The sequence below is a fragment of the Streptomyces capitiformicae genome (genome assembly GCF_002214185.1).
In the GTDB taxonomy this organism is placed as follows: Bacteria; Actinomycetota; Actinomycetes; order Streptomycetales; family Streptomycetaceae; genus Streptomyces; species Streptomyces capitiformicae.
In genome coordinates this window covers 3,631,505-3,746,847 of record NZ_CP022161.1, presented here as the reverse complement: position 1 = coordinate 3,746,847, position 115,343 = coordinate 3,631,505, and the positions used below count along the sequence as shown (strand labels likewise).

The following is a 115,343-nucleotide window of genomic DNA, read 5'->3' as shown; positions in this document are numbered from 1 at the left end:
CCCAAGGCCAAGCAGCAGAAGTTCGTCACCTACCTGCAGGACCGGAAGGTCCAGAAGGCGTTCGACGTCAGGAACGGCGGCTATGTGACCCGGGGCGGCACCAGCCAGACCATCCACAACAAGGACGTCCGCTTCGTCGCCAACGTCAAGGCCGTGAACAAGACCGACAAGGCCGGGCGGCACATCACCCTGACCTTCACCGCGACCGAGCGCATCTACGACCTGCCGGTCATCACCAAGAAGACCGTTCTGTCCTACACGGTCAAGGGCGGCGTCAAGTCGCCGAAGCTCAAGAGCTCCGTCACCAACCTCAACGGCGCCTTCGCCATCACACCGGCGAAGAAGGACAGCCTCAAGACCAACGGCGGCAACATCTGGGCCACCACCACCTGGAAGGCCACCCCGCTCTACAAGTCCGCCGGCGCCGGTTCGCTCGTCAAGGAGCAGCGGACGGTTGTCGTGAACGTGAAGTACACGGCCAACCTCGTCAACAAGTAATCCACAACCCTTGATCCACCGGCCTGTTGGGGCGCCACGGGGGGGCGTTCCAACAGGCCGGCGCGTTACTGCTCCTGGCTGCTACAGCTTCTCGGGCGTCCGGATCCCCAGCAGCGCCATACCCCGGTGCAGGGTGCGGGCCGTCAGATCGACCAGGAACAGGCGGTTCTCCATCTGGGCGGGGGTGTCCGCCTTCAGGACCGGGCACTGGTCGTAGAACGTCGTGAGGAGGGTCGCCAGCTTGAAGAGGTACGCGGCCAGCTTGTGCGGCTCGTACGCCTCCGCGACCTCGGCGAGGGTCTCGCCGAACTGGTCCAGGTGCAGGCCCAGCGCGCGCTCCGCCGGGGCCAGTTCGAGCTCCGGATGCGCGACCGGGGCCGCGGCCTCGCCCGCCTTGCGGAGGATCGACTGGATACGGGCGTACGCGTACTGGAGGTAGACGGACGTGTCGCCGTTCAGCGAGACCATCTGGTCCAGGTCGAACTTGTAGTCCCGGACGGCGGACGTCGACAGGTCGGCGTACTTGACGGCACCGATGCCCACGTAACGGCCGTTCTCGACGATCTCCTCCTCCGTCAGGCCCACCTTCTCGGCCTTCTCCCGGACCACCGTCGTGGCACGGTCGATCGCCTCGTCCAGCAGGTCCACCAGGCGGACCGTCTCGCCCTCACGGGTCTTGAACGGCTTGCCGTCCTTGCCGAGCACCGTGCCGAAGGCGAGCTGCTGCGCCTTGACGTCGTCGTTCAGCCAGCCGGCGCGGCGGGCCGTCTCGAAGACCATCTTGAAGTGCAGGGACTGCCGGGCGTCGACCACGTACAGGAGCGTGTTCGACTTCAGGTTGAAGACACGGTCGCGGATCGCGGAGAGGTCCGTCGCCGCGTAGCCGTAGCCGCCGTCGGACTTCTGCACGATCAGCGGGACCGGGTTGCCGTCCGGGCCCTTGATGTCGTCGAAGAACACGCACAGGGCGCCCTCGGAGCGGACCGCGACGCCCGACTCCTCCAGCAGGCGGCAGGTCTCGGCCAGCATGTCGTTGTAACCCGACTCGCCGACGATGTCCGGGTCCCGGATCTCCATGTCCAGCTTCTCGAAGACGGAGAAGAAGTAGATCTTCGACTCGTCCACGAACTTCTGCCACGCGGCGAGGGTCGCCGGGTCGCCCGCCTGGAGGTCCACCACCCTGCGGCGCGCCCTCGTCTTGAACTCCTCGTCCGCGTCGAACAGCCTCCGGGCCGCCTTGTAGAGGCGGTCGAGGTTCGACATCGCCTCCTCGCCGGACGCCTGGAGGTCGTCGCTCTTCTGGTGGTCCAGCTCGTGCGGGTGCTCGTCCAGGTACTGGATCAGCATGCCGAACTGGGTGCCCCAGTCGCCGATGTGGTGCCTGCGGACCACGTTCTCGCCGGTGAACTCCAGGATCTGGACGACCGCGTCGCCGATCACCGCGGAGCGGAGGTGGCCGACGTGCATCTCCTTCGCCACGTTCGGCTGGGCGTAGTCGATGACCGTCGTGCCGGGGTGCTCCGCGAGGGCCACGCCGAGGCGGTCGGGGTCCGCGTAGCGCTCCGCGAGGTTCCGGGTGATCGCCTTGTCGGTGAGTGTGATGTTGAGGAAGCCGGGGCCCGAGACCTCGATCTCCCTCAGCAGGTCGCCCGACTCGACCTTCGCCAGGACCTGGGCGGCCAGCTCCCTGGGGTTGGCCTTCGCCTTCTTCGCCAGCGCGAGGATTCCGTTGGCCTGGTAATCCGCCCTGTCGCTGCGTCGCAGCAGCGGGTCGACGACGGCCTCCGGCAGAGTGGCCGAGAGGGCGACGGCGAGGCGCTGATTGACGGAGGCGGTGAGGGATGTGACCGGGGCCATGGGGTGGGAGCCGTTCTCCTTGGGGTACGGGCGGATGCGGCCAGTATCCCACGGGGGGTAAAGGGCTTTTTGGGGTCGCCTCATGGGGAGGGGGGTTCGGTTCGAGGGTGGCTGCGGGCCCGGTGGGGGCTGTTCGCGCAGTTCCCCGCGCCCCTTCAGGGGCCCGGTGGGAACTGCGCGAGCAACCACAACCCACCCGCACTCGCCGACGAACCGCACCCCCGAGTTAATGGGCGCCCGGTTCGACCCACGGAGTGAAAGGCTGGGACAATGAGGCCGTCGGCCGGGGACCGTACCGGCCGATCTTGGAAACACTCAGAAAAACACTCAGAAGAACACTCAGAAAAAGAGGACGTGCCGATCGTGGCTCAGAGCACCGAGACCACCGACTGGGTCTCCCGTTTCGCGGATGAGGTCATCGAGGAGTCGGAGCGTCGGGCCCCGGGCAAACCGGTTGTCGTCGCGTCCGGGCTCTCCCCGTCCGGGCCCATCCACCTGGGCAATCTCCGCGAGGTCATGACGCCCCACCTCGTCGCCGACGAGATCCGGCGGCGCGGCCACGAGGTCCGGCACCTCATCTCCTGGGACGACTACGACCGGTACCGCAAGGTCCCGAACGGCGTCGACGGCATCGACGCCTCCTGGGCCGAGCACATCGGCAAGCCGCTCACCTCCGTGCCCGCCCCTCAGGGCTCCGCCCACCCCAACTGGTCCGAGCACTTCAAGGCTGCCATGACCGACGCGCTCGCCGAGCTGGGCGTGGAGTTCGACGGGATCAGCCAGACCGCGCAGTACACCTCCGGCGTGTACCGCGAGCAGATCCTGCACGCCATGAAGCACCGCGGCGACATCGACGCGATCCTCGACCAGTACCGGACCAAGAAGGCCCCGGCTCCAGCGAAGAAGCAGCAGAAGCCCGTTGACGAGGCCGAGCTGGAGGCCGCCGAGGGGTCCGGTGCCGCCGCCGAGGACGACGGCAGCAGCGGCTCCGCCGGCTACTTCCCGTACAAGCCCTACTGCGGGCGGTGCGAGAAGGACCTCACCACCGTCACCGCCTACGACGACGACACCACCGAGCTGACCTACACCTGCACCGCCTGCGGCTTCGCCGAGACCGTCGCGCTGAACGAGTTCAACCGCGGCAAGCTGGTCTGGAAGGTCGACTGGCCGATGCGATGGGCGTACGAGGGCGTCGTGTTCGAGCCGAGCGGGGTGGATCACTCGTCCCCCGGTTCGTCGTTCCAGGTCGGCGGGCAGATCGTCGGGATCTTCGGGGGCAAGCAGCCCATCGGGCCCATGTACGCCTTCGTCGGTATCACCGGCATGGCCAAGATGTCGTCGTCGAAGGGCGGGGTCCCGACCCCCGGCGACGCACTGAAGATCATGGAGCCCCAGCTGCTGCGCTGGCTCTACGCCCGTCGCCGCCCCAACCAGTCGTTCAAGATCGCCTTCGACCAGGAGATCCAGCGGCTCTACGACGAGTGGGACAAGCTCGACGGGAAGGTCGCCGACGGCTCCGCGCTGCCGGCCGACATCGCCGCGCATTCGCGGGCCGTACGGACCGCCGCCGGTGAGCTGCCGAAGACGCCCCGGCCGCTGCCGTACCGGACCCTCGCGTCCGTCGCCGACATCACCGCCGGCGCCGAGGACCAGACCCTGCGCATCCTCAGCGAACTCGACCCCACCGACCCGCTGCCCTCGCTCGACGACGTACGGCCGCGGCTCGACAAGGCCGAGGCCTGGATCAACACGCACGTGCCCGCCGACCAGCGGACCATCGTGCGCACCGAACCCGACCTCGACCTGCTGAAGTCCCTCGACGAGCAGGCACAGGGCTCGCTGCGGCTGCTGTTGGAGGGGCTCTCGTCGAACTGGTCCCTCGACGGGCTCACCCACCTCGTCTACGGCGTGCCCAAGGTCCAGGCCGGGTTCTCCGCCGACGCCACGCCCAAGGAGCTGCCGCCGGAGATCAAGACCGCCCAGCGGTCGTTCTTCGCGCTGCTCTACCACCTGCTCGTCGGGCGTGACACCGGGCCGCGACTGCCCACGCTGCTGCTCGCGGTGGGCCAGGAGCGGGTGCGGGCTCTGCTCGGGGAGTAACGCCGCGTAGTGCGGAGTACGAGGAGGGGGCGCCCGGTGATCACCGGGCGCCCCCTCCTCGTGCACGGGCGGGTTACGCGATGTGGTCCTCTTCCAGTTCCGCCGTGTGGCGGTTGGTGAAGCGGTTCACCATGCGCTTCGACTCCTCCGCGGGGAGGGTGACGCCGAACTCGGCCTGCACGTTGTCGATGAGCTCGCGCGGGGTGGGGTAGCTGCCGTTTATCGACTGCTTGAAGACCTGGTAGTACGACTCCTCGTCCGGCGCAGGGGGTTCCGGGGTGCCGCCGCCCTCGCCCAGCTCACGGGTGCGGCCCGGACCCGCGGGGATGGGGAAGCTGCCGGTCTCCTCCGGAGAGGGTTCGCCGTCCTGGGGCTCGGGCTCCTCGAACTGTTGCTGCTGGTACCGGGGGTCCCGAGGGTCCGGCGCGAACTGCTCGTACTGCTGGGACTGCTCGTACTGCTGGGACTGCTCGTACTGCTCCGGGAACTGCTCCTCGTACCACTGCTCGTACTGCTCTTCCGGCTCGTACGAGGGGTCGTAGCCGCCCTGGTAGGGGACCTCCTGGGGGTGGCGGGCGTGCAGCCAGGGGCTTTCGTCGGCCGGGGGTTCCTTGCGGGCCTGCTCCTCGTACTGGACGGGGTCAGGATGCTGCGGAGTGGGGGTGCTCTCCAGTTGGGGGCGCTGCTCGCTGGGAGGTGCCGCTGCGCCCACCCGTGCCGCCCCAGCGGCACGACTGCCCGCAGCTATCTCGACGGGCGCCGGAGGCAGTAGCGCCGGCTCTATCCCCGCCGCCGCCAAGCCCTCCGCGGCCGTGTCCGCCAAGGGGACGCCGTAGCGGGCCAGGCGGAGGGGCATCAGGGACTCGACCGGGGCCTTTCGCCTCCAGGCTCGGCCGTAGCGGGAGCGGAGGCGGGCCTGGTAGACGAGACGTTCCTGCTCGAGCTTGATGACCTGGTCGTAGGAGCGGAGCTCCCACAGCTTCATACGGCGCCAGAGGAGGAACGTGGGGAGAGGGGAGAGCAACCAGCGGGTGAGGCGGACGCCCTCCATGTGCTTGTCGGCGGTGATGTCCGCGATGCGGCCGATCGCATGGCGGGCGGCCTCGACCGACACCACGAACAGGACCGGGATCACCGCGTGCATACCCACACCCAGCGGGTCCGGCCACGCCGCCGCGCCGTTGAACGCGATCGTCGCCAGCGTCAGCAGCCACGCCGTCTGACGCAGCAGCGGGAAGGGGATGCGGATCCACGTCAGGAGCAGGTCCAGCGCGAGGAGGACGCAGATACCGGCGTCGATACCGATCGGGAAGACGTACGAGAAGTTCCCGAAGCCCTTCTGAAGGGCCAGCTCCCGCACGGCCGCGTACGAACCCGCGAAGCCGATCCCGGCGATGATGACGGCGCCGAACACGACCACGCCGATGAGAACGCGGTGCATTCGAGTCAGCTGCATTGGCGCGGCCACCCGTACTCCCCTCCTCTTGCGTGTTGTTGCGCGCAACAGGGTGGCACATGTGTGCGGCGGACTGGTTGTCGGTAGGGGGCGAGCCCGGCTCCGACAGGGGGCCGGGCTCCGGAAAAAGCCCTGGTGGGACTACGACTTATCAGTCAATCATTACGAGTTGGGCACTACCGCGAGGTCTTGCGGCTGCCACCGGACGAAGAGCCTCCGGTCGTCGAGCTGCCCGAGCCCGAGGAGTCGGAGTCGGAACTCACATCCGAACCGGAACCGCCCGAGGACGACGAACCCGTGGTCGCACCCTTCGACGGAGTCTTCGTGGCACCGGACGACGGAGACTTCGAGGCGCTGTCGCCCTCGTTCGCCTCCTCCACCGCCTCCACGACCTCCTTGGCGGCGGACTTCGCGGACTTCAGCAACGCGGCCGCGTCCGGGGTCTTCTCACCCGCCAGGCCCGCCCCGTTGTAGTCGAGCGTGATGACGACGTTCTCCGTACGCACCACGATCGTCTGCTGCTTGAAGGTGCCCTCGCCCTTCTTCTCCAGGTTGTAGCGCACCGCCGTCGCCTCGTCGCCCGTGCCCGTCACCGGCTCCGACTTGGCGCCCTTCGCGCCGTCCACGGCCTGCGCCGCCGTCACCTTCGACTCGAACGCCGAGTGCGCCCTGTCCTCACCGGGGCCGTTCGTCGCGTCCGACTCCAGCAGATGCAGCGACACGCTCAACCAGCGGTACTGGGAGCCGTCCACACCGTTGTTGTCGAGGCTGGTCCAACGGCAGTCGCCGGTCACGTTCGCCTCGGCGGTGTTGATCGCCTTCCCGGACTTCGCACCCTCCGGGACCAGCGACTTCAACGTCTTCTCCGAGAACACCTCACACGCGTTCGGCAGCACCGCGTACGCCGCCTCGACGACCTCCGGCGTGGACGTGTCGTTCAGAGCCGACTCGACCACCTCGGACGGTACGTCGTCGCCGGAGGCCTTGTCGGAGTCCGAGCCCGAGGAGCAGCCGACCGCCAACAGCATCATCGGGGCGACGGCGGCACCCACGAGGACCCGCGCGCGGGGGGCACGCACGGAACGCTCGATTCGCTCGATTCGCGACTGATGCTCATCTGACTCTGCGGCTCGCTGCATGGTTCCTTCACTCATGACGTCCAAACGGGTCCGAGGGGCCACGGTACGCGGTGAGGAAGAAGTACGGTCCTGATTCAGGGGGTTCGGCCGGACGCCCGGACCACCCCCGCCGGCCGCTCAGTCGTCGAACGACTCCGCCAGCCACTCGGCCAGTTTCCGTGCCCTGTCCTGCATTTCCTCACTGTCCGGCACATCTGTCGTGGTCGCCGGCTGCTCCTCGTACTCCACCGTCACGATCACATTCGACGTGCGGAACACCACAGTCACCGTCCGCTGCCGACTCGTCCCGAGCGCGTCGTCCAGGAACGCCTCGTCACCGAGACCATCGAGCGTACGAGGCTGGAGGGAGGCCGGAGTCGTGGAGGCGGTCGGGTTCGCAGTGGCGGGCGAGCCGGAGGAACCGGAAGAACCGGAAGAACCGGAGGAATTCGGGGAGGTGGACGCGGACCCCGAGGCCGCGCTGTCCGACGGCGAGGCGGTGGAGTCATCGTCCGAGTCATCGTCCGAGTCATCGGCCGACTCGCTGGGCGACGGCGCCGGCTCCGGGAGATCCGCCGCCTCCACCCTGCCGCCGTACACCTCCTGCGCCTTGCTGTCGTCGCTGACCGTGCGGTCGTACGACACCACACGCTCGAAATCGACGAACAGATAGTCCGTCGCCGTCGCTGACTCCACCTTCCAGCGACAGCCCGCCTTCCGGTCCGTGTCGTACGTCTGCGTCGCCTCGCCCTCGTACGCCTGCTGCCGCTGCTCCTCGTCCGTGAGTTGCTTGATGCCGGGGAGGAAGGAGGCGAGGGTGCCGTGGTCGACGGAACCGCAGGGCTCGGGGAGCGTGTCGTAGCGGCCGGGCTCGGCGGTGGGCGCCGTCGCGGCGGCGTCGCCCGGGAGCGGGTCGTCCGCCGAACCGCTGTCCTCCGACCCGGTGCACGCGGTGAGCACTGCCGCGAGGAGCATGGCGACGCCCGGTACGTACGCCTTCCGATGCACGGTGAGGCTCCTCTCGACGGTCCCCTGGGGACACCTGCGCTGCGCTGTCCTGTGCTTATTCACTTGCCGCCCGGGGGCGACCCCCGGGCACCATGTGTATCGCACGCACTGCCGTGAACGCCGGTCCGGCATCCCTTTCGTCGACCTTGGCGCCGGTTTTGCCTTCTCATGCTTTTGCTTTCTTTCGGGGGATTTGAGGACGAGATGTCGTACGTCGAGATACCGGGCGCGAAGGTACCCATCCGCATGTGGACCGACCCGGCGTCGGTCGAGGACGGGGCGCTCCAGCAACTGCGGAACGTCGCGACCCTGCCGTGGATCAAGGGCCTGGCGGTGATGCCGGACGTCCACTACGGCAAGGGCGCGACGGTTGGGTCCGTCATCGCGATGCAGGGTGCCGTGTGTCCGGCGGCGGTGGGGGTGGACATCGGCTGCGGGATGTCGGCGGTGAAGACGTCCCTGACGGCGAATGATCTGCCGGGAGATCTGTCGAGGCTGCGGTCGAAGATCGAGCAGGCGATTCCGGTGGGGCGGGGGATGCATGGCGATCCGGTGGATCCCGGGCAGCTGCACGGGTTCGGGACCGCGGGGTGGGACGACTTCTGGGGGAGGTTTGACGGGGTTGCCGATGCGGTGAAATTCCGGGAGGAGCGGGCGCTTAAGCAGATGGGGACGCTAGGCGCCGGCAACCATCTAGTTGAATGTTGTATAGATTCGGAGGGTGCGGTCTGGCTCATGTTGCACTCCGGGTCTCGGAACATCGGCAAGGAACTCGCCGAGTACCACATCGGTGTAGCGCAGAGACTTCCGCACAATCAGGGCTTGGTCGACCGCGATCTTGCTGTCTTTGTCTCGGACACGCCTCAGATGGCGGCTTACCGAAACGACCTGTACTGGGCACAGGAGTACGCCAAGTACAACCGTGCGATCATGATGGCGCTCCTGAAGGGCGTGATTCGCAAGGAGTTCAAAAAGGCGAAGCCGACCTTCGAGCAGGAGATCTCCTGCCACCACAATTACGTCGCAGAGGAGCGGTACGAGGGCATGGATCTGCTAGTCACCCGGAAGGGTGCGATCCGTGCGGGCTCCGGCGACTACGGAATCATTCCGGGCTCGATGGGCACTAGCTCGTACATCGTGAAGGGGCTCGGGAATGAGAAGGCCTTCAACTCGGCTTCGCACGGGGCGGGTCGGCGCATGAGCCGCAACGCGGCAAAGCGCCGGTTCACCGTGCGGGACCTGGAGGCGCAGACCCGGGGCGTCGAGTGTCGTAAGGACGCAGGGGTCCTGGACGAGATTCCGGCCGCCTACAAGGACATCGATCAGGTGATGGCTCAGCAGAGTGATCTGGTCGAGGTCGTGGCGAAGCTGAAGCAGTTCATCTGCGTGAAGGGATGACGCAGGAGGCCCCCGGTGGGACCGGGAGCCTCCTCATGCGGTCACTGATCGCTTGGCATGGGGATCTGACGGGGGCGCTCATTTGCCTCGCGGGCATGGTGGTGATCATGTATGCGCCGCGAGGCAGTTGACAGGGTTGGTCAGGACGGCTCTTCCGGCAGTAGCCCCAGCTGGCCCAGGAACTCCATCTCGTCGAAGTAGAGCCGGTATTCGACGATCCGGCCGTCCTTGACGGTGGCGAAGTCCACGCCGCGGATCTTGATGTCCTTGCCGGTGGCGGGGATGGTCTCGCCGGAGGGCAGTTGGATGGGGCCGGTGTTCTTGCCGCTGAAGAACCCCTCGTCGATGGCCGTGTCGCCGACCTCGTAGGCGTGTACCGTCTCGAACGTCCCTTCGGGGATGGCGTCCGTCATCTGGCGCCAGTACGCGACGATGTTGTCGCGACCGTGGAGCTCGCCGCCGTCGGGGGTGATGGCGACCGCGTCCTCGGCGTACAGCGCGCCCAGGGCCTTGAGGTCCGGGTGTGTGGTGACCGCGTCCGTGAGCCGGTCCATGACCTCACGTGCCTGTCCCATGAGCCACCTCCTCAACCAGGGGATCACTCATCTCAGTGTCTCACCGCCCACCTATCCTGGCCGGGCGAGACATTGTCCGACGCTTGACCCGTCCGTATGTTCAGGAGCTGCTCATGGCCGCCGCCGTACCGTCCGCCGCCTCCCGCATCGCCGTCGTCACCGGTGCGAGCAGTGGGATCGGTGCCGCCACGGCCCGGCAGCTGGCCGCGGCGGGGTACCGGGTCGTGCTGACGGCGCGCCGCAAGGACCGGATCGAGGCGCTGGCGGAGGAGATCAACAAGGCCGGTGGGCAGGCCGCCGCGTACGCCCTGGATGTGACCGATCGTGCGGCTGTGGACGAGTTCGCGACTGCCTTCAGGACGATCGGGGTGCTGGTCAACAACGCGGGTGGCGCGCTCGGCGCCGACCCCGTCGCCACCGGTGACCCCGCCGACTGGCGGCAGATGTACGAGACCAACGTCATCGGCACCCTCAACGTCACCCAGGCCCTGCTGCCGGCGCTGACCGCGAGCGGTGACGGCACGGTGGTGGTGGTGTCGTCGACGGCCGGGCACCGGACGTACGAGGGCGGCGCGGGCTATGTCGCCGCCAAGCACGGGGCGCATGTCCTCGCCGAGACGCTGCGGCTGGAGATCGTCGGTACGCCGGTCCGGGTCATCGAGATCGCGCCCGGCATGGTGAAGACGGACGAGTTCGCCCTGACCCGCTTCGGCGGTGACGCGGCGAAGGCGGCGAGCGTCTACGAGGGCGTCGCGGAGCCCCTGACCGCCGACGACGTCGCCGACACGATCACCTGGGCGGTCACCCGGCCCAGCCACGTCAACGTCGACCTCCTGGTCCTGCGCCCCCGCGCCCAGGCCTCCAACACCAAGGTCCATCGGGAGCTGTGATGCCGGCAGAGGACGAGAGCCCCACCCCGACCCCGACTCCGGAACAGCGCCGGCTGGTGGAGGAGACGAAGAACGAGCGGTACATGTGGTGGTACCTCGGCTACTTCCTCTTCGGTATCCACATCGTGGCGTTCGTGATGATCTACGCGGTCACGCACGCGAAGTAGAAGCAGGCGTCAGGGCCTGTGCGTACGTCGTCGGTGGGACGCCTACCGTCGCCGTGAAGTCTCTTACGAGGTGGGCCTGGTCGGCGTAGCCGAGGTCGGCGGCGAGGGCCGCCCAGTCGACCTCGGGGTCGGTTTCGGCGCGTTCGAGGGCCTCGTGGATGCGGTAGCGGAGGATGATCCACTTGGGGCCGACTCCGACGTACGCGGCGAAGAGGCGTTGCAGGAGTCGTACGGAGATGCCCTCGGCGCGGGCGAAGTCGGTGACGCGGCGGATGGTGCGGTCGGTGTGGATGCGGTCCACGAGAGTCATGGCGAGGTCGGCCTGGGGGTCCGGCCTGGGGCGGTGGTGCAGGAGGAAGGCGTCGAGGGCGGCGATACGGGCCTCCTCGTCGTCGGGGGTGAGGACGGTGGCCGGGTCCGTGGCGGCGTAGACCTCGGGCTGTCGTATGCGGCGGCCGGTCCAGTCGGTCACCGGGCGGTCGGGGGCGAAGGGGCGGAAGCCGCCGGGCCGGAACTTGATGCCGCAGACCCGGCCACGGCCCTCCAGTTTCTGGGCGAAGAGGTCCAGCTGGACGCCGGCGACCTCGGCGAAGGGCCTCTCGCCGGTGAAGTGCTGGAAGACGATGTTGACCGCCGGGTGCGGGACCACGTGGGAGACGTACGGCTCGGGGAGGTCCCAGTCGATCAGCCAGTACTGCTCGACGTAGGGCCGCAGGGGTTCCGCGGGGGCGTGGCGGCGGAAGTCCACGTGTGCGAGGAGGTCGGCGGCGTCGACGATGCCTTGTGTGTCCTGACGGACGCCTCGGGTGTCACGGCGTGGGGTGGCCATGCGGCGAGAGTAGAGGGCGCCACTGACAGCCGCGGGGAGGTATCGTTGAATCGTAAACAAGTTTCGGAGGGTGGCAGCGATGATGCAGTTCGGGATCTTCAGCGTCGGTGATGTGACGCCTGACCCCACCACGGGCCGGACGCCGACCGAGCGCGAGCGCATCAAGGCGATGGTCGAGATCGCCCTGAAGGCGGAGGAGGTCGGGCTCGACGTCTTCGCCACCGGGGAGCACCACAACCCGCCGTTCGTGCCGTCGTCGCCGACCACCATGCTGGGCTGGATCGCCGCGCGCACCGAGCGGCTCATCCTCTCCACCGCGACCACCCTCATCACCACCAACGACCCGGTGAAGATCGCCGAGGACTTCGCGATGCTCCAGCATCTGGCGGATGGCCGGGTGGATCTGATGTTGGGGCGCGGCAACACCGCACCGGTCTATCCGTGGTTCGGGCAGGACATCCGGCAGGGCATCAACCTCGCCATCGAGAACTACGCCCTGCTGCACCGGTTGTGGCGCGAGGACGTCGTCGACTGGGCTGGGAAGTTCCGTACGCCGCTCCAGGGGTTCACGTCGACTCCGCGGCCGATGGACGGGGTGCCGCCCTTCGTCTGGCACGGGTCCATTCGCTCGCCGGAGATCGCCGAGCAGGCCGCGTTCTACGGGGACGGGTTCTTCCACAACAACATCTTCTGGCCGGCCGATCACACCAAGCGGATGGTCGAGCTGTACCGGCAGCGGTACGCGCACCACGGGCACGGGGCGCCCGAGCAGGCGATCGTGGGGCTGGGCGGGCATGTGTTCATGCGTCGCAACTCCCAGGACGCGGTTCGGGAGTTCCGGCCTTACTTCGATGTCGCGCCGGTGTACGGGAACGGGCCTTCGCTGGAGGACTTCGCCGAGCAGACGCCGTTGACCGTGGGGTCGCCGCAGCAGGTGATCGAGAAGACGTTGGCGTTTCGGGAGTATGCCGGGGACTACCAGCGGCAGTTGTTCCTTGTCGATCACGCGGGGTTGCCATTGAAGACGGTGCTTGAGCAGATCGACATGTTGGGGGAGGAGGTTGTTCCTGTGCTGCGGGAGGAGTTTGCGAAGGGCCGTCCGGCGGCTGTGCGGGATGCGCCCAGCCATGGTTCTTTGGTGGCCTCTGGTTCGGTGGGCCTCGGCTGAGATTCGCCGTTGGGGGCGTGGTTGCTGGCAGGGTGCGGGTTGGTTGTGGTTGCTCGCGCCCACGCGGCGGAGCCGCAGATCGACACAGCCCCGCGCCCCTGAAAACGCTGCAGCCAGCCCCCTAAAAACGCCCCAGCCAGCCCTTTGCCCTCGCGTACTGGCGGTCCCAAGTTCGGGTCAGACGGGTGGTGTTGAGGTCCGTGAAGAGGGTCTCGTACCTTGCCACGATCGGGGCCGGGTCGTAGCGGTGGGCGCTCTTCAGGGCCGCCTGGCTCATGGCGTGGCGTAGGTCCGGGTCGGTGATGAGGTCCAGGAGGGCGTCGGCCAGGGCGTGGGGGTCGTTCACGGGGACCAGGCGGCCGTCGGTGCCGTCGGTGATGATCTCGGCGGGGCCCAGGGGGCAGTCGGTGCTGATGACGGGGACGCCGCAGCGCATGGCCTCGACGAGGGTCATACCGAAGGACTCGGCGTCGGAGGCGCTGACAACGATGGAGGCGCGGGCGAACTCGGTCTCGATGGGGGTGTGCGGGCCCATCAGATGGGCGCGGCCGGTGAGGCCCAGGTCGTGGATGAGGGACTCCAGGCGGTCCTTCTGTTTGCCGCCGCCGTAGATGCGCAGTTGCCAGTCGGGTTCCTTCGCGGCGACCGTCGTGAACGCCTCCAGGAGGAGGTCGAAGCGTTTGCCCCGGATGAGGCGGCCGGCGGCGGCGATGACGGGGGCCGTGCCGTCCGACGGGGCGACGGCGGGCTCCGGGACGATGTTGGGGACCGACATCACCCGTACGCCCGGCAGGTTCATCCGCGCGCGGTACACCTCGGCGTCGGCCGCCGTGGTCGTGACGACCGCGTCCAGGGTGCGGTAGTGGTGGGCGAGGACCTTGTGGAGCTGCTTGCTGTGGGCGTCGTGGCGCAGGTGCTCCTGGGCGATGCGCAGGGCGCGGCGGGGGGCGAAGCGGGAGACGTAGACGTTGATGCCGGGGCGGGTGCCGATGACCACGTCCGCGCCGCAGGCGGCCAGGTAGGCGCGGACCCGGAGGTCGGTGAGGCGGCTGTACTGGTGGTGGCGCTTGTCGGCGGCGGGGAAGTCCGTGGCGGGCTGCATCTGGGCCGGATCACGCAGGTCGGGGCTGTGCGGGCGGATGTCCACGAGCGGGACGAGGGCGACCCTGGAGTCGACGGTGAAGCGGGGGGCGTCCAGGTGGCGGGCCATCGAGGCGATCTCCACGTCGTGGTGGTCCGCGAGCGCCGACGCCAGGTTCAGTGTCGTACGGACGGTGCCGCCGATGGCGTACGCGTTGTGCAGCAGGAACACGATCTTCATGCGGCGGCTCATGCGCTACCTTCCCAGCGGTTCAGGTGTGCGTGTGGGTGTGCGTGTGGGTGTGCGTGTAGGTGTATCGGCGTATTGCACTTCTTCGGACACTTTGTACTCCATTCGCTCCCTCCGCTCGTCCGGTTCGGGTCCCCTGGTGGACGGCCATGACACGGACACCGTGGTCCGGCGCCGTAAGTCGGTCGCTTGTTCGGGGTGAGAGGCCGGTAAGAAGGGGGGCCCGGGGCCCCCGGCATGGTGGTGGGCGTCCATGACGTTGGCAGACTGGTGGGGTGCCCCAGAACGTGCTGCTCGCCGAGGACGACCGCGCCATCCGCCATGCGCTGGAACGCGCGCTGACCCTGGAGGGTTACGAGGTCACGGCGGTCGCCGACGGCGTCGAGGCGCTCGCCCAGGCGCACCGCGGGCAGCCGGACGTGCTGGTGCTCGATGTGATGATGCCCGGCATCGACGGCCTCCAGGTCTGCCGGGTGCTGCGCGCGGAGGGCGACCGGACGCCGATCCTGATGCTCACCGCGCTCGTGGAGACCGCCGACCGGATCGCCGGGCTCGACGCCGGGGCGGACGACTACGTCGTCAAGCCGTTCGACGTGGAGGAGGTCTTCGCACGGCTGCGCGCGCTGCTGCGCCGGACGGGGAACACCGGGGACGCCCCCGTCGCCGCGACGTCCGTACCGCCGGGACCGACCGCGAACGGGACCGCGCAGGACGCCGCCGGGCTGGTCACGGCCGCCGGGGTGCGGATGGACGTACAGGCGCGGCGGGCCTGGCGGGGGGCGCGTGAGCTGGAGCTGACCCGGACCGAGTTCGACCTGCTCGAACTGCTCGTCCGCAACGCCGGGATCGTCCTCGACCACGCCACCATCTACGACCGTATCTGGGGCTACGACTTCGGCCCCGGCTCGAAGAACCTCGCCGTCTACGTCGGCTATCTGCGGCGCAAGCTCGACGAGCCCGGGGCCCCCGCGCTGATCCACACCGTGCGCGGTGTGGGGTACGCGCTCCGGGAAGACTGAGACTGAGACTGAGATTGAGACCGAGGGCGATGCCGAGTGCGGGGAGCACGGGGAGGGCTGGGAGTACGAGGTCTGCTGGCGCCGCTCCGTCGGCTGCGACCGTCGTCCTCGCTGCGGGCGACCTTCACGGTGTCGTTCGTGGCCGTGGCGTGCGTCGTCACCGTGCTCGTCGGGATCCTCAGCTACAGCGCGGCCGCGCGGCTGGTGCGGGTGGATCAGCAGACCGTGTTCGCCGAGGTCGTCCGTGATCTGCGGGAGCTGGTGGAGCTGGATCCGCTGACGCCGGAGGACTTCACGCCGAGCGGGAGCGGCGGTCCGCGCGACGACCTGATCCGGTCCGGCCGTACGGATGTCCAGGTGCTCGGCCCGGCGGGGCAGATCCTCGACGAGGGCGCCCCCGGCCTGCCCGTACGCCCCGCCGACCGCCGTACGGCCGGTGCGGCCCGCGCCGGGGTGATGGTCGAGCACGGTGAGGTCGAGGTCGGCGACGACCGCTACCGGGTCGCGACCGTCGCGCTCGGCGGCGGCCGGGGAGCCGTCCAGGTCGCCCAGGAGTTCAGCGACACGGAGGATCTGCTGAGGGACTTGCAGCAGCGGACCCTGCTGTTCGTATCCGGTGTCGTCCTCTCGGCCGGGTTGTTCGGGTGGTGGCTGGCCCGGCGGCAGACCCGGCGGCTCGTGCAGTTGGCGAGCGCCGCGGAGGATGTGGCCCGGACCGGGCACCTGGGCATCCAGGTGCCGGTCGCCGGACGGGACGAGGTGGGGCGCCTCGGCCGCTCCTTCGACCGGATGCTCGTACGGCTCGCGCAGTCCGAGGAGGACCAGCGGCGGCTGGTGCAGGACGCGGGGCACGAGCTGAGGACGCCGCTCACGTCCTTGCGTACGAACATCTCGCTGCTGCGGCGCATCGACGAGTTGCCGGCCGGCGTCCGGGAGGAACTGGTCGACGACCTCGCCCAGGAGGCCCGCGAACTGACCGACCTCGTCAACGAGTTGGTCGATCTCGCGGCCGGACAGTCCGGCACCGAGCCCGTGCAGCGCGTCCAACTGGCCGATGTGGCGGAGGACGTCGCGGCCACCGCGCGCCGGCGCACCGGGCGGGAGGTCGTCGTACGGGCGGAGGGCGGCACCACCGTCGAGGGCCGCGCCGGGGCGTTGCAGCGGGCCGTGTCCAACCTGGTCGAGAACGCGGCCAAGTTCGACCGCGGGGGATCGGGAGCGATCGAGGTCGTGGTCGCGCGGGGTGGAGTGGGGGGCCCGTTCCCGGGTGACCATGCCGACCAGGCTGAATCGGGCGAACTACGACAACTGGGCGGACTGGCCGGACGGGACGACGCCGGCGACGCGGAGGTCGTCCGGGTCGAGGTCCTCGACCGGGGCCCTGGAGTCGCCGGCTGCGACCTTGAACGCATCTTCGACCGCTTCTACCGCGCCCCCGACGCGCGCAGCCTGCCGGGCTCCGGGCTCGGCCTGTCCATCGTGCGCGCGGTCGCGGCGGCGCACGGCGGGGCGCCGTTCGCGTTCCGCCGGGAGGGCGGGGGGCTGGTGATCGGGTTCACCGTGCGTGGGGTGTAGCGGGTAGAGGGGTGGAGGTTTCAGCGGCTCGGGCCGCTCGCTGCCCGTGCTCCCGCGCTCCAGCGGCCCAGTATCGGTTCGCCCAGGGTGCGGGCCGTCCAGCACAGGGTCTGGCCGTGGCGGGTGAACAGGTCGTCGCGGTCGTCGAAGTGGCCGAGGTCGGCGAGTACTTGGGCGGAGAGGTCGCAGGGAGGGCCGTCGGCGGCGCAGGTGGGGGCGGCGCAGGTGGGGGCGGTGTCGGTGCCGGTGTCGCCGTCCCAGCGGATGCCGGTGCGGGCGACCGCGTCGAAGAGGGTCTCGCCGCCCTTGTTGGCGTAGGGGCGGTCGGTGGTGGGGGCGGTGAAGAGTTCGCCGATGGGGATCCACGCGCCGTTGATCCGGAACTCCGGCCAGGCCAGCGGGACCTCCTCCGGCACGAACGGCTTGAGGCGCGGGAAGCGCGGATACCAGAACGCCCCGTCGACGAGCAGCCCGCGTACGCGCGTCCGTAGGCGGACGGCCCGGGCGACCGCCTCCAGCGCCGCCATCCGCTGACTGCACGAGCCACGCCCGAGCCGCAGGGTGCGAGAGACGCGCCGGCGGTCCTCGACCGAGTACACCGGGCGTACGTCACGCGCGATGATCCGGTGCGCGGCCCGCAGCGCGTCGAGCGGGGTCGCCTCGCTCTCGACCCGCTGGGCGAGGGTCCTGATCCGGGGGTCGTCGTGGTCCAGGATGGCCGTCGCGCGCGTGGACCCGCGTACCTCCTCGGCGGGCCGTGCCCGCACGCCGAGCCGTTTGGCGCGCGCGTCGTACGTCATGAGCAACCGACTGGTCATGTCCGTCCCGTTCCTGTCCCCGTAAGGGCCCCGCCCGTCCCCGACCGTCCTCGGTGAGCCCCGCGACCCATCATCACATGGGCGTTTCGGGTGGGGGGTGGCGTGGGGTGGCGCGCGGTGATGGGCGGCCGCGGGGGGCTATGGGTGGCTGTGGGGCGCTTTCGTAGTACTTCCACCGACCCCATTGCGGCAGTGCAAATATGCCGACTACGGTCATTCCTGCGCTCACGGAGAGTGCTCAACTGACTACTCATACGCGACTCGTCCATAACTTCGTCCGCAACTCACCCCCTGCGTACCGCCAGTTGAAAGCGCACCCCGGGCCCGTCGACACCCGAGGAGGAGCCACCGACGCGGTAGGGACCCAGGCAATCCCTTCTCGTCGCAATGGAGTTGATCATCCATGCCCGAAACCGTCCGGAACATTCCAGCCCCCGCCCCCTGGCTCTCCCCCACGGCGACGACGTACACCCTCTTCTGCCCGCCCCTCGACACCTCCCCGCAGATCGCCCGCGACTTCGTCGCCACCGTGCTGCGTGCGCTCGGCCTCGACGCCCTCGTGGACGCGGCCGCCCTGTGCACATCGGAACTGGTCACGAACGCGTGTGTGCACGCCAAAGGGGGAGGATCGGTTCTCTGGCTGGCGGTGGAGTCGTGGCGGGTCAGAGTGATCGTCTACGACGGTGACGAGAACCCGCCGGTCATGCGGGAGTTGACCCCCGACGGGTGGGAGGAGGGCGGCCGTGGCCTGTACCTCGTGGACGCCCTCACCGGGGGCCACTGGGGAACGGCCTCCGCCCTCCCGCACAACGGCGGCCTGGTCCATCCCGACGGCAAGGCGGTGTGGTTCGACCTGGCGGCACCCGAGTAGGGGTCGGGTCAGCTTGTCGTCCGTCCCGGCGTCGTCCGTGCCGGCGTCGTCCGTGCCGGCGTCGTCCGTGCCGGCGGGCCGTCCTCGCCGTACAGCTTCGCCGAGGCGTCCACGTGGGCCAGTCGGCGGAGGGCGCTGAACACCGCCTCGCCCAGTACGGTCCCGATGACCACGCTCTCCACGATCTCCTCGACCTCCGCGCGCCGGTCCACGTAGGCGAGGTCGACGCGGGCCACCTGTTCGGCGGCCTCGGCGTAGTCGTCGAGCACCTCGACGAAAGCCCCGTGGCCCAACCGGGCCATCGCGGCGAGGGCCTTCGTCAGGTCCGCCGCCGCGGGGCTGCACTCGTCCGTGCGCCAGCCGCGCCGGGCGATGAGGTCGGTGACGGCGGTTCTGGCGGCCGCCGACTCGGTGTCGTCGCGTTCGGCGTCCGCGTCGGAGAGATGGTCCGCGGCGGTGCCGAGCACTTGGTGCAGGGGGCGCGTCGGGTCGTCGACGGCCGTCAGTACGTCCGCGATCTCGGCCACCTTCATGCCGCCCACGTCGAGCAAGGCGCGGATGAGTTGCAGGCGCCGCTCGTGCGTCTCGCCGTAGGCCGCCTGGTTGGGGCTGGTCAGCTCGCCCGCGGGCAGCAGCCCTTCACGGACGTAGTACTTGATCGTCGGCACCGGCACCCCGGTTCTCCGGCTCAACTCTCCGATGCGCAATGCCCGTTCACTCCCTGATTTCGCCGTGCTCTTGCCGTGCCTGTGCCGTGCCCACCGCCCGGCCCTTGCCGAGTGCGCTTCCCATCATAGATAGTGGGACTATCAGATAGCGGCGAGTGCCGCTATCCATAAGGGGGATGTGTATGCGGATCATGTCTTCAACATCGGCTCCGTGGCGGTCGTGGCGGTCGTGGCGGTCGTGGCAGTGGTGGCAGTCGTGGCATCGGCCGCTCGTGCTGTTCTCGGCGGTGATGGTGGTGACCGCGCTCGTGTCCCTGGTGGGGCTCGTCGTCGACGACCGGGTCCTGGCGGGCGCGCCGATCTGGGCCAAGCCGTTCAAGTTCTCGGTGTCGTTCGTGGCGTACTGCCCCTCGCTGGCCTGGATGCTCTCGCTCCTCCCGCGCGGCCGGCGCGTGGGCTGGTGGGCGGGGACCGTCGTCGCGGTGGCGAGCCTCGGCGAGATGGTGATCATCATCGGCCAGGCGATACGGGGGAAGCGCAGCCACTTCAACTACGCGACGCCCTTCGACACGGCGCTGTTCAACACGATGGCCGTCACGGTCGTCATCCTGTGGCTCGGCACGCTCGTCGTCGCCGTACTGCTGCTCCGCGCCCGCATCGCCGACCGCGCGTCCGCCTGGGCCATGCGCTCCGGCATCGTCCTGGCGCTGTCCGGGGCCGCCGTCGGATTCCTGATGACGCAGCCCAAGCCCGGGCAGCGGCGCGGCACCTCCGACGTGGTCGGCGGGCACAGCGTGGGCGTGCCGGACGGGGGTCCCTCGATGCCGCTGACCGGCTGGTCGACGACCGGCGGCGATCTGCGGATCCCGCACTTCGTCGGCATGCACGCGCTGCAACTCCTGCCGCTGGTGGTCATGGTGCTGGCCGCCCTCGCACCGCGGTTCGCCCGCCTCGCCGACGATCGGGTGCGGCTGCGTCTCGTACTGCTCGCGTCGGGCGTGTACGCCGCGGCCTTCGCGCTGGTCCTCTGGCAGGCGCTGCGGGGACAGCCGCTGATCCATCCGGACGGTGTGACCCTGGGGGCGGCCGGCGCGATCGTCGGGATCGCCGTTCTCGGTACGTACGGGGTGCTGCGGGTGCCGACTCCCGTGCGGGGCAAGGCGACTGACGGCCGGGTCGACGCATCGGGCGCCGGTTTCGCCGGTGCCTCGAAGGAGGTCAGACTGTGACCGGGTTCCTCTTCGAGCTCTCCTTCTGGCTGGCGGCGCCCGTCTGGCTGCTCATGATCTTCGCCCCGGGATGGGGCCCGACCGACCGCATCGCGGGGTCACCGCTGACCGTGCTGCCCGTGCTGGTCACGTACCTCGCGCTGGCGATCCCGGTGTTCCCCGACCTGTGGACCGCGGTCAGCAGCCCGGACATCGACACGTTCCGCGAACTGACGGCACTCGCGGACGGGGCCGGGGCCATCTGGGCGCAGGTCATCGCCTGGGACCTCCTCATCGGGCAGTGGATGTACCGGGAGGCGAGGCGGCTGGGGATCTCAGCCCTGCTGATGGGCCCCCTGCTGGTCTTCACGGTCCTGCTGTCGCCGCTCGGGCTGTTGGTATTCCTCGGGCTGCGGGCGGTGGTGACGGGCCGTCGGGCTGCTGCCGCCAGTAGCCGCAGTGCCGCCAGTAGCGGCAGAGCTGCCCAGTAGTCGCAGTGCCGCCTCGGACGGCGAACCCGGCTCCGCCGTGTACGCGATGAGGCGCTGCCCGGAGGGGCCCGGGATGTCGAGGGTCTCGAAGGTCAGGTGCATCCGGCCGACGAGGGGGTGGTGCAGGTGCTTGGTGCCGGAGGTGCAGGTGCGGACCGGATGGCGGGACCAGAGGGAGGCGAACTCGGGGGAGTTCATGGAGAGTTGGCCGACCAGTTCGGCGAGGGCACGGTCGTCGGGACGGCGCCCGGCGACGAGGCGCAGCGAGGCCACCGCGAGGCCCGCCTCCCCGGTCCAGTCGGGGAACAGCGCGCGGTAGGCCTCGTCCAAGAAGAGCATCCGGGTCAGGTTGGGGCGCGTGGCGGGGGTGTCCGGGGCCTCCGGTGCCAGATGGGCGGCGAGGAGGGCGTGGCCGAGGCGGTTCCAGGCCAGGACGTCGTTGCGGCGGTCCAGGGCGAGGGACGGTACGTCGGTCATGGCGGCCAGCAGCCGGCGGGTGGCGGGACTCGCGTGCGCCACGCGGGGTGACGGCGGCGCAGGCGTGGGGCGGGCCAGGGTCTTCAGGTGGGCGACCTCGTCCGCGGTGAGGCGCAGTGTGCGGGCGATCGACTCCAGGACGCTGTCCGAGGGGCTCAGGGCACGGCCCTGTTCCAGGCGGGTGTAGTGGGTGATGCTCACTCCCGCGAGCATCGCCAACTCCTCGCGCCGCAGGCCGGTCACCCGGCGGCGGGCCGGGTGCGGGGCGATCCCGACGTCCTCGGGGCGCAGCGCGGCTCGGCGGGACCTGAGGAAGTCCCCGAGCTCGGACGGGGCGTTCACCATGCCGTCCATGATGCACAGGGCCATGGACGGGCGGGTGCCGTGAGGGTGGTGCTGTGATGACCACCCTCGCGCCGGGTGTGCGGGACAGGGTTCTGGCTGGGGTTCTCGGGGCGGGCGAGCCTCTTTCTCCGTAGCGGAACGCGAGTGCGAGCACGCGAGTGCGAGTAAGCGAGTGCGAGTAAGCGAGTGCGAGTAAGCGAGTGCGAGCACGCGAGGGAAAGGGACCCGACGACATGTCCATTGCGGATACGGATACGGATACGGACACCGACACAGACACCGGTGCGCTCACTCCCCGCCTGAAACTGACCCTGGTGCTGCTCCTCGCGGCTCAGTTCATGCTGGCCGTGGACTTCTCCATCCTGAATGTGGCGCTACCGGTGATCGGCGACGGGTTGGGGTTCTCGTCGGCGGGTCTGCAGTGGATCGCCACGTCGTTCGCGCTGTGCGCGGCGGGGTGCACGCTGCTCTTCGGCCGGGTGGCCGACCTCTTCGGACGGCGGCGGCTGTTCCTCGGCGGACTGGTGGTGCTGGGGGCGGCCTCGTTGGTCGGGGGGCTCGCGCAGGACCCGGAGGTGCTGATCGTGGCCCGGGTCTTCCAGGGGCTCGCCACGGCCGCCGTCACGCCCGCCGGGCTGTCGCTGCTGACGACCTCCTTTCCCGAGGGGCCGCTGCGGGAGAAGGCGCTCGGTCTCAACGGGGCGCTGATGTCGGCCGGTTTCACCGCGGGGGCGATCCTCGGCGGCCTGCTCACCGAACTGCTCTCCTGGCGCTGGGCGTTCTTCGTCAACGTGCCCGTGGTCCTGGCCGTCCTCCTCATCGCCCCGACCGTCATCAGGGAGTCCCGGCCCGACGAACGCCCGAGGCTGGACGTGCCGGGTGCCGTCAGCGTCACGCTCGGTCTGCTGGCCGTCGTCCTCGGCCTGACCCGGGCGGGCGAACACGGCTGGGGCTCGGCGTCCGCGCTGCTGTGGCTCGCGGCGGGTGCCGTTCTGCTCCTCGTCTTCTACGGCGTCGAACGCCGGGTCTCCGAGCCTCTGGTGCCGGTCGGTGTGCTCGGGAAGCGGTCGGTCGCGTGGGGGAACGTGGCCGGGCTGATCGCCTTCCTGACGGAGACCTCCCTGGTCTTCCTCCTCACTCTCTACCTCCAGGAAGTCCTCGGCTTCTCGCCGCTGGCCGCTGGGCTGTCGTTCGGTGTGCTGGGGGTCGGTACGGTCGTCGGCGGCACGCTCGCGCCCCGGGTCATCGGCAGGGTGGGCAGCAGGCGGACGCTGATCGTCGGTGGTGTCGTTCAGACCGTCTTCACGGTCGCCCTGCTGGGGATGGGCGACGACCGCTCCTCGATGTGGCTGCTGCTGGCCGGCACCTTCGCGGGCGGCGTCGGCAACATGCTGGTCATCGTCGGTTTCATGGTCACCGCCACGTCCGGGCTCGACGACCACGAGCAGGGCCTGGCCACCGGGCTCGCCACCATGACCCAGCAGATCGGTATCACCATGGGCACGCCGATCATGAGCGCGGTCGCCACCGCCGCGGCCACCGGCGGCGGCGCCGCGGTCATGCTCGGCGGTCTCAAGGCCGCGATCGCCCTGAACGCCGCGCTCGTGCTCCTCGGCACCCTCACCAGTGCCCTGTTCCTGCGCGGTGCCGCGCCCCGGCAAGCTGGAGAACCTGTTGGTTCCACGGCGGAAAGGTGAGCGCATGCGGAGCAGGGCCGGTTTCATCGCGACCATGTACGGCCTCGGCGGCGAATGCGGAGTGGGGCCCGGCTCCCCGGCGTGGGACATGACGCCCGTCGCTCGGGGGGCGCTGGGGCAGATCTGGAAGTTGTCGTCGGGGAACGGCTTCTCGTGGGCGGTGAAGGAGCTTCTGTTCGGCTGTGACGAGGGGCAGGTGCAACGGGAGGCCGCGTTGCGGAACGCCGCGGAGGGGCTGGGGATTTCCGCGCCCCGGTTCCTGCCGGACCGCACCGGGGCGTACGTCTCGCGGCTGCCCTCCTCGATGGGCGGGTCGTACGTGAAGCTGTACGACTGGGTCGACGGGGTCGAGGCGGATCCGGCCGACCCGGAGATCCTGGCGTGGTGCGGCCGGACCCTGGCCCTGCTGCACCGGGCCGGGGAGGGAGCGAGCGGGGAGCCGAACGCCTGGTACGAGGAATGCCCGCGCCCTGCCGACTGGGCGGAGTTGTACGAGGCGGTGCGGCGGGCCGGTGTGCCGTGGGCGGACGAGCTGGGGCGGTTCATCACCACCTCGGCGGGGGAGCTGGCGGACCATGTCACCCCTTCCGGCGCCGGTGACGTGGTGGTGTCCCATCTCGACATGCGGCCGCAGAACGTCCTGGTCGGCCCGGCCGGGCCCGCCCTTCTCGACTGGGACAACGCCGGCCTCATATCGGCGGAACGCGAACTCGCCCGCGCCGTCCATGTATGGGCGGGTGGGAACGACTTCGACGCCGACTCCGCCCGGCGGCTGGTACGGGCCTATGTGGACGCCGGCGGGCCCGCGGTCGTCAAGGGGCTCGACTCCTTCTCGATGCTCTTCGCGACGGACCTGAATTACGTCCGCGTACAGGCCGGATGCGCGATCGACCCGAATGTGACCCCGGCCCAGCGCGAGTTCGCGAGCGACCAGGTCCTCACCGCCTTGCGGAGCCTGCCGGACCCGGCCGCCGCCGCACGACTGACGGAGGCGCTCGCCTCCGAGTGGTGACGGGCTCGGCGAGTTCCCCGCGCCGCTGAAAGCCACGGCCCTGCGGGCTGAGAAGCAGGGGGCGCAGCCCCTGCTTCTCAGGGGCGCGGGGAACTGTGCCACAAGCCCCCACTCACCCGCGGACGACAACGCATCCGAACCTGCCGCTCAGCCCTGCCCCGCCTGCTGTGCGCGGGCGCGGGTCCCGCGGCGGCGGGCCGCTCTGGCGCTCAGGAGGGCGCCGATGACCATGACGAGGCCTACGGCGGCCGCGGCGCCGCCGATGGCCACCAGTTCCGTGTCCAGAGGCGGGTGTTGGGTCTTCGGGGTGCCGTCGGGGGTGGCCAGGTGTTCCTTGCCCTTGTGGGCGATGGGCTCGGTGCGGTCGGCGGGGGGCTTCGCGGAGGATTCGACGGCGGCGGCCGCGTCGATCATGCCGTAGCCGTCCAGCGGGCTGGGACCGGAGGAGGCGTGGCGGGCCGTCCTCGTCAGGATGGAGCGGACCTGCGCGGAGGTCAGGTCGCCGTTCGCCGACTTCATCAGCGCCACGACACCCGCGCTGAGCGCCGTCGCGGGTGAGGTGCCGTTGATCGCCTCGTAGCCGCCGGTGTTCTTGGCGCTCATGATGGCCACGCCCGGCGCGGCCACCGAGTTGTAGGTCCGCACGGTGGAGAACTCGGCCCGGGTGCCGCTCTGCTGGAGCGCGGCGACGGCGATCACGCCCGGGTAACCCGCCGGGTACTGGGCGTCGTTGAACTCGTCACCGCTGTTGCCCGCCGAGGCGAGGACCGGAACGCCGGCCTGCGCGGCGCGGCCCAGGGCGTCGGCCTCGTCCTCGTCGTAGCTGTCGCCGAGGAGTTCGCCGCCGATCGACATGGAGATGACGTCGGCGCCGTGCTCGATCGCGTAGTCGATGCCCCGGGCGATCCTGCTGGTCCCCCTGTAGAAGCCGTCCTCGTCCTTGTCGCTGGTGATCCGGATCGAGAGGATCTCGGCCTTCGGGGCGACCTTGAGGACGTCCGAGGCCATCGCGGTGCCGTGGTCGCCCCACTTCGGGTCGCCCGGCTGGAGGCCGTCCTCGACGTAGTCGGGGCCCGTGGTGACCTTGCCGGCGAGGGCTGGGTGGCCGGCCTCGACACCGGAGTCCAGGACGGCGACGGTGACGCCCTCGCCCTGCGCCGCCCGATGGGCCTGGGCCAGGTTCAGCGCCGAGTACTCCCAGCTCTGCGGGACGGTCTCGGCCGCGCGGGGCGCGGCGGTCGCCGTACCCGACGCGGAGGCCGACGCGGTCAGGCCGATCAGGGACGCCGCCACGGCCACGGCGGTACGCCGCACGATCACGAGGTCTCCCTCAGCAGGTTCATCAGGTGCACTTCCATGTCGTCGCAGAGGGCCTTCGCGGCGCCCCGCCACGGGGCGCGGTCATCTCCCGCGGACCAGCTGTGGCTGCCCCACTCGCCGGGCAGTTCGCCCGCCTTCCGGCCGTCGACGGCGCCGGTGGACGCCACGAGGACGTACGGCATGCCGCCGAGTTCCATCCCCGCCCCGCCGTTGCTGCGCGCCCCACTCCACTTGGCCGCTACGGTGCCGGGCACGGCGTACGGCTTCGCGCCGACCTCGGGGTCGAGCTTGTCGGCGTCCTTCTCGAAGAACTCGGTCATCTGCGCGGACCCGCCCTCCGGCAGCACGATCACCGACACCGTCCCCACGGTGTTCCCCGTCGGGTCCACGTACGTGGCGCGCAGCACCGCCTCGCAGTCCAGGTCCCGCACGGCGGCCGCGGTGACCTTGTTGAGCCCGTCCTCGCACCCGGTGTCCTCGGATATGCCGAGCCGGTGCCAGGTGGCCCGCTTCGGGTCGTTCTCCGTGGCGCTGTTCACGGGCGCCAGCACCTCGGGGAAGAACGCGTCCGCCGGTTCGTTGCGCCACATCGTCGGCCCGTACTCCCCGCCGTTCGATATGACCTGGCTGTGATTCGAGTACGCGTGGCTGACCAGGAAGCCGCCGCCGAGCATGCCGAGGACGCCGAAGACACCGAGGACGGCAGCCAGGCAACCCAGGCCCGTGCCCGAGCTCTTGGGCGGCGGCAGCGGAACGCCGCCCGGTCGGGGCGGGGGTACCGGGTACTGGTGGGGATGCGGTGCCGCACCGGGGTATTGGGGCTGAGGTGCCGTACCGGGGTATTGGGGCTGAGGTGCCGTACCGGGGTACGGGGGCTGCGGTGCCACGCCCGGGTACTGCGATTGCGGCGCCATGCCCGGGTACTGCGGTTGCCCGGGGTACTGCCCCTGCCCGGAGGGCCAGGCGCCGCCCTGGGGCGGCGGGGGATAGGACATTGCCCCTGATCTCCCTCGTTCGTCGTCGATGTCTCATTTGCGGGCGCGACGCACGGAGAGAGGGAAGACGGCAGCGCAGAGCTGTACACGGTGATGCCGAATCGCCACATGCCCCCGCACATGCGAACGCCGATCATATAGAGCCACCGTGGCGAGTCGTCGCCGGGACCGTCAGTCGATACGAGGGGGGCGGGCGAACCCCCTTGCCCGAAGGGCGCGTTGGCCGGGTCTCGTACGGACGAGACCCGGCCGAATGCCTGTCAGGGACCCTACGGCTCGATGTTGAAGGTCTGAGTGAGCTTCGTTCCGGGCGGACGCTTGATGGTGAGGGACGTGCTGTACGAATCCTCTTCGCACTCGACGGTGGCGGTGGCCTTGACACCGTTCTTGGGGATGTTCTTGAAGGTGACCTTGTACTTTCCCTCGTCCTCTACGCGAGGTTTGCTGTCGACACCGACTTCGTCCTTCTTCGTCTCGATCGTCACCTGGAGCGGGGCCGTGTCGTCCTCGCAGTCCTCGACCGTGCCCTGGACCACGACCCTGGACTTCGTCGGGTCGGCTGCTGCTTGACTCGCTCCCGCAAGGGTGGCCACCCCGGTCAGAGGGAGCACGGCCGCGAGGGCGAGAATTACACGCTTGCGCATGGGCTTCTCCTGAGTGTGGGACGTCGCTTGATCGGCTGCGAAATGACGGATGAATAGCGCTTTCATGCAGCCATCACCGCCCCGCATGCCCGGAACAACGACCACTTTTCCGGCTGATGCGGCGGCAAGCTTTCCCTACAAAGGTCTGGCATCGGCCTGTTTCGGTCAAGGGGAATCATTGCCCACAACCGGAGGGGTAGGACTACCCACAGTGGACTGCGAAAGGACCACAGCGGACTGCGAAAGGACCACAGCGGACTGCGAAAGGAAAGGAATGCGGCAGGCCCCTATTCCGGCTGTTCCGCGTCCGTAAGCCCGGATTCGACGGCGAGCCGGGTGAGATCGGAACGGCGTCGGGAGCCCGTCTTCTCGCCGATCCGGTCGAGATGCGACTGGACGGTGTGCTTGCTGATTCTCAGCCGAGCGGCGATCTCGTGGTCCGTCGCGCCGTCGGCGACGAGGCGGAGGATCTCCTGCTCCCGGTCCGTGAAGCGCGGTGACGGTCCGAGCAGCTGTCCGGCGGGCGCGCACACATAGCTGCGGCCCGATCCCACGGCCCGGATCGCCGTCAGTACTTCCTCCCCCTCGGCCTGTCGGCTCAGGTAGCCGCTGGCACCCTCCCGGATCACCTGAACCGCGTCGACCCGTGGAGAGGACGACACGACGATGACGGCATGCCCCTGCCGCCGCAGCTTCGCCACGGCCGCGGCGAGCCGCGGGGCGGACTGCTGCAGATCCATCAGCACCACTTCCGCACCGCGCAGGCTGCCGTCCGCGGCCTCGATGGACGCTGCGGCGGCGACCAGGTGGAGGTCGGGGGCGGTACCGATCAGCTGGGAGACGCCGTGCCGGAAGAGGGGGCAGTCCCCGATGACCGCGATGCGCAGCACCGGCGACGGCCGCACGACCACCTCGGCCCGACCACTCATGGACATCTCCCGCCTCACCTCCTGGCCCTCAGCCTCGGCGGCACGGGAGACTCCAGCGCGTCGGACTAGCCCATCCGGGAGCGCCGGGTGGTCAGCCGCTGCCGAAGTCCTTGGTCCTGACGAGCGTCGGTCCGTCTTCGAGGGGCCGTCCCGCGTACCGCGCGGGATCCAGTAACAGGCGTCCTCGCGTCGCCGCCGCATGCGCTCGACGGTGAGTCACCGAGGCCGATCGCCTACCGGTCGAGCGTGACGGTACGGTCCGCGCTGAGCCCGCCCTCGCTGCCGAGCAGCCCCACCACCTGGCCGACGCGCCGATCGCCGCCGCGCGACTGGATCGCGGCGTCGTCGTGGCCGTCGCGTGGGCCTCGCCGACCGCGACGGCGAGGCCCACCTTCACCTTCCCGTGGCCCCGGAGCGCGCCTCGCCCCGGCCGGGGCCCTTGCCGTCGCCGTGGACGATGGCGGCCCGTTCGTCGCCCGGCCCCTTGCCGAAGATGTCCTGCCTGCTGTCGCCGTCGAAGCCCCTGGTGGCGACGGGGGCGCGCCGTTCGTGATGCCGGACACGGACTTGGCGACCGGCCGTCGCCGTCGAAGTCGCTGAGGGGACGGGCGAGCCGTTTTCAGTCGATGCGGGAGAAGCGGCGGCCGGCCAGAGTCAGCAGAAGCAGGGACGGTACGACGACGAGGGCGAGCTCCAGGAGGACCGGCGGGGCCCAGCCCCACCACTCCGGGCCGGCGTGGAACCAGGACGGGGTGGCGGCGCCGCCCGGTTCCGGGTCCGGCATGGTGCGGCGCAGGGCGTCGACGCCGTAGCTCAGCGGGTTGGCCCGTACCACCATGCCCAGCCATGACGGCAGCCCGCCTACGGGGAACAGCGCGCCGGACAGCAGCACGGCCGGTGCCATCGCCAGCCCGGACACGATCTGGAAGGTCTCCGGGCGCCGGATGCACACCGCCGCCGAGACACCCAGCGCGGTGAGTGCGAAGGCGAGCAGGGTGATCTCGCCCAGGAGCAGGAGCAGCCGGGGGTGATAGGGCACGCCCATGGGCCCGGCGAGGGCCAGGACGGGAAGCGCGTACAGGGCCCCGGTGGTGGCGCCGCCCAGGCAGATGCCCGCGAGGATCGCGGCGCGCCGTACCGGGGCGACCAGCATCTGCCGCAGGAACCCGGACTGCCGGTCCCACATGATCACCGTGCCCACGGCCACGGCCGGGCCCTGCACCACCATCAGCAGCGTGCCGGGGAACAGGAACGCCTGGTAGAGGCCGAGAGCGCCGCCGGCCGAACCGATCCCGTTCCCGAGCACGAACAGGAACAGCAGCGGCGCCGCGAGCCCCATCACCAGCCGGGCACGGTTGCGCAGGAACCGCACCATCTCCCGCCGCCACAGGATCCGCACGGTCCGCAGATCCTGCGCGAACCGGGCGAACGGGCCGTCACGGAACCCGGCTTCATCGATGACGGCCCCGGTGGCCGTCGCACTCGTATCGATCGTGGACTCGATCGTGGACTCGATCGTGGACTCGGACGTGGACTCGGACGTGGTCGCCGACGACAAAGGAATGCCTCCTCCGGAGGGACGGGACTTTCGCGTCAGCGACGCGTCTAGCGGATCGTGCGGCCCGTGTGGTGCAGGAACACGTCGTCGAGGGTGGGCGGGGCGACGGTCACGGAGTGGATGGGGACGGTGAGTTCGGCGCACAGCCGGGGGACCAGGGCGGCCCCGTCGGGCGCGCGCAGCCGTACGCCGCCGGGCCCGGTCACCGTCGCGACGCCGAACAGCCGGCGTACGGCCTCGGCGACCCGCTCGTCGTCGTCGGTGCGCAGGGTGACGAGGTCGGCGCCGATGACCGCCTTCAGCTCCCCGGGCGAGCCCTCCGCGACCAGTTCGCCGTCGTCGATGATGGCGATGCGGTCGCAGTGCTCGGCCTCCTCCAGATGATGCGTGGTCAGGAACACGGTGATGCCGTGCTCCCGGCACAGCAGCCGCAGATGCTCCCGGACGGCGGCCCGGGTCTGCGGGTCGAGCCCGGTGGTGGGCTCGTCGAGGAAGAGCACCCGGGGACCGTGCACCAGCGCCCGGGCTATCTCCAGTCGGCGGCGGGTGCCACCGGAGAGGGTGCGTACGACGTGGCCGGCCCGGTCGGCGAGGCCCATCAGGTCGAGCAGCGCGGTACTGGCGGCGCGGGCCGCCGGGCCGGGCAGCCCGTACAACTCGGCCTGCATGCGCATGCTCTCCATGGCCGTCAGGTCCTGGTCGAGGGTCTGTTCCTGGAAGACGACGCCGATCCGGCGCCGTACCCGCCCGGCCTCGCGGGCCACATGCGCCCCGGCCACCCACGCGTGGCCCAGCGTCGGCCGCAACAGGGTGCACAGGATGCCGATGGTGGTGGTCTTGCCCGCCCCGTTGGGGCCGAGGAAGCCGAAGACCTGGCCGGCCGGGACGGTGAGGTCGAGTCCGACCAGGGCCTCGCGGGTCCCGTAGAGCTTGCTGAGTTCCTCGGTGCGTACGGCGATGTCGGCGCCCGGCACGATGGCTCCCCCTCTGTTATGAGTCTGCATAAGTCCTTATGAGTCCTTATGGGTGCTTCCGTGGCGCGACGGTGATGAGCGGCGGGATACCCGGGGTGAGCGGCAGGTCCTCCACCGGTTGGCCCTCCGCCTCCACCCACGCGTGGGCGACCATCGGGACCGTACGCATGCCCGTACGCCAGGTCGGCCAGCTGCCGCGGACGCGGCACAGCAGCACGGTGGCGATGGAGCGCGGCAGACAGCCCTGCCCGGCGCAGCGCACACTCACCGCGACCACCTCACCGCGCGCCCGCGCGGCCTCGGCGTACGTCGCGGGGCGGGCGCCGCGCGAACAGGCGGTCAGGATCTGCCGGATGCGCAGTGGGGAGAGCCGGCCGATCAGGTGCGCGGCGCCCACCGCGAGGAGCGGCAGCGGGCGTCGGCGCAGAGGCAGCCGGGGCCGGGTCCGGAAGACGCTGGGGACGCTCACGCGACCACCAGCCCGATGCCGGCCAACTCGGCGGTGAGCGCGTCGACATCGGCGGCCGCCCGCTCCTCGGAGACCTCGTACCGCTCGACCAGGACCCTCGCCACCTCGTCCGGCGAGGAGCCGTCGAGCAGGGCGCGCAGGATCAGGGCGGCGCTCGGATTCAGCTTGAAGTAGCGGCCCTTGCGCTCGTCGAGGAGGACCATGCCGTCCGCGACGTCGGAGGCGGAGACGTGCCGCCGCAACTTGGTGGTCCCGTTCATGCCGCCGCCTCGCTTCCCAGGGCGGTGGTGGACGCGGCCGGTCCGGTGTGGGCGCGCAGCCAGGTCTCGACGGCCAGGGTCGCCTCCAGCGTGACCGGCGACAGCCGGGGCGGGAACATGCTCAGACAGGCCCGGCGCAGGGCGTCGGCGTCGACGAGGCCGAGCGTGCCGAGGAGCGGCTGGTCGAGCAGCTCCGCCAGCTGGGCGCGGTGGGCGCGCAGACCGCTCTGCATCTCGGCGCTGTACTCGCCCTTGGTGCTGCGGGTGAGCAGCTCGGCGGGCATCGCGTCCCGCATCGCCCTCACCAGCAGCGGCTTGTACGCGAAGGGGGTGGTGCGCTCGTGCAGCTGTACGGACAGGGCCGCCTCCAGTACGCGGTCGTCGTAGAAGGGGTAGTGCGTGGCCAGACCCGCCCGGCTGGTGACGCGGGTGAGCTGACGGGCCAGCCGGGTGCCGTTCCGCACGGACCACAGGACCTCGTGCCGGCCGCGGTCGCCGGCGAGGGGCTCGGCTTCGAGGGCGGTCTGCCAGAGCAGTTCCCGTACGGTGCCCGCCGCGTCCCGGCTTGCCCAGGGCGGCAGTTGGGGCCGCAGCATCTGCCAGCCCAGGGCGGGGGAACCGTCCAGGGCCAGTACGGGGGAGAGGTTCTGGGTGGTGTCGGCGAGCCAGCGCCCGTACGAGCGGTTGTCGGCCAGCGCCCGCAACGTCGGCAGCAGGCGCCAGCGCTGGGTGGAGACCGTGGCGCGCAGGTGGGTGACGGCGGTGCGGGGCCGGGTGCGGAGCGTGGTGTGCAGGTACGGCGTGCGCGCGGACAGGATCTGGTCCGCGCCCTCCCCGGACAGATGCAGCCGAGAGCCCCGGTCCGCCAGGCGGCGCGCGGTCTCGGCGAACGCGGCGTGGACGCGGCCCCCGAGGGCCGGTTCGTCGACACCCTCGCCCGCGCGCAGCACCCCGGTGTAGTGCGCCGGCAGGTCGGCCGTCGGCAGCACCAGATGCTCGGCGTCCGGCAGCCGGCCCGCGGCCCGCCGGGCCCAGGAGAGGTCGTCGTTGGCGGGGTCGGAGCCGGTGAGGGTGAGGGCGAGCAGCCGGGCGGGCCCCCGCGCGGCCAGGAAGCACAGCGAGGTGGAGTCCAGCCCGCCGGACAGGTCCGAGCTGATCAGCCCGCCGTCGGCGGTGCGTACGGCGACCGCGTCCGCGAGCGCCCCGGCCAGCCGCTCCGCGCCCTCGGCGAGGGGGAGGTCGGACTCGGGTGCGTGCCACCAGCGCCGCGTACGGGCGTGGCCGTCGGGGTCGGTCAGCAGTGCCGTACCGGCCGGGACCGCCGCCACGCCCCGCCACAGGGGGCGTTCGTCGAGGGGGTGCGGGATCAGCGGGTCCATGAGGCGGAGGGCCACCAGGCGTTCGTCGATGCCCGCGTCGAGGGCGGCGGCCAGGACGTCCGAGCGGTCACAGGCGACCATGACACCGGCCACCCGGGCGGAGAACAGCCGCCGCAGCCCCGAGGCCGTCCCCTGGGACCGCAGCCGGCCCGCCTCGGACGCGAGCAGATGGCAGCTGCCGGTCGGGCCGTTCGCGGCGATCCGGTCGAGCGAGCCGAGCGCGTCGCCTTCCCGGACGAGTGCGGCGAGGCGGGCTCCGGTCAGCGGGGTGAGGCCCACGGCCGCCACCCGGGCGTCGCCGACCGTCGCGACGACGACCTCGCCGTCGGCCCAGTGTCCGACGAGCCACGGCCGCCCCGAGGCGTGCTCCACGATCCGCGCCGCCTCCGCGCCCAGGACCGAGGCGGCCGCCCGCGCCGCCTCGCAGTCCGGGAGAACCGCGAACCAGCCGCTGCCCGCCGCCGTGCTTTCCGGCATCACGCTCATGACCCCCTGGTGTTTTCCCGGCCTTCCCGGCCTCGAAAAGGTGTATTCGGTGAACGAATTCCAGTCGCGGCCGGGATTTCACGCGCTCGTCCCGAAAAGGGCGGGCGCCGACCCGGCCGCGACCCGTCACGTGCGACTCACGCTCGACGCGAGGTGACGATCCGGCTCAGCAGATGTTGTGCTGGGCGGGCATCTCGAAGAAGTCGAACCCACAACCGGTGGTCAGCTCCGAGAACTCGGCGACCTCGGCCACCGCCGGCGGCTCGTACACCGGCTTCTGGTCCGTCTGGGCCTGCTCCATCGCGTGTTTCCTTCCGGGTAGACGGAAATTCCGGATACATGCTGCGATGCCGGACGTACGGCTCACAAGGGGCGGTTTTCGCCGCGACGGAAAGGCGAATATCGAGCAGGAATTCGAGTTTGCGGTGCCGTTTTATCCGTATGGGCGGGTCGGGTCGGTCGGCGTTCGCGCGGGCGATGATGGGGCTGCGGATCCGTCGGCGTCCAGCGAGGTCCGCTCAAACCCTCCCTCCTGGTGATTCGCCGTCGCTTTCCCGGGCCCTTTCCCCGGTAATCCGACAATGGCCGAAACCGTCAAGCAGGCGGTCCGCATACGAAAACGGCCCGCCGCGGACTGTGCCGGGCGAGCCGTTTCCTGTGGTGAGGGCGAGGGGGGTTGAGCCGGGTGGGCCGGGTGTCAGTCGTCGATGTTGCCGAGGAAGGCCCGGAAGGTGGCCTTGTTGCCGTGAATGTCCTGCTTCTTGACAACGGCCTTGCCGAAGGACTTCACCTGCGGGGTGGCGACCCACCTGGTCTGGGCGAGCTTGCCCTTGATGCTGACGCGCGGGTTGTTCTTGATGGCGATGGCCGCGTTGACGTTGGTGACCTTGGCGGAGCCGACGGTCTTCCGCGGGCCGTCGCCGGCGGTCGCGTAGCTGAAGGTGAGGGTCTCGCTGGTGACCGGGATCTTGAAGATCTCCTCGGTCACGGTGAAGCGGACGGTGGTGGTGCGGTACTTGTCCTTGGCGACGGTGGAGCTGACCTTCGTGACGAACCGGACTTCCTTGTTGTGCGGGTCGGTGATGCTGACCGGCTTGCCGATGGGACCCCTCGCCTGGCTGAGCAGCGCCCGGTAGATCCTGCGGTCCTGAAGGTCCTTGACGAAGACGGCCTTCTGCCCCTTGTTCAGCTTCAGGAACTTCTTGAGCGCCAGCTTCGCCTCGGGAGACTTCTGCGTCTGGAGGTACTTGGTGTACCCGGCGACGGTCAGCTTCGCGGCCGGCTTGGCCGGGCCCTGCTCCACGGCGTGAGCCGCGGGCGCGAGCACCGCGAGACCGGCGACGGTGGCGACCGCGGCCGACGTGAGACGGCCGGTGGTGGACATGAGCATGTGGAACTCCCCGTTGACGCGTGCGTGTGCGATTGCCTGCGCCAACGACCTTACGAACGCCCGGCCTTGGCCGAAATTGTCTCTCCAGCCACTGCCCGGAAGGACACTGCCCGATCGGCCGACGGCGGTCTGGTGCGGGCGGGCTGAACCTCCAACAGCGTCCTGCTCACCGCACCGGCCGTTCCGTCATCCACCGCGCCGCGAGGAGGCCCGACGCGGTGGTCAGTGCGGCGGCGGCGATGACGGTGGCGTTCAGGCCGAGGGTGTCGGCGAGGACGCCGGCGGTCAGGGCGCCGGCGGCGTAGCCGAGGTCGCGCCAGAAGCGGTACGTGCCGAGTGCGTTCGCGCGCCAGGCGGGGTGGGCGTGGTCGGAGACGGAGGCGATCAGGGCCGGGTAGACCATGGCCGTGCCGATGCCGAGGAACACGGCGGAGAGGACCCCCGCGAGCAGTGGGCGGTCGAGCAGGGCCGGGGCGAGGACGAGACCGGCGGCCTGGACGAGCATGCCGTGGACGACGAGGGGTTTGCGGCCGACGCGGTCCGCGAGGTGCCCGGTGGGGATCTGGCCGAGGCCCCACAGAATCGGGTAGAGGCCCTTGATCAGGCCGACGGCGGCGAGACCGAGGCCGTGGTCGGTGAAGAGGAGCGGGAAGACGCCCCAGGTCAGGCCGTCGTTGAGGTTGTTGACCAGGCCGGCCTGGCAGGCGCCGCGCAGGGAACGGTCGCGCCACGACGTACGGGCGAAGGTGGCGGCCGGGCCAGGGCCCTTCTGATGGATCTCCGTGGGCGAAGGAGCGGCGTCCGGTGCGTGCTCTCGGCGTGCCGGGCGGAAGGCCCCGTAGATGGACTGGATGTACTTGGGCTTGTGCCCGGTGCGGTGGTGGGGGCCCTCCCGCTCATGGGGGCCCCTCCCGCTCGAGCGAAGCCGGGAGTGGGGGAGAAGCCGGGAGCGGGGGAACGTGCCGGGCGTCGCGACGCCACGCAGATCCATCAGAAGGGCCCTGGGGCCCTCGCCGGCGGGCGACGGCTCGGTGTGCCGGGCGAGTTCGAGGGCGACATGGGCGGCGGTGTCGCGGACGACGAGGGAGAGGGCGAGTCCGGCGGTGACGAAGACGACGCCGATGAGCTCGGGGGCGGGACGCAGACCGTACGCGGTGGCGAGGTAGCCGGTGAGGAGGGCGGTGGCGCCGACCGCCGTGTAACCGGCGGCTTCGTTGAGGCCGGTGGCCAGGCCCCGGCGGGCCGGGCCGACCAGGTCGATCTTCATGTTGACCGTCATCGACCAGGTCAGGCCCTGGTTGAGGCCGAGCAGGACGTTCGCGGCGATGATCCAGCCCCACGACGGCGCCCACGCGAGGGCGAAGGGGACGGGGACGCCGACCAGCCACCCGGCGACGAGGAGCCGCTTGCGGCGGAAGCGGGCGGTCAGGGCGCCGGCGGCGAGGTTGGTCAGCGCCTTGGTGACCCCGAAGGCGATGATGAAGGAGAAGACGGCCAGGTCGCTGGTCAGACCGAAGACGTCGGTGCCGATGAGCGGGACGGTGGTGCGTTCCAGGCCGACCAGGCCACCGACGCAGACGTTGACGACGACGAGCAGGGTGAACTGCGCCCGGTTCTCCCGCAGGCCCAGACGAACAGGCCTCACCCGGCGGTGTCCTGCGCCGGCCTTCACCTGCCCGTCGCCTGCACCAGCCCTCACCTGCCCGTCGCCTGCACCAGCCCTCACCTGCCCGTCGCCTGCACCAGCCCTCACCTGCCCGTCCCCTGCACCAGCCCTCACCTGCCGACGCCCGGGACCATCCCCAGGACCATCCCTCACCTGCCGGTGCCCTCGACGAGTCGTCGCCCGGTGGCCGCCGCGTAGTCGTCCGGTCCACCGCGGAGGACGGCGAGGTCGGTGCGGCCCGCGCGTTCGAGAAGGCTGGCGGCGGTCATGGCCCGCTCACCGTGGCCGCACGCCACGACGGGCCCGTCCGGGGCGTCGGCGGCACGGTCGGCGAGCCCACCGAGCTCGATGTGCACCGCGCCCGGAACGTGCCCTGCGGCGAACTCCGCCTCCTGCCGTACGTCGACGTACGGCCGTTGCCCGGCACGCTCGGCGGTGACGAACGCGGTCGTGGCCTGCCGGTTGCCGTCGGCCGGCCAGGCGGCCATGCCACCACGGAGACGCCCGGCGAGGCGCTCGTACCCGATCTTGTACGCCTGCCAGACGATCTCGCTGAGGTCCTGGCCCTCGCCCGTGATGAAGACGAGGGGCGCGGTGTCGGGCAGCAGCCAGCCCAGCCAGGTGGCGAACTGGTCGCGCAACGGGACGGAGAGCGCGCCCGGGATGTGTCCGGCCGCGTACTCGGCGGCCGGTCGGACGTCGACGACGTAACCGCCCTCGGCGAGGAGGGACTTGACCTGCGCGGGGGTCAGGCCGGGCAGCAGCGGTGCGGCGGACAGGACGGCGGGGCCGCGCCGGTTGGCCTCGGCGAGCCGGTCGAAGTAGTCCGGGTAACTGCCGAGGCCGGCCAGCAGGCGCCGTACGAAGGTGTCCTCGTCCGGGGCGGCCAGCAGGGGGTTGGTCCGTTTCTGCGCGCCGACGGTGGAGGTACGCTCCGCGCCCTCCGCAGCCGAGCAGAAGGAACCGGCACCGTGGGTGGGCCACACCGCGGTCGCGTCCGGCAGCGCTGCCAGCCGCCGCAGCGAGCGGTACTGGGCGCGGGCGAGTTCCTCGGCGCGTTCGGCGCCGAGGAGGTCGGTGCGGGCGGCCGAGTTCACGATGAGCGAGCCGCCGGTGAAGACGCCGAGTGCGTGGTCGCCGTCCAGGAGCAGGAAGGACAGGTGCTCGTCCGTATGGCCGGGGGTGGCCAGGGCCCGCAGGGTCAGGCCGCCGAGGTCCGTCTCGTCGCCGTCCGCCAGCGGTACGTGGGGGAAGGCCCGCCGTCCGGCGGCGGAGGCCAGCACCTGCGCACCGTCGTCATGGGCGAGCTGGACCGCGCCGGAGAGGAAGTCCGCGTGCAGATGGGTGTCCGCCGCGTACGCCACGGTCAGCCCGCGCCGCTCGGCGGCCGCGCGCAGGGCACGCAGGTCACGGCACGCGTCCACGGCCAGGGCGCGGCCGTCACCGAGGTCGACGAGGTAGGCGCTGTTGCCCAGCCCGGCGTCGACCAGGGGGATCAGATGGTCGTCGGCGAAACGCATGGGGTCCTCCAAGGCCGGGGTCATCTACACTATTCCATGGATCTATGGAGGATGGCATGACGGGAAACGGCACAGCCGGTACGACAGGTTCAACAGCGGGTACGAAGGCGCGGCTGTACGACGCGTTCGCGACCAGCGGCAAGGCGCTGGCCAGCGGAAAGCGGCTGGAACTGCTCGACCTGCTGGCCCAGGGCGAGCGCACGGTCGACGCCCTGGCCAAGGCGGCCGGGCTGAACCTGACGACGGCGTCGGCGCATCTCCAGACCCTGAAACAGGCCGGTTTCGTCGCCACCCGCCGCGAGGGCGTACGCATCCACTACCGGCTGGCCGGCGACGACGTGGCCCAGCTGTTCGCGCTCCTCCGCAAGGTCGCCGAGGCGCACCAGGCCGCCGTACCGGCCGCCCGCGACGCCTACCTCGGCGACGACGGCGCGACCGAGGTCACCCACGAGGAACTGCGCGCCCGCGTCGCGGCGGGCGACGTGGTCGTACTGGACGTACGCCCGGCGGAGGAGTACCGGGCCGGGCACATCCCGGGCGCGCTCTGCGTCCCCATCGGTGAACTGGCCGACCGCATCGGTGAGTTGCCGGAGGAGACGGAGATCGTCGTGTACTGCCGGGGCGAGTACTGTGTGCTCGCCTACGACGCCGTACGCCTACTGACGGCCCGCGGCCGCCGCGCGATCCGTCTCAACGACGGCATGCTGGAGTGGCGCCTGGCCGACCTGCCCGTCGAGGCGGTCCGGCCGACGTCCTCCGGCTCCTGAGCCGACAGCTACGCAGCCCTGCCCCAAGGGCCGAGCCGTACGTCACCCGGCGGGTTCGATACGGAGGACGGCGGCGGTGTCGCGGATCTCGACGACCTTCAGGCTCATGGCGTCGTTGATGGTCGCGGCGGGTCCCTCGTCGCATCGCAGACTGACACCGCCGCCACCCTCCGACGACACGCCGCCGCCACCGGAACAGCGCGAAACGCTGTAGCCCGACCCCGTCAGCGGCGCGACCATCTCGACCCCGTCGCCGCTGATCGCCGTCACCTCGATCGGCCCGAGGCCGTACGTTTCCGGCACGGTCACGACGTCCCCCACGGCCACCTCGATCTCGCACGTCCCGTCGGCGCACGGCCCGGTCGGCGAGGACGACGGCGTGGCTGTCTGCGTGGGAGTCGGCGTGGGGTCGGACGCCGGTGACCCGGAGCCGGACACACTGGGCCGGTCCTCGGCGAGGGACCCGTCCGAAGAATCCGCGGAACACGACGTGAGAGCGGCGAACACGACAGCGACGACAACGGCGACAACAGCGACGACAGCGGTGGATGACGTTCTGCTGCGCATCATGGGCACCATGGAACCCGGCCCCGCCCGGGACCCCTCCCCGCCGCCGCCCGGTGGGCACAGCGATGAGTTTCGGAAGCGTGCCGGGTCTATGGGTGCGAGGGTCGCCGAACCCACCGCACTCAAGGAGAACGACATGACCGCTACCTACACCTTCGACGTCTTCTCCAGCCTCGACGGCTACGGCGCCGCCGGCGGCGACTGGACCGGCTACTGGGGCAAGCAGGGCCCCGAGTTGCTCGACCACCGCCTCGCCTTGTACGGCCCGGAGCAGCGGATGGTCTTCGGGGCCAACACCTATCGGGCGTTCGAGCGGATGCTGGCCTCGAGCACCGAGGAGTCCGACGTACGTGACCCGTGGGTCACCCGGATGAGGAGCCTGCCGACAACGGTGGTGTCGACAACGCTGGAAGGCCCTCTCGACTGGCCGAACGCGACCGTCGTGAGCGGTGACGCCGTCGACGTCGTCGCCCGGCTCAAGGAGGAGTCCGAGGTGCCGTTGCGCTCGCACGGCAGCCTGTCGATGAACCGGGCGCTGATGGCCGCCGGCCTGGTCGACCGCTTGCAGGTGACGCTCTTCCCCGTCATCACCGGTCGGACCGGCCTGGACCCGATCTTCCAGGGCGCAGCCGACTTCGACCTTGAGCTGATCGAGAACCGAACGCTCGACGGCCACATCCAGGAGCTCACCTACCGGCCCACCCTGCACTGACCGGGTCGGTCTAGTCCCGTCGCAGTGTTGCCCGGCCGCGCTCGATGGAGTCGAACGAGTACTCGAGTGTGCCGTCCGTCGACGGTGTGAGGGTGATGGCCACTTCGTCGGCACAGTTCGATGTGCCGTCTGTGATCCGCTCCTCCACCTGGGTGCCCTGGTCGGTCTGCGAAACGAGCACCCAGATACCGCCGCAATCCAGCGTCGGGTACTCGACCGTGGCCACGGTTTCGCCGATCTTGCCGCCCTTGTAGTCCGTTTTGATGGGATAGGTGTTGCTCTCGCCCTGCGTCACCGTGCCCCGCCAGGTGCCCTCGTAGCGGAACGAGGACGGCACGGACCCGTCAGCGGCGGTCGAGGCCGTCGGTGAATCCGAGCCTTCCGAGCCTTCCGAGCCTTCCGATGAGGAGGATCCGTTCACCAGATTCGTGACCACCACGCCCGCGAGGACCAGAGCCGCCACCACGATGACCGCATTCCGGGCCGACCTGTTCGGCCTGCCCGGCGTGCCCTGCCCGCCCGGCCTGCCCGAAGGGCTGCCGGGCGTGGTGGCCGCGGCATGCCACGGAGGGGAGGGGTGCGGGTGGTGCGGTACGCCGGCCGCCGGATGGACGGGGCCGGGCTGTGGTGTTCCGGGCTGGGGAAAGGCCATGGGATGCGGCGTGCCTGCGGGAGGGGACGCGAGGGGCCTCGGTGGGCCGGGTACCGGGTGACCCGGACGGGGAGTGGCCGTCTGGGTGGCCCAGTACGCCTCCGGCTGCCCGGCGGGCCTGTCCACCGTGGTGGGAGGCGGCGTCTCCACCTGCAGCAGCCGTGCGGCGTGCCGCCCGAGGTGGTCCAGCAGTTCCGGCGGAAGCCAGGGACGGGAGCGGTCGTACCCGGCGTCCTTGGCCGACTCGGCGATATGCGCGGGCGTGGGGCGCCCCGCCGGGTCCTTGGCGAGGCATCTCTCCACCAGGTCGCGGAGCGGGCCGGTGATGCCATCGAGGACGGGCGGCTCACTGACGACGGCCACCATGCCCGCCGCGGCTCCCTGGCCGGCGCCGGCGAACGGGGATCGTCCGGTCGCGGCGAACGTGAGCACGGCCCCCAGGCAGAAGACGTCACTCGCCCCGGTGACGGGCACGCCGTTCACCTGCTCGGGGGAGAGGAATCCGGGGGTGCCCACCACCATGCCCGTACGGGTGAGCCCCTCACCGTCGGCCGCGCGCGCGATCCCGAAGTCGATCACCCGTGGCCCGTCCAGGCCGAGCAGCACGTTGGACGGTTTCAGGTCCCGGTGCACCAGCCCGCAGCCGTGAATGGTCTCCAGCGCTCGCGCCAGTCCGAAGGCGAGCGCCCACACCGACTCCTCCGGCAGGAACCCGTGCCGCTCCACTGCCTCGTGCAGCGTCAGTGCGGGAACATAGGCCGTCGCCACCCAGGGCACGGCAGCTTCCGTGTCCGCCGCCACCACCGCTGCGGTCCATTCGCCCACCACTCTTCGGGCGGCCTCGACCTCTCGCCGGAACCTCTGACGGAACTCCGGGTCCACCGCGAGTTCGCCATGCACCAGCTTGACCGCCACGGTGCGGCCCTGCGCTGAACGCCCCAGGTAGACCCGGCCCATGCCGCCGGACCCCAGACGGCCGAGCAGCCGATACTCCCCCACGATCTGCGGATCGCCGGGCCTGAGCTCGTCCATGCCAACCCCCGTCACTGGAGCCGCCCTCTTGTTTTGGTGCGGGCAACGGCCCGTCCTCACCCGGCAAGTGGGGCACGCCGCTCCGACCAGTACCTGACCGCGATTGTGTCAACTCTCCGACCCCGATGGGATACTTACGATCCGTTGACGGCGTTTTCTTCTGTGACGATTTCGTAGGCACCTGGCCGCCCGACGGCCCCACCCGGCACATGACGAGGGCGGGGCCCGAAAGCCCTGCCTGATCCGTAAGAAGCCGCAGCTCACGGCCACATCAAGCAGTACGGCTGATGGGGACGAGCTGCCGGCATGGGGCTGGCTGAGCCACTCACTCGGAAACAGGCAGGCGCCCCAGCGCCAACCGTGCCACGCGCGGCCAGTCGGCCGCCCCGCCGCTGACACGCGGTGCGTGGGGACGACGGCGCGGCACACGCACCCGGAGCGCCCCGGGCGCGCTGCGGCACACGACGGGCGACGGCAGAACGACGTGCTCTCCGTCGATGCCGACCGGGAGGATGTCGGTGTCGGCTTCGACGACGACTTCCCCGGCGCTCAGCCGGATGAGTCCCCCGGAGCGTCGACCGCGCACCAGGCGTGCCGCCTGGGCGGTGTTGCCGACCCGCACACACACCACGCCGAGAAGGCCCGAGTCCAGCCGCTCCCTGCGCCCCGGATGGGCCGCGTCGACGGCCCGTCCGTAGGGATTGTTGCTGACGAGGAGTGCCTGGAGTCCGTCGACGTACGTTCCGTCGGCCCGCGCCCGCAGTCTGGGTGCGTCCTCGCCGGTGAGAAGGCCGGGGAGGGTGCGCAGGGTCGTGCGGGCCTTGGCGTCCCGGTACGCGGGGTCGGTGACGACGGACGCGTATGTTCCGAACGAGGCGTTGTTGACGAAGACCCGGTCCGCGGCGTACCCGAGGTCGATGCGGAGTTCGACGCCGTGGGTCAGTGCTTCCAGGGCCGCCGCAGGATCGTCGCGGTCGAGGCCGAGATCGAGGGCGAAGTGGTTGCGGGTGCCGGCGGGAACCACCACGAACGGCACGTCGTGGCGGGCCGCGACCTCGGCCACCAGTGCCTGGGTGCCGTCGCCGCCCGCCACCGCCAGCAGATCGGCCCCCTCGGTGACTGCCTGCCGGGCCAGTTCGACGACATCCTGGCCGCCTTCGAGCAGGATCACCCGGCAGCCGGCCGCCCGGGCCTTCTCCACCAGATGGAAACGGTCGACCTTGCCGCCACCGGAGCGCGGATTCATGAGGATCCAGGGGTGGTGCGGCGCCTCGGCGACAGCCTGTTCGGACTGCTCGGAGGTGGTGTGCCCGGGGCTCAGGGCCGTACGTGCCGCCGTGACGGCCAGGACCCACAGAGCCAGGGACAGCAAGGCCGGCCCGAGCATGCCGAACGTGGCATACAGAGCGAGGACAGCGACCGGCCCGATCACCGACAGGGCCGCCCCGAGGGCTCGGAGCGCACCGGTGTGCGCCAGGGTCCACCACACGCCGACGGCGGCCAGCGCGAGTCCGGCGATGCCGGCCAGCGCCCACAGCACACTCCGCAGACCAGCGGCGACGAGTGGCACCAGGACGCTTGCCAGCAGGGCGAGTACGGCGATGCGGGCGCGCCCGGTACTGCCGTCAAGCACCGTCGGGGGTCCTGTCCCTCCCGATCCCCTGGTGTCCCCGCCGTGTGATTCCACTCTGACGGCCCTTCTTTTCCGCCTCACACCCTGTGCTGTGGGCGCTCTCACACCCTGTGCTGTGGGCGCTCCTCGTAGGCCGGGCGCTCCTCGGACAGCTCGAAGAGGTTGTCGCGCCGGACCACGCACAGGGCCCAGATGATGAAGCCCGACATGGTGATCATCACGACCGACCACACCGGGTAGTACGGCAGCGAGAGGAAGTTGGCGATGATGACGAGTCCGGCGATGGCCACACCGGCGACGCGCGCCCAGGTCGCGGTCTGGAGCAGCCCGATGCTGACGATCACGGCGACCGCGCCCAGAGCGAGGTGGACCCAGCCCCAGCCGGTCAGGTCGAACTCGAACACGTAGTCGCGCGTCGTGACGAAGATGTCGTCCTCGGCGATGGCCATGATGCCCCGGAAGATGTCGAGCAGGCCGACGAGGAAAAGCATCACCGCCGCGAAGGCCGTCAGGCCGGTTGCCCATTGCTGCTTCGCCGTGTGTGCCGGCCGAGTGTGTGTCGCGGTCATCGTGCGCCTCGTTTCGTGGTGGGTCCGGATACTCAGTGACCGGAGGTGCGGGAGGCGGATCCCGAGCGCTCCGCCGGACCGTGGCCGGTCAGGACCAGGTCCTTCGCCCTGCGGAACTCCTCGTCCGTGATGTCGCCGCGGGAGCGGATCTCGGACAGCCTGGCGAGCTCGTCGACGCTGCTGGTCCGGCCGCCGACCGCGGTCTGCCTGATGTAGGCGTTGAATTCCTCCTGCTGCGCGCGCGCCTGCGCGACCTCCCGGCGACCCATGTTCTTGCCGCGGGCGACCACGTAGACGAAGACGCCCAGGAAGGGCAGCAGGATGGTGAACGCCAGCCAGCCGGCCTTCGCCCCGCCGCCCAGGTCGTCGTCACGGAAGATGTCGACGACGACGCGGAAGAGCAGGACGAACCACATGATCCATAGGAAGAACAGGAGCATGCTCCAGAAGACGCTCAGCAGGGGATAGTCGTACGCCATGTACGTCTGCGCGCTCATCTCTCTCCTCCGTCCCGGGCGCCCGCCCGGCCGCCGTTGCGTGCTGTCTTCAGCGTGGGCACGGCAAGGGCCGAGCGGCCTCACCCGATGCGGGTGAGCGTGCGGCAGTCCAATAACCCCGGTTGACGCGCTCCGGCGGCCTGGCCAGGGGGCGATCTCAACGCCGGGTGCCTGCGGGACGTGTGCCCGAGGCCGGGTTTCCCGAGCGCGATTCACGGGGCCGTCCCCTCCGACGCCTGGTCCGCCGCCCGGTCGGCCGGTCCGGCGGCCGCCGCGAGGATCGCCAGGATGATCAGGACGGCCACCGCGATGCCGAGAACGAGTACCACCGCTCCGACCGTGGGGTGGTTCCAGAGGACCAGCGCCAGCACTCCCGCCGCGATGACGCCGCCGGTGGTCCATGCCCGGTGGCCCGTCAGCCAGCGACCTGTGGACCCGGTGCGCAGTCCGGCGCGGTGCAGCCCTCGGCCGGCGGCCGTCGTGCTCCGGTCCCCCGCCGTGCGGACGGCGCGGGCGGGGCGTCCGGGACCGTACAGGTACGCGACCAGTGCTGTGATCACCGCCGCCACCAGCAGGGTGCGCGTGCTGTCGCGCAGGAAGCGGACGAACGTGTCGTAGATCGCCGCGGCCGCGTCGGTGGGCAGCGCGTCAGGCGGGACCGAGTCCAGATAGACCCGTCTGACGACGGCCAGCGCGACGAGCAGCACCACCATCATCACGGCGACGCCCGACGCGGTGATCATCAGCATCACCCGGTGGGCCGGATTGGTCCACACGGCGAGCGCGGCGAGTACGACGGTCAGGACGGGCAGCCAGGTGCCGAGGATGTCCAGCAGCCGCATCGCGTCCTGTGCCTTGCCCAGTTCCTCGGTCTGGAACAGCGTGATCGTCCGGTCGGTGTCCGGGATGGCGGCGGCCTTGTCGAATCCCGCGTCGACGAGCCGCTCCCGTACCTGGTCGACGACCTCTCCCACGTCCAGTTGGACGGTGTCGCCCTCGGCGCGCACGGCACCCTCGCGCTCTCCGGTGAGCATGTTCACCACCACGGCGTGCGAGCGCCGGTTGGCGCCCTCCCACACCTGCTGGAAGGCGTCGCTGGTGATCACGCGGGTGATGATGCGGTCGACGACGCCTCTGACCGCGTTGCGCAGCGGACCCTCGAGGGACTCGGCCCCTTCCACGACGCGGGGTGGAGCCCCGGCGTTCTGGAGGGCCTTGACGAGCGAGTCCGTCACCGCCGCGACGTCGACGTTCTCCACCACGCGGTCCGTGAGCCGGTTGATCACGACCTCCTGCACGGCCGGCTCGGACGCCAGCGGCGCGACGGTCTCCACGTACCGGTCGGTATCGGAGACCGTCTCCTGCACCCAGGCCGCGGCGACGGCCAGGGGCGCGAGCAGCAGGGCCAGCAGGAGAAGGACTGAGGAGCCGACCTGGCGCAGCCGCCGGTGGCGCACCGCCGCGTGACGGCGCAGTCGCTCGTACTCCGCTCGTTCCTCGGCGGCCATGACGTGGTGCCGGTCGGCGGATCCGCCGGAGTCCGGCGGATCCGGGAGAGCGGCCGGGTCCATGGGAACTCCTCTCCCTGTGCGCCGTGGCGGCCGCGACGGTCGCCGATCGGGAGACGGTCGTGGTGGCAGCCGCACCCGAGCGGCGCGCGTGGTGTCAGGCAGTCGTGGTGGGGGCGTGCGGCCCGGGGGCGGTCGTCTTGCGGAGCGCGGCCCGCCACGCGAGGGCGACCACCGCCTCGGTCAGGCCGAGCAGGACGAGCCACAGGCCGAGCAGCCGGGTCAGGACGCGGGCCGACTCGGCCGGCAGGGCGAGCACCACGATCCCCGCGACGATGCCGAGTACGGCGGCGACCATGACGACGCCACGGTGCGCCAGGTCCTCGACGGCGATCGCCGTGTAGAGGGTGAGGATGCCGGACACGAGCCAGACGACCCCGATGATCAGCGAGAGCGCGGCGATCGTCTGCAGCGGGTTGCGCAGGCACAGCACCCCGGCCAGAACATGCAGCACGGCCAGGAGCAGCCCCGGCAGCCGCTCGTGCCCCTCTCGCGCGAAGACGGCCACGAACCGGAAGGCCCCGGTCACCAGCAGGTACAGGCCGATGAGGACCGCCAGGACGTGCAGGGTCGCCTCAGGCCAGACCAGCACCAGGACGCCCGGCAGCAGCGTCGCGACGGCCGACCCCAGGAGCCAGGTCCATGAACGGCCGAGCCGCGTGAGCATGTACGCGGAGTCGCCCGGCACACCGGGGGCCGCCCCGCCGGGCTCGGGTTCCTGTCCGGTACGCGATGCCGGACCACGCGACATGGTCATGGCTCCTCCTCGCGTGAGCAGCCGTCGCCTCCGGAAACCGACGAGGCGGGGGTGAGGGGGCGGTGCGCGAGCACCTGACCGCTCCAGGGTCACGCCTGCCGCTCGGGGACCGGATCACCCACCACGGGTGATCCGTCGACGCCGCCGTGGCGGTGAGCTGGAAGTCCCCCGGTGCCCGGCCCACCCGCCGTCCGGGGCCGGACGGAGCGAGAAGACACGAGATGAGCGATCCGAGCACAGCCCGGACGGACCGGGCCCGGTCCGGGCAGGACGCGGACCGGCCGCGTCGGCGGTCCCGCCCCCGCCGGTGGGCGGCGGTCGTCACCATCGCCCGCGCCGTGCTCGTCGCGGTCGGCCTCGTCACCGCCTACTACCTGCTGCCCCTGGACGAGCCCGGCACGGCCGGTTCCTCGGCGCTGCTCGTGTGCGGCCTGCTGGCGGTGCTGCTGGTGTTCGGGTGGGAGGTGCGGGGCATCGCGCGCTCACCCCACCCACGTCTGAAGGCCGTCGAGGCCCTGGCCGCCACGCTGGTGCTGTTCCTGGTCCTCTTCGCCAGCGCCTACTACCTGCTGGACCGCTCCGCCCCGGGCTCCTTCAGCGAACCGCTGACCAGGACGGACGCCTTGTACTTCACTCTGACCACCTTCAGCACGGTCGGCTACGGGGACATCACCGCCCACTCCCAGACCGGGCGCGTGCTGACGATGGTGCAGATGGCGGGAGGGCTGCTGCTCGTCGGCGTCGCCGCGCGGGTGCTGGCGAGCGCGGTCCAGGCGGGGCTGCGCCGGCAGCGCCGCGCGCCGTCGGCGCAGGCGCGTTCCGGCACCGACGCCGCCACACCGGACGAGGAGGCCGCACCATGACCGTGCCGAGAGCTTTCACCGCGTCCCTGTCCCCGGCCGAGCGAGCGGCGTACGGCAGGAGTGCACGCCGGCGGGCGTCGCGTTCGTCGCACGGCTGGTACGAGACCGCGCAGCAGCGACCCGACCCCGTCGAGGTGGTGGAGCGGCAGTCGGCCGAGCGGGTACCGGAGCTGGTGCCGATCCGCTACGGCCGCATGCTGGAGTCGCCGTTCCGTTTCTACCGCGGTGCTGCCGCGATCATGGCAGCCGACCTGGCGCCCCTCCCCAGCACGGGGCTCCAGGTACAGCTCTGCGGGGACGCTCATCCCCTGAACTTCCGGCTGCTCGCCTCGCCGGAGCGTCGTCTGGTCTTCGACATCAACGACTTCGACGAGACCCTGCCCGGACCGTTCGAGTGGGACGTCAAACGGCTGGCGGCCGGTTTCGTGACGGCGGCCCGGGCGAACGGCTTCTCGCTCAAGGAGCAGAACAGCACCGTGCGCGCCTGCGTGCGGGCGTACCGGGAGCGGATACGCGAGTTCGCCGGCATGCGCACCCTGGACATCTGGTACGCCCAGGACGACGCCGACCGGCTGCGGGAGCTGATGGCCTCGTCGAGGAACGAGGAGGCGGCACGCCGTACCGCCCGCGCGACGCAGCGGGCCCGCACACGTACCCATCTGCGGGCCTTCGCCAAGCTCACCAGGGTCACGGCCCAGGGCCGTCGCATCACCCCCGACCCGCCACTGATCACTCCGATCGACCACCTGCTCGACGACCCCTCCGAAGAAGGGCGTGAGAGGCAGCTTCGGAGCCTCGTGGACGGGTACGCGCGGACCCTGCCGTCCGAACGCCGCCACCTGCTGCGCCACTACCGTCTGGTGGACATGGCCCGGAAGGTGGTGGGCGTCGGCAGTGTCGGTACGCGCTGCTGGATCCTGCTCCTGCTCGGCAGGGACGACGACGATCCGCTTCTGCTTCAGGCCAAAGAGGCCCAGGAGTCGGTGCTGTCCGCCTACACGGGCGGCGACCGCTACGACAACCAGGGGCAGCGGGTGGTGACCGGACAGCGCCTGATACAGACGACCAGCGACATCTTCCTGGGCTGGACGCGCGTCGTGGGCCTCGACGGGCAGGAGCGGGACTTCTACGTACGCCAACTGTGGGACTGGAAGGGCATCGCCCAGCCGGAGACCATGGGGCCGGGCCTGCTCGCCCTCTTCGGCCGGCTGTGCGGGGCGTCCCTGGCACGGGCCCACGCCCGCTCGGGCGATCCCATCGCCATCGCCGCCTACCTGGGCGCCGGCGACCGTTTCGACCGCGCGCTCACCGAGTTCGCCCAGTCGTACGCCGACCAGAACGAGCGGGACTTCGCGGCGCTGGAGGCCGCCTGCCGCTCCGGCCGGATCAGGGCGGAGCGGCTCTGAGCGACGCGGTCGCCGGGTACGGCCCCCGGGCCGATCCGGTGTCGCACAGCGCCCGATCCCGTCACTCCGGCAGCTGGCGCATCTCCATGACCCGCAGGCCCAGTGACTGACAGCGTGTCAGCAGCCCATACAGGTGCGCTTCGTCCACGACAGGGCCGAACAGGATGGTCTGGCCGGACATCACCACGTGGCCCAGCTCCGGAAACGCCTTGGCCAGCGTTTCCGACAGGTGTCCCTCGATGCGGATCTCGTAGCGCACGAGCTGTCCTTCCATGGACTGCTTCGGTCCGGCGGACGGCGCCCTTACCTGCGATCGTCCGCCTCCGTGCCCCGCGGGACCTCACCCGGTACAGGTGACCACCACAGGCGCGGCGTGCCGCGGCAGCCGGAGGGCGCCTCGCACGTCCAGCCCCAGGAGCGGGCCGGCGGCAACCGCGGCTGCCGACGGGAGGGCGGCCCTGACGATCGGCCACTCGTCACGGCACACGCACAGCACGACCCGGCGATCCGGAGCCTGTTGCGCCAGGCGGGCCCCGAACAGTTGGGCATGCACGTGTGCGATCCAGAACACCACGCCGGTGCGTGGGCCCGGCGTTCGTCCCAACATCCGTCTCCGCGTTCGGCCCGGCGCTCCGCGCGGGCCGTGGCCGGGCCGGCCCTGGTCCTGATCACCGGTGACTCCCTCCGGACTTAGCACTCAGCGCGTCGATCCGGTCGCTTCGGTCGGAGCTGCGGCGTCCGGCTGCCGCGGACGGCTTTCCCGGGCGGTCGGCAGGTGCGGCGTGACCAGGAAACCGGCGAGAGCGATGCCGCCGGTGGCCAGGATCGCCGCCTTCAGGCCGTCCAGTTGCGCGGAGGCGTAGGAGTCCGCGACGGCGTCGACCTCGGACGGCGGCAGCCCGGCACGCTCGGCCGCAGAGCGCACCTGATCGGTGGAGACGAAGCTGATCCCGGCCTCCAGGGAGACACCGACCTGTTCACGGGTCTGGGCGGACAGCCGTGGATCGTCCGCCACCTGCGTGGTGAAGGCGTTGGCCAGCGCACCGATGAGGATCGACCCGATGAGCGCGGTGCCCAGCGCGGAGCCCAGATTCTGTGCCGTGAACTGGAGCCCTCCGGCCTCACTGCGTTCCTCCTCCCCGACGCCGGACTGGACGACGTTGCCCAGTTGCGAGGCGAGCAGGCCGACGCCCACGCCCAGCAGAGCCATGGCTCCGGCGAACTGTGCGTCGTCGATGACCGGGTCGATGGTGGCCAGCAGCCACACAATGGCCGCCGCCAGGGTCGCCAGGGCCAGCCGGACCACCCGGCGCGGCCCCCACACTCGTCCCAGCGAGGACGCGGACAGGGAGGTCACGAACATGGTCACGGACACCGGGAGCAGGCGCAGCCCCGTCTCGAAGGCGTCCAACCCCTGAACCACCTGCAGGTACAGCGGGATGGTGAAGAACAGCCCCAGCAGGATGAGGTTCTGGCTCAGCAGCGTCATCAGGCCGGACCGCAGCACGGGTCTGCCCAGCAGGGACAGGTGCACGAGGGGGTCGACGCCTTGGTGCTCCCGCCGCCTCTCCCAGTGCCGGAAGAGGGCCAGGACGGCCGCCCCGGCGCCGATGACGAACAGCGTCGGGGCGAAGCCGAGGACGGTGAAGGGCGGGTTGCGGGGCTGCACCCACCCCCATGTGCTGCTCTGCAGCACCCCGAGCACGCCCAGCCCCAGTCCGGCCGCGGAGAGCACCGCACCGACGACGTCCAGCCGGGGGCGTGGACCGGTCGGGGCGGGCGTCGCGATCACCCGGCGGCACAGCAGGACGGCCACGACGACCACGACCTCGCCTGCGAAGACCAGCCGCCAGGTCAGGTACGTCGTCACCCAGCCGCCCAGCAGCGGGCCGACCGCGATCCCGGCGCCGGCGAGCCCGCCGATGACCGCGTAGGCGACGGCCCGGTCCTTCCCGCGGTACGACTCCGCGACGAGGGCCGCCATGGCCGGCAGCACCATGGCGGCACCGAGCCCCTCGATGACGGACCAGCCCAGCGTGAGGACCCACAGCGTGGGTGCCACGGCGGTCAGGGCCGACCCCACGCCGTAGACGACCAGCCCCAGCAGGAACATGCGGCGACGCCCCAGAATGTCCCCGAACCTGCCGCCGGTGATCATGAACGCGGCCATGACCAGCGCGTACAGAGTGATGACGGCCTGGATGGCGGTGACCTCCGTGTCGAAGTCCTCGACCAGCTGACTGATGGACACGTTCATGACGGAGGTGTCCAGGACCATGAGGAACTGGGCCGTGCCGAGGACGATCAGAGCCCGCCAGTGCTTCACGGTGTCCACCTCGCAGAGTCGTCCCGCCCCGGTACGCCGCTGGAGCAGGCGGGGCAGGTGGCCGGCGCACGCCTCGCCGCTCCTTTCATCACATCCCGGGCACGCGCCCCGTGCCTCACCCGCCACGGGGGAGGGGCCGCACCGCGGTGGTGTCCGCCGGAGGTGAGAGAACCGACCGGTCGTCCTGATCAAAGTGATTCGTGGCAGATACGACATGTGCCGCGCCCGGAGAATCTGAGAACCGAGGGCTCCGGCAAGGAGCCCTCCCCTGAACGCTCGCTGCTGGCATCGGCCGTCACCTATCCCGGGCACCTCCCCGAACTCCTCGCCGACTTCGCCGTCCGCCGCATCGGCCCGGCCGTGCCCGAAGCAATCGCCTCGGTTCGGCGGAGCCACCCCGACGCCAGCGAGGCGGAGCTCCGAGCTCGGGTGGTCGCCCGGGGCCGACGGGCCGTCGTATCGGAGGGATCGATCGTGGGCGGCCCGTTCATCGTGCTCATTCCCGTCGCGTTCTGCGCGGCGCTGCTCCGCCAGGACGTACGGTCCTGGAGCTGGCCGCCCTCGACGGCCGCGACCCCACGGCGAGCGCCCGCGCCGGCGAACTCCTCGTCCCCAGGGCGTGTACGAGGACACCCGCCAGGCCCAGGACGCGCTCACCCGCACCGGAGGCGCCACCGGCGCACCCGCCCGCTGGAAGCGATGGACGGCGCTGTGGACCGTCACCCTGCGCATGGCCCGCCTCCTCGGCATTCTCACGCCGGCCGACGAGAGCCAGGACGCGAGTCGGCGCGCACGCCGGGGCGCCGTCCAGGCTTGGGGGTGGCTGCTGCTCGGCGTGGTCCTCCTGGTCGGACTGGTCGCCCCCCTTGTCTGGCTCCCCTACATGGCCGTGAACCACCAGCGCGCCGACGCCCGCCTGGCAGACCGTGTGCTCGCCTACTACTTCGCCGGCACCGCACCCGCCCCGCGCCGCCGGACCTCCCGCCTCGAACCCGACGTAATGGCGGCCGCACTCCGCGCGCTCCTCTCCCTCCCCGTACCGCTCGTCCTGACCGCCGTGACCATCCTGACCGGCCCGCGCATCGCCGAGAGCCGTCGGCCGGTCCTCGGCATCACCCTGGCCACGGCGTCCGCCGCGGTCGGCGCGCTCTGGTACTGGCGCCGCCACTGGCGCTGTTGACCTCGTGACGGTACGCCGCCACTGGCGCTGTTGACCCCGCGACGGCAGGACCAGCTCGAGCCGCTGCGGGGGAGGGCATCACCCGTGTGATGTCCTGCAGGTGGGGGCGCCGGACGCGCGCGTGTTCACAGCAGCCGGAGGTCGCGCGCGCGGTGCACAGCTTCGCCCCGCCGGTTCACCGCCAGCTTCCGGTACACGCTCTTGAGGTGGGTCTTCACCGTGTTCACCGACACGTACAGATCGGCGGCGATCTCCTCCGTCGACATCATCCGGGCCAGCCGCTCCAGGACGTCACGCTCACGTCCGCTGAGCTCCACCCCGACGAGCGGCGTGCGCGGCGGTTCGGGTCCGGGCTGCTCACCCCGTCGCGTGGGGAGCGGGCCGGGCGTGAGCCAGCCCGCTGCCAGCTCGTGCAGTGAGGCCGAGGCCAGGAGGGGCCGGATCCACGCTCCGGCATCGAGGAACGGACGCCGCAGCCGCTCGCGCCGGGCGTCGAGGAGCGCCTGTGCCACGAGCCTGCGTGCTGTTGCGGTGTCTCCCGCGCCCTCCGCGGCCTGAGCCCTCACCAGCGCTGCCCTCACGGTCACCGCCGGGCCCGTCCCGCCCTGGGCGCGGATGCTGTCGAGCAGGTCGACGGCCGTCTCGGGACGCCCTGCGGCGAGGTGGAGCGCCGCGGCCTCCACGGCGCACGTCGGTTGGTCGCCGGACACGCGCTGGAGTACCTCGGTGGCTTCGTCCGGCCGTCCTTCGGCCAGGTGGGCGGCGGAGACGGCGAGCGCTTCATGGCTTGCCGCCCAAGGTGACGCCTCGACGGCGGAGACGGCCGGGTCCGCCGCCTCGACGGCGGCTCGTGCCCGGCCTCTGGCCATCAGCAGACGAGCTGTGGCGAGGGCTCGTCCCGCCGCGGGCACTGGATCACGCGCTCCCGACGGGAGCCGGGCCGTCTCGTTGAGGAGGGCTTGGGCCCGGTCCAGTTCATGGCGGTCGACGGCCACGGCGGCCAGAACCAGCCGTTCGATGCCGGAGCCGGACGGCTGGGGCAGGCCGACCCGCTCCGCCTCGGACAACGCCGCGAGGGCCTTGCGTTCCGCCCGGCCGAGCCAGCCGTTCAGATAGTCGAGCAGGGCCAGGTGCCCCATCGACTCCTCCCGGGGCAGCACGGTGGAGGCTCCGCCGGGAGTATCGGCCACGGCGGTCAGGGCAGCGCGCGCGTCCTGGAAACGCCCTGCCCACAGGCGTGCCGATCCCAGATGGGTCAGCAGCAGAGCGGCGATTTCAGGATGCTTCTCCAGGAGGTGCGCCGGCACCTCCCGCCACAGCTCGTCGGCCGCTTCGGCGGCCTTCTCGGCCCGTGGGGGACATCCGGTCAGCCGGGCGGCCAGTGCCTCCAGCAGCGCACAGCTCAGCCGGGCAGCCGCCGGCTCGGGCGCGTCGTCGGCCAGGTGCTCCTCGGCGTGACGCAGGCGGGTCAGACCGCGGTCCAGGTCGCACCGGGACAGGTCGTGGGCGGCGCGTACGAGGTCCGTCGCCGGGCTCCTGGCCTCGGGCCCCATGTGGGAGAACACCTGGTCCAGGTCACCCGAGCGCAGGCCGGTGAAGAGCTGTCCGATCGCCAGGTCGTCTATGAGGGCACCGGCGGCGAAATCCCAGTCTCCGGCGGCGGCACCGTGGGCGAGTGTCTCCCGCAGGAATCCGGAGGGGCGCAGCCACCGCGCGGCGCGCCGGTGGAGTTCCGGCTCCAAGCCGGGCAGGCGCTCGCGCAGATGGGCCCGGAGTATCTCCCCGAACAGCGGATGGAGCTGGTACCACGAGTGCCCGAGGTGCTCGACGAACGCGTTGTCGCGGTGCAGCCCGGAGAGAATGGGCCCGGCATCGGTCCGGAGGGTCAGCGCGTCGGCCAGGTCGGGACAGAAACGCTCCAGGACGCTGACGCGCAGCAGGAGGTCCTGTGTCTCCTCCGGCTGTCCCCTGAGGACCTCGGCCAGCAGGAAGTCCGCGACCGTACTGCGGTCCGCCTCGAACTCCTTCAGGTAGAGCTCCGGGTCGGCGCTCTCCCGCGCGGCCAGGGCGGACAGGCGCAGTCCGGCGGCCCAGCCCCGGGTGCGGTCCACCAGGGCACGCGCGGCGTGGGCCGGAAGGCTCAGACCGTGCAGCTCAAGGAGTGCGACGGCCTCTTCCGGCGTAAAGGCCAGATCGGCGGCGCGGATCTCCGTCAGCTCGCCGGCCGCCCGGTAACGGTGCAGTGGAACCAGCGGTTCGGTGCGCGTGACGAGGACGAGGTGCAGGCCGCGCCCGGCGTGGTGCCGTACGAACTCCAGCTGCTCCGCGACCTCCGGAGCGGTCACGCGGTCGAACTCGTCGAGTACGAGGACCACGGGCCGGTCGCGATCGTCCAGCTCGGCGGCCAGGGCTGCCAGCAGCTTCTGGTCCACCCCGGTCGCGTCCGCGGGGGCCCCGACCGCGTCGGATGCCGGTGCGCCGCAGGCGCGCAGTGCCTGAAGGACGTAGGCCCAGAAGACCCCGGGACGCCGGTCCCCCACTTCGACGGTGAGCCAGGCGACCGGCGGCCGCAGTCCGGCGGCCCAGTCGGCGGCCAGCAGGGTTTTGCCGGCCCCGGCCGCCCCGTTGACCAGTGTCAACGGTGTCCGCAGAGCCTGGTCGAGATGCTGGACGAGCCGTTGCCGCCGCAGGAACGTCGCGGGTCTCGCGGGGAGGGCGAAGCGGGTGCGCAGAAACGGGTCTCCCAGGGGATCGGCGCACGGAATGGCCGGAACAGTAGGTCCTTGGGCGTTCTCGTAGGTCTCGGCCACGGCGCTCACCACCCCGGTCCGTCAGGGTCACGTCACGGGCAGCGCGCCTTCCCAGCATCCCAGTCCTCCTGCCCCGGCGCGCGACACAGCGGGCCACTGGCCCGTTCACGAGCTTGCTGGCCGGCTCCAGGCCGAGTCGCCTTGCAGGGCGGGCCGGAAAGCACGGAGCACGTCTTGGCCCGGCTGGATGATGCCGTAACTGCTCTCCGGCACCTCGTTCCATGCGCCGGGGAGGGCGCCCAGCGGTTCGGACACGACGAGGCGGGTCTCGTCGGAGATGTCCCGCAGGAACGCGGCGTCCGGGTGGAGCGCACGCAGGGCGTCCACCTGGGTGCTGAAGTACAACGACCGAGAGCGGCCTTCGCTGGAGTAGCGGAAGGCCCATATGCGTTCGCCGTCGGCCACCGCGAGGGTCATTTGCAGCGGGTGGGGGATGTCGTGCGCGTGCCCCGCTTTCTCGACCAGGCCGGCCATGCGCGCCACGGCACCGGCAGGATCCTCCGTCAGGCCGAATGTGAGGGCCAGGAAGAACATGAGCTCGGAGTCGGTGGAACCCTCGATGTCGGGATACAGGGCAGGATCGACGGCCAGTGCGAGGTCCCGCCGGAGCCGGTGGAACCCGCTGATCGCCCCGTTGTGCATCCACATCCAGCGACCGCTCCGGAAGGGGTGACAGTTGGTCTGCTGCACGGCAGTCCCGGTCGAGGCCCTGATGTGCGCGAAGAACAGACCCGAGTAAACGTGGTGGGAAACCTCCAACAGATTGCGGTTGTTCCAGGCGGGACCGACATCCCGCAGCACCGCCGGAGTGTCCGTGTCCTGCGTGTACCAGCCGACACCGAAACCATCGCCGTTGGTCGTCTCCACCCCCATGCGGGAGTGCAGGCTCTGGTCGATCAAGGAGTGTTGCGGCTTGAACAGGACCTGGCTGAGAAGGACAGGTGTACCCGAGTAGGCGATCCAGCGGCACATCTTGGGTCCCCCGTTTCTTGTATCGGGAGGTACCGGGAGCCGTGTTGTCGCTGAGGTCCGAGGACCTGATCAGGCGGCTGGTGACGGTTCATGAAGTCCACTTGCGGTCACTGCGGTTGCCGGCTCGCTCAGGGCTCGCTCAGGGCTCGCTCAGGGCTTGCTCCGGCTCTGGGCTTCCGCCTCGGCCATTGCCTCGGCCTCGGCCTCGGCCAAGGCGATGGTGATGCCGAGTGCCTCGGTGATGTGGGTTGCGGCCGACATGACGCGTGCCGTGCCGACCACTGGGGCGATGGCAACGAGAACGTCCTGCAGTTGCTCGGCGGTCAGGTTGGCCTTGATGGCAGGGCCGACATGCGCGAGGTAGGAGATCGCCGGTGCGTCCATGGCCGCGAGCGCGGCCAGGCGGGTGAGAATGAATGTTCTCTCGTCCAGACCGCAGCGCTCGATCGAGTCGACCGTCATGGCTGCGAGCGTGTCGAGAACGGGGGTGTCTGACCGTGTGGCCATATCCGTTTCCGCCTTCCGGTGCTGTGCGGAGCCGACACGCGCCACCCCGTTGACCACGGGAACCCCTCCCGCGTCGGCCGTTTACTCATCCACGGTAGGAGCCGCGAGAATCGAGCGCATGTTGGGCTGAGCAGGTGATCGCAGCCTTCCTGGCCGACCTCGGCGGGAGCGGCGAACTCACGCGCGCCTACCGGCCGCGGACCAGCGGCAAGGTCGTGATGGGGTCGGTCAGTTCGGCTACGGGATGGTCGTCGAGGTCATCCTGCATCCTGCATGCTGCAAAGGCTGGCTGCCTCCTCGTCCCTGTGAACGGCTGTTGCTCGCCGGCTTTGGCGTACCCCCACACCTCGTGGAGCGGCTGGACCTTGGGGTGCGTCCAGGACCAGGCCGCGATGATGGTGTACTCGGCTGCCGCCGCGCACAGGGCTCGGCGAAGGCATTCGCCGGCATCGCGTTGCCGCAACTCCAGCACGCCGTCGCGGCCCTGGACGGCGGCCTTCTCCAACTCTGTGTGCCCGCCTTGGCGATCGTCGGCTTCGACGAGGGCGTTCATCCCGGCGGCGACCCGGGCGGTGGTGCATGGTGCGTGGTGCGCTGAACCGTTCCTGAAGACTGAGCGGGAGTGAGTCCTGTTGCCAGAACCCATGCTCAGCCGCGTGCCCCGTACGGTGTTGGGCACGCTGGTCGGCCGCTTTCACTCCGCACCCGGCGCCATTGGATCGTGTCCGTGGTCCATGGTCCGTGGTCCGTGGTCCGGGGATGCGGGGGCGGCGTTCCTCACGCTCTCGGGTGTTGTGTCCGGCCTGGGCGGTCCGATGCCCGCACTCATCGCTCTGGTGGGTGCGGGGCGGTGCCGTCCGTCGCCGGATACGGTGCCCGAGGGCGCGCCTTCCGATGGCCACGCTCGCGGCGTCGTGCCGCGTGGTGGCCCGCTTCGTGCTGGTGAGGGGCTTCTGCCAGTGCTGTGCGCCCCACTTGGAGGTGTAGGCGGGATCGACCGCGACGATGGTGATCCCCAGCTCGGCGTCCATGCTGACCAGCCGCGCCCGCAGCCTGGAGACGGGCATGCCGCTGATGAGTTTGCAGAACCGCTTGCGTCTGCCGTGTTTCTCGCGGGTTTTCTCGGTGTCGAAGTTGAGGTCTTCGATCGCGATGTTCAGCCGGTGCCGGGCGGCCCAGTGCAGCAGGCGGATCAGGACGTGGCGGAGTTGGGCGTCGCGGTGGGCGGCGGTGCCGGACAGGTCGTGGTCGAAGCGTCGGGGCTCGCCTACGGGGTTGCCGTGCCGGTCGAGGCGCCAGGCGGCGAGGTGGTCGGCGTTGGCGTCCACCCCGATCATGGCGTGCGCGCGGGCCGCCGCCAGGGGACCGTCTTCACCGGCGGGATCGTCCACGCCGCGGTCACATACCAGCGCCCTGGGATGGTGTCTTCGTGGATGCGGTAGGCGACCGCCCGGTTGGCTGCCACGCGGTCGGCCCACTGCTCGCCCCGGTGTGCGAACGACACGTGGCCGGTGAGTACGTAGCGGCCGTGCGGTGCGTTCGCCAGGGGCCGCCGAGGCTGCGGGCAAGACGCTGGGGCGTCCGGCCGCGCTCGACGAGGATCAGGCGGCCGACGTCGTTGACGCGTATGCCAAGGGCGCCGCGGTGTAGGCGCTCGCCCGGCAGTACGACGTCGCGCCCAAGACCATCCGCAGGGTGCTGGATGCGGCCGGTGCCCACGATGTGCGCGACATCCTGAAGGAACTCGACGGCGTGACCGCCGACGTCGCGGGCCAGGAGCAGGCGCCCGAGCGCGAGCAGCCGCACACCATCGACGTGCCCGGCTTGCTCGCCGAACATCTCAATGCCACCGAGGTCGCCGAGATCCGCGAAGTGCTGCGCGGTGGCAGGAGGATCCGTCGCGGGCAGGGCTACTCAGTGCGCGTCAGCGCCCCCCTCGCGCTCCACCAAGCCGTGCTGAAGCAGTGCGCCGCACTCGCCGACGGTGGCTCCACTCCGGCCGGGCGCAAGGCGTACCGCACGTATGCCGACCGGATCGCTGCAGTGTCAACGGCTCCCTGATGATCTGCGGCGGACAAGACTCTTTCCCGATGGCGGCCGGCTGCCGTCACTGCAGTGTTTCTCCCGGTGCTCGTTCTGCGGATTCGGCGAGCTGGGCGGCCAGATCCTTGAGCGCCTGCCGTAGTTCGTCGGGATGGTGGATGGTGAAGGGCCATTCCAGGGAGGCAAGCAGGTGCGCCATACCGACCAGCCGTTCTGCCCGTGCGTGCATGAGAACGCCGGTGGGCTGGGCGGTGAGAGTCACCGCTGAGCGAGGCAGTCGGCGGGCGATCTCATCGAGGGGGCCATGGATCGTCACCTCGACCCGCCAGCGGTAGGGCCCCTGGGCGAGGGTCGAGGTCAGGTGGGCCACGGGGTCGAAGCCCTCGGGTGCGGTGAAGCTGTCGGCTCGGGGGGTGACGGAGGCGATGCGGTCGATGCGGAAGGTCCGCAGGCTGTCGCGGAGGTGGTCGTGGCCGACGACGTACCAGCGGCCGGTGTGGAAGACCACGCCGTAGGGGTCGATGTCGCGTTCGGTGTGTTCCTGGCGCCAGGACTGGTGGCTGATACCGACGGTCGCGCGGGCGCGGGAGGCCTGGGCCAGTGCCAGCAGGACGCCGGTTCCGGGTGCCTGCCCAATCACGGCGTTGGCGGTGAACGACAGGGTCTCCCGCATGGCGGCGAGCGGCTCGCGCAGGGCGTGCGGAAGCACCCGCTCGATCTTGGCCAAGGCACCGGCACTGGCCGGTGCCGCGGTGCCCATGCCCAGACGTTCTGCCGCGAGCAGGCCAAGAACGACGGCGAGGGCCTCGTCATTGGTGAGGACCAGAGGGGGCATGCGGTAGCCGCGGGCCAGTCGGTAGCCGCCGTAGCGGCCGCGTTCGGCCTGCACGGGGATGCCCAGTTCCCGCAGGTGCGCGGTGTACCGGCGCACCGTGCGCACGTCGGTGTCCAGCCGGTCGGCCAGCTCCATCCCGGTGAGCCGGGCGTTGGACTGGAGGAGTTCCAGCAGGGTCAGCACACGGGTCAGGGGATGCGACATGGATCACTCGGCATTTCAGGGCGGATTCTGTCCTGTATCGACTTTACGCTCCCCGCAGCACCTCACTTCAGGGAGATCACATGGCCACCTTCGTACTCGTTCCCGGCGCCTGGCTCGGGGCATGGGCCTGGGAAGACACCGCCCAAGCTTTGCGGCAGCGCGGCCACACGGCGCTGCCGCTGACACTGACCGGCCTGGCCGAACACGCCGACCAGGGCGGCCCCCAGACGGACCTGGACACGCACATCGCGGACATCACCGGATTCGTCGAAAAGCACGATCTGCGCGACGTCACGCTGGTCGCCCACAGCTACGCGGCTGCACCGGTCACCGGGGCAGCCGGACGTCTCGGCGACCGGCTGGAACGCGTGGTCTACGTGGACAGCGCCCCGTTCGCCGCAGGCATGTGCATGCTCGACCTCATGCCACCGCAAGCAGCGGACCAGCTGCGCCAGCAGGTCGACGCTTCCGGCGACGGGTGGCGGCTACCGATGCCGCCCTTTGAGGTCCTGGGCTTGTCCAGCAGCCTCGACGGGCTCAATGAGGGCCAGCGGAACACTCTGCGCACGCGTGCCACCCCTCAGCCGTTCGGCACCTACACCCAGCGCCTCGCCGACCCGGCCGAGTTCGGTTCCGATGTGGACCGTGTCCTGATCGCCTGCCATGACTTCACGGGACTGCTGGATGCCGGGGTGCCGATGCTGGCCTACCTGAACCAGCCGCCATGGCGACGCTTCGACCTGCCCACCGGACACTGGCCGATGCTGTCCGCACCCGCCGAACTCGCCGACATCCTCGACAAGACCGTCTCCTAACCGCGTCGGCCGAGAGGCACAGCGCGATGCCTGACCACGAGAGCATCCGCAGGCTGCGGGCCTGTGCTCAGGCCCTGGCCGGCGGAGCACGCGAGGCCTCTGCCGAGGCGGTCGTCCAACGGGTCTTCGCCATCCAGGCCCAAGACGCCACGGCCGCCGACCTGGGTATCCGGGTACGCGGCCGGGACATCACCGCCCAGGCCATCCGCACGGCGTACGAGGACGAGCGGAGCATCGTCCGCAACTGGTACATGCGCGGCACCCTGCACACCATCCCCAGCGACGACGCCCGCTGGGTCCTGCGACTGCTCGCCCCTCGGATTCTTGCCGCAACCAGCCGCCGCTACCAGCAGCTGGGCCTGGACGACGATCTGCGCCAGCGCGCCGACCATCTCATCCGGCGCGTTCTTACCGCGCACGGCCCACTCACCAGGGCCGAGCTGACCGAGCGCCTTACCACCCTCGGTATCTCGCCGGACGGGCAGGCGCCATTCCACCTGATCCGCCACGCAGCACTCACCGGCATCCTCTGTCACGGCCCGCAGCGCGCCGGTGAGGCCACGTATGTACTGCTCAACGACTGGCTGCCCGCCACCGGGCGCTTCCGGTGGGAGGGAGACGCTGCTCTCGCCGAGCTGGCCCGCCGCTACCTGGCCGCGCACGCCCCCGCCACCCTGGAAGACTTCGTCGCCTGGTCCGGGCTGCCGGTCACCTGGGCCCGCAGGGCCTGGAAAATACTGGCGGAATCCGGCGCGATCAACGAATACGGCGCGTCGACCATGCTCGCCGGGCGGGTGGAGGAACTCCCGGGTGCACCCGGCACCCCAGACGTTCGCATGCTGCCCGCCTACGACAACTCCCTGATCGGCTACCGCACCCGCGAGGCGTCCGTCCCCGCTCTCCACCATGCCCGCGTCTGGCCGGGAGGCGGCCTCATCCGGCCAACCGTCATCGCCGACGGCCTGGCCATCGCCACCTGGACCCGTGGCTCCGGCGCACGCTCCATCGAGGTGGATGCGTTCGGGCCTGTCCCCCCTCAGATTCAGAGGGAGGTCGATGTGGAGAAGGACGCCGTCGTCCGCTTCCTGCGGCCCACCACATACCGACCGCCTCCGTGCTGACCTGAGTGCTACATCCGCTGATCATGTGACTTACAGTGAGCGCCATCACAGCACGGGGAGAGGCGATGAAGAGGGGGCAGGGCCGGTGGCGTTCCTGACCGACGAGCAGCGCCGCACCTACGGAACGTTCACACAGGTGCCAGTCGACGGGCAGCTGGCCGGCTACTTCCTCCTCGACCGCGACGCCCGCAGGCGGACGATGGCCTGCCGGGGCGCGAGATCGCAGGTCGGCTACGGCGTCCAGCTCGGCACCGTGCGGTTCCTGGGCACCTTCCTCGACAACCCCGAGGACGCCCCCGCCGCAGTCGTCGCGTACGTCGCCGAACAGCTCGGCTACTCCCGGTCGGTGCTCGCCGGGTACGGCGCCGAGCGCACCCGCTGGGACCACAGAGACGCCATCAAGGACGCCTACGGCTACCGGGATCTGAAGGGCGATGCCTGGTGGAAGCTGGCCCGCTGGCTGTGGGACCGCTGTTGGTCGGGCAACGAACGCCCTATCGCCCTGTTCGACCTCGCCACCCTGCATTTGGTCGAGAACAAGGTGCTGCTGCCCGGTGCCACCGTCCTCGAACGCATGGTCACCTCCATCCGCGAGCACACCAACCGCAAGACCTGGCGCACCCTGGCCGCCAAACCGGATGCCGCCCAGCGCGCCGCCCTGGCCGCGCTGCTGCCGGTCGAAGACAGCCGCCGCACCTCCAAACTGGACCGCCTGCGCCGCTCCCCGCGCGACATCACCGGCCCCGGCGCGGGCAAGGCCATCGACCGGTTCATCGAGCTCAACAAGCTCGGCGCCTCCACCTGGGACCTGTCTGCCATCCCCGCCGGCCGCCTGCACGCTCTGTCCCGCTACGCCTCCTCCGTTCGAGCCCGCGCGGTCGCCGACCTCGCCGAACCCCGCAGGAACCGGTGATGGCTCTGGATCCTGCCTCGCAGACAAGACAGTGTTGCCGTTGTGGCGGAGGCGGTAACCCGACCAGGCTGCGTAGGCCTGCCCGGCGCCGCGGCACCATGTGCCGGTCCGGCCTCCGGTGACGGCCGGTTTCTTTGTCCTGTCAACGGGCGGTGGTCAGTTGGGGTTGTCTGCGTGCGTGAGGGTCCCCCAGGCGTTGAAGTAGTTGTCCGTGCCCGACGGCCGATGTGCCTCGGTGTACTTCTGGGTGTTGGACATGGCGATGCCGAGGCGGTTGCGAAGGGCGTTGAAGGCAACCTCGGTGACCTGGCCGAGGCCCTTCTTGACCGAGCCGCCGCACAGCCAGGAGGGTACGGCGGTGCCGTTCTCGTAGGACGTGTGGAAGCCCAGTGCGTGGCGCAGCCGGTCCTGAATCCTGGGATAGAGGTCCTGGCCCTGGATCCGGCTGGTCTCCGCGATGTTCGCTAGGGAGGCGATGCCCCAGCCGGTGTGCCCGAAGTCGCGGCAGGTCTCCTGGGCGAGGCCGTCGGTGAAGGTGCTCTGCCCCTGCCAGTACTTGATGATCTCGGCACTGGTATCGATGCTGCTGCCCGCGGGCGGCTTGGGCACGTCACCGTCGCCGGTCAGGTAGATGTATGCCGGTACGCGGGCGAGGTAGGTACTGACGGCCTTGTCATAGGCGGCACGGTCCTCGATGAAGACGGAGATGCCGAGCGCCGCCTCGGTCATGACCAGTTCCCAGTTGCCGTTCTTGGTCGAGGCGCCGTTGATCACCTCGGGGAGGTACACGTCGCGCAGCATGGTCGCGAAACGGCCCGCACCCGGCCAGCCGCCGTCGTAGGTGTACTTGATGATCTCGGCGGCGCGCGGCCAGGTGGAACCGGCCCAGCCGGTCTGCAGCGGGGCGTTGCTGTTGGTGTGGTCGGTGATGGTCGCGGACCAGGCGTCCATGATCTCGATCGACTTCTTGGCGTACCTGCTGTCCCGGGTGAAGTACCAGGCGAGCGCGTGTGTGTAGGCCGCGATGGCGTCCTGGCGCTCGTCGGTGCAGCCGTGGTTGGGGTTGGATGACGAGCCGCATTCCACGATGGGACGTGGTTTGGCGGTACGCGACAACGAAGCGTAGGAGCTGGCCATCATGGCGTCGTACGCGGCCTTCCACGGCTGTTGGCCGGCCTGCACCTTCGACCGGGCGTGGTCGAGCTGGCCCCGGCTCACCAGCACACCCGGGTGGGTGAAGGTGGCCGGTGCGGCCGTCGCCCGTTGGACGGGGCCGGTGAACTGGACGCTCAACAGGCTGGCCAGCAGGGCGAGAACACTGAGCAGGGCGGTTCTGGTTCGTACCATCCGATGACCTCTTCCATTCACGAATGAGACCAAAGTTCCAAATACAGAAGCTTGGTCCGGACCATAAGAATCAATCGTGAACATGTCAATATAGGAGGCGGACCGGCGGCCCTCTGCGTCTGGTCCGCGACGGGCCGCCTCACCGTCGGGGAGCCACACGCGCTGTCGGGGCGCTGCGCCTGACCCGGCGAGGCGGCTTGGGGCTTTCTCTCGTCAATGCCCTTCGTCGGCCAGGGTGAGCTGCCGGCGGTGGAAGTCGAAGTGCTGGGTCGGGTAGCGGTAGAGGTCGCCGATGGTCATGACCTCTCGGAAGAACGGGTCCCAGCGGGTGGGGTAGTGCATGGCGAGCGCGAGGTCGGCCTCCTGCTCGGTGTCGAGGCGGCGATGCAAGGAGCTGATCACGCGGTCGAACACGATCCCCGTGCGGCGGCGCCCGAAGACCATTGCCCCGCCGAGCGGACCGAGGTAGTTGACGGCGTCGAAGGGCCTGGTCCCAGCGTTGAGAAGGGCGGCGAAGGCCCGGCTGACGCCGCTCGGCAGTCGCCCGAAGATGCGCAGCAAGAGCAGCAGCGGTCGGATCAGGATGTAGCCGAAGAGCATGTGGAACAGCAGCTGTTCATTGGTCCACCGGGTGCCGTTGGTGGGCCTGCGCAGGTCGTCCTCGGTGGCGTCGTCGAGGAGCCGGTGGAACGTCGTCCGGGCTCGCTCCAGCTCGTCGTGGATCGCCTGACGATCCAGCAAAGCGTTGCTCATCGGACTCACCCGCTCCCCGGGTCGGTCCAGTCGGCTCAGCCCAGGCTGCCGAGCATCTGCCCCATGGCGGCGACCACCGACGGCTCCACCTTGTAGTACACCCAGGTGCCGCGCCGCTCGGAGGTGAGGAGCCCGGCCTCCCTCAGCTTCTTCAGGTGGTGGGAGACGGTCGGCTGGGAGACGCCGACGTCGGAGATGTCGCACACGCACGCCTCGCCACCCTCGTGCGAGGCGACCAGCGAGAACAGCCGCAGCCGGACCGGATCGCCGAGCGCCTTGAACATCCGGGCGGTCTTCTCCGCCTCCTCGGCGGTCAGTGGACGCTCAGTGAGCGGCGGGCAGCACGGTGCCACGACCTCGGAAGCCTCGGGCTCCAGCAGCGGCAGCACGTTGGTATTCGACATGCATCTATGTTGACATATGTCGAACCAGAATGGCGAGGGGCGGTTGGCCTCAGAGGGGGCGGGGCGACGCGATCAGTCAGTACTGGATTCGATGCATGTCTATGTTGACGCTTATCGATTCAAGTGCCATGCTGGCCGGGTAAGACATCGACAAACGTCGAAGCAAAGGGGAATCTCGTGGCTGCGTCCATCAACAGTGTGCTCACCACCGACCAGCTGCCCGTCGTGGTCATCGGCGCCGGCCCCATCGGCCTGGCCGCAGCCGCCCACCTCGTCGAGCGCGGCATCGAACCCCTGGTCCTGGAGGCCGGCCCCACTGCTGGCAGCGCCGTACGCGACTGGTCCCATGTCCGCCTCTTCTCGACCTGGGGCGAGGTCATCGACTCGGCCGCCGAGAAGCTCCTCGCCCCGACCGGCTGGGTCCGCCCCGATGCCTCCGCCTACCCGACCGGCGGCGACTGGGCCGACAAGTACCTCCAGCCGCTCGCCGACGTCCTGGGCGACAAGATCCGCTACGGCGCGACGGTCACCGGCGTCGCCCGCGCCGGACGGGACCGCATCGTCGACGCGGGCCGCGACGAGCAGCCCTTCACCGTGCACGTCCAGTCCGCCGACGGCCACGAGGAGCGGATCACCGCCCGCGCCGTCATCGACGCCTCCGGCACCTGGTCCGTCCCGAGCCCGATGGGCGCGGACGGCCTGCCCGCCCTCGGCGAGAAGTCGGCCGCGGACCGCATCTCCTACCGCGTCCCGGACCTGAAGGACCCGGCCGTACGCGCCCTTTACGCGGGCAAGCGCGCCGCCGTCGTCGGCTCCGGATCCTCCGCCTTCACCACCCTCGCCCTCCTCGCCGACCTTGCGAAGGAGGAGGACGGCACGCACGCGGTGTGGATCCTGCGGCGCGGCATCGGCGCGAACACCTACGGCGGCGGCGAGGCCGACCAGCTCCCCGCCCGCGGCGCCCTGGGCCTGCGCGCCAAGGAAGCCGTCGACGCCGGCCACGCGAGCGCGGTCACCGGCTTCCGTACACAGGCTGTGGAACACGACGGCGACCGGCTCATCCTCGTCGCCGAGGACAGCCGCCGCCTGGACCCCGTCGACGAGGTCATCGTCCTGACCGGCCTCCGCCCCGACCTGTCCTTCCTCTCCGAACTCCGCCTCGGCCTCGACGAACGCCTCCAGGCCCCGACCGCGCTCGCCCCGCTGATCGACCCCAACGTGCACTCCTGCGGCACGGTCTACCCCCACGGCGTGAACGAGCTCTCCCACCCCGAACAGGGCGTCTACCTGGTCGGCATGAAGTCCTACGGCCGCGCCCCCACCTTCCTCGCCATGACCGGCTACGAGCAGGTCCGCTCCATCACCGCCGCGATCGCCGGAGACCAGGAGGCCGCCGAGCGCGTCGAACTCACCCTCCCGGAGACGGGCGTGTGCGGCGGCGCGGGCCTCTTCGACGAGCCGGAGAACGCCGAAGAGCCCGGCGGCGGATGCTGCGCCACCCCCACCACCCTCCACATCGGCATCGGCGCCCCGGCCACCACCTCCGGCAGCTGCTGAACACCCCACCCACCCCAGGAGGTTCGCCATGGCATCCCGCGTACAGCTCGCCCTCCGCGTCCCCGACCTCGCCGAGTCCGTCGCCTTCTACACGAAGCTCTTCGGCACCGAGCCCGCCAAACTCCGCGACGGCTACGCCAACTTCGCCATCGCCGAGCCCCCGCTCAAGCTCGTCCTCATCGAAGGCATCGCAGGTGAGGCGACCCTCATGGATCACCTCGGCGTCGAGGTCGAGACGACCGAGGCGGTGCACGCCGCCACCGCCCGCCTGGGCGAGGCGGGTCTGAACACCGACGTGGAGAACGACACCACCTGTTGCTACGCCCTCCAGGACAAGGTCTGGGTCCACGGCCCCGGCCACGAACCCTGGGAGGTGTACGTCGTCAAGGCCGACGCCGACTCCCTGGCCAAGCAGCAGGGAAGCACCTGCTGCGCCGGCCCGGCCGACGCGGACGTCGACGTGAAGGAACCGGCCGTCGCGGGCGGCTGTTGCTGATCCGCCGATGACCGATCTCCACACCAGCGAGGCCGTGACCGGGACGGGGGACCGGTCACGGCCTCGCGCCGCCCTGCCCGCCGCAGGTCAGGTCAGTGCCCATATGCCCTCAATGTGCCCTGGCCGCCTGACGATCCCTCCCAGCACATGACTGGGGCGGGACCCGAAAGCCCCGCCCGAAACCCGCGAACCCCAAGTCAGGGCCACACAAGGCAATAAGGCTGATGCCCCGCCTCATGCAGACGATGGCTGAAATCCTGCCACTCGTGCAGCGATTGGGGGCAGGAGGGGGCTGACCTGGGGTTTCGCGGGGGGATGTGCGTTGACCTGGGAAAACTCCTCTCGGTAGTTCTCACGGGGCAACGCCGTTTCCAGGGCTCATGTGCCCTGGATGTGCCCTCGCCCTGTCTGCAGAACCAGCTGGGGAGCGCCCGATCTCGACCACCAGCCTGCTCGGCGCAGACATGAGGCTGTCTTGCTCGCTGTTTCTGATCCTGGTCACATGGTCATTGGCCTTTGACGGGATGTGAAACGGGGGGCGCGTGAGCGGCTTACAGGTCTCCGCATGGAAGCGTTACGGACATGACCGTCTCTACGTGAATCAGTCGGACGGCAAGAAGGTCGCATGGTTCGACCGCCGCACGGGGTATCTGGAGCTCCTTGTTGAGGAACAGCGGGACGCGGTACTTGATGTCCTTGCGCCCTATCTCACTGCTTCATCTTCGCCCGTAGCGCACAAGGCACTGCATTCTGAGGACGATCTTGCCGGGAACCGTCCGGGAGACGCGCTGCAGATGAAGGTGGACGAGCTGACGCCCGGCTTCTGGCAGTGGGCGTTGGCCAGGCTGTCCGGTCGGCGTCTGGAGGCGGACAGTTGGCGCGCAGGACTGGCCGGCGAGCGCCGGGTGGGAGCAGAGCTGGAGAGGCTGGCGCGGCGAGGCTGGCGAGTTCTGCACTCCATACCCCTGCCCGGTGAAGTTGACATCGACCACGTCCTGATTGGTCCGGGCGGCGCCTTCTGCTTCAACACGAAGCGCCACCGCGGAGCGCGCGTTTGGGTGGGTGATGACTCTGTTCGCATAGGCGGCCAGTCGTACCCCTACGTGCGAAAGAGCCGAGCAGAGGCGCGGCGGGCCTCAGCTGCGCTGACGAGTGCATGCGGCTTTCCCGTCGAGGTTCAGCCGGTGCTCGCCTTCGTTGCGGTGGCAGAGCTGCAGGTCGTGCCGTCACTCCGGGACGTGCGAGTCCTTCAGGAGCACGACATCTCGGCGTTCAAGCACCTCAAGTCTGGCTTGCGACCGGACAAGGTCGAGTTGGTGTACACGGCGGCACGTGATCGCCGCACGTGGGTTCGCTCCTACTAGCGGTTGGCTGGGTTACAGCCAACTTTCGCGAAATGTGGCTTGTTCACGTCATTACTCGCCGGTCTCTGTTGATGGCGGCCCTTCTCTCCCACATCCTGGAAGGCTTTCCATCGAGCCATGACCTGGGGGATAAGTGTCTCTTCACTCTGCACTCCGTGCGAACAATCCGGAGGCGGTCCACCGTACGCGCCAACTAATCGAATATATCCGCGAATTCGTTCGCGGGTCGTACAAGCCGGTGCGGGACTGGCAGAAATATCCGGAGGTCCTCTGGCTCTCCGGCCTGCCGGACGACAGGCTCCGGCGGAACCCAGACGGCGACCGGACGCTTCTCAAGGTGGCACACCGCCCGCCTCGCCCGGCTCCTGTCATACCCGAGGTGCTGGCGGGCTGGATCGACCCTGAGGCCGCCGCCACCGCGACGCCCGAAGCGCCGCCGCTGGCCGAGTCGGGGCCGGGTCAGGGCTGGCAGGAGGATGAGAACGGAAACCTGTTCGAGGTTTCCGAAATCCGCCGGGAGGAAGCGCACGACGTGCTGCGCGCCTACACGCGATGGCTCGACGCGTGGCGCAAGTGGTCGGAGAAAGAGCGCGTCGACCGGCCTTACCGGGAGCTCTATCAGCAGCTGTACCGAATGGCGACCAGGATTCAGCAGGACGGCGAGGAATATGAGGCGGTACTAGGCACCGGATTGCTGACCGTCGGAGCCGCACGTCCGTCGGCGCGCATCGCCCGGCACATTCTGACGGCGCCGCTGATACTCACCGTGAATTCCACGAACATGTCCATCACCGTGGCCCTCGCACCCGGCGACCCGGCGCGACTGGAGGACAGAGAGTTCCTCGACGCGGACGAGGGCTACAGCACCCGTCTGCTGGGCCCGCTGCGGGAACGTGTCGATGCGGAAGGATTCCATCCGCTGTCCCCGGACTCCCAGGACATGCTCGGTGACTGGTCGGAGAGGGCGTTCGGCACCGATCGCGCGGTGGCGTTCCACCGCGGCTGGGGCCGCCCGCCCGCCGACCCGGCGCTGCCGGTGCCCACGCTCGGATTCGCGCCGGCGATCATTCTCCGTCAGCGAGGCCAGGGCGCCCTCGTGAACTTCTATGACGGCATCGCGAACCGCCTCGCCCAGCCCGGTGCAATCGCGCCACTGGGCCTGGCTCAGTTGCTGTACCGGCTCGAAGCGGAAGACCGCAGGGTGTGGGGTACGGCGGCGGGGGGCCGTGACGTGCCGCCCGCCCTCGGCCCCGACCCGCTGTTTCCGCTGCTGTCGAACGAAGCCCAGCGGGAGGTACTGAGGCGCCTACAGACCGATACCGGCGTTGTCGTTCAGGGACCGCCTGGCACGGGAAAGACGCACACCATCGCCAACCTCGTGTGTGCCTTGCTGGCGGACGGCAAGCGAGTGCTCGTGACGAGTGAGAAGGGCCAGGCGCTGAAGGTCCTGCGGCAGCAACTGCCTCCTGAGCTGCGCAGCCTGTGCGTCCTCCAGGGCGACCGACGCCAGGACGGCAGCGACGACCTGGAACAGTCCGTGCGCGCGCTCTCCCAGCTCAGTGCCACCCAGTCGACGGAGCGCCTCAACGTAAGGATCAAGGGCTATGAGGCGCTGCGCTCTGAACTGTCGGACACCCGCGCGCGGCTCCGTGACGATCTGCGCGCCATACGTGAGGCGGAGTGGTACGAACACCTCGACGTGGCACCCGGATACAAGGGGCGGCTCGTGGAGATCGTGGAGACCGTCGCAGCCGGTGCATCGAAGTACGACTGGATGCCCGACCTGCCCGCCTCGGCACCGCGACAACCTTCGCTGAGCCAGGACGAGGCCCAGCGCCTGCTGGGTCTGGTATCCCGGCACGGGGCCGGAGTGCTGGACGAGCATGCCGCCCGCTGCCCGGACCCCGCAGACTTCGTCCCACCCGTGCTGTTCGAAGAGGCGGTCAATGCCCTAGACGCCGCTGTACGTGCCTGTGCTGCGCCGGCGTCTGACACACTCGCCCTCGAACTCGCAGATTGCGGAAATGAGTTGATCGCGACTCTGGTCGGTCTGCTGGACGCGGCGGAACACGCGCTGCAGAGCGAGGGACTGCCGGGCGATCCTGCTGCCTGGCCGCCCGAGGAGTGGACCACGCGTGCCTTGCAGGACGGAATGGCGGGCCGACGGCAGCAGCTGTGGGAGGGAGTGCGGCAGGCGTCCGCCCGTGCCGAAGACGTTCAGAGCGTCCTTCAGCACATGCCCTTCGCCGTGCTCGACGTACCCGACGTGGCGCTTGCTGAGGAATCACGTCTCATCGCCGCCGGGAAGGACCTCGAACAGTACTTGCGTGCAGGTGGCAAGCTGCGCAAGTTCGCCCCGAGGTCGGTCCAGAAGGAGGCCCAAGTCCTTCTGCGAGACTGCCGGGTGGATGGGCGGCTGCCCAGCACACCGGACGAGATCTCCGCCTTGGTGGCTCATCTGGCGGCACGCCAGTGCGTTCGGCAGCTGAACGAGCGCTGGAAGAGCGTCGACGCGCCCGAGGCCGAGGGCTCCACACAGGTGGCTCTGTCGGAGCTGCTGGACCGGGTGCCGACGCTCCGCGCGGTGGACGGATTCACCCACTCCGTACGTACGCTGCACGATGTCCTGCTCAAGGCCCGGATCAAGGCCACGGTGCGGACGGCACAGCAGTGGGATGACGTCCGTACGTCGGCGAACGCCGCGGAACGGCTGCTCCGTGCCCGTGAAGCGGAGGAGAGGCTGCGATCCATCTCCGAGCAGCTGCCGCGACCCGATGCCCGCGGAGTGACCGAACTGGAAGAGGTCCACCGGGCTGTCACCGCCCGTAATCCGCGGGCGTACACGTCCGCGATCGACTCGCTGACCGAGGCGTTCCACCGTGAGGCCGATCGTCGGGAGGCCCGCAAACTCCTGGATCGACTGTCCGAGGACCACCCCGAACTGGCGCGGCGCTTCGCCGAGTCCCCAACCGAGGCGGCCTGGGAGGCCCGCCTCGCGAACCTGGACGGAGCCTGGGCATGGCGGCGAGCACGCACCTTCCAGGACACGATGCTGACGCCTGGGAGAGAAGCTCGACTGGAAGGTGAACTGGACGCGGTCGAGACACAGTTGAGGAACACGGTGACTCAACTGGCCGCTAGCAGAGCGCTGTATCACTGCCTGGACCGGATGACGGTCGGCCAGAAACAGGCACTGAGCGCCTATGCGTCGGCCATGGCGAACGCAGGCAAGGGAATGACGAAACTCGGCAAGCGGCATCTGAAGAACGCCCGTTCCGCGATGCGTGAGGCGCGTGCCGCGGTTCCGGCCTGGGTCATGCCGATCAAGCAGGTCGCCGAAATGATTGATCCCGAGCCGGATGCCTTCGACGTCGTCATCGTGGACGAGGCGAGCCAGGTCGGTCTGGACGGGCTGATGCTGCTGTGGCTCGCTCCGAGAGTCATCGTCGTGGGTGACGACAAGCAGTGTGTCCCGTTCTACACGGGTGGTAAGCACGAGCGGTTCGACGAACTCCTCGACTCACTCCTGCCCCATCTCATCGACTGGCAGCGGGACGGGCTCAGTCCAAAGTCCAACCTGTATGCCCTGTTGTCCGCCCGTTTTCCCGAGACGATCCGGCTTACCGAGCACTTCCGGTGCATGCCGGAGATCATCAAATGGTCCTCCACCCAGTTCTATCCCGACAACGAACTCGTGCCGTTGCGACAGTACGGAGCGGATCGGCTGCGGCCCCTCGAAGTCGTCCATGTCCATGAGGGCCACTGCGAGGGACGGGGAGACACCCTGGTCAACAGGCCCGAGGCAGAACGCATCGTCGCCACGTTGCAGAAACTCGCGGAGGACGACGCGTACGCGAAACGGAGTTTCGGAGTCATCGTGCTTCGTTCCGGACACCAGACAAGGCTGTTGGAAAATCTCATCGATACGCGGATCGACCCCGCGATCCGCGAGCGACACAACATACGTGTCGGCACGGCCGAACAGTTCCAGGGGGACGAACGGGACGTCATCCTGCTCTCGCTGGTCATCGACGCCGGCCACACCCGGGCCCTGACCGGCCAGGGGGACGGAAGGCGGTTCAACGTGGCCGCCAGCCGGGCGCGCGACCAGATGTGGCTGTTCACCTCCGTCACACCGGACCAGCTGCGCAGCAGGGACCTGCGCCACTCCCTGCTCACCTATATGCAGGCGCCGCCGGAACTCCAGGGCGCCTCTCCCAGCCTGTCCGCCGTCTCGCCCGACGAGCCGTGCAAGCCGTTCGAGTCCCTCTTCGAGCAGCAGGTCTTCCGAAGGATCAAGGAACGCGGCTACCACGTCGTTCCGCAGTGGAAGGTCAGCGGCAAACACATCGACCTCGTCGTCGTCGGAGAGGCGGGCCGTCTCGCCGTGGAGTGCGACGGCAGCCCATTTCACTCCAATCTTGACGACATCCGTGAGGACTACGAGCGGGAGCGCGAACTGCGCCGAGCGGGCTGGCAGTTCTGGCGCGTGCGCAGCAGCGAGTTCGCCTTGTCCCCGGAGGATTCGCTGGCCCCGTTGTGGCAGCGGCTGGACGCTCTGGGCATCAGCCCCGGAGTCACCGAGGAGGCGCATGGTGACGCGGGGAGCACATGGACTCCGGTCGACATCGACGACGCCGATGACACCGACCTCACCGCCGACGAACTCGACGCAATGCTCGATGAGGATGCGTCCGTCTCTGCCGAAGGAGCTTGACATGAGCGAAGTCTTCGACGACAGCACGCTGACGGAGATCGCCCACCTGATCTGCGGGGACGAGCCGCCGCTGCTCTACCGCAAGGGGTACGAGATCGCCGCGTTCTTCCAACGGGCGGGTTGGGACGACGTTCCGGAGTACGACGGCAGCACACCCAGGCACAAGTGGGCCCGGGAACTCCTCAAGGAACGGCAGGAGGACGGCACGGATGACGCCGAGCGCGCAATACTGCGCCTGGCGAACCGCCTTGAGTACTACAACCAGCAGCACGAGTACCGCGCCACACTAAAGCAGCTCAACGAGATACTCGTGCTCGGCGGACGCCGCATCGGCGAGGACGGAGGCCAACTGGCCCTCGTCCGCTGTGAGGCCGGATTCGAGGACGAAGTACGGCAGCTGCCGCGTGTCGAGCTGAAGGTCTCTGTGACGGAGGTGGTGAGCGACCCGGAACTCGCCGCCACCGTGCAACTCCGGCTGGACGAGGCACGCACCTGCTACGAGCACGGCGCCTACACGTCGGCGGTCATCATGCTGGGCAGCCTCCTAGAGGGTGTGCTCGCGCATGCTGCGCAGGTCCGTGCCGCAGGCGTACCCATGCCGAAGCCGTTGCGGAACATGGGGCTGAATGACTTCTTGAACTTCGCGTACGAGAACAAATGGATCGAGTACGACGCCAAGCTGACCTCGGAGCTTATCCGGCAGTACAGGAATCTCGTCCATCCCCTGGCAGAGAAACAGAAGGGACACAGCCCGAACCGCGACACCCTCGACATGTGCTGGCCGGTGGTGAATGCCACGCTGAACGATCTCGCGGCGACGGCGGCAGCGCCTCCTGTACCGCCCACTCCGCGTGCGCCCACAGAACGAGGTCGTGGTCGTAATCCCAATGCCTCCGCACAACGCCCAACGCCGGCCTCTGTTGCTCGCCGCCGTCCGGGCGGTGGAACAACGGCGGGTACATGAACCGGGGTGCACTCGATCCAACGTAGGCGGAGAAAGCGTGGAGTTTCTGATGGCGTCTCCTCCGCCTGCGCAGAACATAGAACACTGAGACTGAAGGGGGGTTACGTCGAGGCGTCCTCAGTGCTCGTGCTCTTCCTTAAACGCAGTAGGCGCATGGCCAGGACTGTTCCGTCTTCTTGGATCGAGACAGGGCCTCCCCAGTTCGGATCCCACGTCTGTCCTGGCCAGGTGCCGCGTCTTGCGTAAATTTCACTGCGGTACTCCTCGGCCTTCCCAGCTGAGAGGAGGGCGAAGAGATCGGCTGCGACGCCGGAGAACGCCTCTACACGCTTGTTGTTCAGCCGGAAGACGTGATCCGTGCCGACGAAGGGGATGCCGAGAAGCCTGTACGTCGCGTCTTGGACGCTTCCTGATGCCGCATGCGCGACACCGGCGTCGTAGCGTCGACTCCCCTGGTCGGTGGTGAGGTAGCGAGCGGTTGTGGCGCCATCGCCTGCGAAGGCAGTTGTTCCGGCTGTCGCTGTTCGTGCCACGACGTGCTGGAACCATGCTGAGTCCTCGGACTGGACATGGAAACCGGGCTCGGACTGGGGAACCCGGTCACCGCGCGTGGGAGGCCGGATGCCCGGCACGATGTTCCCTTTTTCGGCGGGACTGTTCACGCTTCGCAGCGGATGCTCGGGCGAGCCGTATAACCAGCCGTCCTCTCCTCGTGCGTGCAGGACATGGACTGTAACGGGTCCCTCCGAAGGGAACTCCGTACTGAAGACAAGGCATGGTGTTTCGTTCCACGCGCCGATGTGCATGGCCTCGACATGGGCTGAGCATGCGGCGAGTTGGGAATAGGAGGGTTTAGGGCCTCCATGGTTCCCCGTGGTCGCAATCGGGAAGACACGTGACGGCTCGCCCGGCTTCCAGACTTCGGCGAAAAAGTCGGGCCGGTAGGCGTAACCGACCGATCCCTTGGACCATCCAGCCCGTATGACTACATCGGCGCTGACGAAGGATACGAAGCGGTCTGGATATCGACGTAGGAGGGCCTGCCGTGCCAGGGCAAGGGCGAAACCCTGCCCCAACTCCCGCGACTGCAGACGCTTGTAGTCCCGGGCTATCCCTTTGGCTTCGGCGGACAACTGTATGTAGCTGTCCGCTACCGCATCGAGCGCCTGGCTGTACTTGAGGCTTCCCCAATGCTCGGCGAGACCACGCCCAGCGCCTTGTCGAGAGAGGGAAAGAGCCTGCGCGAGGTCGTGCAGTACATGCCACGGAGCCAGCTCTACCGACTGTCCGAGTTCCGCCCTCGGGAGAGCCTCCAGGCCGCTCTTCCGTCGGAGCGAAGTACCTTTCTCCGCACGCTTCTTGTCATCCTTGGCCACGGCCACCTCGACGCTGCCGACCAGCGCCGAATCCGACTGAACGGCTACGTTCGACGGACGCGCGAGGTCCCGTAACACGCCTTTCGTCACCCTTGGTTTCGCCTTCAACCTGCACGCCCCCAGTATCCATGCAATCTGTACACGTCAAGACGGAAGCTATGTGCCCCGTACGGGGCGCACGCAAGTGCGCATGTCTACGTGATGGGGGCACGCGGAACTCGGTGCCGTGAACATCGCACTGCCAGCCGAACTGTCAGCCGTGTAGAGCGGCTCGGTAGGTGCTGAGTTCGTTGTTGTAGCGGCGCTCCCGAGACATGAACGCTGCGGTTCCACCCTCCAGGATGTCCTGGATGTCATGACGGACCTTCGTCACTTCGATGGGGCCCACGTGCTCCTGATCGTGGTACCCCTCAGCACCTGCCACCGCAGCGCTGGTCTTGATTCGGATCCGAGAGCCGTCGTTCTCGAGGACGATCACCCGCTCCGCGTCAGCATTCACAGGAATGTTGGCATTGTGCGTGATCACGATGACCTGCCGGTGCCACCGGCTCTTCCTGATCTCCGGCACAATGAGCTGAGAGATCCACGCAGTATCCAGGTCGTCCTCGGGCTGGTCCAGCACGAGCGGTTCCGTCCCATGGTGTAGGACGAAGCTGAGCATTGCCGCGCTGCGCTGGCCTGGCGAACCGGTGGTGACCGACTGCCAGTCGGCGTCGTTCTCGGCCTTGCCGCCGTCCCGCAGGAAGAACATCACCACGGCGTCGTCCGGGAAATTCATTGCGAGACGGATGCGTTGTGTCGACTCCAGCTTCGCCAGCTTGCTCCACCAGGTGGCTTTACCGCCGGCCTCTTTACGTAGTTGCGTGAAGTCGCACGTCAGCAGGGACCGGCGCCAGAGTTCCTGACGGCGCTGTCCGTCATTGAGTGGCGCGCTCCAAAGCCACTCAGCTAGGGCGGGGATGTCGTCGACGAACCCGCCGGATCGGACTCCGAGTTGACCACGCACGTCCTGTACCCAGCTGGTGCAGTTACCGTGCGGGACCACCTCAAAACGCAGTGATCCGCTGCGCTTGGCTACTTCTGCAAACAGCGTCTCGCGACGTCGACGCCGGCGTTCGTAGGTGCGCTTCAGGTCGGACCATGCCGCTTCCTCCGCGCTGCGTAGCCCAGGGGCAGCGGCTTCGTCATCCTCAAGCTCCCGCAGGACTCCCTGCACGGAGTTCAGTGCCTCGGTAAGCGCGAGGTAGGCCGTGGGCTCCACTCCGAGCAAGCTCAACCGTTGCTGGAACTCGATGATCTCCCTGTCCGCACGCTGCACCCGATCGGCCCAGACCCCCGTCTGCTGCCGCTGGCGGTTCTGCTCAAGTGCTTCCTTCGCCGCTATGACACTGGCTCGGACAGTCCGGTTGAGCTCGTCACGGATCTGGGCAAGTTCCGCATACAACTGCTGAGGCTCCTCGTCCAGCCCTGCTGGAGGCTTTGGCAGTGCTGCTTGCAGACGCTTGATCGTTGCCGCGCCAAGTTCGTCCACTGCGGCCTCGAACCGCGCGGCGTCGGCGCCGAGTCTGGCGTGGTCGCGTCTAATCCGCTCGCTCTCCAAACGGGAGCTCTGGCTCTCAGCATCCCCGAATGCTTCGATCTGATGGAGAAGTTCGCCGTGCCGGGCCATCTGCGAGGGGCGCTGAGCGAGCCGCGCTTCGACGCTGATCCGCTTGGCGACTCTCGTCAGGCACTGGGTCCGTGCTGCATCCAACTCGATCGCGAATCCGCCCGGAGCGGCTGCATCAGCCTCAAGGGCCGCGTCAACGAGGCTCAACAGGTGCTTGGATGCGGCAAAACGGTCCGAACGGTCATGTGCGGTCCGTTCGAACAGCTCCTTCTGGCTGAAGACACGCATCGGGAAGTGTGTTGGCAACTGCACGCCGTTGCGCTCTGTGCGTGAGCCCAGCGCGGAGCTCCACAGAGCAGTCTGCTGCTCCCGGGAGATGGCGAGTCTGTGCTGTGCGGTCAATCGTGCTTCGCTGAAGACGCCATCGACGAATGCGGTCGCCTCGTGCTCGATGGAGTCCGGCAGACTCTGGGTGCTGCCGTATAGTTGCCGCAATGCGGAGACCACGGTTGATTTGCCGGCGCCGCGGCCTCCGATAATCACGTTCAGCCGTGGGTCGAAGGAGACCCGTAGCGGCTCTGTGGAGTTGCCCAACGTGCCGCCGAGTTCGATATTCCTTACCCAGGCGTGGTCGACGACATTGGGGTCTGGGTTCGCGATCAGCCGTGGGTCCCAGCTCGGCATGATGCGGGCGTCGTGGTCAAGAAATGCCTGCCGCAGTGACTCCTTCGATGGCGTATCCATTCGGATCCATGTGTAACGCGACCCTAAACCCTCCAGGCTGTAGGCGTCTGACGTCGCGAGAAACGGCATGCGCGCAAGACATGGGAATTCGCCAAGAGCCCGGTTGAGGAACCGGGCCACGAAACTCTTCCCGGCGCGCCGTTCCTCTGTTACCTCTCCGGGGTCCACCGCGCTGAGCCGGTCGTGATGGAGCGCCTTCCAACGCAGATCCCCGCGCACGGTGTTCCCCGAGGCAAGACCATTGTCGGTGAGCACGTGCGGAGCAATCGCCAGCCACTGCTCAGGAAGATCATCCAAGATCTGATTGACCGTCCGGGGAGCTGGTGCGGGGTCATTTGTCCTCGGGTTCAACCTCGGGTGATCGTCGTCGAAGCCGCAAGTGCGAGCAAGCAGCACATTGATGTCCTGCTCCGTACGGTCCAGGTCGCCGATCAGTACCAGGTGAGCCCCGTCCGACCCAGAGGCCGTCGTCACCTCGACGCCGGGGAAGACGACGATGTCGTGCCTCCGTCCCGCGGCCTGCATGACAGGCAGCCACGCACCGGTGTTGTGGTCCGCCAGCGCGATCACCTCGATGCCGGATTCGCGGAGCCTCTCCATGTAAGCGTCCGCGAAGCGGGCCCTGTCCGCCTCCAGGGAGAAGTCGTATGAGCTACCTGGTGGCAGGTTGAACTTCCATGCTGGTGTGGCCACTTGGAGGTCACACTTGTACCAACGGGACGCCTTCATCACCGCTCTCGACGGGGCACATGGACATTCTGTGCGCCGGGTGGGACAGGAGCCCATTGTGAGGCAGCAGAGGCCGGAGCGCTGCTACTTTTGCGTGATCCTTCGGAGTTGCCTCGCGGACTCCGCCTTGGACTGAAGTGCGACGGTACGCCTGGTAGGTGCCCGAAACCTGCACTGTTCAGGCGAAGACTTGAGAACGGAACTCGTCGCGGACGCGGGTGAGCGGTTCCCGCTCGCGGCTGTAGTAGAGCTTGTTGGTGAGCAGAGTTGCCCAGCGGTCCTTCCTGGGGGCGAGCCACATGCCGGTGCCTGTGAAGCCGTAGTGCACCCAGACGTCGTCGGCTTCCGGCGTCGTGCCAGGTGCTGGGTGCCAGAACAGGCCCCGGGGCGGCGTCAGATCCCCGGTGTGGATCTGGAGAGATTCCTTGATCCAGTTAGTGCCGAATCCGGGTGATGCGCTCAGCTGGTTCGGATCGAGGACATAGCGCAGGAACGTGGCGACGTCGTCGAGGACGGAGAAAGCGCCCGCGATGCCGCACACGCCGCCGAGCAGGCGGGCGGAGAAGTCGTGGGCGAGTCCCTTGAGATGGGTTCCCGTGCTGTCGTCGAGTTCGGTCGGTGCGCAGCGGGCCGCCGCTTCGGGACTCAACGGCCCGAAGCAGGTCTGTGTCATGCCCAGCGGTCCCCAGACGCGGTCGGCCGCGAGCGCATCGAGCCGCTGGCCGGAGAGGTGTTCGGCGAGGTAGCCGAGGATGAGGGCGGCGCGGTCGGTGTATTCCACGGCCTCACCGGGCGGCCGGTGCAGGGCTTCTCGCAGGACGCCGTCGCGGACGTCCTGCGGGTCCGTGCCGTACAGGTTCTTGAGGTTGGCCCGGAGCGGGACGCCGGCGGTGTGGGTGAGCAGGCGGCGTGCGGTTACCTGCGCCAGTGGGTGTTCGCTCACTTCGCACCACAAGTCGCCTAGTGGTGCGTTGAGTTGGAGTTTCCCGTCCTCGACGAGGCTGCCGATGGTCGACCACACCGCAAGGATCTTGGTGAGGCTGGCGACGTCGAAGACGGTGTCGCACTGCATCGGCTCGTCGGGCCGTTCGGGATCTAGGACGCCTGTGCTGCCGCTGGCCTGGGTTCCTCGGCTGTCACCGACGGCCCAGACGGCGCCGGGGTAGATCTTGTCGCGTGCACCGTCGTGGAGGAGTTGGTGGATGCGGTCGGTGTCGAGGTCGAGCGCCATGGTCTCCCGATCGATCGTGGGCCGTGAGATGTCCCGATGGTCAGCGTAGTGAGGGGGCTGGTACGAAACTGGTTGCGGCGCGGGCAGGTCAGATGAGCTGTTTGCCGAGGTCGGCCAGGGCAGCGGCGGTGGCTGTGAGGGGATAGCGAGTGGCGTTGGCGCGGCCAGCGACTTGGAGAGCCGGGAGCAGGCCGGGGGTGGAGCGGAGTCGTTTGAGGTCCTGGGCGAGGGCGGCCGGGTTGGTGAAGTCGGTGGCAAGACCCGTTGCGGCGAGGGTGTCGCTCAGCCCTGGAACGGGCTGGTAGACGACTGGTAGTCCGCAGGCTTGGGCTTCGAGAGCGACCAGGCCCATGGCTTCGAGGGTGGTCGAGGGCATGACGAGGGCGTCGTGGTCGGCGAAGGCTTTCCACAGCTGTGGACGGCTGAGCCAGCCGAGGTAGCGGACGTGGACCTTGAGCAGGCGTAGGAGCGGGGTCAACCCATGGAACTGGTGACGCGGCGCCGCGATGCTCAGTTCGACGGCCTGGGCTACGGGCATCGCGCGCAGGAGCGCCTCGATGCCCTTCTCGGCGGTGAGGCGTCCTGCGTAGAGCAGACGGAGGTGTCCGGTCGGTCGGCGGGCAGGGCGCGGCGGTGGGGTGGTGAGCAGGTGATCGGGCACACCCCAGGGAATCTTCTCGATCTTCTTACGCTCCATTGTGGGCGCGAGCTGAAGGAGCCGATCCGCCATGGCGCCCGTCGGGACGACGATGGCGTCCGCGAGACGCGCAGTTTCCCGCAGGACACGCATCTGGTCGCGATGGGCCTCGGCGAACAGCAGGTCGGTGCCGTGGACGAGCGCGATCCGGGGGCGTGCGGGTAGGGCGCGGATCAGGGCGGGGGTACCGCCGAAGGCGAGATGCTGGAGGTGAAGGACATCGATGCTGGCCGGGTTGATGCCCTGCGTCAGGGCCCGACGCAACGCGTTGACGTACGCCGTGAAAGGCGGCCCAGCGAGGCATTTGCCGGGCACGGTCAGCAACTCCAGCCCCGAAGGTACGTGGGGTGGAGGCGCCTGCGGGGCGAGCATGAAGGCGCGGGCCGGCACCAGCGGGTCCTCGCCGGTGTAGAGGTCGAGAAAGAGCTCGACGCTGCCGCCGGCGCTGCCGAAGGGCAGGTCGAGGACGGTCGCTACCCGAGGACTCATGTGGCACCTCCGGCGAGCTCTTCATAGAGCCGCGAGATGTCGATGCCTGCGGTCGCCGCGTACTTGAGGCCGTGCTGTTGGTAGCTGGCGGGGGTTCCGAGGCAGCGGAGGAAGACGAGCTTGCCGAAGGTCATCCGGGGATAGACGCGGACGGGTCTGGCGGCGCGGATCTCCAGGGTCCAGTGGATGGCGTGGCCTTGGTGGCCGAGGGGCGCGGAGACGTGGACCCAGATGCCGAGCGCGCCGGTGGTGCGATTGCCGTTGAGGAACTGGGCGTACGCCTCCGATCCGGTCCTCTCGTGGGTGATGCCGAGGTAGAGCACGCCGGGGTGCAGGACATATCCGGAGTCCGGGATGGCGGTCTCGGCGTACGGCGTTGGAGAGGCCGCGTCCAGATCGGTGTCGCAGATGCGCAGGGTGTCGCCGAGGCGCCAGTCGTAGGCGTTGGGGGAGAGGCGGGCCGGATCGTACGGGTCGATCACGATCTCGCCTGCGGTTTGGGCGGCGGCGATCGCGGGTCCGGTGAGGATCACGAGGCCACCGCCCGGAGCTTGGTCACGTCGCGCCAGTAGGCGGAGGGCTGCGGGCCGGTAGCTGCCTGGTACTTGCCTTCGTATGGCGAGATGGGGCCGGCGGAGGCGAAGAACATGATCTGTCCGATCCGCATGCCCGCGTAGACGCGCAGGGGGCGGATCGGCGTGAGCATCAGGGTCCACTGGCCGTGGAAGCCGATGTCCCCGATCGGGGCGGTGATCTCGACGAACAGCCCGAGCCGGCCGACGGAGGACCGGCCGAACAGCAGCGGGACGAACACGTCGGAGCCGACCTCTTCGAGGGTGTGGCCCAGGTAGAGCTCGCCGGGTTGGAGCACGTATCCGTCCGGTCCGATCGCGAACTCGGTGGTCGGGTTTGGTTGGTGGGCGTCCAGGACGCCTTCGGCGTAGGCGAGCAGGGTGGGGCCGAGCCTGACGTTGTAGCTGTTGGGGTTGACCTGGTCGGGGGCGAAGGGCGTGATCCGTAGGCGGCCGTCCTGGGCGGCGGCGGTGATCTCGGGGCCGGTGAGGATCACCGTGTGCCTCCTTGAGCGGGCGTGGTGAGGACGTGTTTGAGGGCCTGGCTGAGGAGTAGTCCTGCGGCGTGGGAGCGGCCCGCGAGGTAGTTGTCCGCGAGGTAGTCGGTGGTCAGCACCGTGGTGACGCCGTCCGGCAAGGGGTCCGGCAACACGACGAGAGGACCGGCCTGTTCTGTGAGGAAGGCCAACAGGCCGGGCAGGTCCTGCCAGAAGTCCACTGGGACGCGGGCGTGGACGAGCTGGTTGTCGAAGGGCTCGATGGCCAGCAGATCGCCCAGCGTGAGGATGTCGCCGAGTGGGACGGTCCGCAGCGCGGTGTCGTTGAGGATGATCGCGTCGGCACCGAGCCCGCTCCTCAGGCGGGCGGCCAGGTCGACGAGCAGGCCGCGGCGATCGAGTGTCTGGTGTTGATACGTCCGGGCGATCGGCCCGATAGCCACCGCCAACTCCTTCCTGGCCCGGCCGATCTCCTCGATCGCCTCCGACAGCTCGGCGGCGAGAGCAGCTGGCGTCCGGTCCGGGAAGCTCGTGGAGCCGGCACCCCAGCCCGGCCCGACCGGTGCGGCGACCGCGTACCCGTCGGCGAGTTCCTGTCCTTTGACGATGAGCGTGTCGCCCACGCGCGCCGGGCCGTACTGCTCGGTGTGGCAGTGCCCGGCGAAGATCACATCAAGGAAGGGGCAATCAGCTGCCAGTTTGAGGTCTTCGTCGAATCCGGAGTGGCTGAGCAGGATCCAGCTATCCACCTCGTGGTGGTGGGCGAGCAACAGCTCGCGCAGCGCCTGGACTGGATTGATGACGCGGTGTTCGGCGCGCTCGCCGACGGGAATCGAGTGGAAAGCCTGCTGACCGATCACCGCCGTGATGCCCACGCGTCGGCCGTCGATCTCGACGATCCGCATGCGGCGGAAGAGCGCGTCGCCGGTGTCGGCGTGAACGGCGTTGGCGCAGACGGTGAGCCGGTGGAGATCCGGTTCGAAATGGTGCGGCCAGCCGTGGTTGCCGGGCGCCAGGATGTCGTACAGCTTGAGCAGGATCTTGCGCTCGATGGCGCCGTGGGCGAGGCGGTAGTAGCCGGAGCCTTCGAAGAAGTCGCCGCAGTCCACGATGAGCGAGGTCGGACGGAGAGCGTGGAGGTGGGCCAGGAACGGGGCGGCGTTGTCGAGGGCGGAGTGGACGTCGGTGGTGGCCACGATCTGTCGCAAGGCGCGGGCGGCGGTCATGGGGTGACCTCGCAGACGTCGGCGCCAAGAGCGCGAAGCTTGCCGGGCAGATCGGCGTGGCCGCGGCGGAGTTGGTCGAGGCCGCCGACGGTGGTGACGCCTCGCGCGGTGAGGCCGGCGACCATGAGGGCGGAGCCGGTGCGGATGTCGGTTGCCTCCACGCCCGCTCCGGTCAGTTGCTGAGGCCCGGTCAGGCGGCACTCAGTGGGGGCGATCTCCTCGATCTCGGCCCCCAGGCGGGCCAGTTGGGGCAGCAGGTTGCCGTGGCGGCCGGGATTGATCGCGTCGGCGAACAGATGCGTGCCGGGCAGGCCGAGGGCGAGTGCCATCAGGGGCGGTTCGAAGTCAGCGTCCAGTCCGCCGGGGCTGAGGGTGGCGATAGCTCGCAGGGGGCGGCTCGTCGGCCGTGTGTCCTGGGCGTGGACGCGGAGGGCGTTGTCCTCTGCGCTGGCCGGGATTCCGAGGCGGCGGAGGGCAGTTACGAGTGGGGTTACGTCCTTGCCGTGCACGCCGTTGACACGAGCGGTACCTCTGGTCGCGGCGATTGCGCAGGCCAGTGTGCCGGCCTCGATCTTGTCGCCGGGCACCTGCCAGACGACGGCGTCCTTCTGGCCGACAGAGGGCGGGGAGAGCGTGAGGAGGTGCGCGCTGATCTGGGTCTCCCAGCCCACCGAGCGGAGGGCGTCGAGCACGGACAGGACTTCTGGTGAGAGGTTGGGTTCGCCCAGCTGCAGGGGGCGACCGGTTGTCACGGCGCGCAGCACTGCGGCCACGGTCGCCCCACGGGAGCGGAACGGCAGCACCAGGGACACGGTGCCGGTGCGGGGTGTGACGGCCTCGATGCGGTAGCCGGGGTCGTCCTGTGCGCTCCGGTCGCCGAACGCCTCGTACACCTTGAAGTGCAGATCCATGCCGCGAGCGCCGATCCGGCAGCCACCCGGCCAGGGAAGTCGGGCCTCGCCGTGCCGGGCGAGCAGGGCGGGGACCAGGTAGTACGAGGCGCGGATGTGGGCGGCCTGCGGCAGCTCGGGATGCGTGTGTCGGCTCTCGGTCGGCATGAGTACTGCGGTTGTCTGCTCGCCGACGGGACGGGCAACGTGCCAGCCCGCCTGCTCCAACAGGGCCAGCAAGATCTTGACGTCCGTGTTCGCAGGGATGTTGCCCAGCCGCACAGGGCGGCCAAGAGCCCCTGCCGCGGCCAGCAGCGGCAGAGCGGCGTTCTTCGAGCCATCCACGGTGACGGTGCCGGTGAGTGGCGGGCCGGGGCGTACGGCGATCACCTCGGCGGCCCGAGTAGAGGTGCTGGTGGGCACGGTCAACTCCTTTGTAGGGGAAGGGAAACGGTCGTCTTCGTCGCCGGGCGGACGGGCAGGGCGATCTCGGCCCAGCACCGCTTGCCCGTCGGCGTCAGTTCGGCGGCGTACCGGTCGGCAAGAGCGGCGACGAGGAACAGGCCGCGACCGTTCTCGCCGTGCTCGTCCGGGAGGCCGGGCCGAGGCAGCACCGGACTGGAGTCGCGCACCTCAACGCGCAGGACGGCTGCGAGCAGCTGCACTTCCAGCGAGACCTGACCTCTGCCGGCGTACCGGACGGCGTTGGTGACCAGCTCGCTGATCACCAGCTCGGCCGTGTGCACCACCTCGTCGTCCAGATCCACCTCCCAGCCCTGTATCGCCTCCACGGCCTGGTGCCGGACGGAGGCGACCGCGGTGGGGGTAGCAGGTACGGACAGGGTGAGCTGGTGCGCTGCCATGAGCGGCCTCCCGACGTTGGTGCGGCCACTTCACGCAACCAGCTCGTAGCAGTGGGTGGTTAGTCCAGGTGCCGGCGGTGCATCGGTTATGCAGGAGCTGCATCACGGCGAAGTACGGCTGACCTACGCTCGGTTGAGCAGGCAGGATCGGCGACGGCAGAAGGGGCCGTGGCAGATGGCCGAAGCACACAGGGAAGCGAGACGGATCGGCGAAGTGATCCGTCAGGCACGAGTGTTACAGCGGCGCTCGCAGAAGGACGTCGCCGCCGCGCTCGGCTACCACCAGTCCAAGGTGAGTCGTCTGGAGGGCGGCCGTGGCACGGAGGACATCCGTGTCCTGCGTGCCGTCGCGCAGGAACTCAAGATCCCTGCCCAACAGTTGGGTCTTGCCACTGCTGTTCCCGACGCCTCCGCCACCGATCCCGAAGCAGACGACATGCACCGCCGTACCTTCCTCGCCGCGAGCATCGCCGCGCTCGCGCCCCCTGCCGCCTCGGCCGCCGCCCACGACGATCTCGTCCAGGCCCTCCTCCCGGGACTGAGCGCGGCAGGTACCGACGCCCCCTTGGACACGATCGCGCTCCGAGAGCGGGTCGGGACTGCCCGCAAGCTCTTCTACACCTGCGACTACACAGAGCTGGAGCGCACCCTGCCCGGCCTGATCGCCGACCTCAGACTGGCATCCAGCAGCACGACGGACAGCGATGTGCTGTCCGCGCTGCTGGCCACGACGTACCAGACTTCCACCAGCCTGCTACTCAAGCAGCACGACCAGGGCAACGCCTGGCTCGCGGTCGGCCGTGCGATGGCCGAGGCCGAACGCTCAGGCGACCCCATAGTGTTGGCCTCCAGCGTCCGCGTAGAGGCCCACGTCCTGGCCCGCGAGAAGCACACCGCCCAGGCCGTCACCCTCGTTCGCCACACGGCCGATCAGCTCACCGGCTCGTACGACCGCCGCTCTCCGAAGCATCTCGCAGCCGTTGGGCTGTTGCTGCTCCGCGGTGTGACCGCAGCCAGCGGCGGTGGCGATCGCGCGGCCACTGAGGAATTCCTCGCCGAGGCCAAAGAGGTGGCCCGGTACGTATCTCTCGACCAGCCCGATGCCTGGGCCAACTTCAGCCCGACCAACGTCGCCCTGCACGAGCTCAGCGCCCTGGTGGCCTTCGGCGACTCCGGCCTCGCACTCCAGGCCGCCCGCCCGCTCATGCGTCGGCACATCCCGGTCCCCGAGCGGCGGGCGGCCCTGTGGGTGGAGACAGCCCGCGCCTACAGCCAGCAGGGCCGCCTCTCCGACGGCTACCAAGCCCTGCGCATCGCCGAGACCTGCGCCGCCCAGGACGTCCGCCGACCCGCCGTCCGCGACCTGGTCGCCGACATGGCCGCCCGCGACCGCCGCCGTACTCTGCCGGAACTGCACCACTTCAGCCGCCAACTGGGAGTCCCTGCGTGAGTGAGCCGACCGACCCGGAGAAGAAGCCCTTCCTGTACGTCGTCGTCTGCGCCTGCGGCATCGCCGACGACGTCGGCAAACTGATCACCGCTGCGCAGGGGCAGCACTGGGACGTCGGCGTCGTCGCCACGCCGCAGGCACTGGGCTTTCTCGACACCGAGGCGATCGAGGCGCAGACCGGCTACCCCATCCGCTCCGCCTGGCGAACGCCCGGCGAGGCCCGCCCACTGCCGCCCGCCGATGCCATCGCGGTCGCGCCGGCCACCTTCAACACGGTCAACAAGTGGGCGGCAGGGATCTCCGACACCCTGGCACTGGGCATCCTGTGCGAGGCGTACGGCATGGGCATCCCGACCGCCGTCCTGCCGTATCTGAACTCGGCGCAGGCCGCCCACCCCGCCTATCGCCGCAGTCTGGACTGGCTGCGGGAGATGGGTGTGCTGATCGGTTCGTACGAGCCGCATCGTCCGAAGGCCGGGGGCGGGGCGGACCGCTTCCGCTGGGAGGAAGCGGTGGAATTGCTCACCCCCAAGCTGTCCGCCTAAGCCTGATCAGCGCTGTCGTGTCGAATGCGGCGGAGATTGGACGGGTGGGGTTGGGCGCTGCGTGCCGCTGAGCTTCGCTGCTTGGGCTTGTGGACTGGGTGCGTGGCGTTCGCCGAGGCGGCGGATGCGCCAGGTCAGGGCGCGGGCGGGACTGTGGGCGTCGTCCAGGGTGCGCTGGCCGAGGGCCTGGTCGAGGACGGTGGCTGCGTTGTGTCCTGCTGCTTCTGCCTCGGCGAGCACGGTGGCGAATGCACCCCAGGCGGGATCGGCCAGGATGCGCTCGGCGTGTTGCGGTACTGCCTCCTGGAGGTGGTGGGCGTAGCGGCGCTTGGTCTGCAGGCTAGGGGAGCGGCGTGCGAGGTCCGTTAGGACCGGGCCGGCGACCTGCGCGTACGCGACCTGCAGATGGACGAGGGCTTGTTCCGCTGCTGCCTCCTGTTGGGCGTGCTGGCGGGTGCGGTGCCAGTGGATCGCGTAGGCGACCGCGGTGAGCGCGACGTCCAGCAGCATCGCCAGCCCGGCACCGTCCCCGTGCTGTGTGGGGTCCTTCCAGATCGCCTGGACGCTGCGACGCAGAGCGCGGGTGCTGTCGAGGTCGGCGGCGATGCGGGAGCGGGTGGCGCGCTCGAAGACGGCCGCGGCCTGTTCGAGTTCGGCCTTCAGCGTCGACGGTGCGGTGACCGGCAGGAGGTCCAGTGCCGCCCCGAGCGCGACCAGCTGTCCCTGCCCCGTCGGGTCGTCGCCGTGGGTGAGGTGGTGGGGGATGCGTTCGGTGGCGTTGGTCGCCTGGTGCCACGGGTTGCCCGGCCGGACGGTGGCCCGTTCGGGGCTGGTGGTGGCGAGACGCCGGCGGATCTGGGGGAGGGAGAGGTCGGGGGCGAGGGTGGAGCCGGAGTAGAAGACCGGCTGGCCCTTGTCGTTGGTGTCGCCGGGCAGGGCGAAGTTGCAGCCGAGTGCGTCGCCGGACGGGCCGTGCTTGAGGCGCACGTTCACGCCGGTGGCCTCCAGCAGGGCGAAGAACTCGGCCTCGTCCGCTGCGGCGGCGACGGCTCGGCGGACCCGCAGGCGCAGGACGTCGCGGGAGGTGGCGTCCTGGCCCAGGCGCTTGGCCTTGAAGTGTTCCTTGCTGGTGGGGCGTTTGGCGGCGGTGCCGTCGCCCGGCTTCAACCGCCTCAGCCCGTAGTCGATTTCGATCTTTCGGGCTTCGCGTTGGACGGCGCGCTGGTCGTAATCGCGCTGGGGGCGCCTGCCGTCTTGCCGTACGAGGGTGGCGGCGATGTGGATGTGGTCGTAGGCGTGGCGGACGGCCACCCAGCGGCAGGCTTCGTCGTCGCCTGCGGGGGCGATGCCGGCGGCGGCCACGATCCGGCGGGCGATGTCAGCCCACTGGGCGTCGGTGAGGATCGGGTCTTCGGGTGCGGCACGGACGGGGCAGTGCCACACGGTGTACTTGGGTGCCTTGTCGCCGAGCATCTTCACGGGCTGGTCGAGCTGCGCGGCGAGCTGGGCCTCTACTTCCTTGGGGTCGCGGTGGGGGCTGCGGCCGGGGTCGGGGGCGAAGTTGTTCCAGGAGGCCACCAGGTGCGGGTCGATGTGCTCGTTGGCCCGGCCCTTGCCGAAGAGGTAGCCGATCGTGCGGCGCGTGGCCTCTGGCCCCTTGCCGAGGATGATCTTCGGGATCAAGGGCTCACCGCCCCTCGGTGATCTGGGCGACCGCGGTGTCCACCTCGGCGATGGACGCCTCGACACGCTCCAGGAGCCGTTGGACGGTGTCGGGGTGGGGCCAGGCGCCGTCCTTGTTGAGGTGCCAGGTGAGCTGGTTGAGGTTGTTGCCGATGCCGCCGAGCTGCCGGTTGGCGGCCATCAGCGTCTGCACCATGGCGCGGTAGTCGGCGACGGTGGCGGTGGGGTCGTCGGCGCGGGCGGCGGCGAGCGCGCACTCGGCGACGTAGCCGCCGGGCTGCATGCGGCTCAGGGCGGCGGCCTTCTGGACGAGGGCGAACTCGTCGTCGTTGTAACGGGGGTGGACGCGGTGCTCGCGCAGCTGTTTGTCACGCAGACGGCGACGCGGCGCAAACTGCTGTGGCACATTCGACGACGACTCGCTGCCCCCACTCCCGGTCGGCTCCCCCGGGCCGACCGACTCCGGTGCCCCTGCGCCGGATGCCTCCGCCCCCTCCAGGGCGGGAGCCGGGTAAGGACTCCTTACCCGACAACTTGCTGCGCGTGTGACGGGGGTAGTGGCCATCTGTTCCTGGGGCATGCGGTGTTCGGGGTGCAGGTCGCGCATCGGAGTACTCCGTTGTTACGGGGCGGCAGGTGTGTCACGTGCGTCGCATCCGTCCCATGCCTGGTCAGCACAGGTACGGACACTCGGGCAGGTACGGAGAAGTCCGTCCCGGCGAGGACATCCGTCCCCGCGCTGACCTGCGCGGGGACGGATGCGACGGATTGATACGGACCCTGAGGGAGGTGGGTCAGCGGGCGGGCGTGGGGCCGGTGGGGCCGCCGGGCGGGCCGACGGGCAGCTGGCCCGCCGGGGCGGCGGGCGGCTTGCCCTGGGCCCGGTGCGCAGGTGTGGCGTCGTGCGCGGGGGCGGGCGCCGTCTCGGTGAGGTCGGGGCAGTGCCGGGCCCAGCTGTCGAGGAACCGGTTCCGGGCGTACCCCTTGGCCTGCCTGCCCTTGTCGAAGCGGTAGTTGGCCGGGCTGATGCCGAAGTCCCTCAGCATGTTGCCCAGGTGGTGGGCGTTGAGTCCCTTGGTGCCGTGTTCCGCCCAGGGGGCGTCGGCGTCCTGGAGCAGGGTGGTGACCAGATCCAGGGAGGACATGGCTTCGGGGTTGCCGTGTGCCTGGAAGATGCGGTGGATGTCGCGCAGCAGCCTTGTCTTCAGGTTGGTCTGCTCGTCCTGGACGGCCTCGTAGCGGGTCATCGCGACACAGGCCGCACGGGCACGGGCGGGCCAGTGGCCGCCGGCCAGGTCGGCGATGATGACCAGCGGTTCCCAGGTGTCCGCCGCCCGGTCCTCCACCGGCATGGTCGGCGCCATGCGGCCAGCCGTGCCGCGCAGCGGTCCCAGCCAGGTGGCCAGCTTGTCCCGCAGCGCGTTCAGTTCCGGTGTGGCGTAGCGCGAGCGGAACGGGGTCACCTTCTCGCCGGGCTTGCGCTTTTGCATGCGGAGCACGACCGCCCGGTCCGTGATCGTGTCGGGCAGGTCGCCGATCGAGGCCAGTGCGGCCATGGCGAAGGTCGGATACGGGGTCGGCTTGTGCTCCGGACCGGAGATGCGCCAGGCGGGCCGGTTGCGCTGGTGTCCGGCGTTCAGCAGGCCGCGCAGTTCCTCGTTCTCGCCCGCCTTGCTGAAGATGGTGTCGGCCTCGTCCACCAGGATCGTGCGCGGGTTCTTGCCGATGACACGGAAGAGCACGGCCGTGGACATGTTCACCGTCATGATCGGCTGGTGCACGGTCTCGTGGAGCACGTCCAGCACCCGGGACTTGCCGCAGCCCTTCGTCGGGCCGACGACCGCCAGGCGCGGCGCGTGCTGCAGAACGCTCTGGATGTGCGTGGCCGCCACCCACAGGGTGACCGCGGTCAGCGCCTCGTCACTGGGCAGCACGACGTACTTGCCGATCGCCGCCCGCAGCTCATCCAGCAGTTCCGCACCCTCACCGGAACCCTGTTCCGAGGGGGCTGCCGGTCCCCGAGGAGGTCGGGGACCGGCCTCCTGATCCGGTCCCCGTGCGTCGACGGGACCGGTCCCCTCCTGCTGGGCGGTTCCCGCCACGAGGGTGTCGGTCCCCACCGACTGGCGGGGACCGTGCTCACCGTCCCCACTGCGGTCCCCTGGTGCAGCTACCGCCTCTTGGGGATCGGTCCCCGATTTCCCGCCGCTGGCCTGCGGGTTTGCACCGGATGTCGATTCGGGGACCGGGACGTGCGGGGACCGAGTGCCGGGCACGTCGCGGGGACGGTCCCCAACTGCAGCATCGGCAGACGTCTGGGGACGGTCCCCGTCTGCTTCCGCTTCTGCTGGGTGTTCGGCGGTCCCCGACGCGGGGGACTGTGTGTCCTGCTGATCGCTGCGGCGCCAGGGGATGCCCTCGCCGGGGACCGCGGGAGTCGGCCAGACGGTGGGGGAGGTGTTCGTGGTGCTGGGGGACGTAGAGTCCTCCATAGGCGTTCCTCTCCGGTGAGGGGCAGGACGGGCAAGGTCCCGCCCCTCACCAGCTCGTTCGTTCAGGGATGGGCGATCGGCAGGGGAGTCTTCGGCCCTCGGCGTTGGCGCGCCGGGGGCCGCTTCGTTGTCCGCGTCAGATGCGGGATCAGGCCGTGAGGTCGTACGACGTCTGGGCGTCCAGCCACGCGTCCACCTCCGGCCAGCGGTAGCGCAGGTGACGGCCGACCTTGTGGACGCTGGGGCCGATGCCCCGGTACTTCCACTGGTAGAGCGTCTTCACCGGCACTCCGAGATAGGCGGCGACCTCCGCAGGGGTGGCAAGCGGGCCACGCTGGGCAGCCGCAGCGGTGGCAGGGGCGTTGGTGCTGCGGGGAGGGGTCTTCGGCACAGGGCTCCTTTTCGGTCTTGAACAATGGGCTGGACAACACAGCCACACCACCCGGAGAAAAGTCCAGAGTTGGTTCTGAAACTCCTCACTACTTCTTTCGGTGTGGCCGGGGAGAGGGAAACAGTAAGGGTGGATCCCCGGTTGCCGAAATCGCTCCCGCCGGGCCCGAAATTTTCTAGCGGCGAAGCAACCCGCCGAGGTGCCGGAATCCGGTACCTCTGCAGCTCAGAGGTGACACATGGCGGTCAGGGATGACGTGACTGACCCGCCGGGCATCATGGCTTATATGTGCTCAAATCACCCATATCGAAAACGGCGAGGGAAGGTAACACGATGCCTCGGCCGAAACGCCTCGCGAGGTACCGGAATTCGACGAGACGAACGCCACTTCGCCCCCGAACGACTATTGGAGAGTTTAAGAGCTAACTCTTGCCATGGCGGCCGGCTGCAAGTTACAGCTATCTGTCATGCCCAACCGACCTGTCGAAATAGGCCCCGCCGGCCTCCACGCCGCCCGCGCCATCGAGCACCTACGTCTCGTGCGCGGCCTGACCCAGCACCAGCTCGCCGCCCGCTGCACCCAGCTGGGCCGTCCGATGGCCAACACCGCCCTCAGCCGCACCGAACGCGCCCGCCGCCGCTGCGACGTAGACGACCTCGTCACGATCGCCACCGCGCTCGGCGCCCCTCCCGCAGCCTTGCTGCTCCCGTGGCCGACGCACTCCCCGGTGTCGCACGCCACCTCCCACTTCCTCATCCCCACCCAGGAGGCCCTTCTTGGCTGACGTGTACGACCGCTGGCACAAGTCCCACCCCAAGCCCACCGAGGTCGAGTGCGGCGAGCACAAGAGCCGTACGAAGCGGATGGTCCCGACTGCCGACCACGGCATCGGTAAGCGTTGGCAGGTCCGTTACCGCGACCTGGACGACCGCCAGCGCAAGGAGAACTTCCACACGAAGGCCGAGGCGGACAACCGCGCCGCCGAGGTCGACGTCGAGATCCGGCAGGGCTCCTACGTCGTCCCCGCTGAGACGAAGCAGACGCTCGTCGCCTACGCGCAGAAGTGGCTCGACGCGAACTCCGTCGGCCCGACGACTGCGCTCCGCTATGAGGCGACGGTCCGCAACCACATCACCGAGCACCTCGGCCGACGCGAGCTGCGATCCCTCAACCAGCCCTCGGTCATCCAGGGTTGGATCCGCACACTCCAGGACGGCGGCCTGGAGGTGTCGACGATCGAGGGCATCTTCGACATCCTCTCCAGCATCCTCGGCGCGGCCGTGGAGGACGGGCTGCTGCCGAAGAACCCGTGCAAGGCGAAGTCGGTCAAGCTCCCGACCGCGACCAAGAAGAAGATCATCCCTTGGCCACTGGAGCGCGTCCGCGGGGTCATCACCGGACTGCCGAAGCGCTTCCAGGCCGGCGGCAAGCTCGCCTTCGGCTGCGGTCTGCGGCAGGGCGAGTTGTTCGGCTTCGCCGTCGAGGACATCGACTTCAAGGGCGGCTGGATCCACGTCAACCGCCAGGTGCGGCTGGTCGGTACGAAGCCCGTCTTCGCCCTGCCCAAGGGCAACAGGATCCGGTCAGTGCCGCTGTCGGCTCAGCTCGCCGCCGCCCTCAAGGCCCACATGAAGGAGTTCCCGCCGGTCGAGGTCACCCTGCCGTGGACCAAGCCGGACGGCGAGCCGAAGACCTTCCGCCTCCTCTTCGTCGACAAGAAGGGGCGGGCCTACAACCGCAGCGTCTTCAACATGGGCGACTGGAAGCGCGCCCTGGCCGCCGCCGGCGTGATCCCTCCCCGCGAGCGCGGAGCGCGCTACCTCCAAGCGGCTCCGGAAGACGGCATGCACGCCCTCCGGCACGCGTACACCTCCGTGCTCCTGGACGCGGGAGAGAGCATCAAGGCGCTCTCCGAGTACCTCGGACACTCGGACCCGGGCTTCACGCTGCGGACGTACACGCACCTGCTGCCGTCCAGCGAGACCCGCACCCGCAAGGCGATCGACGACGCCTTCACAGAAGCCGAGGGAGAAGCCGAGGCAGAAGCCGACGCAGAAGACGAGGACGACCGGCCCGACACCCAGGGCACATCAGCGCCCCCAGCAAAACCCATGTGCCCTCAATGTGCCCTGGCCGCCTGACGGCCTCTCTCCGCACATGACGAGGGCGGGGTCAGAAACCCCGCCCGAAACCCCTGATACCCCAAGTCAGGGCCACACAAGGCAATAAGGCTGATGCCCCGCCTCATGCAGACGATGGCTGAAATCCTGCCACTCGTGCAGCAGTTGGTACACGTTGAACGCGTCGCGGGGGCCGCCGCGGTCCGGGACCGTCGACCAGATGAACGCCGCCGCGCCGACCGCCTCCTCGCCGATGCCGCGCAGGGGGTCCACGACGGTCATCGGGAGCTTCACGACCGCGTAGTCGGGGTGGAGGACGACGAGTTCGAGCGGGGGCACCTTGTGGAGGGGGACGCCTTCGATGCCCGTCAGCACCATCGCGGCCATCGTCTCCGGCTTGATCTTGGTGAACATGCCGTTCATGCCGAGCTCGTCGCCGCCGAGTTCCTCGGGACGCATCGAGATCGGGACGCGGGCCGCGGTCGCGCCGTCGGGCGCGCCGAAGTATTTGTAGGTCACCCCCACCCGACCACCATTCCTGCTCCCCGCTGTATGGAGCCGGTCGACCACTTGGTCGAGGCGGTCCGCACGGCTTCTGCGATCCGCGCGGCTCCCGCGATCCACCAGGTCAGGCCGGTCCGTCCGGTCCGTCTGATCCATTCCGTCCACACGATTTACGCGATCCACATGATCGGCACGTTCCATACGGTCCATACCGTCCATACGGCTGCGCCGCCCGATCCGCTCAGGCCCGCCCTCCCGGTTCCGGTCGGCGTCGCCGGTTTCGGGCCGGTCGGCACCATTCTGAACCCGGTCGGATTCGTCATCGTTCCAGTCCGTACCGCCCCGGGGACGGTCAGGAACGCCCGGGATACGGCCCGTACCGGTCTGGTTCCGGTCAGGACCGTTCTGCGCACCGCGCCGGCGGCGGGAGAAGCGTGAACCCTGCTGCTGCTCGCGCGAGCCGTCCTGCTCCCGGCCGAGCGGGTCGCCCGACGAGCCTTGGGCGCCCTGCGTGCCCTGTATGCCTTGCGTGTCATGTGAGTCGTGTGTGCCGTGTGCACCCTGCGGACCGTACACGCCCTGCTGGTCGTACGGCGCGTACGGGGGCTGTGACCCTGGCGACCCCGGGGATGCCTGGGGATCCACCGAACCCTGCGAGCCCGGCTGTCCCTGTGGTCCGGTCGAGCCCAATGACCCTAGTGACCCCAGGGAACCCAACGGCCCCAGCCCGCGCGTGGGGCCGGAGGGACCGGTCTGCCCGGCGGGACCCGTGGGGCCGTTCGGGACGCCCGGTCCGCCGGGTCCGCTCGACGCGGCTCCAGCCGCTCCGGTCTGCCCCGGCCCAGCCGCCCCCGGCCCGCTCAGATCGCCGGACCCGCCACGATCCACCGACCCGCCACGATCCACCGGCCCGCCACGATCCACCGGCCCGCCACGATCCACCGGCCCGCCACGATCCGCGGACGCGGCCCCGCTCCGGTCCGCCGACCCGCCCCGCTCCTGCCGTGATGTCTCCGCAGTCTCTTCCGCCTCGCGCCGGTGCCTTCCCCGCCGGGCACGACGAGGACCGAGGTCACCGGTCCCCTCGCCCAGTCCGCCACCGCGATGCATATCTCCACCCGAACGCATTTCTGGGACGCGTGGCCCCCGCCGCGCCACCCGATCATCGTGTCAATGACCTCCCCTGCGGCCGCCCGCCGAAACGTGCGTTGGAACACCAGCCCGCAGGATCTTCGGAGCCTCTGACACCATGGCCTGTGTGAGCTATCCGTACGAAGCCCCAGTTTCGCAGACTCTTTTCGAGCGCGCGGCGGCCGTCACGCCCGGCGGCGTGAACTCTCCCGTGCGCGCCTTCCGCGCCGTGGGCGGTACGCCCCGGTTCATGGTGTCCGGTACCGGTCCTTATCTGACCGATGCCGATGGACGTGAGTACGTCGATCTCGTGTGTTCCTGGGGGCCCATGATCCTCGGGCACTCCCGGCCCGAGGTCATCGCCGCCGTCCAGGAGGCCGTCTCGCGCGGTACCTCCTTCGGTACGCCCGGCGAGGGTGAGGTCGCGCTCGCCGAGGAGATGGTGGCCCGCGTCACTCCCCTCGACCAGGTGCGGCTCGTCTCCAGCGGGACCGAGGCCACCATGTCGGCGATCCGGCTCGCCCGCGGCTTCACCGGCCGCAGCAAGGTGGTCAAGTTCGCCGGGTGTTATCACGGACACGTCGATTCGCTGCTCGCCGCGGCCGGGTCCGGTGTCGCCACCTTCGCCCTCCCCGACACCCCGGGCGTCACCGGTGCCCAGGCCGGCGACACCATCGTCCTGCCCTACAACGACCTCGACGCCGTACGCGCCGCCTTCGCCGCCCACCCCGGCGAGATCGCCTGCGTCATCACCGAGGCCTCCCCGGGCAACATGGGCGTCGTACCGCCGCTGCCGGGCTTCAACCAGGGCCTCAAGGATGTCTGCGCCGAGAACGGCGCGCTCTACATCTCCGACGAGGTCATGACCGGCTTCAGGACCAGCAGGGCCGGTTGGTACGGGATCGACGGGGTCGTCCCCGACCTCATGACCTTCGGCAAGGTCATGGGGGGCGGTTTCCCCGCCGCCGCCTTCGGGGGGCGCGCCGACGTCATGGCGTATCTCGCGCCCGCCGGGCCCGTCTACCAGGCCGGCACGCTCTCCGGGAACCCGGTCGCCACCGCCGCCGGCCTGGCGCAGTTGCGGCTGCTGGACGACGCGGCGTACGACGTCGTCAACGCCGTCTCGGCGCAGATCCAGGGGCTCGTCACCGAGGCGCTCACCAAGGAAGGCGTCGCGCACACGCTGCAGAACGCCTCCAACATGTTCTCCGTGTTCTTCACGGAGACATCGGACACCCCGGTACGGAACTACGAGGACGCCAAGGCGCAGGAGTCGTTCCGGTTCAACGCCTTCTTCCACTCGATGCTGTCGCAGGGCGTCTATCTGCCGCCGTCGTCCTTCGAGTCGTGGTTCGTGTCGACGGCACACGACGAGCGGGCGGTTCAGCGGATCGCCGACGCCCTTCCGGCGGCGGCGCGGGCAGCGGCGGAGGCCACAGCGGCATGAGTGACATCACAGTCGTCCACCTGATGCGGCACGGTGAGGTCGCCAACCCGGACGGGATTCTCTACGGGCGCCTCGCCGGCTACCACCTCTCCGAACTCGGGCGGCGCATGGCCGACCGGGTCGCCGACCACGTCGCCTCCCGCGACGTGACGTACGTCGTGGCGTCCCCGCTGGAGCGGGCGCAGGAGACGGCGACGCCGATCGCCAAGGCGCACGGGCTGGACCTCGCGACCGACGCGCGGCTCATCGAGGCCGACAACGTGTTCCAGGGCAAGACCTTCGGCGTCGGCGACGGCGCGCTGAAGCGGCCGGAGAACTGGAAGCACCTCGTCAACCCCTTCAGGCCCTCGTGGGGTGAGCCGTATGTCGACCAGGTCGTCCGGATGATGGGGGCGCTCGACGCCGCGAAGGACGCGGCGCGGGGGCATGAGGCCGTGCTCGTCTCGCACCAGCTGCCGATCTGGATCGTCCGGTCGTACGTCGAGAAGCGGCGCCTCTGGCACGACCCCCGGCGACGGCAGTGCACGCTCGCGTCGTTGACGACCTTCACGTACCAGGGCGACAAGATCGTGTCGGTGGGGTACAGCGAGCCGGCACGGGATCTCGTACCGCCGCATCTCCTGGCGGGCGCCAAGCCGGTGAAGGGCAAGGACAAGGCCTTCGGCGCGTGAGCGCTCCGCTTGGCGTGCCGGGTTCAGGAACCGCTCGGGCCGTACGTCTCTCTTACAGACGTACGGCCCTTGGCGTGTTCAATGTCTACGCTCGCCCCGCCCGTGTACGCCCCGTCACAAAGCGTACGAGGAATGGCATCTCGGTGTAATAAAGGCAAAGTCTCTTAAATATGTGCTAGATCGACGGAACCCGCGCGTTTCCCGCGGCCTCTAAAACGGTGTGCTTCACCCCAAGTGGGGTGTGAACTGACCTAGGGGGCGCAGTGCGCGAAATATCTCGTAGGGGAATGATCGGACTCGGTGCCGGTGTGGGCGCCGCGGCCACGCTGGGGCTCGCCGGGTGCGGTACGGGGCTCGGCAGCGGTGGTGGGTCCGGGCGGTCCGGCGGCTCGGGCTCGGGCTCGGGTAAGGGCGGGTCCGGGGGCGGCGGTGAGAAGAAGAACACCGTGAAGCCGCTGGGCGACGGGTCGACCGCGAACACCGGGAAGCAGCCGAACCAGCCGGGGAAGCCGAAGGCGTTGGAGGCGGGGGAGACGCCGCCGCAGTTCGTGGTGTTCTCCTGGGACGGGGCCGGAGATGTCGGGAACGGGCTTTTCGAGCGGTTCCTGAAGCTGGGGCGCGAGCACGAGGCCCATATGACGTTCTTTCTCTCCGGGATCTATCTCCTCCCCGAGTCGAAAAAGCGCACGTACCTTCCGCCGAACAACGCGCCCGGCGCCTCCGACATCGGTTATCTGACGGACGAGCACATCAAGTCGACGCTCGGGCATCTGCGGACGGCCTGGCTGGACGGCCACGAGATAGGCACGCACTTCAACGGGCATTTCTGCGGCGAGAGTTTCGGCTCGGTCAAGAACTGGACGCCCAAGCAGTGGCGCAGCGAGATCGACCAGGCGAAGGCGTTCGTGAAGGAGTGGAAGACCAACAGCGGCTGGACGGACATCGACCCGCTGCCCTTCGACTACGACAAGGAACTCATCGGCGGGCGGACGCCGTGCCTGCTCGGGCAGGAGAACCTGCTGCCGACCGCGCGCGAGCTCGGCTGGCGCTATGACTCCTCCTCGCCCGGCGGCCTTCAGGTCTGGCCGCGCAAGAAGCAGGGGGTGTGGGACCTGCCGTTGCAGTCCATCCCGTTCCCGGGCCGTGGCTTCGAGGTCCTGTCGATGGACTACAACATCATGTTCAACCAGTCCCAGAACTCCACCCAGGCCCCGCCCGCCAACTACCCGGCCTACCGCACCCAGGCCGCCGGCGCGTACGTCGCCGGGTTCCAGCGCGCGTACGAGACGAACCGGGCGCCGCTGTTCATAGGCAACCACTTCGAGGAGTGGAACGGCGGGGTCTACATGGACGCCGTCGAGGAGGCCCTCAAGCACATCGCCCGCGCGAAGGAGAAGGCCAGGGACGGGGACATACGGATCGTGTCCTTCCGCCAGTTCGTGGACTGGATGGACGCGCAGCAGCCGGACGTCCTCGCCAAACTCCAGACCCTCGGCGTCGGCCAGCAGCCGACGGGCGGCTGGAAGCAGTTCCTGAGGGCCGGTTCGGCGGCCTGACCTGGTCATCAGTGGGCCGTTGACCCCGCCGCAAGTCCGTGAAACGGGCATGCGAAACTTTTCACATGAGTGTCCGTACGAGCCGTAGTCGTGCCGCTTTGCTCTCCGCCGGGGTCTCGGCCCTGGCGCTGGTGTTGTCCGCCTGTTCGGGCGGGGGCATCCAGGGCGGTGGTGGCGGTACCGGCTTCGTCGCCGGCTCCGACGGGATCGCGACCGTGAAGAAGGGGGAGCGGGACACCGCGCCCAAGCTCTCCGGCAAGACCATCCACGGCGACGAACTCGATGTGGCCTCCGCCTACCAGGGCAAGATCGTCGTCCTGAACGTGTGGGGCTCCTGGTGCCCGCCGTGCCGTGCGGAGGCGGCCAACTTCGTCAAGGTCTCCAAGGACCTCGCCGGCCAGGACGTGCAGTTCGTCGGCATCAACACGCGTGACACCAGCACCCGCCCCGCACAGGCCTTCGAGGAAGAGTTCAAGGTCACCTATCCGAGCCTGTACGACCCGACCGGCAAGCTGCTGCTGCGCTTCGAGAAGGGCACGCTCAACCCGCAGCTGATCCCCTCCACGATCGTCGTCGACCGGGAGGGCAAGCTCGCGGCGCGGGCCCAGAAGCCGCTCACCGAGGAACTGCTGCGCAAGATGCTCAAGCCGATCCTCGCGGAGAAGTGACGTGCCCGCCGCCGCGTCGCTGACCCGCACCGACATGATCACCAGCGCCGCAGACCTCACCTCGACCGTCTCCAGCGGGGCCCTGCTCCTCGCCGTGCCGGTCGCCGTGCTCGGCGGGCTGGTCTCCTTCTTCTCGCCGTGCGTCCTGCCCCTCGTGCCCGGCTATCTGTCGTACGTCACGGGCGTCGGCGGCACCGATCTGGCCGACGCCCGGCGGGGGCGGATGGTCGCCGGGGCCGGGCTGTTCGTGCTCGGGTTCACCGTGGTGTTCGTCTCCAGCGGGGCGCTCTTCGGGTACTTCGGGACGACGCTGCTGGAGCACCAGAAGGTGCTGACCCGGGTGCTGGGCGTGCTCATGGTCGTCATGGGCCTGTTCTTCATGGGGCTGATGCCCTGGCTCACGCAGCGCGAGTTCCGCTTCCACACCAAGCCGGCCACCGGGCTCGTCGGCGCGCCGGTGCTCGGCGCGCTCTTCGGCATTGGCTGGGTGCCGTGCATCGGCCCGACCCTCGCCGCCGTGAACGCCCTTGCCCTCAGCGAGGCCAGTGCCGTTCGCGGCGCGCTGCTGATGGTGGCGTACTGTCTGGGGCTGGGCCTGCCCTTCGTGCTCGCCGCGGTGGCCTTCCGCAGGGCGCTCGGCGCCTTCGCCTGGGTCAAGCGGCACTACGCGTGGGTGCTGCGCATCGGCGGCGGCATGATGATCACCATCGGACTGCTGATGCTGACCGGCGCCTGGGACCGCATCGTGCAGGAGATGCAGGTCTGGTCCACCGGCTTCACCCCTGGGATCTGAGCCAATGACGACGACCGACTCCGGCAAGCGCGACGACAGCGAACTCGACGTCGTCGGCTCGAGGCTTTCCACCGCCCCGCAGGAGGACGCTCTCACCATGCCCCAGCTGGGGGTGATCGGCTGGGCCCGCTGGTTCTGGCGGCAGCTGACCTCCATGCGGGTCGCGCTGCTGCTGCTCTTCCTGTTGTCGCTCGCGGCGATCCCCGGATCGCTGATCCCGCAGAGCGGGCAGGACGAGACCCGGGTGGCCGACTTCATGGAGCGGCACGACACGCTGGGGCCGATCTACGAGAAGCTCGGGCTGTTCCACGTCTACAGCTCGGTGTGGTTCTCCGCGATCTACATCCTGCTGTTCATCTCGCTCATCGGCTGCATCGTGCCCCGCACCTGGCAGTTCGTCGGCCAGCTCCGCGGCCGCCCGCCGGGGGCGCCGAAGCGGCTGACGCGTATGCCCGCGTACGCGACCTGGCGCACGGAGGCCACTGCGGAGCAGGTCCGCGAGGTCGCGCTGAAGGCGCTGAAGCGGCGCCGGTTCCGCGCGCATGTCTCCGGGGACGCGGTGGCCGCCGAGAAGGGCTATCTGCGGGAGGCCGGCAACCTCGCCTTCCACCTCGCCCTGATCGTGATGCTCATCGCCTTCGCCTGGGGCCAGCTCTTCAAGTCCGAGGGGAACAAGCTGATCGTCGAGGGCGACGGCTTCTCCAACGTCCTGCCCCAGTACGACGACTTCAAGTCCGGCAACCTCTTCGCCGCCGACGACCTCAACCCGTTCAGCTTCGACCTCAAGAACTTCCGGGGCACGTACGAGACGACCGGCCCGAACAAGGGCACCCCGCGGATCTACGAGGCGACCGTCGACTACGCCGTCGGCGCGGACGGCGCGGAGAAGGCCACCAAGATCGAGGTCAACAAGCCGCTGGAGATCGAGGACTCCAAGGTCTATCTCGTCAGCCACGGCTACGCGCCCGTCATCACCATCAAGGACGGCAGGGGCAAGGTCGTCTTCGAGGACGCGGTGCCGTTGCTGCCGCTGGACGCCAATGTCACCTCCACCGGCGCGATCAAGGTGATGGACGGCTACCGCGACGGCAAGGGCAAGTGGGACCAGCTCGGTATCCAGGCGTTCTTCCTCCCGACGTACGGCGGCGAGGACTCCGCGGTCGTCTCGCAGTTCCCCGCGCTGCTGAACCCGCGGCTGAACCTCACGCCGTACCACGGTGATCTGCGGGTCAACGCAGGGCTGCCGCAGAGCGTGTACCAGCTCGACAAGTCGAAGCTGAAGGCGTTCCGGGACTCCAAGGGCGCGCAGGTGCGGGAGAACCTGGAGATCGGCGAGTCCATGACGCTGCCGAACGGGGCGGGCACCATCACGTTCAACGGGGTCAAGGAGTGGGCCGGCTTCCAGGTCACCCAGCAGCCCGGCAGCGGCTGGGCGCTCGCGGGGGCGATCACCGCGATCCTCGGTCTCGCCGGGTCCCTGTTCATCCAGCGGCGCCGGGTGTGGGTGCGGGCGGCCACCGGCCCCGATGGCGTCACCGTCGTCGAGATGGCGGGCCTCGGGCGCAGTGAGTCGGCGAAGGTGCCGGAGGAACTGGGCGACCTTGCTGCGGTGATCCATGACGAGGCTCCAACTGCTGCCGAGGCTGAGGTTGAGGTTGAGGTTGAGGGCGATGACGCTGACCGGCGCTCGCCGGGTGCCGCTGCGCCCACCAGGGCCGCCCCAGCGGCACGACTGCCCGCAGCTACGCAGGACTCCGAGACCGAAGGGGCTGAGAAGTGACTCTCGCCGCCGCTACCAACGAGAACCTCGCGAGTATCAGCAACACGCTGATCTACTCCGCGATGGCCGTCTACACCTTGGCCTTCTTCGCGTACATCACCGAGTGGCTCTTCGGTAGCCGCAGCAAGGTCGGGCGTACCGCTGCCGCGCTGACCGCCGACGCGAAGGGCGCCGGCAAGAAGGCGGACGCGCCCGCGGTGACCGTGAAGTCAGCCGGGGGCACCTCCGTGCTGGAGCGGCCGAAGGTGGTCGTGCGGGCCGCCGCCGGGGCTCGGGACGTGCCGGACGGGCCCGGGGCGCACGGCGGGGACGAGCAGGGCGACCTCTACGGCCGTATCGCCGTGTCCCTCACCGTGCTGGCCTTCGCCATCGAGTTCGGCGGTGTGCTCACGCGGGCGCTCTCGGTGCAGCGGGCGCCGTGGGGCAACATGTACGAGTTCAACATCACCTTCTCCACCGTGGCCGTCGGGGTGTACCTCGCGCTGCTCGCGCTGAAGAAGAACGTGCGCTGGCTGGGCCTGCCGCTGATCACCACGGTCCTCCTCGATCTCGGTCTCGCCGTCACTGTCTTGTACACCGCCAGCGACCAGTTGGTTCCCGCCCTCCACTCGTACTGGCTGTACATCCACGTCTCCACCGCGATCTTCTGCGGCGCCGTCTTCTACGTGGGCGCGGTCGGCACGATCCTGTACCTGTTCAAGGACTCCTACGAGAGCAAGCTCGCGAGCGGCGGCCGCCCCGGCCACTTCGCGACCTCCGTCATGGAGCGGCTCCCGTCCTCCGCGTCGCTCGACAAGTTCTCGTACCGCGTCAACGCCGCCGTCTTCCCGCTGTGGACGTTCACGATCATCGCGGGCGCGATCTGGGCGGGCGACGCGTGGGGCCGCTACTGGGGCTGGGACCCCAAGGAGACCTGGTCGTTCATCACCTGGGTGTTCTACGCCGCCTATCTGCACGCCCGCGCCACCGTCGGCTGGAAGGGCCGCAAGGCCGCGTACATCGCGATCGCCGCGTTCGTCTCCTGGCTGTGGAACTACTACGGCGTGAACATCCTCGTCACCGGCAAGCACTCCTACGCGGATGTGGGCCTGGCCGTACTGCAGTCCGTCGGAGTCTGAAGGTCCGCTTCCCGGTTCCCGCCTCCCGTACAACCTCCGTACACCGAAGGCCGATTTCCTTGTGACGTGCGTCACGGGAACCGGCCTTCGTCGTACGGACAGGGGGAGGACGTGGAGACGAACCAGGGGGACATCGGGAACCGGAGTGCCTTGCGCGCCCGGTCAAGCCGACCGGCAAGCAGGCACCGGAGCGCACCGGGTCGACCTGTCCGCCGGTGAAGGACGGCACCGTCCTCACGTCCAAGGCCATCACCGAGCGAGCGGTGGTGAACAAGGCGGGGCAGCTGCCGTGAGACACCGTCAACAGAAGGGAGCGTCTGGCGCGTTGGCCCAGAAGGAAAGGAACGACCAGGTCTGGGCTCCGATGCGCCCGTCGACGACGATGTCGGCACATTGCTGGAAGTCTTCTGTCGCTGACTGCGTGACCGGCCCGAAGTCTCCGTCCTCGTCCAGGCCGGCGTCTATGGCCTGATTGAGGTAGCACTGGGCTTGTTGGACGGCCGCTCCGGATGACCCGAGGCGAAGGCTCGGTCGGCTATCGGTGTAGTTGCATACGTCGTCCGGTCCCTGGGTTCCCTGGGTCACGAAGCTCACTGCGGCGGCCGTGGAAATGCCGTGCGATGCCACCGCGGTCGGTGCGCCCGCAAGGGAAATTGGAAGAGCTAGGGCCGCTGCGGCGATGAGCGTACGTCGCATCCTGATCACCTCCAGGGAGGGGGCACTTTCCTCATCGTGCGCTTCCCTCACCCGGGCTGCATCTCGAGGCCCACTCAAGCGCCGAACTGGGCGACGAACGACAGCCAGGCGGAACGGTTGATGACCAGTACCGGGCCGTCAGGGTTCTTGCTGTCGCGGACGGGGACGACGTTGGGGATAGCGGGGGCGATTTCGATGCAGTTGCCGCCGTTGTCCTCGCTGTAGCTGCTCTTGATCCAGATTGCCGCGCTCAGCTCGTTCCTGTGCATGATGCTCGTACCCCTTCATCACGTCGCTGATCAGAGCGGCGGACTCTCGGGCTGACGGGATGTCCGCCCTGAGCACATCATAGGTTCGGCTATAACGGGCGTAGAGCGTCGGATCGTTGTTGAGATAGCCATATTCCAGCGATTCGTGGTAGATCCACCGTTCGCCAGGTAGTTCGATCAGAGACATGGAGTGCCTGGGGCGCAGGAGCCCGTAGATGCTCGAAGGCACCACTTGAATACGGACGTTGGGCTGCTGTCCGACGCCTAGTAGGTGTGCGCACTGGTCACGCATGATCTCAGGGTTCCCCACGCCGTTCCGCAGGCAGCTCTCGTCCAGGACGGCGACGTACAACGGGCCGTCGTCGGACAGGAATCGAGGCTGGCGGCTCAGTCGGGCCCGGATGCGCTCCTCCAGTTCATCGCCCTTGGCGACCCGGGAGAACATCGCGCGGATGTAGGCAGGTGTCTGCAACAAGCCCGGGATGAACCGCTCTTGGTACTCCCGCAGGCTAACGGCCACCTTCTCCATCTCGACGCGGCGCTCGAACCAGTCGGGATGCTCGACTTCCGGATACCAGTCGATCTTCCTCCACATCCGGGTCAACACCCCACCCGTATCCAGAACTTCGTCGCACCGCTTCGCGAACTGCTCGCTCGGAACCCTCGTCCCCGCCTCGATCTTCGCCACCTGCGACCGATCGCACGGGATCTCCCTCGCCAGCGCCTCCTGCGTCAGCAGCGCCGCCTCGCGGTAGTGCCGTAGCACCTCCCCGAACAGCGCCGCGTTGGTGGCCCCGCCAACCCCTTCCGCATTCCGCCTGGTCACCACGTCCCCCTCGTTCCGCTCCGTGCCAAACACCCAATGCCACACGTCCCGCATTGATTGCGACCGTTCCCCTCGGCAACCCTGGATACACCCAGAGTTACGAGCAGGGCTGTGGAGTGCACGTGGAACCAGATGGACAGCTTGTCTATGACCCGCGGACGCGGCGGGTCGGCGAGTACCGGGGCAAGGTCGGGCCGTATGCGATGTTGCGTCCGGTGGGCGGTGGCCTGGAGTGGGAGGCGGATCCGGCGGTGCTGAGACCGGCGACGCAGGCGGAGCGGATCGGGGCGCAGGTGAAGGCGGCGAACCGGCGTGCGAAGAGGAGGATGTGACGTTGCGTCAACATGAGTCCCTGGGGCGGCCACCCGTTCCGGTACCGGGTTGTGAGGGCTGCGCCGCGTTGGCCGTACGACGGGACGAGGCCCGCGCCCGGTACGACCGCAGCGCGGAGACCGACGCGAACGTCCTGCTCAGGCAGCATCAGCGGCGCGACCACGCGCCCGGGGCCGCCCGGACCCGCCGCGTCTTCCGTTACGTGCCGTACGTCATCGCGCAGGACCAGTCGGCCGAGCCGGAGTACGAGGCGCGGTGTGTGTCCGGTGACGAGACGGAGTGCGGCGCGGAGTCGGGCGTACGGCATGACCCGGAGGTGGTGGAGGAGTGGCAGCGCAGGCACACCCAGGACACGGGGCACCTGCGCTACCGCCGCTCCTTCGGGGACTACGCGGTGTTCGAGGCCCAGGAGGAGGCGCCCTCCGGGTCCGGTGTCACGCCGCGGGGCTGAACGGGGGTTCCTCAGGGGGCAGGGCGTGTCACAGGGGCGGGCTCCGGGCCCAGTGCCTCCCGTACGGCGTCCAGAATGGCCTCGGTGTCGGCGCCCAGGGCGCGGGCGGCCGAGGTGAAGTCCCGGGCGAGGGTGGTGAGTTGGGTCGGGTCGGGGGATCCTGGGCGGAACGGGGGCGCCGCGACCCGGGTGCCCGCGCCGCGGCGGGTGCGGATCAGCTCGGCGGCCTCCAGTTCGCGGTAGGCGCGGGCGACGGTGCCCGGCGCCAGGACGAGGTCGGCGGCGAGCTGGCGTACGGTCGGCAGCCGGTCGCCCTCGACCAGCCGGCCGGAGACGATCAGCGCGGCGAGCTGCGCGCGGATCTGCTCGTACGGCGGTACCTGGCTGGTGGTGTCGACGCGTACGGCGGGCTCGGTGGAGTCAGCGGGGTCACTCATCGTCGAAGGCCTCGTCCTCGGCGTCCTCGGCTGCTTCGTCGTCGACCGCCCGGGGTGCCACCACGGTGACCAGGGACCAGACGACGGTGAACAGGTTCAGCAGGGCCAACGGGTAGAACACCCAGAAGGTAAGGGCGCCCAGCGCGCCGGCGCAGCCCGTATCCGTCAGCGAGACGGAGACCATCAGGACGGCGTACAGCTGCTGGCTCGACACCAGCAGGCCCCAGGCCCCGGTGACCGCCCACGCGCGGTCGCGGCGTTGCTGCTCCTCGCCCGGGCCGTGGGCGATGCGGCGCAGGGCCCAGAAACAGGTGGGGGTGGCGATGGCGAGCGCGCCGAACGTCGGGAGGCTGTAGTACAGGCCGGGCCAGGGGCCGAGGGTCTCGCGCATCCCGTTGCAGGTGGTGGCGACGACCTTCCCCGTGACGAATATACGGTCGGGGTCGACGGAGGCCGTGGCGGCCGTGATCACCAGCAGGACGACGAGAGAGACCCCCTGAAGGACGATCAGGGGGCCCATGCGCGGTGGCACATGGTCCCTGACCAGGCGTGGGGCGAGACTCGCGGTGCGTACCGCCTCCTGGGGGCGCAGGGTCAGGGCGTCGGCGAGCAGTACACCGGCCACCGCGCACAGGCCGAAGGCCGTGATGCAGAACACGACGCGCTGCTCGTACTCGACGTCCCCCAGCGTGGACAGTCCCTGTGCGACCACGAGGCCGATGGCCAGACCCGACCAGCGGGCGTAGTGGTCGGCGTGGTCGAGGAGCCGGTACTGGGGTGGGGCGGTGTCGAGCATGAGGAGATCCCCCCGGATCATCTTGTATCAAGCGGTGGGTACAAGATGCCGTGGGCCGGATCTTGTGTCAAACACTCGATACAAGCGCTACGGGCTGGGCTACCGGGTCGAGCCGGCGCGAATCCGGTCATACGTCCGCTCCGCGTCGTCGAGGTAGGCGGTGACCAGTCCAGGGGTCTGCTCGGCCAGGGCGCGCAGGAGGGCGAGAGCTTCGGAGATGTGCTTCAGGGTCCGTTTCTCGGCCGTCCCCGCCAGCCAGTCGGCTCGGGCCCGCGCGTACAACGAGACGGCGAGGCTCAGTCGGTGCGCGGTGGGATCCGCGGACGCCAGCCGACGGCTTCCGGCGACCGCCAGGTCGGTGGCCTGTGCGGCCTCCTCGTGCCGACCGGTCTCGGACAGACGCAGGCCGAGATGAGCCCGCACCCACACCGCATTGTGTTCGTAGAGCGTCGGCGCTGAATCCCGCGCGGCGAGTTGCTCACAGAGGCGCACGGCGTCACGGGTCACAGCGAGGGCCGCGTCGTGGTCGGCGGCGCCGGTGGCGAGATGGTGGCCGTACATGACCAGCTGATCCACCCGAGCGAACTGTGATCCCGCATCCGTCCCCAGGGGCAGTTCGACGGCCCTCGCCAGGAGAGGCAGGCCTAGATCCGGCCGCGCGGTCTGTGCGAGGTGCCGACCGAGCTCGGCCAGCGTCGAACTCCGCATCAGCTCTCGCGACGGGCCCGGCACGTCTTCGGGCAGTTCCGCGGCGATGTCAGCGGCCTTGCGCAGTATGTCCTCGGCCTCAAGACGCCCGTGGTAGTGCCGCTGGGTGCCGAGCGCGTACAGGACCCATACGTACAGGGAACGGCCGGTCGCGTCTGCCGGGGGGGAGTCGCCCCAGACCCCGGCCGCCTCTTCGGCGACCGGCAGTGCCTCGCCGTGGCGGCCCTCCTCGGTCAGGGCGCCTACCAGGGCCAACAGTGTCTGGACCAGTGCCGGCCGGTGCCGCGTGTCCTCGGCCGCCAGATCCCGATGGATGGGCAACGCCTCGGACAGCGGACCAGCCGCCTCGCCGTAACTTCCCCGACGGGCGAGGGTGATACCGAGCAGGGTCAGCTCCTCCGCGTAGCTCATCCGGTGGGCCGCGGGGTTCTGCCGTACCAGGTCCGCTCGGACCGTCAGTGTCTCCCGCAGAGCGGCCGGTAGCCCTTCGGTGCGCCCCAGCACGACGAGTAGCAGGTGACGGATGGACAGGGCTGTGACGATCAGGGGGGCGAAGGTCTTCGGTTCCTTGCGCATGAGTCCCCGGTAGATGTTCACCGACTCCTCGACGGTGTGCAGTGCGTCCTGCGACCTGCGCAGGCCCTCCAGACACACCGCCTTGTTCGTCAGTGCCGTGGCAAGCGTTCTGAGAGCGGTGTCGGCCGGGGGCGTCACCGTTGTGCGGCGGCTGATGTCGATGGCCTCGTCGAACGCCTCCAAGGCCTCGGCAAGGCGCCCGAGAGCCTTCAGCCGCAGGCCGAAGGTGTTCAACGCCGTGCTCAGCGCGTCGAGATGAGCCGGCCCTCTCTCGTCGGCCGGGGCCCGGTAGAGACCAACGGCCTCCCGGGCGGCCTCCAGTGCCTCGGCGTCGCGGCCCACGTGTGCCAACTCGTCGGCGAGGGTGTTCAGAGCCATGGCGAGATCTACCCGGTGTGCGCGGGGATTCCGCGCGGCGATGGGCCGGTACAGCTCCACGGACTCCTCGGCGGCCGCCAGGGCCTGAGGTGCCAGGCCCACGTTCTCCAACTTGCATGCGAGGGTGTTCAGGCTCATGGCCAACGGCTCGGCGTAGGCCGCCTGATCGCGTTGGGCGAGGCTCCGGTAGAGCTTGACGGCCTCCTCCGCCGCGGCCAGGGCCCGGTCGTGGTGTCCTGTCTCGTCCAGGCCGATGGCAAGGGAGTTCAGGCTGAGAGCCAGGTCGGGCCGGAAGGCGTCGGGGCGCTCGTGTGCCAGCTCGCGGCGGATGTCCACGGACTCCTCGACGCACCGCAGTGCCTGGGTGTGCCGACCGGCGCCGCGCAGACACGAGGACAGGGTGCCCAGGCTCATGGCCAGGCCGGCACGGCGGGCGTCCGGGCGGTCCTGTGCCAGAGTGCGGTACAGCTTGACGGCTGCGTCCGCCGCGTCGAGCGCCTGGTGCACGCGGCCGGTCTGCAACAGACGGATCGCCTCGTTGTTCAACGCGTCCGCCAGGTCGGGCCGAAAGGCATCGCCGTGCCGGTCGACGAGATGCCGACGTACCGCGATGACCTCCCGGTTCGCTGCCAGGGCCGCCGGAAGCCGTCCGAGTTCCCCCTCGGCGGTGGAGACGGCGTTGAGGGCGTGCGCCAGTTCGGGCAGGGAGGCTCCGCCGTCCCGTCGGCCGACCCGCCGGTAGAGCCGGACGGCTTGGTGGGCGGGGAACACCGCCGCCTCGCGTCGTCCCAAGTTGCCCAGTGCCACGGAGATGTTCACCAGACACGCGGCGAGCTGTACCTCGTAGGTACGCGGATCCTGGCGGGCGAGCGGTCTGAGCAGCCGCAGCCCTTCACGGGCCACCTCGTAGGCCTCCGCCCAGTCCCCCGCGTCTCCGAGCCGGCGGCACTGCGAGCGCAACCGCGCGGCCAGGTCGGGCAGACGCGCGGGATCCTTCGCGGCCAAGTCCCGGTGCAGCAGCACCAGGCGTCGCGACAGGCGCAGCGCGAGGTCCGCGAGCCGGTGGGTGGGGCGCGGGAGGAGTGCGGCCAGCTGGAGCAGTTCCGCGGGATGCGCGTCGGGGGCGTCGGCCAGCTGGTGCAGGGCTGCCATGAGTGGGTCCGGCCGTTCCACCTGGACGGCGACGTCGACGGTCGTCGCGGCCAGCGTGTCCGCGTGCCGGACGCACAGCCGCGTGAGGCCGGTGTCCAGACGGCCTCGGTGGGAGGGATGGCCGGCGGCGCGTGCGGCGACGGTCAGCAGGCGAGTGGCCTGGGCCCCGTCGGCGCCGTCCACCAGACGCTCGGCCAGCCCGGACACGCTGCTCAGGCATTCCCCGACGAAGAACTCGGCGAGCCGGTCCGGGTGGAGGCTCCCCCAGACCTGCGTCCGGTCGGGCGGCGGATAGAGCCGGGCGATCCAGCGGTTGAGTGAGTCGAGGGTGGCCGGGCTGTGATGCTCCAGACCAGGCACCCGGGCGAGGAGGGCGTGCGCCCGCTGCTGGTTGTGTGCGCCGCAGAGGAAGGCGGCGGCCAGCGCGGACTCGACGGCCTTGGCGTTGTCCCGCACGCCCGACGCTTCGCCGGCGGCCCGCCAGTAGACCCGTTCGTGGGTCAGCAGCCGCTCCTCCGCGGACCCGTTCGGGCGGTCCTCACCTGCGTCGGCCGCCTCGTCGTCATCCTCGTGGGTGGCCTCCGCGGCGGTGTCCAGCAGGTCGGCGAGGGCGGTCATCTGCAGAGTGAGCGCGTTCTCCATGCCCGGGCATGTCAACCGGTGCGCGGGCCGGGCCAGTACGCGTGCCGCCAGGGCCGTCCAGTCGCGGTCCTGCCCCGGCACCTGCGGAAGGGCGTCGGCCAGTGCCTCTACGGCCTCGCGGTAGGCGTCGCCGCGGTCGGCGGCGTGCTGCTCCAGCGGCGGCAGGCAGATGCCCGGCACCGCGTACAGATCCTCGATACGGGTCCGCTCCCGGAACTCCGGCCACCAGCCGTCGGCGGTCCGGGCCAGCAGCAACACCTTGAAGGGCGTCGTGTCGGGACTGCGCACGGCCGCGAGCAGCAGGGCGAGTAGCTGTTCCTGGCGTGCCTCCGCGTAGTCGACGACGACGAGCACGGGACCAGGCGGGCTGCTGAGCGCCGTCAGGTCGGTGACCGCGACGTGCCGGCCGAGCCAGAGGACGTTCCAGCGCTCCTTGGACAACTGGTCGGTGAAGTGGCGGGCGAGCCGGGTCTTGCCCTGCCCGCCCGGCCCGTACACCAGCTCCACGCCGAAGCCCGGCTGGGCACACCAGGCTGCCAGCTTCTCCAGCTCGTCGGCGCGGCTCCGGAACGGGACCACCGCACGATGCGGGTCCAGCAGGGCCGACGGGGACTGGGGCGGTCGGGTCCTGCCGACCAGATCGTCCCAGTCCCGCCACTTCTGTCGCAGGTCCGGACCCGGAGGGTGGACGATCACGTGGTTGCGGTCGCCGGTGACGACGGCGGTGGCGTTGCCGCCGACCGCCACGGCCCCGTCTCCGACCGCCCTCACTGCGCCCGCCACGGCCCTCACCCCGATGACCTGCGCGGTGGCGGGCCGCATGACCTGCGCGGTGGCGGGCCGCATGACCTGCGCGGTGGTGGGCCGCAACAGGTTCCGCCGCCACGCGGCCCACAGCCGGTTCCTCCACGACGCGGACATGCCTGCCGCACCTCCGTCGTCGCCGGTGACGACTTTCGTTCCCCCCGCCATACGGCCATCCTCCCCGGCCCGCATCCGGGCGTGGAGCGAAACAGCGAAGTTGCCGCTCACTCCACGGTGATCGAGTCCAGCTGCGCCCGTAGGTGGACGTGCGAGTCGATCGGTGGGTATGTCACTCGGCCGACCGGTGGGGGTACGGACTCCACGATCGTGCCCGGCGTGCACTCGCCGAAGTAGACCAGCGACATCAGCTCCTCCGACGGCTCGTCGGCCGGTGGCGGGAGCACCCGGTGGCGGCCCGAGTGCCAGCGGTCGCCGGTCCAACGGGCCATCAGATCACCGATGTTGATGGTGAAGGCCTCGGGGTCGTAGGGGGCGTCCTCCCAGCCGCCCTCGTCCGTGTACACCTGGAGTCCGCCCTTGCCGGCCTGGCGGTCGAGGATCGTGACCGTGCCGAAGTCGGTGTGCGGACCGATACGGAACTGGCCGGGGGCCGGGTCGCCGATGACCTCCGTACCCGGATACCAGTTGATGTTGAAGCCGTAGGTGGGATGGCTCATGTGGCGGGAGAAGAAGTCCGGTTCCAGGCCGAGGGCTTCGCCGAGGAGGGAGAGGAGTCGCTTCTCCAACTCGCCCATCAGCGCCAGGTACTCCTCGCAGAGCGGCTGGAGCTCCGGCACCTCGGACGGCCAGACGTTCGGCGCGTACCACTCGGCGTTCACGGCCGGGTCGTCGAACGGCTCGTGCGTCGCGAAGGTCAGCGACTCCTTGAGGTCGGGCGGGGTCTGCGTACCCTCCGAGTAGCCGTTCGCCTCGGCGCCCGGACCGAGCCAGCCGCGTCCGCCGACCTTCACCTCGTACGCCTGCTTGGCCGGGACGGGGAGGGTGAAGAAGGCACGGGCGGCCTCGCGGATACGGGTGCGCAGGGCCGGGTCGACGCCGTGGCCCGTGACCAGGAGGAACCCGGCGGTCTGGAGGGCCTCGTCGACGGTACGGGCGATGGCCCGCCTGGCCTCCGGGTCGCCGGACAGCCAGGGGCGCAGGTCGACGGTGGGGATACGGGGGTTGCTACTCACCAATGTCCTCGTTCCATAGGGCCGGGTGCTGCTCGATGAAGTCGCGCATCAGGGCCACGCACTCCGGGTCGTCAAGGAGCACGATCTCCACGCCGTGCTCCCCGAGCCAGTCGTGGCCGCCGTGGAAGGTCGTCGCCTCGCCGATCACCACCCGGGAGATGCCGAACTGCCGTACCAGGCCGGAGCAGTACCAGCACGGCGAGAGGGTCGTCACCATCGTCGTACCGCGATACGTCCGCTGCCGCCCCGCCGCGCGAAAGGCCGCCGTCTCGGCGTGCGTGGACGGGTCGCCGTCCTGGACCCTGCGGTTGTGCCCCCGCCCGAGCACGGTGCCGTCCGGGCCGTACAACGCGGCCCCGATGGGAATGCCGCCCTCGGCGAGCCCGGCCCGGGCCTCCTCGACGGCGGTGGCGAGCCATGTTCGTGCCTGTGCCTGATCCATGACCTGATTCATGCCCTGGTACATGGCCCTGATCCATGACCCCACTGCGCTGCCGGGGAAGCGGCGGCGCGTCAGGTGCTTCCGATGTCCTTCGCCTCCCGCTTCTCAGCGGCTCCCCGGCGCTTGACGCGCCGCCAGATGCCGGCTGCCCCGGCCACGATCCCCGCCGCCGCGAGTTGCGCCGGTAGCTCTGTGAGCAGGCCGTGTGCGAGGACCGACAGTACGTGATTGAGTTGGTCTTTCATCGGGGGACTCCTTGATTTCGCCGGGATCGTCGTCAGGCGAGCCGGGGACCGACGGATGGCCTGTCGAGACGACGTACTCAGCGTCGCGGCCGACCGCTTCCGCCTCTACTAGTCCAGGAAGTCCCGTGTACAAGTCCGGACAAGTACGGGGCCGTCAGCGCGTTGAGTGGACGAACCAGTGACGAGGAACAGGCCGGTGGGCAGGGCAAAGGCCGCCGGACGCGCCCATGGTCACGATTGAAGGGGCCCTCCGACGAGGCCAACGCTCTCGCCGTGCTGCTGAGGGAGTGGTTGGACGGCGCCGGTCTGCGACTGGACGACCTGATGGGGAAGCTGACACCCGACCACTTCGAGAACGCGACTGTCCCGGCCCGATCCACGGTCTCCGACCGTCTCGCCGGTGTGAACCTGCGCTGGGACTTCGTCGAGGCGGTCGCCGACGTCTGCTTCAGTGATCAGGCGGAGTGCAAGAGGCGTACGGGGGCGGCGCGTCCGCTCTTCGACGCGGCCGAGCGGGCCAAGCGGTCCGGATCGGCGCTACGCGCCGGGCAACAGCCTCGTCCGAAGGCGGCAACACCCTCGCGGGCTGTCGGCAGTCCGGCCGTTGCGGCCGAACTCATCCATGTGCAGCGGCAGTCACTGGCGATGTCGGACCAGCTGTTGCGGGCGTTGCAGCGGACGGCCGAGTTGGAGAAGGCACGTAACGACGCGAACCAGATGGTGCTGATTCTCCTCGCCCTCGTCGACAAACTGCAGCGGGACATCGCCACCCTGACCGCGTCGCAACGGAGCCGTGCGGCCGCCCGCACCGCCGGACGCGACGTCCTGGACGAGGTTCACGAGAAGCTGCGGCACAGCGAGACGCAACGTACCCAGGCGGAGGCTGAGCTGGCTCGTGCCCGCGCCGAGCGGGAGAAGGCGGACCGGCTGGCGGAACAGTCGGCCGAACAGGTGCGCCGACTCACCGAGGAACTCGCGCGGCTGCGTAGCGTCCATGCCGACCCCACCGCCGGACCGGAGGTGCCGGAGGCCGACCTGCCCGCCGTGTCTCCGATGACACCAGGCACCGTGCCGGACGACATCGACATCGCCCTGATGAAAGCCTCGCGGATCCTGGACAACGGCGCCGAGCGCCTGGAGCAGCTCGCGGAGGAACTGGAGGAACTGCGGGAAGAGCCGGACGGGTTGTCCGGCCCGGACAACCCGTTGACCGGCGACGACACTTCCGGGGGCGCGGCGGACAACTCGGGAGTCGGAGCGGGCGGCGGCATGCTCCCGCGCCCGGTCGACGATCCCGCTTCTCCTCCGGACAACACCGTCGCCGGGCAGACGTGGGCGCACGATCCGATCGTCGACCGGATCCGGGCAGTGGTGGACATGGGACTCCCGGTGGACCGGGGCTGGCTGCGACTGCTGGGCCGGGACGCCGAACCCGACCGCTTCGTGATGTCGCTGGGGTCACTGCGGGCTGCGGGAGCGATCGGCCCCGCCGTCGATGTCCTGTTCGAGGCGGGTGCGGGCCGCCCCGCGGATAGCCTCGCCGTCGTCCTGTCCCTCCTTTCGCCGTATGACATGGGCGTGGTCACCACGGGCATCGGAGCGGAGC

The 115,343-nt window shown here is 69.6% G+C and carries 103 protein-coding genes and 3 pseudogenes (1 of these 106 cut by a window edge); 41 read left to right on the top strand and 65 right to left on the bottom strand.

From position 1 onward, the window contains the following. Positions 1–498 carry the 3' portion of a hypothetical protein gene (locus tag CES90_RS16665; RefSeq protein WP_189783371.1) on the top strand. It extends 210 nt beyond the left edge of the window, so only the last 498 of its 708 coding nucleotides appear in the window; its start codon lies beyond the left edge, outside the window; it ends in the stop codon at positions 496–498. A gap of 81 nt (positions 499–579) precedes the next feature. Here the strand turns inward: CES90_RS16665 and argS are convergent, their stop codons facing one another. Next, complete coding sequence (argS, locus tag CES90_RS16660; protein ID WP_189783370.1) at positions 580–2,355, bottom strand: arginine--tRNA ligase; 1,776 nt, start codon at positions 2,353–2,355, stop codon at positions 580–582. Positions 2,356–2,709: 354 nt separating this feature from the next. Here argS and lysS point away from each other — a divergent pair, with 354 nt between their 5' ends. Continuing rightward, positions 2,710–4,455 carry a lysine--tRNA ligase gene (gene lysS / locus CES90_RS16655; protein WP_189783369.1) on the top strand — a complete coding sequence of 582 codons (1,746 nt, stop codon included), beginning with the start codon at positions 2,710–2,712 and terminating at the stop codon, positions 4,453–4,455. A gap of 73 nt (positions 4,456–4,528) precedes the next feature. Here lysS and CES90_RS16650 read toward each other — a convergent pair whose 3' ends face one another. The 3 genes from CES90_RS16650 to CES90_RS16640 form a co-directional block, all read right to left on the bottom strand. Beyond that, positions 4,529–5,896, bottom strand: coding sequence for a DUF2637 domain-containing protein (locus tag CES90_RS16650; RefSeq protein WP_189783433.1), 1,368 nt, complete (start codon positions 5,894–5,896; stop codon positions 4,529–4,531). Between the two features lie 191 nt (positions 5,897–6,087). Then, positions 6,088–7,065 (bottom strand): hypothetical protein, encoded by a 978-nt coding sequence (locus CES90_RS16645; RefSeq protein ID WP_189783368.1) that lies wholly within the window; start codon positions 7,063–7,065, stop codon positions 6,088–6,090. Positions 7,066–7,167: 102 nt separating this feature from the next. Next, positions 7,168–8,037, bottom strand: a complete 870-nt coding sequence (locus CES90_RS16640) for a DUF3558 domain-containing protein (protein WP_189783367.1) — start codon at positions 8,035–8,037, stop codon at positions 7,168–7,170. 204 nt (positions 8,038–8,241) lie between these two features. On the opposite strand from CES90_RS16640, the gene CES90_RS16635 reads away from it, so the two are divergent. After that, positions 8,242–9,435, top strand: a complete 1,194-nt coding sequence (locus CES90_RS16635; RefSeq protein WP_189783366.1) for an RtcB family protein — start codon at positions 8,242–8,244, stop codon at positions 9,433–9,435. Positions 9,436–9,575: 140 nt separating this feature from the next. Here CES90_RS16635 and CES90_RS16630 read toward each other — a convergent pair whose 3' ends face one another. Continuing rightward, complete coding sequence (locus tag CES90_RS16630) at positions 9,576–10,010, bottom strand: ester cyclase (RefSeq protein WP_189783365.1); 435 nt, start codon at positions 10,008–10,010, stop codon at positions 9,576–9,578. 113 nt (positions 10,011–10,123) lie between these two features. Between CES90_RS16630 and CES90_RS16625 the strand changes: the two genes are divergently transcribed. Further along, positions 10,124–10,900, top strand: a complete 777-nt coding sequence (locus tag CES90_RS16625; RefSeq protein ID WP_189783364.1) for an SDR family NAD(P)-dependent oxidoreductase — start codon at positions 10,124–10,126, stop codon at positions 10,898–10,900. Continuing rightward, positions 10,900–11,067: a hypothetical protein gene (locus CES90_RS16620; protein ID WP_189783363.1), complete on the top strand. Its 168-nt coding sequence runs from the start codon at positions 10,900–10,902 to the stop codon at positions 11,065–11,067. The genes CES90_RS16625 and CES90_RS16620 overlap by 1 nt, the downstream gene beginning before the upstream one ends. Here CES90_RS16620 and CES90_RS16615 read toward each other — a convergent pair. Further along, the gene (locus CES90_RS16615) at positions 11,051–11,896 is read right to left on the bottom strand and encodes a helix-turn-helix domain-containing protein (RefSeq protein WP_189783362.1); all 846 of its coding nucleotides are present in this window, start codon (positions 11,894–11,896) and stop codon (positions 11,051–11,053) included. The genes CES90_RS16620 and CES90_RS16615 overlap by 17 nt on opposite strands. Positions 11,897–11,978: 82 nt before the next feature. On the opposite strand from CES90_RS16615, the gene CES90_RS16610 reads away from it, so the two are divergent. Continuing rightward, the gene (locus CES90_RS16610) at positions 11,979–13,064 is read left to right on the top strand and encodes an LLM class flavin-dependent oxidoreductase (protein WP_189783432.1); all 1,086 of its coding nucleotides are present in this window, start codon (positions 11,979–11,981) and stop codon (positions 13,062–13,064) included. 121 nt (positions 13,065–13,185) lie between these two features. On the opposite strand, the gene CES90_RS16605 is transcribed toward CES90_RS16610, so the two are convergent. Further along, the gene (locus tag CES90_RS16605; RefSeq protein ID WP_373313348.1) at positions 13,186–14,397 is read right to left on the bottom strand and encodes a glycosyltransferase family 4 protein; all 1,212 of its coding nucleotides are present in this window, start codon (positions 14,395–14,397) and stop codon (positions 13,186–13,188) included. 272 nt (positions 14,398–14,669) lie between these two features. On the opposite strand from CES90_RS16605, the gene CES90_RS16600 reads away from it, so the two are divergent. Further along, a complete protein-coding gene (locus tag CES90_RS16600) occupies positions 14,670–15,413 on the top strand; it encodes a response regulator transcription factor (protein WP_189783361.1) in 744 nt (247 codons plus the stop codon). Positions 15,414–15,449: 36 nt separating this feature from the next. Then, positions 15,450–16,988 carry a HAMP domain-containing sensor histidine kinase gene (locus tag CES90_RS16595; RefSeq protein ID WP_408646602.1) on the top strand — a complete coding sequence of 513 codons (1,539 nt, stop codon included), beginning with the start codon at positions 15,450–15,452 and terminating at the stop codon, positions 16,986–16,988. 20 nt (positions 16,989–17,008) lie between these two features. On the opposite strand, the gene CES90_RS16590 is transcribed toward CES90_RS16595, so the two are convergent. Next, complete coding sequence (locus CES90_RS16590; RefSeq protein WP_189783360.1) at positions 17,009–17,806, bottom strand: transglutaminase domain-containing protein; 798 nt, start codon at positions 17,804–17,806, stop codon at positions 17,009–17,011. A 403-nt stretch (positions 17,807–18,209) separates the two neighbouring features. Here CES90_RS16590 and CES90_RS16585 point away from each other — a divergent pair, with 403 nt between their 5' ends. After that, positions 18,210–18,677: an ATP-binding protein gene (locus tag CES90_RS16585; RefSeq protein ID WP_189783359.1), complete on the top strand. Its 468-nt coding sequence runs from the start codon at positions 18,210–18,212 to the stop codon at positions 18,675–18,677. An 8-nt stretch (positions 18,678–18,685) separates the two neighbouring features. On the opposite strand, the gene CES90_RS16580 is transcribed toward CES90_RS16585, so the two are convergent. Continuing rightward, positions 18,686–19,384, bottom strand: a complete 699-nt coding sequence (locus CES90_RS16580; RefSeq protein ID WP_189783358.1) for a MerR family transcriptional regulator — start codon at positions 19,382–19,384, stop codon at positions 18,686–18,688. Positions 19,385–19,635: 251 nt separating this feature from the next. On the opposite strand from CES90_RS16580, the gene CES90_RS16575 reads away from it, so the two are divergent. Together CES90_RS16575 and CES90_RS49585 are read left to right on the top strand one after the other, a co-directional pair. Beyond that, positions 19,636–20,574, top strand: a complete 939-nt coding sequence (locus tag CES90_RS16575) for a hypothetical protein (RefSeq protein ID WP_189783429.1) — start codon at positions 19,636–19,638, stop codon at positions 20,572–20,574. Further along, complete coding sequence (locus tag CES90_RS49585; RefSeq protein WP_308437857.1) at positions 20,571–21,044, top strand: ABA4-like family protein; 474 nt, start codon at positions 20,571–20,573, stop codon at positions 21,042–21,044. The genes CES90_RS16575 and CES90_RS49585 overlap by 4 nt, the downstream gene beginning before the upstream one ends. Here CES90_RS49585 and CES90_RS16570 read toward each other — a convergent pair. After that, positions 21,024–21,890: pseudogene (locus CES90_RS16570) on the bottom strand (helix-turn-helix transcriptional regulator); the annotation flags it as partial. The gene CES90_RS49585 and the pseudogene CES90_RS16570 sit on opposite strands and share 21 nt — an antisense overlap. Positions 21,891–22,099: 209 nt before the next feature. On the opposite strand from CES90_RS16570, the gene CES90_RS16565 reads away from it, so the two are divergent. Together CES90_RS16565 and CES90_RS16560 are read left to right on the top strand one after the other, a co-directional pair. Continuing rightward, positions 22,100–23,563, top strand: coding sequence for an MFS transporter (locus CES90_RS16565; protein WP_189783357.1), 1,464 nt, complete (start codon positions 22,100–22,102; stop codon positions 23,561–23,563). 4 nt (positions 23,564–23,567) lie between these two features. Continuing rightward, the gene (locus CES90_RS16560) at positions 23,568–24,575 is read left to right on the top strand and encodes a phosphotransferase enzyme family protein (protein WP_189783356.1); all 1,008 of its coding nucleotides are present in this window, start codon (positions 23,568–23,570) and stop codon (positions 24,573–24,575) included. Between the two features lie 147 nt (positions 24,576–24,722). Here the strand turns inward: CES90_RS16560 and CES90_RS16555 are convergent, their stop codons facing one another. The 13 genes from CES90_RS16555 to CES90_RS16490 form a co-directional block, all read right to left on the bottom strand. Further along, a complete protein-coding gene (locus tag CES90_RS16555; RefSeq protein ID WP_189783355.1) occupies positions 24,723–25,895 on the bottom strand; it encodes a S8 family peptidase in 1,173 nt (390 codons plus the stop codon). Beyond that, on the bottom strand, positions 25,892–26,890 hold the full coding sequence (locus tag CES90_RS16550; protein WP_229913854.1) for a hypothetical protein: 999 nt from the start codon (positions 26,888–26,890) through the stop codon (positions 25,892–25,894). Before CES90_RS16550 ends, CES90_RS16555 begins: the two co-directional genes overlap by 4 nt. Before the next feature lie 269 nt (positions 26,891–27,159). Next, complete coding sequence (locus CES90_RS16545; RefSeq protein WP_189783354.1) at positions 27,160–27,534, bottom strand: hypothetical protein; 375 nt, start codon at positions 27,532–27,534, stop codon at positions 27,160–27,162. 287 nt (positions 27,535–27,821) lie between these two features. After that, on the bottom strand, positions 27,822–28,469 hold the full coding sequence (locus CES90_RS16540) for a response regulator transcription factor (protein WP_229913853.1): 648 nt from the start codon (positions 28,467–28,469) through the stop codon (positions 27,822–27,824). A 613-nt stretch (positions 28,470–29,082) separates the two neighbouring features. Further along, positions 29,083–30,021 (bottom strand): ABC transporter permease, encoded by a 939-nt coding sequence (locus tag CES90_RS16535; RefSeq protein ID WP_189783353.1) that lies wholly within the window; start codon positions 30,019–30,021, stop codon positions 29,083–29,085. Between the two features lie 47 nt (positions 30,022–30,068). Continuing rightward, on the bottom strand, positions 30,069–30,995 hold the full coding sequence (locus tag CES90_RS16530) for an ATP-binding cassette domain-containing protein (RefSeq protein WP_229913852.1): 927 nt from the start codon (positions 30,993–30,995) through the stop codon (positions 30,069–30,071). 46 nt (positions 30,996–31,041) lie between these two features. Further along, complete coding sequence (locus CES90_RS16525) at positions 31,042–31,464, bottom strand: lasso peptide biosynthesis B2 protein (protein WP_189783351.1); 423 nt, start codon at positions 31,462–31,464, stop codon at positions 31,042–31,044. Further along, the gene (locus tag CES90_RS16520; protein WP_189783350.1) at positions 31,461–31,724 is read right to left on the bottom strand and encodes a lasso peptide biosynthesis PqqD family chaperone; all 264 of its coding nucleotides are present in this window, start codon (positions 31,722–31,724) and stop codon (positions 31,461–31,463) included. Before CES90_RS16520 ends, CES90_RS16525 begins: the two co-directional genes overlap by 4 nt. Then, on the bottom strand, positions 31,721–33,589 hold the full coding sequence (locus tag CES90_RS16515) for an asparagine synthase (RefSeq protein ID WP_189783349.1): 1,869 nt from the start codon (positions 33,587–33,589) through the stop codon (positions 31,721–31,723). Before CES90_RS16515 ends, CES90_RS16520 begins: the two co-directional genes overlap by 4 nt. Positions 33,590–33,755: 166 nt before the next feature. Next, a complete protein-coding gene (locus CES90_RS16510) occupies positions 33,756–33,890 on the bottom strand; it encodes a lasso RiPP family leader peptide-containing protein (RefSeq protein WP_189783348.1) in 135 nt (44 codons plus the stop codon). Positions 33,891–34,286: 396 nt separating this feature from the next. Next, a complete protein-coding gene (locus CES90_RS16505; protein WP_189783347.1) occupies positions 34,287–34,979 on the bottom strand; it encodes a hypothetical protein in 693 nt (230 codons plus the stop codon). A 166-nt stretch (positions 34,980–35,145) separates the two neighbouring features. Continuing rightward, on the bottom strand, positions 35,146–36,624 hold the full coding sequence (locus CES90_RS49580) for an MFS transporter (protein WP_229913851.1): 1,479 nt from the start codon (positions 36,622–36,624) through the stop codon (positions 35,146–35,148). A gap of 170 nt (positions 36,625–36,794) precedes the next feature. Beyond that, complete coding sequence (locus CES90_RS16490) at positions 36,795–38,189, bottom strand: MBL fold metallo-hydrolase (protein ID WP_229913850.1); 1,395 nt, start codon at positions 38,187–38,189, stop codon at positions 36,795–36,797. A gap of 32 nt (positions 38,190–38,221) precedes the next feature. Here CES90_RS16490 and CES90_RS16485 point away from each other — a divergent pair, with 32 nt between their 5' ends. After that, on the top strand, positions 38,222–38,932 hold the full coding sequence (locus tag CES90_RS16485; RefSeq protein WP_189783346.1) for an ArsR/SmtB family transcription factor: 711 nt from the start codon (positions 38,222–38,224) through the stop codon (positions 38,930–38,932). A 42-nt stretch (positions 38,933–38,974) separates the two neighbouring features. Here the strand turns inward: CES90_RS16485 and CES90_RS49575 are convergent, their stop codons facing one another. Continuing rightward, a complete protein-coding gene (locus tag CES90_RS49575) occupies positions 38,975–39,502 on the bottom strand; it encodes a hypothetical protein (protein ID WP_229913849.1) in 528 nt (175 codons plus the stop codon). A gap of 133 nt (positions 39,503–39,635) precedes the next feature. Between CES90_RS49575 and CES90_RS16475 the strand changes: the two genes are divergently transcribed. Further along, positions 39,636–40,211, top strand: a complete 576-nt coding sequence (locus tag CES90_RS16475; RefSeq protein ID WP_189783345.1) for a dihydrofolate reductase family protein — start codon at positions 39,636–39,638, stop codon at positions 40,209–40,211. A gap of 10 nt (positions 40,212–40,221) precedes the next feature. On the opposite strand, the gene CES90_RS16470 is transcribed toward CES90_RS16475, so the two are convergent. The 6 genes from CES90_RS16470 to CES90_RS16445 all read right to left on the bottom strand — a co-directional run bounded on the left by CES90_RS16470 (position 40,222) and on the right by CES90_RS16445 (position 46,919). Next, on the bottom strand, positions 40,222–41,895 hold the full coding sequence (locus CES90_RS16470) for a serine/threonine-protein kinase (RefSeq protein ID WP_189783344.1): 1,674 nt from the start codon (positions 41,893–41,895) through the stop codon (positions 40,222–40,224). Positions 41,896–42,220: 325 nt separating this feature from the next. Then, entirely contained in the window at positions 42,221–43,528 is a 1,308-nt protein-coding gene (locus CES90_RS16465) for a diacylglycerol/lipid kinase family protein (RefSeq protein ID WP_189783343.1), read from the bottom strand. A gap of 101 nt (positions 43,529–43,629) precedes the next feature. Continuing rightward, a complete protein-coding gene (locus tag CES90_RS16460) occupies positions 43,630–44,097 on the bottom strand; it encodes a DUF7144 family membrane protein (protein WP_189783342.1) in 468 nt (155 codons plus the stop codon). 32 nt (positions 44,098–44,129) lie between these two features. Next, positions 44,130–44,594 carry an SHOCT domain-containing protein gene (locus CES90_RS16455; RefSeq protein WP_189783341.1) on the bottom strand — a complete coding sequence of 155 codons (465 nt, stop codon included), beginning with the start codon at positions 44,592–44,594 and terminating at the stop codon, positions 44,130–44,132. Positions 44,595–44,806: 212 nt separating this feature from the next. Continuing rightward, positions 44,807–46,165, bottom strand: a complete 1,359-nt coding sequence (locus CES90_RS16450; RefSeq protein ID WP_189783340.1) for a hypothetical protein — start codon at positions 46,163–46,165, stop codon at positions 44,807–44,809. A gap of 94 nt (positions 46,166–46,259) precedes the next feature. Further along, on the bottom strand, positions 46,260–46,919 hold the full coding sequence (locus CES90_RS16445) for an HdeD family acid-resistance protein (RefSeq protein WP_189783339.1): 660 nt from the start codon (positions 46,917–46,919) through the stop codon (positions 46,260–46,262). A 221-nt stretch (positions 46,920–47,140) separates the two neighbouring features. Here CES90_RS16445 and CES90_RS16440 point away from each other — a divergent pair, with 221 nt between their 5' ends. Both CES90_RS16440 and CES90_RS16435 read left to right on the top strand, forming a co-directional pair. Further along, a complete protein-coding gene (locus CES90_RS16440; protein ID WP_189783338.1) occupies positions 47,141–47,782 on the top strand; it encodes a potassium channel family protein in 642 nt (213 codons plus the stop codon). Further along, on the top strand, positions 47,779–49,188 hold the full coding sequence (locus CES90_RS16435) for a DUF2252 domain-containing protein (protein WP_189783337.1): 1,410 nt from the start codon (positions 47,779–47,781) through the stop codon (positions 49,186–49,188). The genes CES90_RS16440 and CES90_RS16435 overlap by 4 nt, the downstream gene beginning before the upstream one ends. Before the next feature lie 61 nt (positions 49,189–49,249). Here the strand turns inward: CES90_RS16435 and CES90_RS16430 are convergent, their stop codons facing one another. The 3 genes and pseudogenes from CES90_RS16430 to CES90_RS16425 form a co-directional block, all read right to left on the bottom strand. Next, positions 49,250–49,447 (bottom strand): hypothetical protein, encoded by a 198-nt coding sequence (locus CES90_RS16430; RefSeq protein WP_189783336.1) that lies wholly within the window; start codon positions 49,445–49,447, stop codon positions 49,250–49,252. Positions 49,448–49,570: 123 nt separating this feature from the next. Further along, positions 49,571–49,768 (bottom strand): annotated as a pseudogene (locus CES90_RS49570) (hypothetical protein); the annotation flags it as partial. Between the two features lie 117 nt (positions 49,769–49,885). Then, positions 49,886–51,514, bottom strand: a complete 1,629-nt coding sequence (locus CES90_RS16425; RefSeq protein WP_189783335.1) for an MFS transporter — start codon at positions 51,512–51,514, stop codon at positions 49,886–49,888. A gap of 619 nt (positions 51,515–52,133) precedes the next feature. On the opposite strand from CES90_RS16425, the gene CES90_RS16420 reads away from it, so the two are divergent. Next, a complete protein-coding gene (locus CES90_RS16420) occupies positions 52,134–52,694 on the top strand; it encodes a hypothetical protein (protein ID WP_189783334.1) in 561 nt (186 codons plus the stop codon). A 125-nt stretch (positions 52,695–52,819) separates the two neighbouring features. Here CES90_RS16420 and CES90_RS16415 read toward each other — a convergent pair whose 3' ends face one another. The 5 genes and pseudogenes from CES90_RS16415 to CES90_RS49565 all read right to left on the bottom strand — a co-directional run. Continuing rightward, entirely contained in the window at positions 52,820–55,504 is a 2,685-nt protein-coding gene (locus CES90_RS16415) for a LuxR C-terminal-related transcriptional regulator (RefSeq protein WP_189783333.1), read from the bottom strand. 105 nt (positions 55,505–55,609) lie between these two features. Continuing rightward, positions 55,610–56,476, bottom strand: a complete 867-nt coding sequence (locus CES90_RS16410; RefSeq protein WP_189783332.1) for a class II glutamine amidotransferase — start codon at positions 56,474–56,476, stop codon at positions 55,610–55,612. Positions 56,477–56,626: 150 nt separating this feature from the next. After that, positions 56,627–56,983, bottom strand: coding sequence for a carboxymuconolactone decarboxylase family protein (locus CES90_RS16405; RefSeq protein ID WP_189783423.1), 357 nt, complete (start codon positions 56,981–56,983; stop codon positions 56,627–56,629). 187 nt (positions 56,984–57,170) lie between these two features. Further along, positions 57,171–57,536, bottom strand: coding sequence for a hypothetical protein (locus CES90_RS16400; protein WP_189783331.1), 366 nt, complete (start codon positions 57,534–57,536; stop codon positions 57,171–57,173). A gap of 55 nt (positions 57,537–57,591) precedes the next feature. After that, positions 57,592–58,547, bottom strand: a pseudogene (locus tag CES90_RS49565) (hypothetical protein); the annotation flags it as partial. Between the two features lie 131 nt (positions 58,548–58,678). Here CES90_RS49565 and CES90_RS16390 point away from each other — a divergent pair. Further along, positions 58,679–59,044 (top strand): resolvase, encoded by a 366-nt coding sequence (locus tag CES90_RS16390; RefSeq protein ID WP_189783329.1) that lies wholly within the window; start codon positions 58,679–58,681, stop codon positions 59,042–59,044. Between the two features lie 46 nt (positions 59,045–59,090). Here CES90_RS16390 and CES90_RS16385 read toward each other — a convergent pair whose 3' ends face one another. Next, complete coding sequence (locus CES90_RS16385; RefSeq protein ID WP_189783328.1) at positions 59,091–60,065, bottom strand: helix-turn-helix transcriptional regulator; 975 nt, start codon at positions 60,063–60,065, stop codon at positions 59,091–59,093. Positions 60,066–60,145: 80 nt separating this feature from the next. On the opposite strand from CES90_RS16385, the gene CES90_RS16380 reads away from it, so the two are divergent. The 3 genes from CES90_RS16380 (at position 60,146) to CES90_RS16370 (ending at position 62,914) form a co-directional block, all read left to right on the top strand. Beyond that, the gene (locus tag CES90_RS16380) at positions 60,146–60,880 is read left to right on the top strand and encodes an alpha/beta fold hydrolase (protein WP_189783327.1); all 735 of its coding nucleotides are present in this window, start codon (positions 60,146–60,148) and stop codon (positions 60,878–60,880) included. Between the two features lie 26 nt (positions 60,881–60,906). Beyond that, positions 60,907–62,001: a winged helix DNA-binding domain-containing protein gene (locus CES90_RS16375; RefSeq protein WP_189783326.1), complete on the top strand. Its 1,095-nt coding sequence runs from the start codon at positions 60,907–60,909 to the stop codon at positions 61,999–62,001. An 85-nt stretch (positions 62,002–62,086) separates the two neighbouring features. Next, a complete protein-coding gene (locus CES90_RS16370) occupies positions 62,087–62,914 on the top strand; it encodes a DUF4158 domain-containing protein (protein ID WP_189783325.1) in 828 nt (275 codons plus the stop codon). Between the two features lie 156 nt (positions 62,915–63,070). Here the strand turns inward: CES90_RS16370 and CES90_RS16365 are convergent, their stop codons facing one another. From CES90_RS16365 to CES90_RS16355, 3 genes are all read right to left on the bottom strand, one after another. Continuing rightward, entirely contained in the window at positions 63,071–64,261 is a 1,191-nt protein-coding gene (locus tag CES90_RS16365; RefSeq protein ID WP_189783324.1) for an alginate lyase family protein, read from the bottom strand. Positions 64,262–64,474: 213 nt separating this feature from the next. Continuing rightward, entirely contained in the window at positions 64,475–65,014 is a 540-nt protein-coding gene (locus CES90_RS16360; protein WP_189783323.1) for a DinB family protein, read from the bottom strand. Between the two features lie 35 nt (positions 65,015–65,049). Then, the gene (locus CES90_RS16355; protein ID WP_189783322.1) at positions 65,050–65,418 is read right to left on the bottom strand and encodes an ArsR/SmtB family transcription factor; all 369 of its coding nucleotides are present in this window, start codon (positions 65,416–65,418) and stop codon (positions 65,050–65,052) included. A gap of 177 nt (positions 65,419–65,595) precedes the next feature. Between CES90_RS16355 and CES90_RS16350 the strand changes: the two genes are divergently transcribed. From CES90_RS16350 to CES90_RS16330, 5 genes are all read left to right on the top strand, one after another. Beyond that, positions 65,596–66,975: an NAD(P)-binding domain-containing protein gene (locus tag CES90_RS16350; RefSeq protein ID WP_229913848.1), complete on the top strand. Its 1,380-nt coding sequence runs from the start codon at positions 65,596–65,598 to the stop codon at positions 66,973–66,975. Between the two features lie 28 nt (positions 66,976–67,003). Continuing rightward, the gene (locus CES90_RS16345) at positions 67,004–67,471 is read left to right on the top strand and encodes an ArsI/CadI family heavy metal resistance metalloenzyme (RefSeq protein ID WP_189783321.1); all 468 of its coding nucleotides are present in this window, start codon (positions 67,004–67,006) and stop codon (positions 67,469–67,471) included. Between the two features lie 596 nt (positions 67,472–68,067). Continuing rightward, the gene (locus CES90_RS16340; protein ID WP_208921424.1) at positions 68,068–68,835 is read left to right on the top strand and encodes a nuclease-related domain-containing protein; all 768 of its coding nucleotides are present in this window, start codon (positions 68,068–68,070) and stop codon (positions 68,833–68,835) included. A gap of 337 nt (positions 68,836–69,172) precedes the next feature. Then, the gene (locus CES90_RS16335) at positions 69,173–73,552 is read left to right on the top strand and encodes an AAA domain-containing protein (RefSeq protein ID WP_229913847.1); all 4,380 of its coding nucleotides are present in this window, start codon (positions 69,173–69,175) and stop codon (positions 73,550–73,552) included. A 1-nt stretch (position 73,553) separates the two neighbouring features. After that, positions 73,554–74,516 carry a hypothetical protein gene (locus CES90_RS16330; RefSeq protein WP_120051350.1) on the top strand — a complete coding sequence of 321 codons (963 nt, stop codon included), beginning with the start codon at positions 73,554–73,556 and terminating at the stop codon, positions 74,514–74,516. Positions 74,517–74,617: 101 nt separating this feature from the next. On the opposite strand, the gene CES90_RS16325 is transcribed toward CES90_RS16330, so the two are convergent. The 9 genes from CES90_RS16325 to CES90_RS16285 form a co-directional block, all read right to left on the bottom strand. Next, positions 74,618–75,982: a hypothetical protein gene (locus CES90_RS16325; RefSeq protein ID WP_229913846.1), complete on the bottom strand. Its 1,365-nt coding sequence runs from the start codon at positions 75,980–75,982 to the stop codon at positions 74,618–74,620. 163 nt (positions 75,983–76,145) lie between these two features. Further along, a complete protein-coding gene (locus CES90_RS16320; RefSeq protein ID WP_373313350.1) occupies positions 76,146–78,974 on the bottom strand; it encodes a TrlF family AAA-like ATPase in 2,829 nt (942 codons plus the stop codon). A gap of 178 nt (positions 78,975–79,152) precedes the next feature. Beyond that, positions 79,153–80,205, bottom strand: a complete 1,053-nt coding sequence (locus tag CES90_RS16315; protein ID WP_189783317.1) for a serine hydrolase domain-containing protein — start codon at positions 80,203–80,205, stop codon at positions 79,153–79,155. 88 nt (positions 80,206–80,293) lie between these two features. Beyond that, on the bottom strand, positions 80,294–81,391 hold the full coding sequence (locus CES90_RS16310; protein ID WP_189783316.1) for a glycosyltransferase family 4 protein: 1,098 nt from the start codon (positions 81,389–81,391) through the stop codon (positions 80,294–80,296). Further along, positions 81,388–81,924 (bottom strand): dCTP deaminase, encoded by a 537-nt coding sequence (locus tag CES90_RS16305; RefSeq protein WP_120051345.1) that lies wholly within the window; start codon positions 81,922–81,924, stop codon positions 81,388–81,390. Before CES90_RS16305 ends, CES90_RS16310 begins: the two co-directional genes overlap by 4 nt. After that, positions 81,921–82,460: a dCTP deaminase gene (gene dcd, locus CES90_RS16300; RefSeq protein ID WP_120051344.1), complete on the bottom strand. Its 540-nt coding sequence runs from the start codon at positions 82,458–82,460 to the stop codon at positions 81,921–81,923. Before dcd ends, CES90_RS16305 begins: the two co-directional genes overlap by 4 nt. Beyond that, positions 82,457–83,686, bottom strand: coding sequence for a metallophosphoesterase (locus CES90_RS16295; RefSeq protein WP_189783315.1), 1,230 nt, complete (start codon positions 83,684–83,686; stop codon positions 82,457–82,459). The genes dcd and CES90_RS16295 overlap by 4 nt, the downstream gene beginning before the upstream one ends. Continuing rightward, positions 83,683–84,966: a UDP-N-acetylglucosamine 1-carboxyvinyltransferase gene (locus CES90_RS16290; RefSeq protein WP_189783420.1), complete on the bottom strand. Its 1,284-nt coding sequence runs from the start codon at positions 84,964–84,966 to the stop codon at positions 83,683–83,685. The genes CES90_RS16295 and CES90_RS16290 overlap by 4 nt, the downstream gene beginning before the upstream one ends. Before the next feature lie 35 nt (positions 84,967–85,001). Further along, positions 85,002–85,439, bottom strand: a complete 438-nt coding sequence (locus CES90_RS16285) for an ATP-binding protein (protein WP_120051342.1) — start codon at positions 85,437–85,439, stop codon at positions 85,002–85,004. A 175-nt stretch (positions 85,440–85,614) separates the two neighbouring features. Here CES90_RS16285 and CES90_RS16280 point away from each other — a divergent pair, with 175 nt between their 5' ends. Both CES90_RS16280 and CES90_RS16275 read left to right on the top strand, forming a co-directional pair. Continuing rightward, on the top strand, positions 85,615–86,889 hold the full coding sequence (locus tag CES90_RS16280) for a helix-turn-helix domain-containing protein (RefSeq protein WP_189783314.1): 1,275 nt from the start codon (positions 85,615–85,617) through the stop codon (positions 86,887–86,889). Continuing rightward, complete coding sequence (locus CES90_RS16275) at positions 86,886–87,434, top strand: flavoprotein (protein WP_120051340.1); 549 nt, start codon at positions 86,886–86,888, stop codon at positions 87,432–87,434. Before CES90_RS16280 ends, CES90_RS16275 begins: the two co-directional genes overlap by 4 nt. A gap of 6 nt (positions 87,435–87,440) precedes the next feature. Here the strand turns inward: CES90_RS16275 and CES90_RS16270 are convergent, their stop codons facing one another. The 4 genes from CES90_RS16270 to CES90_RS16255 form a co-directional block, all read right to left on the bottom strand. Continuing rightward, on the bottom strand, positions 87,441–89,117 hold the full coding sequence (locus CES90_RS16270) for a relaxase family protein (RefSeq protein ID WP_189783313.1): 1,677 nt from the start codon (positions 89,115–89,117) through the stop codon (positions 87,441–87,443). 4 nt (positions 89,118–89,121) lie between these two features. Further along, positions 89,122–89,523: a MobC family plasmid mobilization relaxosome protein gene (locus tag CES90_RS16265; protein WP_174856918.1), complete on the bottom strand. Its 402-nt coding sequence runs from the start codon at positions 89,521–89,523 to the stop codon at positions 89,122–89,124. 388 nt (positions 89,524–89,911) lie between these two features. Then, positions 89,912–91,237: a DUF3631 domain-containing protein gene (locus tag CES90_RS16260; protein ID WP_229913845.1), complete on the bottom strand. Its 1,326-nt coding sequence runs from the start codon at positions 91,235–91,237 to the stop codon at positions 89,912–89,914. Positions 91,238–91,757: 520 nt separating this feature from the next. After that, on the bottom strand, positions 91,758–92,000 hold the full coding sequence (locus tag CES90_RS16255; RefSeq protein ID WP_189783312.1) for a helix-turn-helix transcriptional regulator: 243 nt from the start codon (positions 91,998–92,000) through the stop codon (positions 91,758–91,760). A 467-nt stretch (positions 92,001–92,467) separates the two neighbouring features. On the opposite strand from CES90_RS16255, the gene CES90_RS16250 reads away from it, so the two are divergent. Both CES90_RS16250 and CES90_RS16245 read left to right on the top strand, forming a co-directional pair. Continuing rightward, positions 92,468–92,785, top strand: coding sequence for a helix-turn-helix domain-containing protein (locus tag CES90_RS16250; protein WP_189783311.1), 318 nt, complete (start codon positions 92,468–92,470; stop codon positions 92,783–92,785). 1 nt (position 92,786) lies between these two features. Next, on the top strand, positions 92,787–94,142 hold the full coding sequence (locus CES90_RS16245) for a tyrosine-type recombinase/integrase (protein WP_189783418.1): 1,356 nt from the start codon (positions 92,787–92,789) through the stop codon (positions 94,140–94,142). A 66-nt stretch (positions 94,143–94,208) separates the two neighbouring features. On the opposite strand, the gene CES90_RS16240 is transcribed toward CES90_RS16245, so the two are convergent. After that, a complete protein-coding gene (locus tag CES90_RS16240; RefSeq protein WP_003974483.1) occupies positions 94,209–94,646 on the bottom strand; it encodes a hypothetical protein in 438 nt (145 codons plus the stop codon). Between the two features lie 45 nt (positions 94,647–94,691). On the opposite strand from CES90_RS16240, the gene CES90_RS16235 reads away from it, so the two are divergent. The 8 genes from CES90_RS16235 (at position 94,692) to ccsB (ending at position 103,789) form a co-directional block, all read left to right on the top strand. Next, the gene (locus tag CES90_RS16235; RefSeq protein WP_189783310.1) at positions 94,692–95,063 is read left to right on the top strand and encodes a hypothetical protein; all 372 of its coding nucleotides are present in this window, start codon (positions 94,692–94,694) and stop codon (positions 95,061–95,063) included. Positions 95,064–95,874: 811 nt separating this feature from the next. Next, a complete protein-coding gene (hemL, locus tag CES90_RS16230; protein ID WP_189783309.1) occupies positions 95,875–97,203 on the top strand; it encodes a glutamate-1-semialdehyde 2,1-aminomutase in 1,329 nt (442 codons plus the stop codon). Beyond that, the gene (locus CES90_RS16225; protein WP_189783308.1) at positions 97,200–97,874 is read left to right on the top strand and encodes a histidine phosphatase family protein; all 675 of its coding nucleotides are present in this window, start codon (positions 97,200–97,202) and stop codon (positions 97,872–97,874) included. Before hemL ends, CES90_RS16225 begins: the two co-directional genes overlap by 4 nt. Before the next feature lie 287 nt (positions 97,875–98,161). Then, positions 98,162–99,430: a polysaccharide deacetylase family protein gene (locus CES90_RS16220; RefSeq protein WP_189783307.1), complete on the top strand. Its 1,269-nt coding sequence runs from the start codon at positions 98,162–98,164 to the stop codon at positions 99,428–99,430. A gap of 65 nt (positions 99,431–99,495) precedes the next feature. Then, a complete protein-coding gene (locus tag CES90_RS16215) occupies positions 99,496–100,098 on the top strand; it encodes a TlpA family protein disulfide reductase (protein ID WP_229913844.1) in 603 nt (200 codons plus the stop codon). A gap of 34 nt (positions 100,099–100,132) precedes the next feature. Further along, positions 100,133–100,891: a cytochrome c biogenesis CcdA family protein gene (locus tag CES90_RS16210; RefSeq protein WP_189783416.1), complete on the top strand. Its 759-nt coding sequence runs from the start codon at positions 100,133–100,135 to the stop codon at positions 100,889–100,891. 4 nt (positions 100,892–100,895) lie between these two features. Beyond that, complete coding sequence (resB, locus tag CES90_RS16205) at positions 100,896–102,671, top strand: cytochrome c biogenesis protein ResB (protein ID WP_189783306.1); 1,776 nt, start codon at positions 100,896–100,898, stop codon at positions 102,669–102,671. Further along, on the top strand, positions 102,668–103,789 hold the full coding sequence (gene ccsB, locus CES90_RS16200) for a c-type cytochrome biogenesis protein CcsB (RefSeq protein ID WP_189783305.1): 1,122 nt from the start codon (positions 102,668–102,670) through the stop codon (positions 103,787–103,789). Before resB ends, ccsB begins: the two co-directional genes overlap by 4 nt. Positions 103,790–104,089: 300 nt before the next feature. Here ccsB and CES90_RS16195 read toward each other — a convergent pair whose 3' ends face one another. The 3 genes from CES90_RS16195 to CES90_RS16190 form a co-directional block, all read right to left on the bottom strand. Then, entirely contained in the window at positions 104,090–104,485 is a 396-nt protein-coding gene (locus CES90_RS16195; RefSeq protein WP_189783304.1) for a peptidoglycan-binding domain-containing protein, read from the bottom strand. A gap of 74 nt (positions 104,486–104,559) precedes the next feature. Then, positions 104,560–104,664 (bottom strand): DUF397 domain-containing protein, encoded by a 105-nt coding sequence (locus tag CES90_RS49560; RefSeq protein WP_229913859.1) that lies wholly within the window; start codon positions 104,662–104,664, stop codon positions 104,560–104,562. Continuing rightward, positions 104,624–105,580, bottom strand: coding sequence for a helix-turn-helix domain-containing protein (locus CES90_RS16190; RefSeq protein ID WP_189783415.1), 957 nt, complete (start codon positions 105,578–105,580; stop codon positions 104,624–104,626). The genes CES90_RS49560 and CES90_RS16190 overlap by 41 nt, the downstream gene beginning before the upstream one ends. A gap of 122 nt (positions 105,581–105,702) precedes the next feature. Here CES90_RS16190 and CES90_RS16185 point away from each other — a divergent pair, with 122 nt between their 5' ends. Further along, a complete protein-coding gene (locus tag CES90_RS16185) occupies positions 105,703–105,912 on the top strand; it encodes a hypothetical protein (protein WP_189783303.1) in 210 nt (69 codons plus the stop codon). After that, positions 105,909–106,364 (top strand): DUF7848 domain-containing protein, encoded by a 456-nt coding sequence (locus CES90_RS16180; RefSeq protein ID WP_189783302.1) that lies wholly within the window; start codon positions 105,909–105,911, stop codon positions 106,362–106,364. Before CES90_RS16185 ends, CES90_RS16180 begins: the two co-directional genes overlap by 4 nt. A gap of 11 nt (positions 106,365–106,375) precedes the next feature. On the opposite strand, the gene CES90_RS16175 is transcribed toward CES90_RS16180, so the two are convergent. The 6 genes from CES90_RS16175 to CES90_RS16150 all read right to left on the bottom strand — a co-directional run bounded on the left by CES90_RS16175 (position 106,376) and on the right by CES90_RS16150 (position 113,737). Beyond that, entirely contained in the window at positions 106,376–106,801 is a 426-nt protein-coding gene (locus CES90_RS16175) for a GntR family transcriptional regulator (protein WP_189783301.1), read from the bottom strand. Further along, entirely contained in the window at positions 106,794–107,597 is an 804-nt protein-coding gene (locus CES90_RS16170; protein ID WP_229913843.1) for a hypothetical protein, read from the bottom strand. Before CES90_RS16170 ends, CES90_RS16175 begins: the two co-directional genes overlap by 8 nt. A 99-nt stretch (positions 107,598–107,696) precedes the next feature. After that, positions 107,697–111,974, bottom strand: coding sequence for a tetratricopeptide repeat protein (locus CES90_RS16165; protein ID WP_189783299.1), 4,278 nt, complete (start codon positions 111,972–111,974; stop codon positions 107,697–107,699). A 107-nt stretch (positions 111,975–112,081) separates the two neighbouring features. Beyond that, on the bottom strand, positions 112,082–113,050 hold the full coding sequence (locus CES90_RS16160) for an isopenicillin N synthase family dioxygenase (RefSeq protein ID WP_229913842.1): 969 nt from the start codon (positions 113,048–113,050) through the stop codon (positions 112,082–112,084). Continuing rightward, complete coding sequence (locus CES90_RS16155; protein WP_189783297.1) at positions 113,043–113,492, bottom strand: nucleoside deaminase; 450 nt, start codon at positions 113,490–113,492, stop codon at positions 113,043–113,045. The genes CES90_RS16160 and CES90_RS16155 overlap by 8 nt, the downstream gene beginning before the upstream one ends. Positions 113,493–113,563: 71 nt before the next feature. Further along, a complete protein-coding gene (locus CES90_RS16150; protein ID WP_189783296.1) occupies positions 113,564–113,737 on the bottom strand; it encodes a hypothetical protein in 174 nt (57 codons plus the stop codon). Between the last annotated feature and the right edge of the window lie 1,606 nt (positions 113,738–115,343).

Coding starts and splice junctions, on each gene's coding strand:
- argS (WP_189783370.1), bottom strand. CDS start 2,355: ATGGCCCCGGTCACATCCCTCACCGCCTCCGTCAATCAGCGCCTCGCC.
- CES90_RS16650 (WP_189783433.1), bottom strand. CDS start 5,896: ATGCACCGCGTTCTCATCGGCGTGGTCGTGTTCGGCGCCGTCATCATC.
- CES90_RS16645 (WP_189783368.1), bottom strand. CDS start 7,065: ATGAGTGAAGGAACCATGCAGCGAGCCGCAGAGTCAGATGAGCATCAG.
- CES90_RS16635 (WP_189783366.1), top strand. CDS start 8,242: ATGTCGTACGTCGAGATACCGGGCGCGAAGGTACCCATCCGCATGTGG.
- CES90_RS16630 (WP_189783365.1), bottom strand. CDS start 10,010: ATGGGACAGGCACGTGAGGTCATGGACCGGCTCACGGACGCGGTCACC.
- CES90_RS16625 (WP_189783364.1), top strand. CDS start 10,124: ATGGCCGCCGCCGTACCGTCCGCCGCCTCCCGCATCGCCGTCGTCACC.
- CES90_RS16620 (WP_189783363.1), top strand. CDS start 10,900: ATGCCGGCAGAGGACGAGAGCCCCACCCCGACCCCGACTCCGGAACAG.
- CES90_RS16615 (WP_189783362.1), bottom strand. CDS start 11,896: ATGGCCACCCCACGCCGTGACACCCGAGGCGTCCGTCAGGACACACAA.
- CES90_RS16610 (WP_189783432.1), top strand. CDS start 11,979: ATGCAGTTCGGGATCTTCAGCGTCGGTGATGTGACGCCTGACCCCACC.
- CES90_RS16605 (WP_373313348.1), bottom strand. CDS start 14,397: ATGAGCCGCCGCATGAAGATCGTGTTCCTGCTGCACAACGCGTACGCC.
- CES90_RS16590 (WP_189783360.1), bottom strand. CDS start 17,806: ATGACCAGTCGGTTGCTCATGACGTACGACGCGCGCGCCAAACGGCTC.
- CES90_RS16585 (WP_189783359.1), top strand. CDS start 18,210: ATGCCCGAAACCGTCCGGAACATTCCAGCCCCCGCCCCCTGGCTCTCC.
- CES90_RS16575 (WP_189783429.1), top strand. CDS start 19,636: ATGGTGGTGACCGCGCTCGTGTCCCTGGTGGGGCTCGTCGTCGACGAC.
- CES90_RS16565 (WP_189783357.1), top strand. CDS start 22,100: ATGTCCATTGCGGATACGGATACGGATACGGACACCGACACAGACACC.
- CES90_RS16560 (WP_189783356.1), top strand. CDS start 23,568: ATGCGGAGCAGGGCCGGTTTCATCGCGACCATGTACGGCCTCGGCGGC.
- CES90_RS16550 (WP_229913854.1), bottom strand. CDS start 26,890: ATGTCCTATCCCCCGCCGCCCCAGGGCGGCGCCTGGCCCTCCGGGCAG.
- CES90_RS16545 (WP_189783354.1), bottom strand. CDS start 27,534: ATGCGCAAGCGTGTAATTCTCGCCCTCGCGGCCGTGCTCCCTCTGACC.
- CES90_RS16540 (WP_229913853.1), bottom strand. CDS start 28,469: ATGTCCATGAGTGGTCGGGCCGAGGTGGTCGTGCGGCCGTCGCCGGTG.
- CES90_RS16520 (WP_189783350.1), bottom strand. CDS start 31,724: ATGAACGGGACCACCAAGTTGCGGCGGCACGTCTCCGCCTCCGACGTC.
- CES90_RS16515 (WP_189783349.1), bottom strand. CDS start 33,589: ATGAGCGTGATGCCGGAAAGCACGGCGGCGGGCAGCGGCTGGTTCGCG.
- CES90_RS16510 (WP_189783348.1), bottom strand. CDS start 33,890: ATGGAGCAGGCCCAGACGGACCAGAAGCCGGTGTACGAGCCGCCGGCG.
- CES90_RS16505 (WP_189783347.1), bottom strand. CDS start 34,979: ATGCTCATGTCCACCACCGGCCGTCTCACGTCGGCCGCGGTCGCCACC.
- CES90_RS16490 (WP_229913850.1), bottom strand. CDS start 38,189: ATGACCCCGGCCTTGGAGGACCCCATGCGTTTCGCCGACGACCATCTG.
- CES90_RS16485 (WP_189783346.1), top strand. CDS start 38,222: ATGACGGGAAACGGCACAGCCGGTACGACAGGTTCAACAGCGGGTACG.
- CES90_RS49575 (WP_229913849.1), bottom strand. CDS start 39,502: ATGATGCGCAGCAGAACGTCATCCACCGCTGTCGTCGCTGTTGTCGCC.
- CES90_RS16475 (WP_189783345.1), top strand. CDS start 39,636: ATGACCGCTACCTACACCTTCGACGTCTTCTCCAGCCTCGACGGCTAC.
- CES90_RS16470 (WP_189783344.1), bottom strand. CDS start 41,895: ATGGACGAGCTCAGGCCCGGCGATCCGCAGATCGTGGGGGAGTATCGG.
- CES90_RS16460 (WP_189783342.1), bottom strand. CDS start 44,097: ATGACCGCGACACACACTCGGCCGGCACACACGGCGAAGCAGCAATGG.
- CES90_RS16455 (WP_189783341.1), bottom strand. CDS start 44,594: ATGAGCGCGCAGACGTACATGGCGTACGACTATCCCCTGCTGAGCGTC.
- CES90_RS16450 (WP_189783340.1), bottom strand. CDS start 46,165: ATGGACCCGGCCGCTCTCCCGGATCCGCCGGACTCCGGCGGATCCGCC.
- CES90_RS16445 (WP_189783339.1), bottom strand. CDS start 46,919: ATGACCATGTCGCGTGGTCCGGCATCGCGTACCGGACAGGAACCCGAG.
- CES90_RS16440 (WP_189783338.1), top strand. CDS start 47,141: ATGAGCGATCCGAGCACAGCCCGGACGGACCGGGCCCGGTCCGGGCAG.
- CES90_RS16435 (WP_189783337.1), top strand. CDS start 47,779: ATGACCGTGCCGAGAGCTTTCACCGCGTCCCTGTCCCCGGCCGAGCGA.
- CES90_RS16410 (WP_189783332.1), bottom strand. CDS start 56,476: ATGTGCCGCTGGATCGCCTACTCGGGTACACCTGTCCTTCTCAGCCAG.
- CES90_RS16405 (WP_189783423.1), bottom strand. CDS start 56,983: ATGGCCACACGGTCAGACACCCCCGTTCTCGACACGCTCGCAGCCATG.
- CES90_RS16400 (WP_189783331.1), bottom strand. CDS start 57,536: ATGAACGCCCTCGTCGAAGCCGACGATCGCCAAGGCGGGCACACAGAG.
- CES90_RS16385 (WP_189783328.1), bottom strand. CDS start 60,065: ATGTCGCATCCCCTGACCCGTGTGCTGACCCTGCTGGAACTCCTCCAG.
- CES90_RS16380 (WP_189783327.1), top strand. CDS start 60,146: ATGGCCACCTTCGTACTCGTTCCCGGCGCCTGGCTCGGGGCATGGGCC.
- CES90_RS16375 (WP_189783326.1), top strand. CDS start 60,907: ATGCCTGACCACGAGAGCATCCGCAGGCTGCGGGCCTGTGCTCAGGCC.
- CES90_RS16365 (WP_189783324.1), bottom strand. CDS start 64,261: ATGGTACGAACCAGAACCGCCCTGCTCAGTGTTCTCGCCCTGCTGGCC.
- CES90_RS16360 (WP_189783323.1), bottom strand. CDS start 65,014: ATGAGCAACGCTTTGCTGGATCGTCAGGCGATCCACGACGAGCTGGAG.
- CES90_RS16355 (WP_189783322.1), bottom strand. CDS start 65,418: ATGTCGAATACCAACGTGCTGCCGCTGCTGGAGCCCGAGGCTTCCGAG.
- CES90_RS16345 (WP_189783321.1), top strand. CDS start 67,004: ATGGCATCCCGCGTACAGCTCGCCCTCCGCGTCCCCGACCTCGCCGAG.
- CES90_RS16330 (WP_120051350.1), top strand. CDS start 73,554: ATGAGCGAAGTCTTCGACGACAGCACGCTGACGGAGATCGCCCACCTG.
- CES90_RS16320 (WP_373313350.1), bottom strand. CDS start 78,974: ATGAAGGCGTCCCGTTGGTACAAGTGTGACCTCCAAGTGGCCACACCA.
- CES90_RS16315 (WP_189783317.1), bottom strand. CDS start 80,205: ATGGCGCTCGACCTCGACACCGACCGCATCCACCAACTCCTCCACGAC.
- CES90_RS16310 (WP_189783316.1), bottom strand. CDS start 81,391: ATGAGTCCTCGGGTAGCGACCGTCCTCGACCTGCCCTTCGGCAGCGCC.
- CES90_RS16295 (WP_189783315.1), bottom strand. CDS start 83,686: ATGACCGCCGCCCGCGCCTTGCGACAGATCGTGGCCACCACCGACGTC.
- CES90_RS16285 (WP_120051342.1), bottom strand. CDS start 85,439: ATGGCAGCGCACCAGCTCACCCTGTCCGTACCTGCTACCCCCACCGCG.
- CES90_RS16280 (WP_189783314.1), top strand. CDS start 85,615: ATGGCCGAAGCACACAGGGAAGCGAGACGGATCGGCGAAGTGATCCGT.
- CES90_RS16250 (WP_189783311.1), top strand. CDS start 92,468: ATGCCCAACCGACCTGTCGAAATAGGCCCCGCCGGCCTCCACGCCGCC.
- hemL (WP_189783309.1), top strand. CDS start 95,875: ATGGCCTGTGTGAGCTATCCGTACGAAGCCCCAGTTTCGCAGACTCTT.
- CES90_RS16225 (WP_189783308.1), top strand. CDS start 97,200: ATGAGTGACATCACAGTCGTCCACCTGATGCGGCACGGTGAGGTCGCC.
- CES90_RS16220 (WP_189783307.1), top strand. CDS start 98,162: ATGATCGGACTCGGTGCCGGTGTGGGCGCCGCGGCCACGCTGGGGCTC.
- CES90_RS16215 (WP_229913844.1), top strand. CDS start 99,496: ATGAGTGTCCGTACGAGCCGTAGTCGTGCCGCTTTGCTCTCCGCCGGG.
- CES90_RS16210 (WP_189783416.1), top strand. CDS start 100,133: ATGATCACCAGCGCCGCAGACCTCACCTCGACCGTCTCCAGCGGGGCC.
- resB (WP_189783306.1), top strand. CDS start 100,896: ATGACGACGACCGACTCCGGCAAGCGCGACGACAGCGAACTCGACGTC.
- CES90_RS16195 (WP_189783304.1), bottom strand. CDS start 104,485: ATGCGACGTACGCTCATCGCCGCAGCGGCCCTAGCTCTTCCAATTTCC.
- CES90_RS16175 (WP_189783301.1), bottom strand. CDS start 106,801: ATGAGTGACCCCGCTGACTCCACCGAGCCCGCCGTACGCGTCGACACC.
- CES90_RS16170 (WP_229913843.1), bottom strand. CDS start 107,597: ATGCTCGACACCGCCCCACCCCAGTACCGGCTCCTCGACCACGCCGAC.
- CES90_RS16165 (WP_189783299.1), bottom strand. CDS start 111,974: ATGTCCGCGTCGTGGAGGAACCGGCTGTGGGCCGCGTGGCGGCGGAAC.
- CES90_RS16155 (WP_189783297.1), bottom strand. CDS start 113,492: ATGGATCAGGCACAGGCACGAACATGGCTCGCCACCGCCGTCGAGGAG.
- CES90_RS16150 (WP_189783296.1), bottom strand. CDS start 113,737: ATGAAAGACCAACTCAATCACGTACTGTCGGTCCTCGCACACGGCCTG.